Consider the following 107,724-nt stretch of genomic DNA (forward strand, 5'->3'; position numbering starts at 1 on the left):
GAGCTGAAGAACAGAACAATTGGAAAGCGATGGCCATGAGACGAACTATTGAAACACGTTTTTCTGAACTGTGTCGTCTCTTTGACATCCAACATACATTAGCTAGAAGTCTAGCCGGACTACAGTTACGAATGGAACAAATTATTCTAGCTCATAACTTACGCTATTTTGAAATGAACTAGCACCATGGGTAAATCTTATAAATAAAGAATAGCTAAGGTAATCAAGCTCATGATGAGACCGACTGACCAGAGGAAAAAGTCAACTTTCCACTCGCTCCATTTTTCAGCTTTTCCGGTCAAACCTCCGAGCTCCAAATGGTGATGGAAAGGAGTCATACGGAAGATACGACGACCTTCTCCAAAGCGTTTTTTGGTGTATTTAAAATATGAAACCTGCAACATAACAGAGGACGTTTCAATGACATAGACCAGGCCGATAAGGAGGAGGGTCCATTCCTGACGGAGGGCAATTGAAATAGTTGCCAACATACCACCGAGAGCCAAGCTTCCCACATCCCCCATGAAAATCTTCGCTGGTTTACGGTTATAAACAAAGAAACCGAGCAATCCACCAATCATGGTCACACAAACTAGAAGAATATCAAATTTTTGCTCATTGAAGGCGATGACAGAGTAAGCTAGAAGGCTTATAACAACTGAGATAGAAGCCAATCCATCAATACCATCTGTCAAATTAACTGCATTTGAAAAACCGACCAGCCAGAACAGAACAAATGGGAAATAGAGAACTCCCAAATGTATCATGTGACCAAATACATTCAATTCTCCGCCACCTGCTCCTCTTACGTGAACAAAGTAGAAGACAATCCCTCCTAAAATTTGTAGAGCAAGCTTTTGTTTAGGATTAAGACCTTCATTTATTTTACGGAAAATTTTTAAAAAGTCATCCAAAAATCCTACTACACCATAAAGGGCAAGGATGAAGAGGATGGCAAGGACACCACCCGTCAACAGTTGAAAGGCCGTTGCAAACAACAAGCTGACAAGAATCGCAACAACGAGAAAAACGGTTCCCCCCATTGTTGGCGTGCCTGCCTTAAACTGATGTTGTTTCACATCTTCGTGCATCTGTTGGCCCTCGATGCGTTTGGCTTGATAAAATGTAATAAATCGTGGGATTAAGAGAACGGTTGCTAGAAAAGCTACCAATCCCGACATAAGTGCGAATTGCATGTTAGTCTCCTAAGGTTATTGTTATTTTCTTGGTTTTATTCAAAGCGGTACCGACCTCTACACTTTGGTCGACTACTTTTGAACCCGTTCCTTTATAGGTCACTTCGATACCAGTCCATTCAGCAAATATATCCATATTCTCTTTGGTGATTGCGTACAGGTCTGGCATTTCTTCGAATTTATTTGTCAAGAGTAGAACCTGTTGGTTGGCGATTACGTTACTTCCCTTTTCGACTGAAACTTTTTTAATTTCAGCACCGTTTCCAAGGATAACTGGTTGAACTAATTGACGGCGAAGTTCCTCAGCCGACTCGCCTGGTGCCTTACCAATGAGGTCTGGCAATTGATACTCTGTCTCATTAGCGACCTGGGCCAATGCTGGTGCAGGTGAATCCAGATTCAAATTGTCTTTCAACAGCATCGCTTCTTTCAATGTAGGACTGACAATGTCACGCCAAGACAGGACATTTAATACTTCCGGTTGGCGAATGGTCACATACATGATAAATTCAGGATCTTCTGCGGGAATCATTGCTACAACTGAGTTAGTGTATGCATCCTTAATATAACCTTGACCATCCTCACTTGCGATTTCGGCTGAACCTGATTTCATCGCAATATCATAGCCTTCAACCTGAATAGCCGGTCCTTGTAAATCGTGAGAATATAAGGTACCAAAGACTGGGTCCGTTCCAACATTTATCATATACCCTAAGGTAGCATCTGCCGCCTGCTCTGAGACTGGATTTCCAACTTCTTCTTTTGAAGAAAGTCTAGCTGAATCTGTATTCGGATTATAAAGGGCTGAAATAAATTTTGGCTCTAACATGATACCATTATTAGCAATTGCCGAAAAACTACGAAGCATTTGAGCTTGGTTAGCCGAAATACCTTGACCAAAAGTTGACATTGCGATTGTGACAATATTGTCTTCCGGAACTAAGCCGGGTGCTTCATCTCCCATTCCGAAACGCGTTGGATAGCCATAACGAAATTTTGTCAGGTAATTTAGCCATTTTTCGTCACCCATTTCTTGTTGTAACAAAGTCATTCCGACGTTACTTGAGAGTGAAAAACCCTGAGCAAAATTTAACGTAACAGCTGATTGGCCAGCGTTTAAAGTCCAGTCATTGATTTTTGCGTCTGCAATTACGTATTCATTATTTGTGTAATATGCATTTGGATCAAATGTACCATTATCAATTGCAGAAGCTACTGTCAAAACCTTCATGGTTGATCCCGGCTCAAAGGCTTCTTGGTAAAGTAACGAACGCTCTAGCAAACCTTCCTCACCAAGTCCTTCTTTGGTATCCGAATCATAACTTGGACGTTGTGTGGTCGCTAAAATTTCTCCTGTTTTGGCAGAAACAAGTGTTGCGTTTGCATACTTACCTTTTGCCGTATCAAAGAATGTATTCATATTGGTTTCTAAGGAGCGTTGTAAATCTGCCGAAATGGTTGTATATACATCTTGGCCATTTACAGTTTCTTGTTCTACATTTTCAGTACCTGGTAAAATCCGCCCCTGGCTATCTTTCTCATAAAGTACTTTACCATCTTGACCTGCCAAAATATCATTAAGGTAGTATTCCATACCGCTCACACCCTGTAAACTATGACTACCATCCTTGTTTTCAACCGGGTTAGCCAACCCCACGAAAATTGAAGCAAAATTTCCATTTGGATACATTCGTCCTGGACTGGCATTAAAGGCAATCCCCTTTATACCCGCGGTCTTCATCTCCTCTTGGATACTAGACATTGTACTGTAAGAAATATTCTTCCCTAGTGTACCAAAATAGACTTGTTTTAATTCTGGTTGATTTAATTGCTGATTGACATAGTCTGTCTCCATACCAAGGTACTTATTTAGTATTTCTGCAACCTTGCTAAATTGTGTTGCTTCAACATACAAGACTTCTTTAAATTCTGAAACATAATCTGTGTCTATAATTGCATAGATTGTGTAGGTGGTAGAATCTTCTGCAATTGGAATTCCGGTTCGATCATAAATTGTACCACGCCTCGCTTGTACAGTCACTTCTTGTTGATGAACAGCATCTGCCCTCTCAGAAAGCGACACACCTGCTTTACTATCCGTTCCAATAATGAGCGCAAAATTACTCAAAAAAAGAAAAAAGATGAAAACCGTCAAGAGAAGTAAATGCTGACCTACTCTCCGACGATTTTTTGATGGAACATATCGATTTCTCAAGATATATTTTAAAAATTTATTGTTTCTTTGGGACATTATTCCGCTACTCCAATATTGTCATTATTAAATGATAATCCTGCTTTCTCAGCGATTTCCATCAAGCGAGCCGAGCGTGTCAACTCGTTTATAGCTTGTTTAGAATCATTGATTTCAATCTGTTTTTGATTGATATCTTGATTTACTTTAGCTAAATCAGATTGGACTTGTAAAAGTCTTGCTTGCATAAATATGATACCTACAGCCAATGCAAGACCTGAAATCACAATACTTGAATAGAAGGCTTTTTCAACGCGAGTAAAAGTCTTGATTTTATCACCAATTACACGCATGGTTGCTTCTCTACGTTTTTCTTGTGCCATAAATCTCTCCTATTTATGAACCTTTTTAGCTACACGCAATTTGGCTGAATGTGCTCGATTGTTGGCTTCCAATTCTTCCTGACTGGGTAAGATTGGTTTGCGATTAACCAGTTCAAGCGGCGCTTTCAAATCATCTGGAATAAACGGCAAGCCTTTTGGAACATCAATCGTACTGGCTTCCTTAAAGAGTTGTTTGGTCAGACGATCTTCCAAGGAATGGAAGGTAATGACTGAAATACGGCCATCCAGCGCTAGCAAATCAATAGCCTGTTGGATAGATTCATCTGCTGCTCCCAACTCATCGTTGACCTCAATCCGAATAGCTTGGAAAATCTGCTTGGCAGGATGTCCCTTCTTCTTAAGCTCCTTGGCTGGCTTGGCAGATTTGATCAGCTCTGCCAACTCAGTTGTTGTTTCAATGGGCTTGACAGCACGCGCCTGTTCAATCTTACGAGCAATCTGCTTGGAAAATTTATCCTCACCATATTTGAAGAAAATCCGCACCAAATCATGGTAGTCATATGTATTGACCACATCATATGCCGTCAACTGACCATCTCGATTCATCCGCATGTCCAATGGTGCGTCCTGCTTATAGGAAAAACCTCGCTCTCGTTCGTCTAACTGTGGACTAGATACTCCTAAATCATAACAAATCCCATCAATCTCTGTTACACCTAGCTCCGCCAAGCGAGTCTTGAGATTGCGAAAGTTGTCCCTGATAAAAGTGACTTGTCCCTTTTCAATGTAGGCTGCCAAGCGGATTTGGGCATGGTCAATGGCCGTCTGATCCTGGTCAAAGGCATAGAGATGCCCACCATCTGTCAACTGACTGAGCAGGTATTCGCTATGCCCTGCTCCACCCAGCGTTGCATCTACATAAATTCCATTTGGTTTGATGTCTAACATATCGACTGTCTCATGCAAGAGAACAGTTGTGTGATTAAATTCCTTGGTCATATCTTTTCTATTGTACCACAAATTAAAATAAAAAGTTGTTGCAAACTTTTTACAAAAAAACTGTCAAATATAGTTGACAACATTTTTGGATAGGTTTATAATAACATTATAGATAAATGTCAAGTATAGTTGACATCAACAGGGAGGTCTCCCACATTTTTTTACAGTTATATGTCGGATATAATTGACAACAATTTAAAAGGATAGTCAACCTATCCTCTCATTTTTAGACAATTGTGTCAGATATAATTGACACAGAAAGGAGGGCACATGAACCGTGTCAAAGACTACCGCCTACTGCTGGGGATTTCCCAGTTGGATCTAGCCAAGGCCATCGGCGTATCCAGGCAGACCATCAATATGATTGAAAACAACAAGTACAACCCCTCGCTAGACCTCTGTATCAACCTAGCCAAAGCTTTACAGACTGACCTCAACAGCCTCTTTTGGAATGAATAGAAAGGAAAAATTACCATGAAAAAGAACACACGCAAAGCTCTTATCTCTACTCTTATATTTATCCCGCTCTTCGTCCTCTTTCAGCTTTGGGGCAATAGCGGAGCAGAAATCTTGCACACCATCAGCCAAGCAAAATTTTGGCTACAATTGCTGATTGCTGGGACCATCTACTTCTTAGGCTTTGTTTACATCTTACCATTGTTCGATCAAAAATAAGGAGCTGCTTATGAAAAAGGAAACCTTTCAAGATAAATTGATCAAACGATTTTACGGTATCGCTGGTCCCCTTGATGAATACCGCAAACAAGAAGCCTTCCGACTAGGCAATACCTGCTTTATCCTTCTCTTTTGGGGCACCATGGCTCTTACCCTACTGGCACTCGCTCTATCCAAACGCTACTCAGAAGTCGTTGCCTATGGCTACCCAACGGCTCTATTCCTATCCACTCTTTCCGCCAGTATGTATATGACATCCAAGATGCGTCACAGCCAAGTGGACAGTTTAGATGTAGAAGAACTGACTACCAAGGAACAGAAACAACTCAAGGGAGCAAGTATCAAATTCGCCCTCTATTTCACTACCGTTATGTACATTTGGGTGGTTGTTTTTGGGGCCTGGATGGATGGGCTCAATCCTCTCGACCACCTATTTGACCTCCGAAAATTTCTAGCAGCCTGTCTAGGTGGAGTTTTCACAGGCATTGCTCTTGAAATCATGTTACGCAAGCGCATGAAAAAGGCAGAAAAACTAACTGTCAGCTCTGCTATTTCCAAAGAAGAACCTAAGTGGATCAAAAATATGATACGACACTTCTATGGTATCCGTGGTCCTTTAGACGAGTACCGACGGACTAAGGCCGATGAGATTGGGGGAATAGCCTTTATCTACCACTTCTACTTCCTAGCTCTTGGAAATGCTGTCGCCTACTTCCTAGCTATCCGCTATCCTGTGGAGGTTGCCAACTATTATCCAATGATCATTGCTCTCTTTAGCTTTATCTTGCTAGGTATCGTCAATATGCAGACCCTCCATGCTGACTTGCCCCAATATGACTCGGATGAGCTTAGCCCTGAGGAAAGACAAGGTCGGTCCCTTAACCCAATTCTTTGGGGACTGGGAGTTGCACTGCTTTCGACAATTTTTGCTGGAGTAGCAGACCTCTTTAGCCTCAATCTTCCCCTAACGGCCTCAATCTTGCATACAAAATCCCTCCTATTCGGTGGCACGATGGGTATCTTTGCTAGCATTGCCCTGTCTGCCTTTGCCTATCTGCATAAACTGGAAGCAGAAACTACTAAGAAAAAATAAGGAGCTACCATCATGAATAAACCTTTTACACCCAAACAAACCTGTCGATTTTTTGTTCTATTTTATGGATTATTTTCTGCCTTCTTCATCTACTCTTACATGGTCAATGAGCCGATTAGCGATTCCTTCTTGCTCATGCTACCGACCATTCAAATCATCAAATCCTATAAAACAGCCGAAGAAAAACACTACTTTATCATCCAAGCCGTCTTTGCCCTGTTTGCCATGACCTTGACCTATTCCGTAGGCATTTGGCTAGGGCATGTCAAACCACTTGCCCTCATACTTCCTGCTGGATTTGCTCTTGCTATTCTTTATCGACTGTATTTCAAAAAGGAGGAATATAGATGAACAACTTCAACACAAAATTAGTCCTTTCCTTGTTTGTTCTCGCCTATGCGACCATTTGTGGCTTGTTTATCCACAGTTTTCTGACTGGGGACGCCCCACCAATCCTTATCTTACTGTTCACTATACTTCCAATTTTGAATAGTGATCGGAAAACTACCAGTCCAGAAGCAAATGCTGTCCAAAAAGCTATCTATCTTTATCGTAAACCATTGCTCTGGTTTCTCTTTGCAGGCTTTGCCCTAACTTTCTCCATTGGATTTTTCACTGGACAAATCAAACCGCTCCTAGCTGGATTTTGGGGAATATTTACTCTCCTGCTCTTTAATGGACAATTGAAAAAGTAGTCTGCATCCAACATTTTACAAAGTAGGATTTTTTCTATAAAATAGACTACATATGACTATCAAATCCATTCTCAAACAACTCAAACTATTTGATTATATCTTAATCGGATTCACCCTAGTTTTATCCTTTCTTCCAGCAATTTTTACCTACACACATCTGACAACAGATGCAAATGAGGCAAAAACAATTGCCTATGTCCGCATCAATGGTGAGGTGGTCGACCAATTTGAATTATCAAAGGACACACCCCATCAAGAAAAGACCTACTATCCCAATAAAGGGCAATACAATATCATTGAAGTTGATGGCGAACGCATTCGTGTCAAGGAAGACAATAGCCCAGACCAAATTGCCGTTATGACCAGCTGGATTAGCCAGCCAGGTCAACTCTCCGTCTGCCTGCCACATAACCTCTTGATTGAAATCAAATCCGTCGGTGGAGAAAGCACTGATGAAGAAGAACTTATTTTGCCACTATAAGAAAGAAGACACAGCCTGATGAACGACTGTGTCTTTCCTTTTTAGAAAATAAGTGCTAAAGCAAGTATCACCACATATAGCAGTGCAAAGAGTACAAAACTCTTTACTGCCTCGATAAAGGTTTCCCGTTTGACTTGTTTTTTTAAGAATTTTTCTAAATTCTTATAGGCAGGCCAAACACCGATTAAACCGATCAGTGCCCAGATTGGTAAGAATCCAGTCAGACAGTAGATTATCCACAACAACCATGGTAAACTTGCCAAGACAAAATACAATTTAAGAGCATTTTTCTTGCCAATATAGTAAACCAGAGTATAACGATGGTTGCGAATATCTTCTTCTAAATCACAGGTATTGTTGGCCAACATGATATTAGCAATCAAGGTTACCAGAGGAATGGACATGAAAATAATTTCTATTATTTTTGTCCAAGAGAATTGCAAGGTCATCCACTGGCCGCTCACTTGGCTGGTCAGTAGCAAATCTGGTTGCTGAATAAATACAGCAAGAAAAAAAATCCCAAATCCCATAGTTACTCCAGAGAAAACTTCACCCAGTGGCATTCTCGAAAGTGGAATAGGGCCAAAGGTGTAAAAGATACCAATGAGGAAACAGAGAGCCCCCATCGGTAGGAGGAGCCAACTGGTCCGCCATACAAGGAGTAATGAAACCAATAGAGAAAAAACAAGTAGGGCAAGGACAATTCCAATCATCTGTCGAAAATCTAGAGAGAATTTTCCAATCACATTGCTTTCCTGACGATAGGTTTCATCCTTGGCCTTGTGGTAGTCCATGCTATTGTTGATGGCAGTTGTACACATGTCAAAGCTAAGAACGGCAATAATGAACAAAAGTGTGTTGAGCCAATTGAAAACTTGATAGCGATACAGGCTCCATAAAATCCCCAGGGTCATCGGAAAAACACTGGCAACTTTAGTTTTAAGTTCAACAAATTCTAGAAATACAGGCAAACTGAGCCCTTTAGTTGATTTATTCATTGACAAGATGATACTCCTCATTCGTTAATTCAAAGCTTTCTTTCAAGCCATCACTCAGATGAACACCCTGCTCCTTATCGATGAAAACAGCTTCTACACCGTCAATCTGATTGATAAAGTCAAGACCTTTTTCCACACCTAGTAAGAAGAGAGTTGTGGATAAGGCATCTCCTTGGATAGATGTTTTGGAAAAGACTGTCACACCTGAGATATCATTTTCCACAGGATAGCCAGTTTTGGGATCAAGAATATGGTGATATTTGACACCGTCCACCTCTAAGTAGCGCTCATAAATACCTGAGGTAACAACCGAATCATGTGTCCCAGGAACAGAACCAACCGTTGCACCACGCACTTGGTCTGGGTCTTGAACTCCAACATTCCAACCATTTTGCGTCGTTGGCGAATCCCCCATAACCACCACATTCCCGCCTAGATTGATGATAGCTGTCGTAATCCCTTTGCTGGCAAACAATTCTCTAACCTTATCTGCAATGTAACCTTTGGAAATGGCTCCTAATTCTAGCGTCATTCCTTCTTTGATAAAGACGGTCTTCTTCTCCTTATCTAAAGTAATGTCTTTATAATTGATAAATGGCAGAGCAGCTTTGATTTCTTCATCACTCGGCTTACGTGCATCCTCATCTCCAATTTTCCACAGATTGCTCACAGCTCCAATGGAAATGTCAAATAACCCCTGACTTTCTTTACTCATGTCAATAGCTGTTTCAATTACTTCAAAGGTACGTTCATCCACCTTGACTGCTTCTTTTCCTGCTGCCTGATTGATACGGTAGACATCTGCCCCTTCCAAGTTTGTGGACAACAGACTTTCCATCTCCTTGATATAGGAGACAGCTTCATCCATCGCTTCTTCCTGATTTTCATGATAAATGCTCAATTGCACTACTGTGTGAAGTAAGCTTTCACTACGAGTCAACGGAGTTTTCACAACAGATAAACTCTCGTTTTGTTTACCACCACAGGCAACAAGCAAAACCATCAGTAGGCCCACGAACAATAGACTTGCAATTTTTTTCACTGATTTTACCTTCCCCAAAAAATAAGAAGACACAGTAGCCAAACAAGTGCGACTGTGTCTTTTCTGTATAGACTTAATTAGTCAAGTTTTACAGTTTCTGTTTTTCCTTCAGCAGCTGCTGCAAGAAGGGCTTCTGCACTCTTCTTGAAGTCTTCAGAAGTATGAGTTGCACCTGATACAACTTCAACAGCTGAGAGTTCTTGTTTCTCAACCAAAGCTGCATTGAGTTGTTCAATTGCTTCACCGGCAGAAACTCCAGCTTTATCTTTCATTTTTTTGTTGTACTCTTCATTTGCTGATTTAAGACTTCCATCTTCCGCTTCGTAGTCAAATTTTGACTCACTAATTTTTCCATCTTTAACAGTCAATGTGTGAACAATTTTGTAGCCATAATCGTCTTTGCTTGACTCAGCTTTATAAGTACCATCTTTCAATACTACTGTTTCTTTAGTTGAAGATGAAGTTGAAGTAGATTCTTGTTTAGACCCGCAAGCTGCGAGTGCAAATACCGCACCAAGAACTACCAAACTTTTCAACACAACTTTAGTTGTTTTCATAACAATACTCCTTTTGTAAAGTAAATAGTTTTATATTTATAATGATATACCTAATTAGAGAAAATGTCTAGTTATTTTTTAAAAATAATGACTAAAAACTATTGCCACCAAATTTTGCATAGATGCAGTCGATAACTGTGGTATTCTATCTGCAAAACTCATCATTTTTTCCAAATAGCTAACAATCAGTTTCTCTGTTTTGACAATAGCATGTGTTGCAAAAATCCTATCTGTAAGACTTTCCAACCCTTCTGCTGTAGGGGATTGAATATAAGCCCGCAATTGCTGCTGGATAGACTTGTCTTCTCGCATGGCAAAAAGTAGCGGTGCAGTATAGATACCGTTTTGAATATCTTGCAATCTAGGTTTTCCTGATTCTGCCACATCCAGCTGGTAGTCAATTAAGTCATCTCGTAGCTGAAAGGCCATGCCAAGTGCTTGCCCAGACCGAAAAGCCATGCTACTGTCTTTCCTAGATTGGCCTGGTACAAAGCTCCCCAACTGACAGGCAAGTCCAAATAGAAAAGCTGTTTTTCCTTGAATTTGCTTGAGATAGGCTTTCATAGTCATATTGGCATCAAATTGATTGAGTAACTGAGATAATTCCCCTCGAAGAATTGTTTCCATCAGCTTATCATTGCCCAAATCCAAATCATCTTGCGTCACATCTAGTAAACGAAGACCTTTTCCAAGCAAGCGACCTGAGTAGGCCAGAAGATAATCACCCGTGTAGATAGCGATTCGATTCGAAAATTGTTGATGAGCCGCCGTGACTCCCCGCCGTTTATCCGCGCCATCAATCACATCGTCATGAATAAGAGTCGCTAGATGCAGGACTTCTAAATGGGCAGCAAAATATAGCTTTGAACGACTAATCTTTCCTTCCGTCATTTGTGCAAAGAGCAGACAGAGGCCGGCACGCAGGTATTTCCCTGGCGCCTCTACATATTCAACAATCTTCGCTGTAACTGCTGGATGCAGGACCATCATCTCAGATAAGATGATGGATTTTACCTCTTCAAGTCCCCTCTCAATCTCAGGATAGGTATTCCAAATTTGATGTACCACTAACTTTCTATATTTCCTTTATTTTTTATCCTTGATATGGTAAATATGCTTCGGCTTTCCATAAATCTTCTTGTCTAGGAAACGACCCAACCATGGCATAATCCAGTAGTCTAGACCGAAGGCTCTACCCGCACCATTCATAAGAGAAATAGCTGCCGGGATGAACCAAATATTTACCCAGTAGAACATGCCTGACAGGCTGAACATAACTACCAAAGCAACGGTTGCAGCAGATACAATCCATACAAAGGCACCAGCAATCAAAGCCAGACCAATACCGATTTCTGCTACTGTCATAAATTTTTGCATAAAGAGTGCTACTTCTTGGTTTGGCATCATAAATTCCATGATAGTAGCAAACCAATCAGGCATTTTGTCCAAAACAGCCATCGGTGCTTCACCATAGGCATAGCTCAAACCAAAAATTGGTTCAGCTGCTTCTGCCGCAGCAGTTGCCGCTTGTGAAGCACTTGAAACCGCCTCAGCAGCAGATGCACCAGATACTGGATCAGCTAACCAAGGGAATGGGAAGACAACTTGATCCCCAAACCATGATGTTGTTCCAAATAGACCAAAGGCTTTCTTGATACCTTCGTAGAGCCATACTGAACCATAAAGGACACGCATTGGCACAGACCAGAGAAGATTTCCTTTGCCTGAAGTATGACCGCCAAAAATGTTTCGCTTATTCTGAATGTCAAAGAATTCATGACGAACATAAGAACCCATGTAGAAGAAACTACGGATGGTAAAGAAGTAGAGTAGGTTTACCATGTGTTTGACAGCCATTGCCATAAAGCCTGACATGTGGTATTTGTCCATCAAGAAGGCTACACCGTAGCGTGCTCCAATAGATACCATAAACCCATCATATTTACCTTTGTAGCTATGTTTTTCGCCACCCTTGATTGCTGCAATAATATTACTTGCCGCAGTATGACCTGTCTGTTCAGCTGCTTGTACAATCTGTGGAGTTGGTTTTCCTTCTGATTCTTCAAAGTAAACCAAGTCGCCAGCTACATAGACATTTTCCTTGCCTTTCGCTTCCATGAACTCATTGGCTACCAAACGACCTGCACGTGCTTTTTCAATACCAAATTCACTTGCGTCTGTATTGGCTTGAACACCAGCTGTCCAAATAGAGGTATAGGTAGGAATTTGACGACCTGATGAAAGTGTCAAGCTATCTTCTTGTACACTTGCTACACCATCGCCAAGAACCAATTCAACACCTTTTTTCTCAAGGTATTTGCGAGCCTTGACTTGCTCTTTTTCAGTAACCATAGCCAAGATATTTGGCGTTGCCTCAACAACCTTAAGTGAGAATTCTTTTGGATCCAACTTGAACTCACGCGCCAAAATTGGTACCCAGTCAATCAACTCACCAATCATCTCAATACCTGTGAAGCCAGCACCGATAACGGTAAAGGTTAAAAGAGCGCGACGTTTGGCTTCATCATGCTCACGCATGGCACGATAGCAAGCATCAATCATGTGGTCATGCAAACGTTCTGCTGCTTCGATAGACCAAAGTGTAAAACCGTGTTCTTTAACACCTTTCACACCAAAGTCATTAGCCTCACCACCCATTGCAAGGAGCAGGTAAGCAAAATCCAGAGTTTGGTGTTCCGCAACTACTTGTTTCTTATCGTAGTCAATCTCAACAACCTTGTCTGTTACCAATTGAACCTTTGGATATTTTTTGAAGATACGTTGAAGGTCATACTTGATTGCATTGGCTTCCACACGCCCAGCCGCAACTTCATGCAACTCTGTCATATAGGTATGGAAAGAGTTCTTATCAATCAAGGTAACTGTTACATCTTGATCCTTTTTAAAAGTTTTTCCTAGCAATCGAGCTGCTGCAATCCCCGCATAACCAGCACCGACAATCACAATATTTTTCGTCACAATGTTTCCTCCTTGTGAAAATCAAAACAAATTACATGTTTCCATTATATCGTATTCCAAGATAGTTGACAAGCAAATTTCAATAATTAGTAATATACACAAACAAAACTTGCCATAGTGAACAAAAACAAGTATGATAGTAAAATAGATAATCGACTAGAAAGAGTTTTTTCTCTACACCCATGAATTCTAAACGTCAAACACTTAACTTTATTACGATGCTAGCAGCTCAGGCAGTTGTCATTTCTTTGATTGAACGACTCATCACCCCCCCATTTGCTTTTGCTCCAGGCGCCAAGCTAGGACTGGGAAATTTGATTAGCTTAATTGCTATTTTTACCCTCCCTACAAAGGATAGCCTAAAGGTTGTCGCACTACGCTTGCTCATCTCAACCTTTCTGGGAGGCACCTTTTCAACCTTCCTCTATGGCTTTGCCGGAACTACTTTGAGTTATGTAGGAATGCTCTCTGCCAAGCAGCTCGGTCCAAACCGTGTCAGTCCTATTGGAATTTCTATTTTGGGCGGGATGTTGCACAATCTTGGTCAGCTTCTTGTTTTTGCTACCATCGCCCGTTCTTTCTATGTACTGAACTACCTACCAATCCTCGCTTTTACAGGAATTTTATCAGGCTTATTGGTCGGACTGGCTGCTACCTACCTCCTCCAAAAGGTCGGACCTTTACGTCACTATCATCAACAAGTCTTAGCAGAATGGAAATAAATCTCCCTAGGTCAACTAAGGAGATTCTTTTTATGGTCCGCACCACTTTTTCATTGTCCATAATAATTCCCCCATAATCCTGGTGTCACAAATATAATGAGCCACCTCATATAAACACCACTTATAAAATCCATGGTAATAAAAAATAATGAAGCTTTCAAGAAGAGAAAAAAATCAGGTTCTTTGCGTGTTTTAGTCGTACATTTTCTTTCTTTTGTGCTACAATATCTTCATCTTTTATTTTTTTGAGAAAAGGTAGAATTATGTCACCATTTAGGATCAAACTTTCTCCCAGTCAGCGAATCATTATCAGTTTCTTATTCGTGATTCTGACTGGATCAATTTTACTAAGTCTTCCCATCTCACAAATTAGCACCTCTACAGCAAGTTATTGGGATCATCTCTTCACATCTGTCTCCATGGTTTGTGTGACAGGGCTATTTACCAAAGCCGTTGCTGAAACCTATTCTACTTTTGGACAGATTATCTGTATGATGTTAATCCAAATTGGTGGTTTGAGCTTGATAGGATTTATCGGTCTCTTCGCTCTACGCGGTGGTCGTAAAATGAATTTCATCAATATGGCGACCTTACAAGAGGCTCTAAACCGATCTGACACAAAATATTTTCGTAACTTCCTCAAATCAGCTTTTGGTTTTACCTTGGCGGTCGAAGCCTTTGGAGCCCTCTTACTGTCCTTTCATTTTGTACCTGAATTTGGATGGGCAAGAGGTTTATTTACCTCGATTTTCGTAGCTATATCAGCCTTTTGTAATGCTGGTTTTGATAATTTTGGCGCAACTAGCATCATGCGCTATGTAGATAATCCTCTAATCAACATAACATTAGCCAGTCTCATTATTATGGGAGGTCTTGGATTCTCGGTTTGGTTTGACCTTCAGACACAAATCGGGCAAAAACGTAGCCTACGAAAACTAGGGTTCCATACAAAGATTGTTCTAGGCCTAACAGCCATTATACTAACCCTCGGAACTCTGACTACCTTACTCACCGAATGGAATAACCCTTCTACTATCGGGCAACTATCATTTGGTCATAAATTATTAGCCAGCTTTTTCCAGACGGTCACCATGCGAACCGCTGGTTTTGCCAGTATCGACTACACGAAGGCTGAACCAATCACCCTCTTGCTCTATATCTTTCAGATGATGCTTGGCGGAGCCCCAGGTGGAACAGCCGGCGGTATTAAAATAACCGCCTTCCTAACCTTAGTGCTCTATGCTCGTAGTGAAATTCTCGGTCTCCCTCATACCAACTTTATGGGACGAACCATTGATAACCTCAGCATCCGCAAAGCTTTTGCGACATTCTCAGTCTTCCTGCTTATGTTTATCATAGGACTCTTCGCACTTGCCTTAACAGATGACCGACAACCACTTCTATTTTTAATGTTCGAGGTCATGTCAGCATTAGCCACTGTGGGTGTTACAGCAAATCTGACTCCAAGCCTAACCATGGCCGGTCAAGCAGTCATTATGGCGCTCATGTTCTTCGGCCGTATCGGTCCACTATCTATTCTCGCAAGCCTTTCTGTTCGAAAATTATCTAAAACCGAAAGTCTTCAATACGCAAAATCATCTATGCTTGTTTAAAAGGAGAAATCATGCCAAACTATACTATCGGAATTCTCGGCTTGGGAGTTTTTGGTACTACCATTGCAAAAACATTACACAATTACGATTGCAATATCATTGCTATTGATAATCATGAGCAACGTATCAATCATCTAGAACCTATTCTCACGCGCGGTATTGTCGGAGACATCACCGATCGATCGCTCCTACGTGCAGCAGGAATCGGTAACTGCGATGCTGTTGTTGTAGCTACTGGCGAAAACTTGGAATCCAGTGTTCTGGCTGTCATGCATAGCAAAGTTCTAGGTGTTCCTATGGTCATTGTCAAAGTCAAAGGAACAACTGCGAAAGAAGTCCTTCTTCGTGTCGGTGCCGATAAGGTTATTTCTCCTGAACGTGAAACAGGTATTTCTCTAGCAAAACAACTACTCCACCGCGATACAACCAGCCTCTTTGAGCTCGAAGGCAATGTTTCCATTGTCGAGTTTCACCCGCCAGTAAAATGGATTGGAAAAACACTCGGCGAATTAAAACTCCGCCAACATTATAAACTCAATATCATCGGTTACCGAAGTTGCGAAAATCAGGAATTAAACATCCAACTGACTCCTGACTATGTCTTCAAATCTGACGAACTCATCTTAGCAGTAACAGACCATAATACTGTCGATCATTTTGAAGAACTGACAAATTAATACTCAATGAAAATCAAAAACAGACTAGCTCCAAAGGTTTGGGGAACCTTTGGAGGTTGGAGATAGGGCGAACGTAGTTCGTTACTACTTACGCAGATAGAACCCTGTTACCATTTTGTTTCAAGGTAACAGGCTGAAAGGCTCCACTGGAGCCTTTCACTCATCAAATCAAGTCAACAACGTCTGATTTTGATTTTCGAAGAGTATAAATAACAAATTTACGCCCTATACTCCGTTTTCAGGAGAAATATTTTATCCCTAGAAAGCCTACTAGACTATCATTTATCTAGTGGGCTTATCATCTGTCAAAAGGAGACGTTATGAATGATTTAACCAAAGGAAAGCCGATTGCGGTCATCTTACAATTCGCTATTCCCTTGTTGATTGGATCTTTTTTTCAACTGGCCTATAATTTTGCTGATTCCATGATTGTGGGGCATACTTTGGGAAAGGACGCCTTTGCAAGTGTCGGTTCGACAGCCAGCCTGATTTTTTTAATCATCGGTTTTGCCCAAGGTGTTACCAATGGATTAACCATTATTTCTGCCCAACGCTTTGGAGCTGGCGACTTAGAGGGGCTTAAAAAATCTTTTGTCCACGGACTCTTCTACGCTTCCCTCATCAGCCTTTTACTAACAGTCTCAGCCTTAGCTTTTTTGAAACCTATCTTGGTCTTAATGCAAACGCCTGTGAGTATCATCGACCACTCCCATGCCTTTCTAACGGCCATGTTTGGAGGATTGACCTTTACTATTTTTTATAATTTCCTGTCTTCAGCCCTACGCAGTCTCGGAAACTCTAAAACACCTCTACTGGCTCTAGTTATCGCTTGTTTTATCAATATCGGTCTGGATTTTTTCTTTATCTTAGTTATGAACTGGGGCGTTTTCGGAGCTGGCTTTGCAACTATCCTTGCCCAAGCCTGTTCGGTCCTCTTTCTTATTTTTTACATTATCCACAAGGTACCTCACTATCATATCGGACTAGCTGATTTAAAATTGGATAGAGGTAATCTCAAGAAACATGCCCAGCTTGCTTTTCCAATGGGATTTCAAGCCAGTATTATCGCCATCGGAGCCATGACCTTGCAGTTTATGGTTAACCAACTAGGAACAGACGCAATCGCCGCCCAGGCCATTGCCCTTCGTACTGACCAGTTGGCTATGCTGCCCATGGTCAATCTGGGTTTGGCTATCGCAACCTTTACTGCTCAGAACTACGGTGCCAAGCTCTATGACCGTATTCGAGAAGGAGTGCGCCACTCATTACTACTCAGCATTGCTTGGGCCATTGTATTTGCGGTCATTCTCATCTTGGGCAATCGCTTCTTCTCTGGTCTCTTTCTGCCAAATGCCAGTCAAACAGTGCTGAACTTGGCTCTTGTTTACTACATCATTAACGGCTCTTGTTACTGGATTGTTGCTTCCCTCTTTATTCTTCGTAGCTTTATTCAGGGACTTGGCAAAGGCTTTATCCCAACACTAGCAGGCTTTGGAGAATTGATTTTCCGAGCAGCAGTCGCCATCATCGGCATGCAGTATTTCGGCTTCTATGGAACCGCCGCTGCTAACCCCGCCGCCTGGATCGGAAGCATCATCGTCCTGATTCCAAGTTCCATCATCTTTATGAAAAAATTAAAAGCTGGACAAAGTATTTAGAAAAGAAAGAGGCTGGGCAGAAAGTCCAGCCTCGCTTCTCAGAGTTCGTGTCAACATCTCAGCGCAGTGGTTGATTGGCAGATTTGTTCGTGTTTCACACTCCAAATCTGACCTAATCAACTGTGCGGGGGTGGGAAGACGAACTCTTTTTAGACTGGTCGAGTTCTTTCCCACTCCCTTTTAAAATAATATTTTCGTAAGAATTGGATATGAAGGACATTCCAAAGCATAGCATAGCTGATCGCTACTACAAAAGCTAAGCCATATTGCCAATTAAATTCCAGCACAAGGCTGACAACAAGGAATATTCCCAGAAGGACCAATAACAAACTACTTGCCTTTTTCTTATCCCACTTAACATAAGCCGACAAGGCTTTGTCAGGAAAAGCTTTTACTTCCTTGAACTGTTTGTAACTAGCACCAATACTAGCTCCTGCCGCTCCCATTATCGCACCTACATAATAATGAGGAAGTATATAGACTGACAAATAAGCAATTGCAACATAGGCAAGCACCAACAAGGCATACATCATTTTTTTCATGACCAACCTCCCTATCTATTTGTCTCCGTCCCTATTTTAACATAAATTTTATCGCAAACACAAGTCAAAATAATCTACTATGGCAATTGACTTTCTAACTCAACTTCTGTCAAGAGCTTGCTATAATAATCCTGTTCATCAGCCAAGAGCGGACTGTTGGGTAGAATTTTTTTAGCCTGAGCCAGAGATTTTTTCAAGACTTTACTATCTCGAGTAATACGCTGGTGGTAGAGAGCAGCTAGGACTTGGTAATTTCCCATAGGGTATTTGAGCAAGGACTTGACTTGTTTGTCCTGACCCAAGTTCTTAGCCTCTTCATTCAAACCTTGCAAGATATAGACTTCTAACAGTACAAGTTTCGCCAGCTTCACGATATAATCATTGTCCGATGTCGCTATCACTTTTTCCAAGCGTTCCTGGGCTTCTTGATACTCCCCGTTGAAAATCAGTACTTCCGTCCAGTTAAGATAGTGAATCTGTGGCAAATGACCAGGCAAGATTGGCAAGTCCATGACAAAATCACTTAAATTCGCAGCAGTTGGAGCCACCATGACTTGAGAGGTATGTCTAAGCGCTTGATAAACCAATCGGCTATACTCAGGATGAGTACGCAACTCCTGAATCTTAGCTCCATCCGCCATACCAGAAGGGTTGGCGTTGAGGATAAACAAGGCTAGATTGAGGAGGATTTGCGATAGGGGCAGACTCCAATGCCCTGTCAAGAACCCAATCAAAACAGAAATAAGGATGAGACTGAGATGAACAATCAGGCCACCTGCAAACATCAAAATTGCCCGAGGGTCATTCTCGTCTCTTTTGACTCCGATATACTGAGCCGCTGCTCCTTGCACAATCACGGTTTTCTTCCATTTCCAGCCCTGGTCAGTCTTGACCAACAAGCGATTGCCCAAGCCAAGTGCCACCAAGTCAAAACCTGTCAACCAACCAAAGAAAGCATGCCCCAGTTCATGGAGAATGAGGGTTAGGTAAAAACTACCTAGAAACCAGACATAACCTAGACCAAACACCCACAATCCATGGAAGGAATCATTTTCTGGTAACAGCTGAGCCATCCCATAAGTCGAATACATGGCACTCGCGAAACCACAAAGAACAGAAACACCTATAACAAACCAATTCCACACTTTTTTCATAGCAAACCTCCTTTTGATATAGTATAACAGAAAAAGACTAGGAAACCTAGTCTTTGCTTGTTTTTTTGGCAACCTTATTCTTAGGAATTAGGGTCGTCCAAGCTACGTCCGTGCAAACCTTTTTCACGTTGGACTTGACGGAGTTTTTCAGGCGTCACATCATTGCCGTCTTCATCGACAACCTTGATACCTTCAATATGGGCACGCACGCTACGGCGGTAACCCTCGATGTACTCCTCACGAAGAGCTGCCTGTTCCTGCAATTCCTCTTCTGTCAAGCCTTCCGCCTTTTTCTTGCGAGCCAGTTCGTTGATGCGATCGATTTTTGCTTGTTCCATAATAAACCTTTCTTCAAAAAGCTAATAATTATAATCAATACCTTCACAAGCTTGACTAAATTCCCACTCTACACTATCTAGATTAACAACATTTAGATAATGGTCTAATGGAAATGCCACGCAAGATGTCCGATAATCAATTCCATCAGTATTTATACTTTTAACAGACGGATAAATCCAACCTGAATGCTCGGCATCTAAAGAAAACTCACTACATCTTCTAATATAATTTGAAAGTTCATATTCAGAACCATTAGGGCTGGCTGGTCTTGAGAAGATATTAACCAAAATTTCATTAGACTTAGCTCCATAAAATTTCGTGAATTTATCTGTTGGATCTAAAATGTTTGAATTCCTAACGATTGCAATCAGGTCAACATCTGATTTTACTTCATATGTAAGTAATGCATACTTATCCACTGAATTTGTAACGCCTGTTTCAGCAATTGCAACGTCCTTAGAAAACGCAGCATAAAACATTTGCTCATCTCCCCTATTCAATCTGTATTGTTTTACAAATTTTATCGGAACTATTTCCTTAAATGTTGAAACCTCTTTGTTGTCATCGGGTAATCTAACTATTCTATATAGCTTAGTCCCTCGCCCTAATGCATAGGTTTGTTTGCGAAAGACGCCCTTACCTGCCATGGAAATTCTCTTAGAAATTTCTTGTTTGATGTGTTCGAATCTATCAGCATCTGGACTACTAGTATACTTATCTATTTCAGAATAGAGAGATTTTAACCCTTTATCTGATACACTATCAAGATAGCTAGAAACCTTTCTATAACGTACCTCTTTCGTATCTTGTATGGCCGTATCGTTCACAATTTGTATTTGACGTGAATTAAACCAGCTTTTTTGAAAATCTTGAAAAGATAAACCAAACTGATTTAAAAATGTTACAAAATCTTTTCTTTTCATAAATAATATTTCTATTTCGTATTCAAGAGATTGAAGACCGCCACAGCACTTGCCTTGTCCGCCAAGGCTTTCAATAGAGCCAAACGGTTGGCTTTGACCGCTGCGTCGTCCGCCATAACCATGGTATTGTCGAAGAAGGCCGCGATGACTGGGCTGAGAGCAAAGAGCTTGTCCAAGTTGCCCGCCATGTCTTCCGTCAACTCCAAGCTAGATACTGCTGCAGCAAGGGCTTTCTCCTGCTCATTTTCAAAGAGAGCCTCGTCAATCGCAGTCGCCTCCGCCTTTTCAGCCAAGTTGAAAACCCGCGACAAGTTTTCCACGGCTTCCTTGTAGTCAGCCTCTTTTGATTTTTGGAAAATAGCTGAGCTGGCTGCCAGTTGTAGTCTAACGACAAAGGTTGAGCTAGCAAGCACAGCCTCGCGGATGTCTTTCGGAATGCTCTTATCCATCATCTTCTCTACACGAGCACGGATAAAGTCCATCACAGCTGACTGGTTGTCATAAGTCAAGCTAGCAAAGTTCAAGCTGTAGAGCTCCGCAATCAACTGATCCAATGGAATTTCCCAACCAAAGGCTTCCAAGATTCGAACGATACCCTGTGTCGCACGACGAAGAGCGTAAGGGTCGTTTGAGCCAGAAGGAATCAAACCAACAGAGAAGAAGGATAGGAGGGTATCAAATTTATCAGCCAGTGCCAAGACCGCACCGACCTTGCTCTCAGGCAATTCGCCTTCTGCTGAGTTTGGCAAGTAGTGCTCACGGATTGCCGCTGCCACCGCAGGTTTTTCCCCTGCAAGAAGGGCATACTTCTCACCCATAATCCCTTGCAATTCATCAAACTCACCAACCATGCCTGTCAAGAGGTCAAACTTGTAGATGTCCGCCGCACGCGCCACATCTGCTTTTTCATCCGCAGACAAGCCAGCCAAGTCAGCCAGTTTTTCTGCGATAACCTTGGTACGTGCCATGTGCTCGTAAAGTGAGCCGATTTTCTCATGGAAGGTCACGACTTTGAGGCGTTCCACCAAGTCAGCAATCTTGAGTTTTTGGTCTTCACGCCAGAAGAACTCGCCGTCTTCCAAACGGGCCACCAAGACTTTTTCATTCCCTTTGATGACATTGTCAAGGTACTGGTCATTCCCGTTGCGGACAGAGATGAAGTTTGGCAAGAGTTTGCCAGCCTTATCACGCACCACGAAGTAGCGCTGGTGGTTTTTCATGGAAGTTACCAAAACTTCCTCTGGCACTTCCAAGTATTTGGTGTCAAAAGAACCCATGAAGGCAGTTGGATACTCGACCAGGTTGAGAACTTCATTGAGCAAATCCTCATCAATCTCAACTGTCACATTGTGTTTGTCCTCGATAGCCTTGATTTGCTCGACAATCATATTTTGACGCTCTGCGGGATCAGTGATAACAAACTGTGCACGCAAATCAGCCTCGTAAGAATCTGCACTTGTAATCTCAGTTTCATTTCCAAGGAAACGATGACCACGGCTGATGCGAGCTGATGTAATGTCCAAGAAATCCATATCCAATGCTTCATCGTCCAAGAGAACGGTCAAGGTGTGGACAGGACGGATGTAGGCGAATTTGTTGGACGCCCAGTTCATGCTGACAGGGAAGGTCATAGCCTTCAAGACCTCTGGAATGCCTGCCAAGACTGCCTTAGCTGGCTGACCCGCTTCATGCTTGGTCACGTAGACATACTCTTCACCCTTGATCTCGCGGAATTCGATGTCCGCTGTCGTCAAGCCTTTGCCACGGACAAAGCCTTCTGCAGCTTTAGTGAAGTTCCCGTCTGCATCCAAGGCAATCTTCTTAGCAGGACCCTTGAAATCTTCTGTAAGATCAGTCTGCTGGTCTGCCAAACCACGGACACGAACAGCCAAACGGCGCGGTGTTGAAAAGACATCGATGCTATCAAAAGCCAAGCGATTGTCTGTCAAAAAAGTCGCCATGCGGTCACGCAACTGGTGCATGGATGGGGTTACGATATAAGCAGGAATTTCTTCCAAGCCAAGTTCAACAAGTAAATTCTTTGTCATTATTCTGCGTCCTCCTTCAACAATTCTGCTCGTGTTGCTTCGTCTAAAAGTGGGAAACCGAGTTTCTTCCGCTCTGCCACAAAGGTTTTGGCAACGACACGGGCAAGGTTACGGATACGGGCAATGTAGCCTGCACGCTCGGTTACAGACACAGCTCCACGGGCATCCAACAGGTTAAAGGTGTGAGAGCATTTGAGCACATAGTCGAAAGCTGGGTGAACTAAGCCTTCTTCCAAAGCCCGCTCTGCTTCTTTTTCAAACTTAGTGAAATTTTCAAGGAGCATATCTTGGTCTGATACTTCAAAGGAGTATTTTGAATGCTCATACTCTGGCTGGATGAAGATCTCGCCGTATTTGACACCGTCAGCCCACTCAATATCATAAACGGAGTCAACTTCTTGGATATAGGATGCCAAACGTTCCAAACCATAAGTTACTTCGGCTGTGACTGGACCTGTCGCCAAACCGCCAACCTGTTGGAAGTAGGTAAATTGGGTGATTTCCATCCCATCCAGCCAAACTTCCCAGCCCAGACCAGCAGAACCTGTTGACGGGTTTTCCCAGTTGTCCTCAACGAAACGAATATCATGCTCCAAAGGATTAATCCCCAAACGCTCCAAAGATTCCAAGTAGAGTTCTTGGATGTTAGATGGAGATGGTTTCATAACTACTTGGAATTGGTGGTGTTGATACAAACGGTTTGGGTTTTCTCCGTAACGACCGTCCGCAGGACGACGAGAAGGTTCCACATAAGCCGCATTCCAAGGCTCAGGACCGATAGCACGCAAGAAAGTGTAGGGGCTCATGGTACCCGCACCCTTTTCCGTATCATAAGCCTGCATGAGCAAGCACCCCTGCTCATTCCAAAATTGTTGTAAGGTCAAGATAATCTCTTGAAATGTAAGTTTCTTTGACATATTCTTCCTTCTTTCTTTAATTATAAGTCTTTTAGTTTACTTTTAGTACTAGGCAACGAGCTGCAGGCAGTACTGAGGTACGGCAAAGCGAGTTAACGACGTAATAAAAGATAAACTAGATGACGATGTTCTTGCGACGTGAGCCTTCCTAGCCGATATTGCTAGGAAAGGCGAACTAGTACAGCGTCTAGCTCAGTCGCCCTAGCGATGAGCGTGTGGCAATTCGGCTGAAAGGAGACTATGCCACTGACACTGTGGAAAGTCAACTTTTTAGACATATTTTCCTTCTTTCTATTATATTTCAAAATTGCTAGTTCTCCACACTCGGTATGGTTTCCACAAAAACAGCCTGCTCTGCTTTGTCCATGTAGGAACAGGTCATGGCTTCTAGGTCAATGACCCACTTGTAAATACCTGCTTCTGCTGTTTCTTGACAGAAGGTGAGAAAATCTGTTTGTCCAGCCTGATGATTGCGTAAGATAGTCACAAACTGGTCCAGATTGACTCGGTCCGAAACAGGTATCGTCACTTTATAGCCCTGCTTTTCCAGAGTTTGATCTGCCTTCGAACGATAGACAACCTGACCAGACTGGATGTCCACAGTATTTTCCACCATACCCAAGTCCTTAAAATAGGCAATCAGTTTGGGAAAATCAGGCCCAGTAAACTGTTCATGACCGCGATTGATATTTTCTAAGGTGAACATTGGTCTCCTTTCTTTATAGTAGCTGTCTTTCACCTTGAGATGAAAAACAAGAAATACTCGGTCGGCAGACAAAAAGAACCACATTCTCTTCCCCTGTCAACAGACATAGGGGCGTTGAGAACGCGGTTCCACCCTAATTTATTACTTCATTTGTATGATTCTGATTGAGTCGGACATGGTCACGACTGGGAAAGTGCCAATTATTTCAAGACTGGCTTGGCTTTCACTCTCCCAAGCTCGCTAGACAGGCTTTTGAAACAACCTTCTTTCATGCTTAGTATTGTAGCAGAAAAATCAGCATTTGTCTAGAAAGACCACTATTTATCCGAACACAATCCCACTGACAAATCCTACAAGGCTATTGCAGGCGTATCGCAATCTAGTAGATATTTTTCTGGTACTACTCCCAAGAATTTTTCTGCGTGTTGACTGATAAAATCAAGGGCATTTTCCAAATCTTCTACTCTATCAGAATTGACCAACTCCATGACCAAGAAAGCATTCTTTGTCTCATCCGTAATCATGGTTCGCTCACCATCGCGCCAATTGAAACAGCGACAAACGGCGCCTTTATCATCCTTATAGCAAACTTCACCTGGTAAAGTTGGATTATTGGTTTCATCACCAATGAGATAGAATTCATCCCCACCCTCAGTGACCGTTAGTTGGAGATTTCCTACAAATGTATCTAAATCTTCAGCACCACATGGAAGACCAAAACGTAAACTCGCCGCATTATAAATGTCCACTAATGGAGAAATTGTTGTGACTGGACGGTCACTAGTTGAACGTTTCAAAAGTGCTTCGATACTAGAACGCGCGCCTTTTTTTGTTTTAAATTTTTGATAGGCTTGACGATATGTACGAATGACCTCATTCTCACTAAAGGTATCTTCCGTAAGAAATTTCTGGGCAATTCCGTTGCTTTCTTCCAGTAATTTCACTAACTCATCAGGTGATTGTGCCGGCGTTTTATAATCTTTCAATAATAGAACTCCAATTTTTGCATCTGGAAATAGACTCCAAAAAGATGAATCAACAACAAATTGTGACATATTCTCACTCCTTTTATAGAAAAATCAGCACCCTATGAACATCTTCTAAGACCTAACGACGTTCATAAAATGCTGTTGCATGACTACCCGGTGGCAGTGTTTATTTAATTAAATTTATTGTATAAAAATGCTTTAAATAAGTCAAGGACTATCCAAAATTTGAAAAAACACAACTAAATAACTATCTATGACTAATCTTTCTCGTCAAGAAATCTCCAATAAACTGGATTACGAAGATGATAACTAAAATCAAAAGAGTTGCTAAAAAGGTCACATCATTATTATACCGTAGGTAGCCGTATGATAGCGCAACCTGTCCCAAACCACCTGCTCCGATAGCTCCTGCCATGGCTGTATAGCCAACCAAGGAAACCAGGGCAAATGTCGTCACACGAATCAAGTCAGGCAGACCCTCACGCAGATAGACAAGGACAATATCCCAGAAAGTCGCACCTGATGCCTGAGCCGCTTCAATGACACCACGGTCTAATTCTGACAAGACCACTTCAACCTGACGTGCAAAGAACGGAAAGACTGAAAGGGCGAGCGGCACCAAAGCCGCCTCTGTACCAATGGTTTTTCCAACAATAATTTTTGTCAAAGGAGCAATAGCTGCCAACAAGATAATAAAAGGAATGGCACGGAAGATAGAAGCCACCTTGTCCAAAATCCAATAAACCGTTTTATTGGCAATAACCCCACGTGGACCTGTCAAAACCAAGAATAAACCAGACACCAAGCCCATAAATCCACCAAAAGCAAAGGAAACAAAGGTCATATAGAGGGTCAAATTAAAATGTGTTAACCAACCTGTCTGACCATCCCAGCCCAATTTATAAATATCTGGAAAATTCGTTTGAATCCATTCTAACATCTAATTTGCTCCTTTCAAAATCGTCACTTCCACACGCGCCTCCGTCACTACCTCAATCGCACGGTGCAACTGACCAGGTTCACCTGATAAGATCACCACCATCTCACCGACTGGCGTATGGTCTAAAATTTCAATATTGCCATAAAGAATATTGGCAGATACTTGATAGAATTTATACAAATCATTGACAATCGCCGTATCCGTATTTGAACCAGCATATTTCAATTGAACTAAGATACTGTTCTCAGGCAAATTCTTAACAATATCCTGCTGGTAAATTTTCACCAAGGCCTCATCAATTCCTGTTGCTGTTTTGATGAAATCCTGGGTCAATTCTTCCTTTGGATGAGAGAAGATTTCTAAAACTGAACCTTCTTCGATCAAGCGACCATCCTGCATGACCGCCACACGGTTACAAATGTCTTTTACAATCTGCATCTCATGGGTAATCATAACAATAGTCAAGCCCAATTTTTCATTCAATTCCTGCAAAAGTGCCAAAATCTGCTTAGTTGTTTTCGGATCCAAGGCTGAAGTAGACTCATCAGAAATCAAGATCTTTGGATCATTGGCCAAGGCACGCGCAATGGCAACACGTTGTTTTTGACCACCAGACAACTGAGCTGGATAGTTTTCAGCACGGTCAGAGAGCCCAACCAAGTCCAACAACTTAGCAACTTTTTCTTTCTTCTCTTCCTTGCTCAAACCCGAATGCTTAAGGGCAAAGGCTACGTTTTCTTCTGCCGTCATTTGAGCCATCAGATTGAAATGCTGGAAAATCATGCCGATTTCACGGCGTTTGCTCCGCAATTGAGCTGGGGTAAGTGTGACCTTTTCTCCCTCGTAAATTACATCCTCATCGATAGTAATTTTACCCGCTGTCGGCACCTGCAATAAATTAATCACTCGAACAAGGGTAGATTTCCCTGCTCCAGAATAACCTACGATACCGTAAATATCCCCTTGATTGATATGGATGGTCACATCCTTTACCGCTTCGATGGTCCGTTTTTTCTGCTGGAAAGTTACATCAATATTATCTAGCTTAATCATTTCCTTACTCATAACTTGCAATTAACTCCTCTACTAATTCAACATGGCTATAGTAGTCAGCAATGCTGACATTTTCATCACCTGCATGGTCACGACTGTTGGCATTTCCTAATCCAAATCCTGCAATCGGCACACCTAGAGCATGAAAGACTGTGTGCATGGGGCCTGTCCCCGGTGACGTCGGCAAAACAGCAACTCCTTCTGGTGTCAATTTTTTGGCCAATTCAATCACATTGACAATGGCAGGGTGCGACATATCACTTCGGTAGCTCATCTCTCCTAGAGTGAAGACAACCTCAACTTTGTCAAAACCATGTTTGTCCAAATGCTGTCGAATCTTATCTAATACATCATGTGGCTCCAACCCAGGTACCAGACGAACTTCCATCTTAGCAGAAGCCTGAGCTGGTATGATGGTCTTGACACCTTGACCAAGATAGCCAGTTGACAAGCCTTCAATGGTAATCGATGGCTCAAAATACAAACGCTTCAGAAACTCACGACGATCTTCTACCAAGGTTGGAAGGGTTAGTCCATAAATATCCGTCATAGACTGACTGGTAGCCAGTGCAAATTCTTCCACCAAGGCCAATTCACGCTCATTTGGCTCTTGAACCTGCTCGTAAATGCCATCTACCAGAATTTGCCCATCTGCAGCCCGCATGGATTGAAGTGCTGATAATAAATACCAGCTTGCCGAATCAATGACACCACCATAGGAAGAATGAATATCCAAGTCAGCTGATTTAACCTGAAGATCGAAGGTCACAATTCCCTTATTCCCACCAGCAATTTCTAGCTGATGTAGGCTATTGCGATGCCCCTGCTCCCAGACAAGCAAATCAGCACCAATCAAATGTTCTTTATATTTTGAAAGGTATTTGTCCAAGTCAACAGAAGCTGACTCCTCTGCCCCCTCCATAATAAAAATCACATTGACTGGTAAATGGCCATTCTGTCTAGACTGATATTTTTTCAAGGCCGACAGACGAGCTGTGATATGGCCCTTGTCATCGTCCACCCCGCGACCATAGATATAGCCATCGGAAATGGTCAATTCAAAGGGGTTGCCCTTCTCCCAGACCTGATCGACATCTGCAGGTACTGTATCATAATGATTGTAGAAAATCAATGTTTTCGCATCTGGAACCGAAGCCTCAAACCTAGCCATGACAAAGGGTGCTGCATAACTATCATCCAAAACAACCTCTGCACCAGCTTCTTCAAACATATCTTTCAAGTAAGTCGCCACATCCAGCAAACCAATCTGCTGAGCAAAAATGGATTTCTTTGAAATCAAGACCTTCAACTTTTCAAAATAGGTTTGAATAATCGCATCATTTTCAAATGCTTGAACTTTACTATCTGCCATACTTTCTCCTCATACTCAATGAAAACCAATTAAATCTACTAACCAAAATCAAATATTCTCCCACATTTCTGACTTTGGTTAAGAGATTTTTTCTTATCTCTATAAAAACAGATAGAGGGCTGAACAATTCTGCCCAGTCCTCAACCTATTTACATTTTACCAAACTGGCTCATCCATACCGTCTGAAGTCTCTTCAATAACTTTTTTCACTTCATCCGTGTGGTAGGCTTCGATAATTTTCTTAATCGCTGCTGCTTGCTCTGATTTTTCCCAATCGCTACGAGCTGCAATCAAGTTGTACCACTGTTTTGAATTTTCATCTTTTTGCTCTTTGTAAAGGGCATTTTTGTAATTCAAACCAGCTTCCAATACGAAGGTGTTGTTTACAACTGCTGCATCAACAGAGCTAAGTGAGCTTGCTGTTTGGCTTGCATCCAACTCAGTAATTTTCAAGTTTTTCTTGTTTTCAGTAATATCAGCAATAGTTGCCAATTCTGTACCGGATACACCAACCTTGATCAAACCAGCTGCTTGAAGAAGGTAAAGGGCACGGCTTTCGTTTGTTGGGTCGTTTGGAACCGCAATTTCTGCACCATCTGGAATTTCTTCCACTTTAGTGTACTTATTTTTTCCATCAGCTGTACCTGAGTAAAGACGGATTGGTGCGATATAAGTATCCGCAATAGCAACCAAGTCTTCACCATTTTCTTGATTCCAGTTATTCAAGAAGTTGTAGTGTTGGAAAGCATTGATGTCTACTTCATTTTCAGCAACTGCCTTGTTTGGTTGTGAATAGTCTGTAAATTGAGTGAATTCCAACTTCACTTCGTCCCCGAGAATTTCTTGAACTTTATCCCAACGGGCTTGCTCAGAATCGCTCAAGCTCATCACACCCACACGAACAGTTGTTGCTGAAGAATCGGATGAAGAGCTAGAAGACGAGCTACCACATGCAGCAAGTACACCTACTGATAAAGCAGCTGTTGCCAAACTAAACAATTTTTTTAATTTCATAAAATGATCTCCTTAAATTAGAACTGTATCTATCTTAACACAGAATTTTCTTTCTGACTAATTGACTTTTTTTATAGAAAGTTATAACTTTTCGTTATAACAAATACCCTTGCAATTATAAGTATTGATAATAAAAAGAGGGATACCCCTCTTAAAATATATCTACTAAATACTGAAATAGGTCTCGATGTTGCTTACAATCATTGTGCAAAAATTCTGGATGCCATTGGATACCAAACAAAGCTTGGTTCCCTCTACTTTCATAAGCTTCTATCGTACCATCTCTAGGATCCAAACCTGTCGCCACCAGTCCTGGAGCCAAATCTTTAATACGCTGATGATGGAAGGAATTAATAGGGCTCCCTTGGGTAAACAGTTGACCGATTCGGCTTTTAGGTTTCACTTGTAAACGATGGGATGTCCCCGCAATACCTTCTTGCCAATGATGAGCCACCTCTTGTTCCAAGCTTCCACCTAGAGCAACATTCAGCAACTGCATCCCTCGGCAGACTGCAAAAATCGGTTTTCCCTGATGAAGGGCTTCCTCAATCAAAGCCAGTTCAAATTCATCCCGTTCCAAGAGGTAATCATTACTATCAATCAAGCGCTCTTGCCCGTATAGACTGGGGTCTACATGCTGACCGCCTGATAAAATCAACTTATCAATCATGTTGATATAGTCCTTGGCTAAGTCAGGAGTTCCCATAGGAATAACCATTGGTACACCACCTGCCTGACGCACACCATCTGCCAATTCACTCGCAACGGTTACATAAGTTCTACCAGATTTAGTTGGAAATTCTTGCTCGTTTCCTGAAATTCCAATGATAACTTTTCCCATAAAAAGCCCCTTTCTTTCATTTTTTCCATTGTAGCATGGCTACCTAGCCCTGTCTAATATAGAAGTTTTATGGCTTGATAAAAAATAACTATCAGAACTACCTATAAACAATTGCTCACAAACAAGAGTTTGCCTTTAGCAGTTTCATAGATAAAATCTATACCACGCTTAGTAAAAAACTATACTGGAGCCAGCATAAAAAAGTCAAGCTTGATAAACAGGCGTTTTTTCAAGCTTTTATATAGAAGAAATATCAAAAAAGTAGCTCTCTTTCAATTTGTTATAGTCAAAAGTTATAACTCCCTCTAATTTTTTACAATTATACAAGAGTCGTTTTTTCTGTTAGGATAGGGGCATAGAAATATTTTGGAGGAAAAATCATGACTACTACTATTATCGGCTTCCCACGTATCGGAGAACACCGTGAGTTAAAATTTATCACTGAAAAATACTTTAGAAATGAAATTCCACAAGAAGAACTTTTGGAAGCAGCTAAAGACCTACGTGCTAAGCACTGGAATATTGTTAAAGAAGCAGGCATTACTGAAATCCCAAGCAACGACTTCTCCCACTATGACAATGTTTTGGATGCAGCTGTTCTCTTCAACATCGTACCTAAAGCAGTACAGAACCTTGACTTGACTGACCTTGAAAAATACTTCGCTCTTGCACGTGGTTATCAAGGAGAAAAAGGGGACGTTCGTGCTAGACCGATGAAAAAATGGTTCAACACCAACTACCACTATATCGTTCCAGCTATTGAAAAAGATACAGAAATCAAACTAGCCGGTCATAAGATTTTCGATGAATTCCAAGAAGCAAAGAACTTGGGCATCACAACTCGTCCAGTTTTGATTGGTCCATTCACACTCTTACAATTAACTGATTTTGAAGAAGGTTTAACTGCTACTAATTTCGCTGATAGCTTAGTTGCAGCCTACGGACAAGTCTTTGAGAAATTGGCAGAGCTTGGTGCTGAAAAAATCCAGCTGGACGAACCGAGCTTGGTCAAGGATTTGACTGCTGAAGAAAAAGCCCTTTTCCTACGTATCTACCAAACACTCTTGGCAGATAAGAAAGGTTTGCAAGTTCTCATCCAAACCTACTTCGGTGATGTTCGTGATATTTACACAGAATTGACCAGCCTACCAGTTGATGCCATCGGTCTTGACTTTGTAGAAGGTAAAGAAACTGCTGCACTTGTTGCGACAGGTTTCCCAGCTAACAAGACCCTCTACGCTGGTATCGTCAACGGTAAAAATATCTGGCGCAACAACTACGAAAAGAGCCTGGCTGTTTTGGATGCTATTCCAGCTGAAAATGTCGTTATAACAACTTCTTGTTCCCTTCTTCATGTGCCTTTCACAACAGCAAATGAAGAATTTGAACCAGCTATCCTCAACCACTTTGCCTTTGCAGTTGAAAAATTGAGCGAGTTGCGTGACTTGGATGCTATTCGTAATGGTCAAGGCGAAGTTGCTCTCACAGCTAACAAGGAACTCTTCGCCCTTGAGCGTGTTGGTCGTGATGCAGCCCTTGCAGACTGTCTTGCAGGACTGACAGACGCTGACTATACACGCCTACCAGTCTTTGCAGAGCGTGAAGCCATTCAACGCGAGAAGCTAAACTTACCACTTCTTCCAACAACAACGATTGGCTCTTTCCCTCAAACCAAAGAAATTCGTAGCACACGCTTAGCTTTCCGTAAAGGAAATATCTCAGAAGAAGAATACGATGCATTTGTCAAAACTCAAACAGATGAGTGGATTGCATGGCAAGAAGAAGTTGACTTCGATGTCTTAGTTCACGGTGAGTTTGAACGAAACGACATGGTAGAATACTTCGGCGAAAACCTGTCTGGCTACCTCTTCAGTAAGAACGGTTGGGTACAATCATACGGTATGCGTGGGGTAAAACCACCAATCATCTGGGGTGATGTAACACGCTTGAACCCAATTACTGTCAAATGGTCTAGCTATGCTCAAAGCCGTACCAACAAACCAGTTAAAGGTATGTTGACAGGTCCTGTAACCATCCTCAACTGGTCATTCCCACGTGAAGATATTTCTATCAAAGAATCAACCCTTCAAATTGCTCTTGCTATCAAGGAAGAAGTTCTTGACCTTGAAGCAGCTGGAATTAAGATTATCCAAATCGATGAAGCAGCCCTTCGTGAAAAACTACCACTCCGTCGTAGCGACTGGTACAGCGAATATCTTGATTGGGCAATCCCCGCCTTCCGTTTAGTACACTCAACTGTTGCACCAGATACACAAATCCACACTCACATGTGCTATAGCGAATTTACAGACATCATTCCTGCCATCGACAATATGGATGCGGACGTTATCTCCTTTGAAGCCAGCCGTTCAAATCTTGTTATCCTAGATGAACTCAAGGCTAAAAACTTCCAAACTCAGGTAGGTCCTGGTGTCTATGACATCCACTCTCCACGTGTCCCTGCCGTTGATGAAATTGCACACACTATTCAAGCCATCCTTGCCAAAGTACCGAAAGAAAAAGTTTGGATTAACCCAGACTGCGGACTCAAGACTCGTGGCGAATCAGAAACAAAAGCTAGTCTTATCCACTTGACTCAAGCAGCTAAGGCAGCCAGAAAGGAACTCTAATTTATGATTGGTCAAGCCCCAAGTCTCTCATTTGAAATTTTTCCTCCAAAACCAGCAGTAGGCAATGAAAAGATTATCCAAACTCTCGATGAGATGCAAGGTTTGGCCCCTCATTTTATCAGTGTTACATGCAGCAATAACAATTTGAACGTAGAAGAGACGACTGTCAAGTTGGCTAACCATGTTCGCAATGAATTGCATATTCCAACTATCGCACATTTGCCAGCTGCTTACTTGACAAAAGAAAAGGTCCGATTCGTTCTTCATTCTCTCGATGAAATTGGTGTGCATCAGATTTTAGCACTTCGTGGCGATATCATTGAAGGTCTTCCCCCTAAAGAGGACTTCCAGTATGCAACTGACTTGATTTCCTTTATCAAGGAAGAAGCCCCACATTTTGACATTATTGGAGCCTGTTATCCAGAAGTACATCCAGAATCACCAAATTCTGTCTCAGACATCAAAAATTTGAAAAAGAAAGTTGATGCCGGTTGCTCAACCTTGGTAACTCAACTCTTCTTCGATAACGAAGCATTTTATAACTTTCAGGAGAAATGTTCTCTAGCAGACATCGAAGTGCCTATTATCGCAGGTATTATGCCTATCATCAACAGGTATCAGGCACTTCGACTCTTGAAAACCTGTGAGAATATCCGCCTCCCTCGTAAATTCAAGGCCATCTTGGAAAAATACGAGCACAATCCTGAATCTCTACGCGCAGCTGGCCTAGCTTATGCCGTTGATCAGATTGTCGATTTGGTAACCAATGATGTCGCAGGTGTTCATCTTTATACCATGAACAATGCCGAAACGGCCCGCACCATCCATCAAGCAACTCATTCGCTATTCAAACATTATAGTTAGAAAACTCCCCCTGAGCCCAAGCTCAGGGGTTATTCTATGCCCTGTGACTCCCAAAGACTATTTCACCCCATCATGACATTTATCCAGCAGATGTCTAGGTATGAGACATCTTGCTTACAATAACGAACAGCCATTTAAAATACAGTCACAAGGAGTAAAAATGGCACTAAGAGGAGACAGAGAAGCGACGAAATGGAAAAAATAAACTCCATCCGTTTGCAATTTACAACATTCAAGACAGTATTTTATTAACTGAAACTCAATAAAAATCAAAAATAGCAAGTCTAAGCTACTTATAACATGTGAAACCTTAATTTATAAGTTTGAGTTGAGGATTGTGGATTTCAAGTAGCTGTTTTCTTCTAAAAAAATAACAAAATCGAAACGCTCCATATCCACTTGGAGTGGTAGGTGGCTATTTTTGATTTTAAATGAGTATGAATCACATTGATTCCCATATATTTTAATCGTAAGTCATAACCACCCGTGAAAACGGGTGGCTTGTACACCGGCTATAAGCCGTTTCTCTCCAGCGACGTCTAAAGACGTTCGCTGAACTTCGTTCAGGTTAGTGCTATAATTACTTGACTAATGCCCGTAACAACGGGCTTTTATCTTGTTCTAAAACTGCCATCTGAAAATGGATCTTCATACTCTTTGACATTCAAGAATCAAGTGCAATGTCATTTTTCTCCTGCTCGCGAATGTATTTCGCAACTGTCTTTTCGTTCAGCCCAACGGTACTAACATAGTAGCCTCTAGCCCAAAACTTTCGATTTCCATACTTATATTTCAAATTAGCGTGTTTATCAAATATCATTAGAGCACTTTTACTTTTCAAATATCCCATAAAATCGGAAATCGAAAGTTTTGGGGGTATCAAGACAAGCATATGAATATGGTCTGGCATCATGTGTCCCTCAATAATCTCCACGCCTTTGTATCGACATAGATGACGGAAAATATCAATTAAGTCCTGCCTTATTTTGTAGTAAATGGATTTTCTACGGTACTTAGTTGTGAAAACTATGTGATATTTGCACATCCATTTGGTATGTGATAAACTGTAACTGGTTTTAGCCATTTCTTTTTCCTCCTTTATCTAACCTGAACAATTAGATTATATCAGGAAAAAGAAATGGAAGCTCAAAGCCTTGTCAGCCACCAGCATAGCTGGTGGTTTTCTTGTTTTTCTCTACGAGAAAAACTGGCTCGAAGCCATAATAAAAAAACTGACCTTCAAATGAAGATTAGTTCAAGGATAATAAACAGATTACAAGATAGCTAGAATGATGAAATTCAGAATAAATAGTACTGTAGCACCCCAAAGGATTGGATGAATTTCTGTAGCCTTACCTGTTGATACTTTCACCAAGCAATAGAAGATAAAGGCTGCTGCAATACCGTATGAGATTGAGAAGCAAAGCGCCATGAAGAAGGCTGCAAAGAAGGCTGGAAGAGCATCTTCGAATTGGCTCCAATCCACATCTAGGAATGATGAAACCATCATAACACCGACAATAATCAAAGCTGGAGCTGTTGCCGCTGATGGTACAATACCGATAAATGGCAAGATAAGAATTGAAAGAAGGAAGAGAACCGCTGTTGTAACAGCTGTCAGACCAGTACGACCACCTGCTGAGATACCTGCAGCAGACTCAACATAGGTTGTGGTATTTGAAGTACCAAATAGGGCACCGATTGAAGTACCAATCGCATCTGCAAAGAGCGCCTTGTCCATCTTAGAGTTAAAGCCTGTACCATTTTCGAGAGCTTTCTCATCTTCTTCTGAGAAAATACCAGTCTTACGACCTGTACCGATAAAGGTACCAAGTGTGTCAAAGGTATCTGACAAGCTGAATGCAAAGATAGTCATCAAAACAAGTGGTAGACGGCTTGAATCAGCAAAGAGCGAAGATAGACCACCAAAAGCTGCTAAGAAAGTCGTACCAAGCTCCGCAAAGGCTGTACCGATATTGTTGTTTGCAAAATCAATTGTAGACAGATCCACAACACCTGCTGGAATTCCAGCTACAGTCGTTGCAATAATACCAATCAAAATTGCACCACGCACGTTCTTAATAACCAAAACAGCTGTCAAAAGAAGACCGAACACTGTCAAGAGAACACTTGGATTAGTAAAGGTTGAAATACCAGGTACGACACCACCACCAGCAAAAACTGAGAAAACACCGTTTGAGAATGTTTCTGCTGTTGCATCTGCCGGAGCAACACCATTTACAGTAATAATATCTGAACCAGATGTCAAGAAGGTGATTAAATTAGAGTTTTTAAAACCAAGATAGGCAACGAATACACCGATACCACCACCGATGGCATGTTGTAAACTAACTGGAATCGCCTTGATAATACTCTTACGAACCTTTGTAACTGTGATAAAAACGTTAAACAAACCGCAAAGGAAAACCATTGCCAAAGCTTCTTGCCAAGTAAAACCAAGACCAATAACCACTGTATAGGTAAAGAAGGCATTCAACCCCATACCTGGTGCCAAGGCGTAAGGTACGTTAGCAAATAATCCCATAACAAGCGTTGAAACTGCACTGGCAATTATTGTAGCCAAGAAAACAGCCTGTGTTGGCATTCCAGCAACACTTAACACACTAGGGTTAACAAACAAGATATAGGACATGGCAAAGAAAGTCGTAAGGCCTGCTATAATTTCTGTCGAAACCGTCGTTCCATGTTCTTTCAATTTAAAAAATTGATCCATTTTTTCATTTCTCCTTTTAATTTACGAACGATGAAAACATTATAATCAAAAAATATTCTAATTTCAAGTTTTTTAATCTTGAAAACGTTATTTTATTGATTTTTAACTTGAAATATCCGTAAATTCCGAACGTTATAAACTTGCAAAAAATCTATACAAAATTACTTGCTTCTTTGCTTTTATTATCTCCTTTTGTTATACTGGAAGTTATTAGTTCAAGATATGGTTACCTACAAGTACTATTCTTTGACGCATAAAACAATTTCTCAGCAATCTAGCTACTACCTAAACACTATTCACTATTAAAACTAGTATAACAACTCTAGAAAGGAATGCTATTAAATATGAAGAAAAAAATCATAGCTATCGATTTGGACGGCACATTGCTCAATAATGATAGCCAATTATCTGATTATACCATCTCAACTATAAAGAAGGTCCGCCAAGCAGGACACACCGTTCTTATCGCCACAGGTCGCCCCTATCGAATGGCTGAAAAATTTTACCAACAACTAGAACTGGATACTCCCATGATTAATTTCAACGGTTCTTTAGTTCACATCCCTGGAAAGAAATGGCAATGGGAACAAAATATTTTAATCGACAAAAAATACCTACTCGAATTTCTAAAAGAAGAAGAAACATTCGAGGCAGATTTTATTGCTGGTGAATACAAGAATAAATTCTACATCACTCAAAACAACTTAGATAAGATTGATCCTGCTCTGATGGGGGTTGAACAGATTACTCCAGATACACTCATCAAACCTGAATTAATCACTAGTGATCCTCATTCCATCCTTATGCAGACTCGTGCAACTGATAAGTACGAACTTGCAAAAGAAATGAATGCCTATTTCAAAGATGAGTTAGAAATCAATACGTGGGGTGGACCATTAAATATCCTCGAAACTTGTGCAAAAGGTGTCAATAAGGCAACCGCTCTGAGCTATGTTCTTAACCTCTACCAAGCCTCTCCTAGCGACTTAATTGCCTTCGGCGATGAGCACAACGATGTTGAGATGCTAGACCTAGCAGGAACAGCCTATGCCATGAAAAATTGTAGCGATACACTTCGTCCACATGCCGACAGATTGACAGCATTTGCTAATTTTGAAGATGGTGTCGCACGTGAACTAGAAAACCTATTTTTATAGACTTCAAAAAACCTGATAAACTGTCAGGTTTTTGTCATATTCGTTGCATATTTTTATCACTTTTCTGAAACACGATTATGAAAAGTTTCGGAAATATTTTGCGCTTTTAACACAAACCTACTTGACAAATGTACTGAAAACGTTTTATAATGGTATAGTTCGAACATGAAAGCCCATTCAATGGTTTTTACATGAACAAGAAAAATTTAGGAGGATCAATAATGAGTATTGGAATCATTATTGCAAGTCATGGCGAATTTGCTGCTGGTATTCATCAGTCAGGTTCAATGATCTTTGGCGAACAAGAAAAAGTACAAGTTGTTACTTTTATGCCAAGTGAAGGTCCAGATGATTTATACGCTAAGCTAAATGCTGCCGTGGACGCATTCGATGCCGATGATGAAGTTTTGGTTTTGGCTGACCTTTGGAGTGGTTCACCATTCAACCAAGCGAGCCGTGTAGCTGGTGAAAATCCAGATCGTAAGTTTGCTATCATCACTGGTCTAAACTTGCCAATGCTTATCCAAGCTTACACAGAGCGTATGATTAACGCTGCTGCTGGCGTGGAAGAAGTTGCGGCAAACATTATCAAGGAAGCAAAAGATGGTATCAAAGTTCTTCCAGAAGAACTTCAACCAGCTGAAGCTGCTCCTGTTGCCGATGCTGCTCCTGTTGCACTACAAGGTGCTATCCCTCCAGGTACTGTTATCGGTGATGGCAAGTTGAAAATCAACTTAGCCCGTATCGACACTCGTCTCTTGCACGGTCAAGTGGCGACTGGTTGGACTCCTGCTTCCAAAGCAGATCGTATCATCGTTGCATCAGATACAGTTGCCAAAGATGAATTGCGTAAACAACTCATCAAACAAGCTGCACCTGGTAACGTAAAAGCGAACGTTGTCCCAATCAAGAAATTGATTGAGGTTTCTAAAGACCCTCGATTCGGTAACACTCACGCCTTGATTCTTTTCGAAACTCCTCAAGAAGCTCTTGAAGCAATTGAAGGTGGTGTTGAAATCAAAGAATTGAACGTTGGTTCTATGGCTCACTCAACTGGTAAAACAATGGTTAACAACGTATTGTCAATGGACAAAGATGACGTTGCAACCTTTGAAAAATTGCGTGACCTTGGCGTTGAATTTGATGTGCGTAAAGTACCAAACGATTCGAAGAAAGACTTGTTTGAACTTATCAACAAGGCAAACGTTCAATAAATCGATCTGTTAGTATAGAAAGGATTACAACATGTCAGATATTACACTTATTTCTGCAATTCTCGTTGTCATCGTTGCCTTCTTCGCTGGTCTTGAAGGTATCCTTGACGAATTCCAATTCCATCAACCATTGGTAGCTTGTACCCTTATCGGTCTTGTAACTGGTAACTTGGCTGCAGGTGTTATGCTTGGTGGTTCTCTACAAATGATTGCACTTGGTTGGGCAAACATTGGTGCAGCTGTTGCTCCTGACGCTGCTCTTGCTTCTGTAGCTGCTGCAATCATCATGATCAAAGGTGGCGACTTCTCAACTGAAGGTATTGCCGTTGCAACAACAACTGCTATCCCTCTTGCCGTAGCTGGTCTTTTCCTTACAATGATCGTTCGTACTATCTCAGTCGGTCTTGTACACGGTGCTGACAATGCTGCTAAAGATGCAAACTTCGCTGCTGTAGAACGTTACCACTTGTTTGCTCTTCTCCTTCAAGGTTTGCGTATCGCAATTCCTGCGGCTCTTCTTCTTGCAATTCCTGCCGAAGCTGTTCAAGCAGTTCTTGAATCTATGCCAGCTTGGTTGTCAGGTGGTATGGCCGTTGGTGGTGGTATGGTTGTTGCCGTAGGTTATGCTATGGTTATCAACATGATGGCAACTCGTGAAGTATGGCCATTCTTCGCACTTGGTTTTGCATTTGCTGCTATCAGTAAATTGACACTTATCGCACTTGGTGTTATCGGTGTTGCAATCGCGCTTATCTACCTCAACTTGTCAAAACAAGGCGGATCAGGTAACGGTGGTGCTTCATCTAACGACCCAATCGGCGACATCCTTGAAGACTACTAAGAGAAGGGAGATTCATCATGTCAGAAAAAATTCAACTTTCCGTAAGCGATCGTAAAAAAGTTTGGTGGCGTTCAACCTTCCTTCAAGGTTCATGGAACTATGAGCGTATGCAAAACTTAGGTTGGGCTTATGCAATGATCCCAGCTATCAAAAAACTTTACACTAAAAAAGAAGATCAAGCTGCTGCTCTTGAGCGCCACTTGGAATTCTTCAACACACACCCATACGTTGCTTCACCAATCCTTGGTGTAACTCTTGCCCTTGAAGAAGAGCGTGCTAATGGTGCTGAAATCGATGACACAGCTATCCAAGGTGTGAAAATCGGTATGATGGGACCTCTTGCTGGTATCGGTGACCCAGTCTTCTGGTTTACTGTTCGTCCAATCCTTGGTGCTCTTGGTGCTTCACTTGCACAATCTGGGAATATCATGGGACCAATCATCTTCTTCCTTGGTTGGAACGCAATCCGTATGGCCTTCCTATGGTACACACAAGAATTTGGTTACAAAGCTGGTAGCGAAATCACTAAAGACATGTCTGGTGGTATCCTTCAAGACATCACTAAAGGTGCTTCAATCCTTGGTATGTTCATCCTTGCCGTTCTTGTTCAACGCTGGGTATCTATTACTTTCGCTGTAAATCTTCCTGCTAAACAATTGTCAGAAGGTGCTTACATCGTCTTCCCAGAAGGTACTGTTACTGGTGCTGAGTTGAAAGGTATTCTTGGTCAAGCTCTTAGCGGACTTAGCCTTGAACCAACTCAAGCTCAAACATTACAAGGTCAGTTGGACAGCTTGATTCCTGGTTTGATGGGACTTCTCCTTACTTTCCTCTGCATGCACTTGCTTAAGAAGAAAGTAACACCAATCACAATGATTATCGGTCTCTTCATCGTAGGTATTCTTGCTCGTTTCTTCAACATTATGTAATCAAGGACCCCGCTCTTGCGGGGTTTTATGATATAATGAATATCTAGGGAGAGAGCACTATGGCACAATCACAAAATACAAGCGTTGAACTACAAACCACAGGGGTTTCCTACATGGGCTTTGGTGGCAAGGTTGGTAAATTTCTAATTGGTGACAAGGCACTTGAATTCTACCCAGATAGCAATGTTGAGCGTTATATCCAGATTCCTTGGTCAGAAATGACTAGCATTGGCGCAAACGTTTCTGGCAAAGCAATCAGCCGTCATTTTGAAATTTATACAGAGAAAAGTCGATTCTTGTTTGCATCTAAAGATTCTGGTAAGATTCTTAAAATTGCTCGTGAGCATATTGGCAATGAAAAAGTTGTGAAATTACCGACTCTTATGCAAACAATCGGCAGAAAAATTTCGAATCTATTTGCCAAAAAATAAAAATTCAAGTATAATAGTAGAAACGGATAAGTAGCATCTGGCTCCTTCCAGAAAGTCTGCGGTCGCTGTGAGCAGATAGGAAAAAGTTGTGAAATTCTACCGTTATGAAATTATCAAAATACAATCAAGTGCACAGAATGTGAAGCTGGATGGAACCGCGGTAAATATCGCTCCAGCATCTCTCATTCTGTGTTTTTTTATTCTAAAGGAGACATCTATGCTAGATATCAAACGTATTCGTACAGATTTTGACGGAGTGGCTGCCAAATTAGCTACTCGTGGTGTGGCTGCCGAAACCTTGGCAGACATCAAGGAATTGGATGCAAAACGCCGTGAAATCTTGGTTACTGTAGAGGAATTAAAAGCTGAACGTAACACAGTTTCAGCAGAGATTGCCCAAGCAAAACGCAACAAGGAAAATGCTGACGACAAGATTGCTGCCATGCAAAAACTGTCTGCCGATGTAAAAAACTTGGATGCTGAACTCTTGGAAATTGATGAAAAACTAAATGCTATTCTTGCAGTTCTTCCAAATACACCGCACGACTCTGTCCCTGTTGGTGCAGATGAAGAAGAAAACGTGGAAGTTCGCCGCTGGGGAACGCCTCGTGAATTTACCTTCGAGCCAAAAGCTCACTGGGATTTGGGCGAAGACCTAGATATTCTGGACTGGGAACGTGGCGCAAAAGTAACTGGTGCACGCTTCCTCTTCTACAAGAACCTGGGTGCTCGCTTGGAGCGTGCCCTCTACAACTTCATGTTGGACGAGCATATCGCAGAAGGCTACCAAGAAATCATCACACCTTACATGGTCAACCACGACTCTATGTTCGGTACTGGTCAATATCCTAAGTTCAAGGAAGATACCTTTGAGTTGGCAGACACTAACTTCGTCCTCATCCCAACTGCGGAAGTGCCGTTGACTAACTACTACCGCAACGAGATTCTGGAAGAAAAAGACCTGCCAATCTACTTCACAGCCATGAGCCCATCTTTCCGTTCTGAAGCTGGTTCTGCTGGTCGTGACACCCGTGGTCTTATCCGCCTTCACCAATTCCACAAGGTTGAAATGGTCAAATTTGCTACACCAGAACAGTCTTACGATGAATTGGAAAAAATGACCGCAAACGCAGAAAATATCCTTCAAAAATTAGGCTTACCATACCGCGTTTTGGCCCTCTGTACAGGCGATATGGGCTTCTCAGCTGCTAAGACCTACGACTTGGAAGTCTGGATTCCTGCACAAAATGCCTACCGTGAAATTTCAAGCTGTTCCAACACAGAAGATTTCCAAGCTCGTCGCGCCCAAATCCGCTACCGCGATGCTGCTGACGGCAAGGTTAAATTGCTCCACACCCTCAACGGTTCTGGTTTAGCAGTTGGTCGTACCGTAGCTGCCATTCTTGAAAACTACCAAAACGAAGATGGTTCTGTCACCATTCCAGAAGTTCTCCGTCCATACATGGGTGGGGTTGATGTGATTAAGCCATAACCTATCCCAAGAAAAAACAAACATCATGACGATGCTTGTCTGCCATTAACCCACTGATTATTCGGTGGGTTTTGTCATATTCAGATAAGGTTCTAGTAGAGAAAAGCCGTTAGTCAAGCGTTTTCGCAGCTCCTCTTCAGAGGCAGTCGTTCTAAATGGTACATCATACTTGACCAGTACTTTTCGAACGCGTCCTGCTTCGACGGCTTCTAGTAAAATCTGCCTATTCTCCTCAGTTCCATCCAAGCGATAAAATACCTTTCCCTCTTGCACCCAGTAATAAAGTGGTGCCTGAATCGGGCAGTTCAGCACACGGTTTTGCTGAAAAAGAGAGGTCTCTACCTTCTTTCGCTCAATGAAGCTAACTTCTACTGAAATCCCCGCTTCAGCTCCCTTACCATACAGACGAATGGCGAAAGCTGGGGCCGACGAACTAGAAGAGGGTAGGCGGTAATAGGTCCAAAAATGCGGTCTGCAAATCTGGGCTTGGTTCATCCATTGACTGACTCTCTCGGGCACCAAGGGACCGACTTGCTCAGCTAAAGCTAAACTTAATGTCTGAAACTCCTTATGTGCTGCCTGTGCTAAGTTTCTTAAGACTGTCATCTCGCCTGCCGAATCTCCTGCCTTTTCAGGCTTGCAATAATGAACTCCTTGATATTCCAAATATCTACGGCACTGTTCAAGCATCTGAATCTCCTATCCACTTCTCCATGTAGACCATATCCATGCCTTCCTGCTCAGGCTCGGTTTTGATAGCCTCGTAACCGAGTTTTTCGTAGAAAGCAACTAATCTGGGCTCCTGTAAGACGGTACAGAGTACCCACCGCTTGACTGTCGGATAAAGACTTTCTAATTCTAGCATTGCCTTATGACCATAGCCTTTTCCTCTGTGGTCTGGATCAATGCCAATCAGACCTAGCCAGCCCTGGTCTGCATCTTCAGCGACCGTTGTTCGTACCAGTCCGACTGTGTGCCCTTCCTCGACAATCTTGTAGTAGGTGCAATTTGGTCGTGCAAACCGTGATTGGAAGTAGTCCATAGTTTCAATGGCAGGGTTGTATTGGTCCTGATAGGTTTCATACAAGGCTGCAAATGCTCGGTGTTGAATAGGTAGCAATTCTTCTGCGTTTGATAGATCCGCTTTTACTAACATGGAAAACCTCCTGAAATAATTTCATTTATTATATCAAATATAGCAAAAAAATACTAGGTCTTCCTAGTATTTCCTAAAGCGTTGATAACGGTTTTCAAGTAGCACATCAAGTGGCAAGGCTTGTAGTTGAGCCAACTGACTGACCAAGTTTTCCTTGATGTCGGTCAAGACTTCCTTTGTCGCTCTGCCATTTTCCAAAACAACCCGATCAACCACTTGGAGTTTCTCCAACTCATAAGAAGTGATCTTCATGAGTTCTGCCGCTTCCATGGCCCGACCGCCGTCTTTCCAGAGGATAGAGGCGAAACCTTCAGGGCTGAGGACGGCGTACATGGAGTTTTCCAGCATCCAGACCTGGTCTGCGACTGCTAGGGCAAGTGCTCCGCCAGAGCCTCCCTCACCGATGATAATGGCGATAATAGGCACCTTGAGGTCGCTCATCTCCATGAGGTTGCGGGCAATGGCCTCGCCCTGTCCACGCTCCTCGGCACCAACACCTGGATAGGCTCCAGCGGTATTGATAAAGGTGACAACGGGACGACCAAACTTCTCCGCCTGCTTCATGAGGCGAAGGGCCTTGCGGTAGCCTTCTGGGTGGGGCTGACCGAAATTGCGTTTGAGGTTGTCCTGAAGGTTCTTCCCTTTTTGGATACCGATGACTGTCACCGGCTGACCTACTAGAAAGCCGATGCCACCCACAACTGCTCCGTCATCGCGGAAATTGCGATCGCCGTGCAGTTCGATAAAGTCCTCAAAGAGTTGTGTGGCATAGTCCAAGGTCGTCAGGCGAGCCTGGTCACGTGCCAAACGGATCATACGTGCTACATCACTGGTCATCTGACACCTCCATGCATTCTCAACAAGCGACCAATGGTCGCAGGCAAGTCCTGACGTTTGATAATTGCATCAACAAAGCCGTGTTCTTGTAAAAATTCAGCCTTCTGGAAATCATCTGGCAGATTTTCACGCACAGTTGACTCAATGACCCTGCGGCCAGCAAAGCCAACCAAGGTCTGCGGCTCAGCCAGGATAATATCGCCTTCCATGGCAAAACTAGCCGTCACCCCCCCTGTTGTCGGGTCTGTCAAGACCGTCAGGTAAAAGAGGCCAGCATTGGAATGGCGTTTCACAGCTGCTGAAATCTTAGCCATTTGCATCAGGCTCATAATGCCTTCCTGCATCCGAGCACCGCCAGATGCGGTAAAGAGTACAACTGGGAGTCGCTCTTCCATAGCGAGCTCGAAAAGACGAGTGATTTTCTCACCGACCACCGTTCCCATTGAAGCCATGATAAAGTGAGAATCCATGATTCCAAGGGCAACTGGTTGTCCGCCGATGGTCGTCTTGCCTGTCAAAACAGCCTCGTCCAAGCCTGTCTTTTGACGGGTGGCCGCCAGTTTTTCCAAATAATTAGGGAAGTCCAAGGGATTTTTGGTTTCAATCCCTGTAAACAATTCCTCGAACGAGCCTTCATCTGCTGTCAAAGCCAAGCGTTCCTGGGCTGTAATCCGGAAATTATAGGAACAGTGTTGACAGGTTTTCTCTGGTCCCAAGTCCTTCTTGTAGAGGATTTCCTTACAAGCTGGACATTTGGAAAAGAGTTCGTCTGGCACCTCTGGCTTTGCTTGAGGTGCTGACTCTATCCGCGAACGATTGGGGTTGATGCGGATATATTTGTCCTTTTTGCGAAACAAAGCCATAGCATTCTCCTAGTTTACTTTTTTATCGTCATTTAGTTTTTCTTTTATTACTTCAACGTATGAGGAAACTTCGTTTCCCTATTTCCAACTTCAAACACTCCACTGGAGTGTTTGAACTCGCCTTGCCTAACTCCAGTTATGCCTGCGGCTGTTGATGCGAACTTTGTTCGCTCTATTTCCAACCTCCAACTATCCACCAGATAGTTGGAGCGAGTACTAAAAGTAAACTAAAAGACTATAGTTCTTCTTGATAGCGGAGTAAAAATTCTTCCATAAGGTAGGCGGTGTCGTAATCACCAGCCACCACTCGCTTGTCGGAAATTAAATCCAGCTGGAAGTCAGTATTGGTCACCACTCCGTCAATTTCCAATTCGTAGAGGGCGCGCTGCATCTTCATCAGGGCTTCAAAGCGATTTTCCCCATGCACGATAACCTTGGCAATCATGGAATCGTAATAAGGCGGAATGGTGTAGCCTGGATAAACTGCCGAGTCCACACGCAAGCCAACGCCACCACTTGGTAGGTAGAGATTGGAAATCTTACCTGGACTTGGGGAAAAATTGAAGGCTGGATTTTCAGCATTGATACGACATTCAATGGCATGGCCTGTAATCTGCACATCTTCTTGGCGGACGCTGAGTTCCTGACCAGCCGCAATCTTGATTTGCTCCTTGACAATATCCACACCAGTAACAAATTCGGTAACTGGATGTTCCACCTGCACCCGTGTGTTCATTTCCATGAAGTAAAATTCGCCCTTGGATTCGTCCAAAAGGAACTCAATGGTCCCTGCATTTTCATAGCCAACTGACTGGGCAGCCCGTACCGCTGCTTGACCGATACGGTCCCGCATGGTTTGACCAATGGCGATAGACGGAGCTTCTTCCAAGACCTTCTGGTTGTTGCGTTGAAGGGAACAGTCCCGTTCTCCCAGATGAATGACATGACCATGCTGATCCGCCAAAATCTGTACTTCGATGTGGCGGGCTGGATAGACGACACGCTCCATATACATGGCACCGTTGCCAAAGGCTGCCTTGGCTTCGCTGGAAGCTGATTCAAAGGCAGGCACTAGATCTTCGGCTTTTTCTACCTTACGGATCCCCTTACCGCCACCACCTGCTGATGCCTTGAGCATGACAGGATAGCCAATCTTTTCAGCAATTTCAAGGGCTTCTTGGCTGGTCAAGACCTCGCCGTCTGATCCTGGAATAACAGGCACTTGAGCCTTAATCATCTCCAACCGAGCATTGATTTTATCGCCCATGGTATCCATAACCGTCCCAGAAGGACCAATAAATTTGATACCAACCTCTTCACAAAGGGTGGCGAATTTAGAGTTTTCACTCAAAAATCCAAAGCCGGGATGAATAGCCTGAGCACCTGTCACAACAGCCGCCGAGATGACCGCCTGCATATTGAGATAGGAATCTGTCGAACGAGCCGGTCCAATACAGATAGCCTCATCTGCCAACATGGTGTGGAGGGCTTCCTTGTCAGCCTCTGAATAGACAGCCACCGTCGCAATCCCCAACTCCCTGGCCGCACGAATAATCCGCACTGCAATCTCACCACGATTGGCAATCAAAATCTTCTCAAACATGATGAATCCTATCTCCTTTTTAACATAGAATAATTGTTATATCAATCACAGTCCTTAACTAGTTTGAAAAATAAAGGACTGTTTCATACTCAATGAAAATCAAAATCAGGCTAGGCGACGCAGATGCAGATAGAACTGAAGTTCATCAAATCAAGTCAACAACGGCTGAGTTTGATTTTCGAAGAGTATTAGTTTCCGATAGCAAAAGTCAACACCCCCGACGCAGCCAGTTTTCCGTCCACTTCTGCCTTTGCCTCAACGACCGCAATGGTTCCACGGCGTTTGACAAATTTAGCTGTCATGATCAACTGGTCACCAGGTACAACTTGCTTCTTAAATTTAACCTTGTCCATGCCGGCATAAAAAACCAGCTTGCCCTTGTTTTCTTCCTTGGACAACTCCAAGACACCTGCGGTTTGTGCCAAAGCCTCCATGATGAGAACACCTGGCATGACAGGATAGTCTGGGAAATGCCCGTTGAAGAAGGGCTCGTTAATGGTCACATTTTTGAGGGCGACAATCTCATCTTCGGATGCTTCAAGGACACGATCGACCAAGAGCATGGGATAGCGATGAGGAAGAGCCTCTTTAATTTTCAAAATATCGATCATTTGATGCGTACCAATCCTTGTCCAAATTCTACAATGTCCTGGTTAGCCACCAAAATCTCTGTGACCACACCGTCACGGTCAGCAGGTACTTCGTTCATGACCTTCATGGCTTCGATAATCATGAGGGTCTGCCCTTTTTTGACCGTGTCACCAACTGCTACAAAGACTGGCTTGTCCGGAGCTGGTGACAAATAAGCCACACCAACTAAAGGACTTTCCACCACTGCACCTTCTGCCACAGGGCTGGCGTTGGCTTCTGCTGGAGCAGCTGGCTCACTGGTTGCAACTGCTGGGCTTGTAGGAGCTACTGGAGCAAGCGGAGCTTCTACGATTGCACTTGGGGCCACTGTCGCCTGCTGGTTTTTACTGAAATGCAAGGTTTCCCCAGCATTGCTATATGAAAATTCTCGCAAACTTGACTGGTCAAACTGACTCATCAAGTCCTTTATTTCTGTAATATTCACTTAAGCCTCCCAACGTTTGAAAGCAATCACCGAATTGTGACCTCCAAAGCCAAATGTATTTGAAATGGCATGGCGGATTTCCATATCACGCCCCTGTCCATAAATGACATCCGCTTCAATATCTTCAGATAATTCTGTCGTGCCAGCTGTCTTTGGTGCGTAAGAATGACGCATAGCCTCAATGACAGCTGCCGCTTCAACGGCACCCGCTGCACCCAACAAGTGACCAGTGAAGGACTTGGTAGAAGAAACTGGCGTGTTCTTGCCGAAGACAGATACGATAGCTTGGCTTTCCCCTTTTTCATTGGCCGGTGTCGAAGTGCCATGGGCATTGATGTAGTCAATATCAGCTGGCTCCAAACCTGCTTCTGAAATGGCCAACTTCATGGCCTTAATAGCACCCAGACCTTCTGGATGTGGCGAAGTCATGTGATAAGCATCGCAAGTATTTCCATAACCAACGATTTCAGCCAAGATAGTCGCCCCACGCGCTTCTGCATGTTCTAAACTTTCCAATACTAAAACCGCGGAACCCTCTCCCATGACAAAACCATTGCGGCCCTTGTCAAATGGAATAGACGCACGTTCTGGATCCTCAGTAGTCGACATAGCTGTCAAAGCTTGGAAACCACCGATTGCAAACGGAGTAATGGCTGCCTCTGCTCCGCCAGCCAGCATCACATCTTGGAAACCAAACTTGATTTCACGGAAGGCTTCCCCTAAAGCATCATTTGATGAAGCGCAGGCTGTGATGATGCACTTGCAGACGCCATTTGCACCGACCTGCATAGCAATATTTCCAGCCGCCATATTTGGCAGGGCCTTTGGAAGAGCCATGGGACGAATGCGTTTTGGACCTTTTTCGTTCATCCGAGCCACTTGCTCTTCAATTTCCAAAATACCACCGATACCTGTTGATAAGATAACGCCAAAACGGTCACTATCCACTGTCTCTGTATCCAGCTGTGCATTAGCAATCGCTTCTTTAGCTGCATAGAGTGCATAGAGCGAGTAATTATCGTAGCGATTTGTATCCTTTTTAACGAAATATTTGTCAAAAGGAAAATCTTTTAATTCCGCAGCATTAAGTACGCTGTACTCGCTGGTATCAAACTTGGTAATCTTTCCGATCCCAATTTTCCCAGCCTTCAAACTATTCCAGAACTCCTCTGGCGTATTTCCGATTGGAGATGTCAGACCGTAGCCTGTTACTACTACACGATTTAATTTTGTCATTTTCAAACCTCTCTTAAAATAACACACAAAACAACATTGAATTTACAGTGCGTTATTGCAGTCTTTCAGTTTGCTTTTAGTACTACGAAAAAGTTCATTTCAACAAGTTGTTGACAGCTTCAATAATCCAGTGGACTATTGAAGGTTGGAAATCGTGAGGCTGGGCAAAAAGCCCAGGACCACTACTCAGAGTTCGTGTCAACATCTCAGCGCAGTGGTTGATTGGCAGATTTGTTCGTGTTTTGCACTCCAAATCTGGCCTAATCAACTGTGCGGGGGTGGGAAGACGAACTCTTTTTATCTTGGTCGAGTTCTTTCCCACTCCCAGCTGGAAATCTGGAAACGTAGTTTCCTCACTCGTCGAAGTAATAAAAGATAAACTGGAAGACTGGATTACTGCATGGTCAAGCCGCCGTCAACCGCAATCACCTGTCCAGTTAGATATTCTTGCTTAGCCAAGAACACTGCAACATCAGCTACTTCTTCTGTCGCACCAAAGCGTTTCATAGGAATTTGTGCAGTCATAGCTTCTTTAATCTTGTCAGATAAAACATCTGTCATATCAGACTGGATAAAGCCCGGCGCAATCGCATTGACACGAACATTTCGCCCAGCAACCTCACGGGCAATGGCTTTGGTAAATCCAATCACACCTGCCTTTGAAGCAGCATAGTTGGCCTGTCCAGCATTTCCAATCAAGCCAGATACACTTGACAGATTGATAATAGCACCCTCACGAGCCTTTGTCATCGGTTTCAAAACAGCCTGCGTCATATTAAAAGTTCCAGTAAGATTTACCTTCAGAACCGTATCAAAATCCTCTTCTGTCATACGAAGAGCCATACCGTCTTTGGTAATCCCTGCATTGTTGACCAAAATATCGACGCTACCGAGGGTTTCGATGGCTTCTGCTACCATTCGTTTGGCATCTTCCGCGCTTGAAATATCTCCTGAAATAGCTAGGACTTTCACACCGTAATCTGCAAAGCTATCCAGAATCTCTTGCCCTAATTGACCACGACCGTTCAGCACCACATTGGCACCAAGACTGGCAAACTTATGGGCAATGGCCAAGCCGATTCCTCGACTTGAACCTGTTACAAAAACATTTTTATTTGTTAATTCCATGATTCCTCCTCATGATTTATTCAATACTATTTGTAGCCCCTCTATATCTTCAATTGCTACAACATGCGCTGTCTTATCGATCTTCTTGACAAATCCTGATAAGACTTTACCTGGACCGATTTCAATAAAGTTAGTCACACCAGCTTCCTGCATGGTTGTGATTGACTCATAGAAACGGACTGGTTCCATCACTTGACGGGTCAAGAGGGACTTGATATCCTCTTTTTTCATGACCTTGGCTTCTGTATTACCGACCAACTCTACTTGGAAGTCCGCAAATTCCACTTCTTCCAAGGCCTGAGCCAATTGCTCCGAAGCTGGTCGCAGGAGAGCTGTATGGAATGGGCCAGATACATTGAGCGGAATCATCCGTTTGACACCTGCTTCCTTCAGCAATTCAACCGCCTCATCCACTGCAGCCACCTCACCTCCGATGACGATTTGGGCTGGTGTATTGTAGTTGGCTAGGGAAACAATCCCAGAGGTAACAGTCGAACAGATTTCTTCAATCAAGTTGACATCTGTGTTGAGAACAGCAACCATCTTACCAGTCCCTGCTGGCGCAGCCGTTTCCATATATTCACCACGCTTAGCAATCAGGGCAATCGCATCTTCAAAGGCCAAAGCTCCCGATGCCACCAGAGCTGAATATTCTCCCAAGGATAGACCAGCTACCATATCAGGTTTAATCCCCTTTTCTGCCAACAAACGATAGATAGCTAGGGAAGTTGTCAAAATAGCAGGCTGGGTATAGCGAGTCTGATGTAATTTATCCTCTTGATTGTCAATTAGGTCGCGAATGTCATACCCCAGAATCTGACTAGCCTGGTCAAACGTTTCTCTAACTACCGGGTAATATTCGTAAAGGTCGCGAGCCATCCCCACTGTCTGAGACCCTTGACCTGCAAAAAGAAAAGCTGTCTTTGTCATCCTATTCTCCAACCGAAGCCCAACGGCTTGCCTCTTCTCTAATCACTTTGGCTGCTCCATAATAGATGTCTTTCAAAATATCTTCACAAGATTCTTCTTTAGAAACCAGACCAGCAATTTGACCAGCCATCACGGAGCCATTTGTTACATCACCATCAACAACTGCATTGCGGAGTGCTCCCGCACCAAGTTCTTCAATAGCATCTGCCGAAATTTTACCTGCCAAGAAATCTTTCTCTGCAGCTGCATAAGCAGATGACAACTTATTCTTGATAGCTCTCACAGGATGTCCAACAATAGAAGCAGATACAGTTGTATCAATATCCTTAGCTTTTAAAACTTTTTCCTTATAAGCCTGATGGGCATTGGACTCTGTAGCTACTACAAAACGAGTTCCAACTTGCACCGCTTCTGCACCCAACATGAATGCTGCTGCTGCACCTGCACCATCTGCAATACCTCCAGCAGCAATAACAGGAATAGATACGGCTTCAACAACCTGACGAACCAAGGTCATGGTGGTCAATTTACCAATATGGCCTCCAGCTTCCATACCTTCAGCAATAACAGCATCTACCCCTAATTTTTCCATGCGTTTCGCAAGGGCTACACTCGGTACAACAGGAATAACGGTAATCCCTGCAGCATGGAGACGCTCCATATACTTCCCTGGATTTCCTGCTCCTGTAGTGACAACTTTCACACCTTCTTCGATGACCAAGTCAACAATGTCATCCGCAAAAGGAGACAAAAGCATGATATTGACACCGAAAGGCTTGTCCGTGATAGATTTAACCTTGTCAATATTTGCCTTGACCACCTCTTTGGGAGCATTTCCTCCACCGATGATTCCTAGACCACCTGCATTAGATACGGCACCAGCCAAATCTCCATCAGCTACCCAAGCCATACCACCTTGAAAAATTGGATACTTAATATCGAGCAATTCTGTTATTTTCGTCTGCATAATTCCCTCATCTGTTTTTCTTGCTTAACTAATCATTTGAATATCAAACAATTAGCTAAACAAGCGAGGGCAAAGCCCTCACTTAATAATTAGTTTGATGTTTCAATGTTTTGAATATCAAACTATATCTCCAAAGAAAAATGCTCACCAGCACTTTTCCTTAGAAATATTATTTTGTTTTTTCTTCAACATAAGCAACCAAATCGCCTACAGTTGTCAAACCTTCTTCAGTATCGATTTGAATATCGAAGGCATCTTCGATTTCAGAGATAACTTGGAAAAGATCCAATGAATCTGCGTCCAAATCTTCAAAGGTTGTTGTAAGGGTTACTTCTTCAGCATCCTTACCCAATTCTTCAACGATGATTTCCTGTACTTTTTCAAATACTGCCATGATAAATGTCTCCTTTTGGAAAATAAAATATTTTAATCTTGCCTAGGGCAAGGAATTAACTAAAGTTGTAAGAGTAGAGTTCCCCATGTGAGGCCTCCACCGAAACCAGCCATGAGAACAGTCTGGCTTCCATCTAATCGCAACATTCCGCTCTCTACACATTCTGATAAGAGAATGGGAAGACTTGCTGCACTGGTATTGCCATATTTATCCATATTTGCTGGAAATTTTTCACGCGCCACTCCCAATTTACGAGCCATCTTATCTAGGATACGTATATTGGCTTGATGGAGCAAGAAATAATCAACACAATCCACAGTCATATCAGCTTGTTCTAGCAGCTCTGCCATGGTTGCCGTAACATCCCTCGTAGCAAATTCAAATATAGCTCTGCCCTCCATTTGGATAAAGGGTTGCTGACGGCTTTGTGTCGAGAATGGCGTCTCTTTCTGATCTATCCCTGCTGTCAGACTAGCACCTCTACCGCCATCCGTTCGCAAGATTTCTGCTAAAAAGCTCGGTTGTTCACACGCTTCCAGCAAAACTCCTCCAGCACCATCTCCAAATAAAACAGCCGTTGATCGATCCGACCAGTTGACAGACCTAGATAGGGTCTCTGATCCAATAACAAGTCCTCTCTTATAGACTCCTGAAGCAAGCAATTTTTCTGCTGTTGATAGCGCAAAAACAAATCCTGAACAAGCTGCAACGAGATCATAGGCAAAAGCCTTTTTCGCACCAATTGCTGCTTGGACCATAGCTGCCGTAGATGGCATTGAAGCATCTGGAGTAATCGTTGCTACGATGATGAAGTCAATTTCACTAGCATCTAGCTGAGACTTTTCCAGTAATTTTCTAGCCACTTGACTAGCCAAATCACTCGTCGTCTCTCCAGTAACAATGTGCCGTTGACCGATACCTGTACGGCTACGAATCCACTCATCACTGGTCTCCATTCGTTGAGCCAAATCATCATTGGTCACAATCTTCTTCGGAAGATAGTGGGCCACCTGACTGATTTTAGCATGGTTTCTCATTTCAAATCCTCCAAGAAGTGATAGAGTTTCATGAGTCCTTTCTTCATTACCTGATACTCTGCATCATCCATACCATCTGTAATCTGTTTTACCATTTCATTGTGAAATCGTTGATGCAAACGATAGACTAGTCGACCTTTTTTGGTCAGGTAGAGATGAACAACTCGCCGATCTTTGGTCGAACGAATACGCTCAACATATCCTTTTCTTTCCAAATTGTTCAAGCTAGTTGTAACAGTACCTAAGGTTACCATCAAAGTCCGAGCAACATCACTCGGAGTAGCTCCATCAATACTTCCTATCACATCAATCGTGTGCATTTCCTTAATCGAAATATCATTGAATCGGCTACCACGCAGACTTGTTTCTTCAATCACCAACACATTGTTAAAAATGGCCGTTAGATATTCATTTACTTTTGGATCTTCCAAAACAGGCCTCCTTTACTTTGATAGTCAAAGTATAAACCATAAAACTTTGATTGTCAAACATTTTTTACTAATTTAAAAATTAATCTCCCGTAAACACTGGTCTACGTCGTTCTGCATGCGCTCGAACTCCCTCTTTAAAATCCTCTTTATAGGCCAATGTTTCTTGCAAATCCAGCTCCAATCGGCGATAAGACTCCCAGTCTTTAAATTGACTTTCCCATGTCAGTTGTTTGATTGCTGCATAAGAATTTACTGAGCCTCGCAAGAGTTTTTTTATGACCTGGGCAACTGTCTTTTCTAGTTTTTCTGGCTCTGCCAATTTATAAACAATCCCATATTCTAAAGCCTTATCCGCTGATAAGCCCTCTCCTGTCATCGCCAAGTGACTAGCACGATTAGCCCCAATAGCACGACTCAGTAGAAAGAGACCCCCCGCATCCGGCGCAAGTCCAACACCTACAAAGGCTTGGATAAATTTTGTCTTGCTGGAGGCAATAACAAAATCAGCTGCCACTGCCATATTAGCCGCGGCTCCAGCCACTGCCCCATCTGTCACCATAATGACTACTTTAGACAATTTCTTCATCGCAAACGAAATATCATTCACCAGCTCTGCTATTTTTACCAAAGAAGCAATATCATCATCATCATCAACTGCACGCTTCATCTCAACTAAATCTCCACCAACGGAGAAAATGGAACCCTGTGCTTGAATTTGTAAAATTTTGACGGAGGCATCCCCTTCTGCAAGGCGGATTGCTTCTAAGATTTCTTCACACATAGGAATATTAAAACCATTTGCAACTTCCGGTCTGTTTAAAGTTAGAATCGCTACGGAATCAATTACTTCATAACGAATTGTTTGGTAGGCCATTCCCTTGCTCCTTTCGAAATAGTTTGATAATTAAAAGATTTGAATATCAAACTTCAAATTCTTGTTTTCCATTGTAACACAGTTTTTACAATTGTCACTTTTTTTCTAGCAAGGAAAGTGTGACGTCCGAAAAAGAGGGGGGGCTATCCTCGAAATATAAAATTTAGATATGCTAGAAAATAACGTGTCTAAGAACCTACATTCACACACAAAGCGCCTTGGCTTTTTCGCTCATCAAGGCAATTTTTGAGGGAAATACTGACTGTATTTTGAAAAAAACAACCTCAATATGCAAGTCTGAACTGTAAATATAGGCTCTAAGTTTAATTTACAACTTTCATTTTTTCACGTTAATACTTTTGGAAGATTGAACTGGATTCTGAGCTAGAAACACCATTTTTCACCGAGAACTAATACTTGGACTACAATATAATATTTCTTAAAATCGCACTAAATCAAAGGCATCTTCAAGATTGTCTACCAATCTATCTGCTTTCGACTGATCAATTCCATAATGCTGGTCTCGAATAGCCCAAACTGTCAATCCTGCTTTTTTAGCCGCTTCAATTCCCTTAGCACTATCTTCAAATACTAAAATGTCCGATTTAGCTACTCCTGTTGCACTGGCTGCTTTCACATAAACTGCGGGATCTGGTTTTGGGGCCTCACAATCCATCGCTGAGAAAACATGACTAAAGTGAGAGCGTATACCAGCATCTAGTAGAGCACGTTCGATTTCTGAACGGTCGGTATTTGAAGCCAAAACTACAGGAATACCTTGGATAGTTAGTCTCTCCAATACCGCTTTAACTTCAGGAAAAATCCTCTCTGCATAAGGGGTAGGTCGCTTTTCTTTATACACACGATATTCTTCTTCCAAGGCAGGGACATCCCAGTTATCATAATCATCCCCTAAAATCCGTTGCCAAATTTGACTAGCCCTTCCACCGACAAATATAGATGGATCCAAATGATCAACCGATAAACCTTTTGTCGCTAAAAAATTCACTCGACGTTGAAAATAGAATGTTTCTGTATCAAAAAGTACACCATCCATGTCGAAAATAATTGCTTTTACCATACTCGCCTCCTATTACTTTAATTGTAACACAGTTGAAAGAAGAAAATGTTTTTCTGAAATTTTCATACTTACCTCTTGTTCGCTTTTCGATAAAATTCTTGGCAAGATTTGTCTGAACATACTGACAATTTCATATCATTCTGCTATAATAGAAAAAAATATCCAAGGAGATGAGAATGAAAGTTATTAAATTTGGGGGAAGCTCACTTGCTTCAGCTGGACAGTTAGAAAAAGTTTTCAATATTGTTCAATCTGATTCAGAACGTCGCTTTGTTGTGGTGTCTGCACCTGGAAAACGCAATGCCGAGGATACTAAAGTTACTGATGCATTGATTAAATATTATAAAGAATATGTTAACGGAAAAGATGTGACTGCCAGTCAAGAATGGATCATCAACCGCTATCAAGCAATGGTTGACGAACTTGGTTTCACAGCTAACAGCATGAAGAAAATCGCAGACAGCATCATCTCTTTGGCAAGCCTACCAATTGATGATAACGAATTCCTTTACGACGCTTTCTTAGCAGCTGGTGAAGATAATAATGCCAAATTGATTGCCGAATATTTTACCCACAGAGGATTGCCTACACGCTATGTCCATCCTAAAAAAGCTGGTATTATCGTCAGCTCCGAACCAGGAAATGCTCGCATTTTGCCTTCCAGTTATGACAAAATCGAAGAGCTTCGTGATACAGATGAAGTACTCATTATCCCAGGATTCTTCGGTGTAACTGTTGATAACCAGATTTGTACCTTCTCACGAGGTGGATCGGATATTACAGGTTCCATCATTGCTGCCGGGGTTAAGGCTGACCTCTATGAAAACTTTACAGATGTCGATGGTATTTTTGCTGCCCATCCTGGCATCATTAAAAATCCACATTCAATCAAAGAATTGACCTATCGTGAAATGCGAGAATTAGCTTATGCAGGTTTCTCCGTCCTCCACGATGAAGCCCTCCTTCCTGCCTATCGCGGGCGGATTCCATTGGTTATTAAAAATACCAATAACCCAACTCACCCTGGTACCCGAATTGTACACAAACATACCGAGCAAACAGTTCCTGTTGTCGGCATTGCTGCAGACGACGGTTTTGTCAGCATTAACTTGTCCAAATACTTGATGAACCGTGAAGTTGGTTTTGGTCGCAAGGTGTTGCAAATTCTCGAAGATCTCAATATTCGCTGGGAGCACATGCCGACCGGGATTGACGATTTATCCATCGTAGTCCGTGAGCGTGAATTGACTCCTATTAAGGAAGAAGAGATCCTTCGTCAACTCAATACGAAAATGGAAGTTGACAAGGCCGAAATCGAACATGGTTTATCTATTATCATGATTGTTGGTGAAAATATGAAGAGCCATGTCGGTGTAACAGCTACCGCTACCACCGCCCTCTCTAAACAAAACGTCAACTTGGCAATGATTTCACAGGGAGCCAGTGAAGTTTCTGTTATGTTCGTTGTCAAAACCGAAGAAAAGAAACGCGCCCTGCACGCACTCTATGAAGCTTTTTTTAACGAGCAATAATCACAACGAGGTCGGTCAGTTCCCTCTTCATACTCTTCGAAAATCAAAATCAGACATTGTTGACTTGATTTGATAAGTGTCAAGCTCCACTAGAGCTTGACAGCCTGCTACCATAAAATAAGAAAGTAGCTGGGTTATATCTGCTCTTGGAGAAACGAACTTCGTTCACTCTATCCCCAAGCTTCAAAGGTTTCCCAAACCTTTGAAGCTAGTCTGATTTTAATTTTCATCGAGTAGCAATTAAAATTTGAATAAACAAAAATAGCTTAGAATCAACGTTTCTGACGATGCAATTCTAAGCTATTTTTTAGGCTTTTTATACGAAAACTCAAAGTTAGTGTCAACATCTCAGCGCAGTGGTTGATTGGGTTTAACAGTCCAGTGGACTATTTTAGCCCAAGCCAACTGCTTGGAAGTGAGGGGAACTCTTTTTGACCTAGTCGAATCTTTCCCACTCCCCTTACATCGAAGTAATAAAATTCAACTAAATGACGATATTTGTATTATAGACAATATCTAGGTAATACTTCTCTAATATTTTACCCCTCTATTCTAGCGAAAGAGGCGTATTATCGTCACTTTTACTATCGCTGTTATTCAAAAATTCGAGGTAGGCGATCTGTCAAAAGACAAACCACCTCGTAATTTATGGTTCCGATGCGATCAGCCCACTCCTGAACAGAGATCGTTTTATTTCCATCTTGACCGATTAGGGTGACTTTTTGACCAAGTGGATAAGCATGAGGTAAACGAATGGTGATCTGGTCCATCGAAATACGCCCTACAATTTCACAGGCCTGCCCATCAACTAGAACTGATAAGCCTTGTAAACTTCGTACGAGACCATCTGCATATCCTATCGGAACGGTCGCAATCCATTCTGAATCGGTGCTGTGATAAGTAGCTCCGTAGCCAATTGTTGTGCCAGCTTCAACCTGCTTTACATGAACAATTTCAGATACGAGAGATAAGGCTGGTTGAACCTCAAACGGGAGTTCTAGTACTCGTCCACTTGGATTAAGTCCATAAAGAATGTTTCCCAAACGAACCAGGTTAAATACTGTATCAGCATGCCAAATGCTTGTTGCTGAATTGCTGGCATGAATCCAGCGCGGAGTAATTGGTAGAACATCCAAAAATTCTTTAAAAACAGACAGTTGACTCTCGAAGTGCGCCTGATCAACCTCATCCGCAGTAGCAAAATGAGTATAGACTCCTTCGATGTCATACTCTAATTCTTCAAGGATAGCAATCGCTTGTAGCAAATCGGCTATTTTTCTAAAACCAATCCGCCCCATACCAGTATCTAGCTTAAGATGGACAGTTAGACCAGATAAATCCGCCTCTAAGTCTTTTGCATCTTGCAACCAGTCCAGACTGGCAACTGTCACACTGATATTGAGTTGATGAGCTACTGGTAAAAAACGTACAGGAACCACTCCTAAAATCAAGATAGGGTGCTCGATACCTGCTTTACGTAGCTCTAATGCTTCATCCAAATTCGAAACACAAAAACCAGCTGCTTGACTGGATAACTTTTTCGCTACCGCAACAGCTCCATGACCATAAGCATTCGCTTTAACAACAGCAAACGCTTCAGTCTTAGGGGGCAAATTGGTCATTACTTGCTCGAAATTTTCCGCAATCGCATCTAAGTTAACCCGAATTTGCGTGGGTCGATGTTCACTTTCAATCATCTTTCTCCTCCAAAATCACACTAGCTTGTACAAAATTTCCTGAATGGCTAATGCTTAGCCAAATATTCCCATCAAAGGGACTCTTCGTCACATAGGGAACTCCTTTGCTGGTATTCAGAATTTCAATATCATGAAATCCTATCTTACCAATACCTGTCCCCAAGGCCTTGGTCAGCGCTTCTTTGGCTGACCAACGTCCAGCTAAATATTCTAACTGACGGCGACCGGACAGACTTTGATACCGTTCAAATTCTTTCTCTGTGAGAATCTTTTTGGGAAACCCTTGGTGTTTGATTCTGGCACTTTCAATCGCCTCCATCTCCTGAAGGTCAATGCCATGTCCTACTATCATTAATCGGTCTCCTTTTGCATAGTCATTTCATTTATTAAAATAAACGAACTGAGTCTAGTGACTTGTCTAAAAATTGCAAAAGGACTGGACAGCCGTCCAGTCCACGCGTCATTCCTATTTACGGCCGTGACAATTTTTAAATTTCTTGCCAGATTGGCATGGGCATGGATCGTTACGATCAACACCTTCAAAAGATACATTCTCCTGAATTGCATGCGATTGGTTCGGCATAATATTCTTAACAGCTGTCGTATGTGCTTCTTGACTTGTACGCTCACGCTCAATATTGTCATGAATTTGCGCCTTCATCATTAAGCGGGTTACTTCAAACTCGATAGCTCCAATCATATCGTTGAACATAGTAAATGCTTCTGATTGATATTCAACGATTGGATTGTTTTGAGCGTATCCACGAAGACTGACTGCATTGCGCAATTGATCCAAGGCATCAATATGGTCTGTCCATTTGTTATCCACAACACGAAGGATAAGAACTTTCTGGAATTCGCGTACACGTTCTTCATCGCGTAATTTTTTCACTTGCGAATCATAGACTCTCAAAGCACGTTCATAGAGCTCTTCGACAATCTCTTTCTGATTCATTGCTTCAAAAGTAGCTTTACTCAAGGTATCATCTTCAACGAGATTTGCATGCGCAAATTTGATAATTCCATCAATAGCTTCATCTTTCGAACCAAGGAAGTGACCAGCAACTTGGCGTTCAATCGTCCGTTTCATCATCGCTTTGATTTCAGGAGCCAAATCACGGTCAGCAGTAATAACATCCTGGCGTTGGCGATAGATGATTTCACGTTGCTCACGCATCACATCGTCATATTGAAGGACTTGTTTACGTGAATCGTAGTTGTTCCCTTCCACACGCTTCTGAGCAGATTCAACTTGACGTGTCAACATTTTAGACTTGATAACAGACTCTTCTTCTGTTAGATTCATACGCTCCATAAATACTTTGATGCGTTCTGAACCAAAGCGTTTCATCAAGTCATCTTCGAGAGATAGATAGAATTGTGATTCACCTGGGTCACCTTGACGACCTGAACGTCCACGAAGCTGGTTATCAATACGACGACTTTCATGGCGCTCAGTACCAATAACACATAGCCCACCAAGTTCACGTACACCTGGACCTAACTTAATATCGGTACCGCGTCCCGCCATGTTGGTCGCAATAGTGACCGCACCACGCTGACCAGCATTCATAATAATCTGCGCTTCACGATAGTGGTTTTTGGCATTCAATACTTCGTGAGGGACACCTGCAGCTACCAATTTTTGAGAAATCAAATCAGAAGTTTCAACCGCAACTGTACCGACCAAGACAGGTTGCCCTTTCTCATAGCGTCTCTTCACATCAGCAATAACGGCATTGAATTTGTATTCTAGACTTGGATAGAGTAAATCTTCGTGGTCAACACGCGCGATTGGGCGGTTAGTTGGGATTGGTACAACACGGATGTTGTAGATTTCACGGAATTCTTCCTCTTCTGTTTTACCAGTACCCGTCATCCCTGATAATTTTTTATACATACGGAAAAGGTTTTGGTAGGTAATAGAGGCACTTGTCTTAGACTCGTTTTGAACCGGTACACCTTCCTTAGCTTCGATGGCTTGGTGAAGTCCATCAGAATAACGACGACCTTCCATCGTACGACCTGTAAATGGATCGATAATCATGACCTCTTGGTCTTCATTGACCAGATAGTCAATATCATAGGTCATGATGTAGTTGGCACGAAGCGCATTATCCAAAAAATGGGTAATGGCTACATTTTCAATATTGTAAAGGTTATCTAACTTGAAGAATTTCTCTGCCTTGTCAATACCTGAATCAGACAGACCAATCGTTTTAGATGGAATGTCAATGATGTAGTCTTCTGTTGTCAAAGATTTAACAAGATTATCTGCCAAGAAATACAACTGGTTTGTTTCAGAACCTTGTGCACCAGATACAATCAACGGCGTACGAGCTTCGTCAATCAAGATTGAGTCAACTTCATCGACCAAGGCGTAATTGAGAGGACGTTGAACCATGTCTTCTGCACGCACAACCATATTGTCTCGGAGGTAGTCAAAACCAATCTCTGAGTTGGTCGAATAAGTAATATCGCAGTTATAGGCCTCACGTTTTTCCAAGGGTGATTTAGCAGCTAAGTTGATACCAACTGATAGACCAAGCCATGAGTACAATTCACCCATTTCAGTCGCATCACGAGTAGAAAGATACTCGTTAACCGTCACTACGTGAACACCTTGACCAGACAAGGCATTCAAATAAACAGGCATCGTTGCAGTCAGAGTCTTACCTTCACCTGTACGCATTTCTGGAACGTCACCGTTGTGAAGAACGATTCCTCCCATAACCTGAACCTTGTAGGGATAGAGGCCTAATACGCGACGAGCTCCTTCACGGACTACCGCATAAGCTTCGTACAAAAGATCGTCGAGGGATTCACCGTTATTGTATCGCTCCTTAAATTCTGCTGTCTTAGCTTGCAACTGTTCATCAGTCAGCGCTTCCATTTCATCGGCATACGAGAAGACCTTGTCTGCCATTTTCTCAAGTTTTCTTAGCTCTCCCTTATCATTTTCAATGAGAGAACGAAGTACATTTGTTACCATATCATTCATCCTATTTCAGTTTTAGTCAATAATATATTGTAGCAGAAAACTAGGCAATTTTCAAGGTTTGGCACTAGGATACAGCCTAAATAAATGAAAATGCTAGCTTAATATTACTATTTTTACCACAAAACACCTCCTAGTCACAATAACTCCTAGGAGGTGAAAAATTTATGAAATTTTAAATGAGGAATCTGCGATATATCGGAGATTTAGAAATTCATTAAAAGCTCAGTTATCATATTATTCAGTTAATAAAAGCTCACATGAATAATTTTCTACACAAAGATAAACGTTATCTTTAATCCGTGTTAATATATTATTTTCCTCGAGAAAAATATCTCATGAAGAAACTGGTAGATAAAGCTACCCAAATTGTTACTAAGCTGTTAAGTACATTTTCCGAAGTAAAGACCTCTTTTTTCTCTGGCTCTCGATTCTCAATTGTTGCATTCGAATCAACCACTTTTTCTTCCTCAACAGGATTATTAATACGTTCAGGAGAAGTCGGCACTTTCACCTCACTAGCTACTGCACTTCTCTCTTGAGGAGAAGTTGCAACGCCTACAGGCTCAACTGTTGAAATTGCTTCTCCAAGCACAGACCGGGATTGAATCACCGTGTCTGAACCAGCATCTTGAACATGAATATCTGATGTCGGAATAGAACCTGCCTCATGAGTATTTGCTTCAACTCCATTTGACATAGTTGCATCTGCTTTCTCGTCTAAATGTTCATTTTTAGGAACCTCTAAAGTAGACGATACAAAACTCACTTGTGGAGCAGAAACCCGTGATTCAGCTACTTCTTGACTAGCTGTCACCGTCTCTGTAGGAGTTGTTTCCGGTGAAGGTTGAGACGCTGAATTACTTTCAACTGCACTTGATTCTGTTACTTCTGTTGCCACATCTGTAGAAATAGTTTCCGATGAAGGTTGGGATGCTGAACTACTCTCAGCTACACTTTGTTCTGTTACTTCTGTTGCCGCATCTGTAGGAGCAATTTCTGATGAAGTTGGGATTTCAGAACTTACTTGTGGAACAGAAACCGAAGTTCCAGCCATTTCTTGACTAGTTGTTACTGCCTCTGTAGAATTTGTTTCCGGTGAAGTTGGGGATGCTGAATCACTCTCAACTACACTTGATTCTGTTACCTCATCTGCAGGAGCTGTTTCTGATGAAGTTTGGATTTCAGAACTTACTTGTGGAACAGAAACCGAAGTTCCAGTCATTTCTTGACTAGTTGTTACTGCCTCTGTAGAATTTGTTTCCGGTGAAGTTGGGGATGCTGAATCACTCTCAACTACACTTGATTCTGTTACCTCATCTGCAGGAGCTGTTTCTGATGAAGTTTGGATTTCAGAACTTACTTGTGGAACAGAAACCGAAGTTCCAGTCATTTCTTGACTAGTTGTTACCGCATCTGCAGAATTAGTTTCCGGTGAAGGTTGAGATGCTGAATCACTCTCAACTACACTTGATTCCGATGCTTCTGTTGCCACTTCTGTAGAAATAGTTTCCAATGAAGTTTGGGGTACTGAAATTACTTGTGGAGAGGAAACTGCACTAACCTGCGCTTCACTCGATTCTTTGGATGCAACCTCAACATGTGGTAATTTAGCATCACTTTCTTCCTTAGAATCAACTGTATTCTGAGCTATTTCTGAACTCGGTGAAACCATCTCTGTATTTCCTAAAGATGAAGGCTCTGTTTTATCCTCTAACTCAGTTTTGGCTTGTAGTGCCTTAGGAGCTGGTGTTTGTTGAGAAGGAGCAGCTGAGATTGTATCCTGTGTTGAAGAATTTCTTTCTAGAAGCTCCTCAGATTGCTGTGCAGAATTAACACTTGGAGCTGAAGCATCCTTGGAATTTGGGGTGACTTCATCAGAATTAGCTTGGTTTTCTTCCTTCAAAGGACTTAATTGATTTTCAGAAACATTGTGATTGTCTTTGATAATGGCAGGATCTTCTTGAAGCTTTTTACCCTCCATTATTGCCAGATAAGTTTTATAATCATCTCCGTCTTCAAAATTTGCTGCAGCCTCTTTATCTAATTGCGATAAGAAACCTTTATTATTTTTCATAGAATTTTTAATTTCAGCAAATTCTTTTTCCGTGATATTTACAGATTTATTCAACTTGTCAATATCAGATACCACTGATTTCAAAATATATTCATAGCCATTTTTATGATCTAAATTTAAATCTTTTTTCTTTGCCTCTTCTATTTTTTCTTGCAAAACTTTGTAAATGTCTAATAAATGTTTTTTATTTTCATGTGACACATATGTTGGCTCAACATATGCAATATGATCCAAACCAACCAAGGACTTTTCTTTGTTGAACAACAGTAAATCTGCTGTTTTTTGCCTCATAGCCCATTCTTCATATTCCTTGTTAATAACCATATAGTTATTTTGGCCTAATGGCAGTTTTTCTAGCTCTTTGCTATCAACTTCTTGATAACTATCTTTCCCGATATCATTAAAATGCTGGTCCGAATAAACAGTTTTCTGACCAATTCCTCGGACTCCTGTTGCGTCGATAGTATGCCATTTTCCATCATAGAATACTCGAGTTGTTGCGTGAGCATCACCTTTAGCATTTACTCCTGTAACCACATAGGCTGGGAACCCCATAAAATTAAATGCTCGTGCCGCTGTTGTACTAAAACCAACACAGGTTGCTAATTTTCTTTGAGTAACAGCAAACAAATCTGAGGCAAAATAGTAAGATAAACCAGCTTTATTAATTCCAGTTGTATTAGCAGCCTCCCAATCATAATGAACCTTATTAGCCATGCTTAAAACAAAAGTTTTAACCTTCCCACTGTCTGTTGGTTGAATATCAGCTTTTGATTCTTGAATCATTTTAAGAATCGTATCATCATTGGCAGTAAAGAGGTTTTTAGTAACATTCATTTTATTGACTATGTCGTTTACCCTTGGGTCTCGACCAAATCCAAAATGACTATACTCGTTAAAAAATTTATTGTCAACAGAATACCCATGAGAATAGATTGTCAAGTTATCATTCAGTACTCTAGCATGATCGTCAGCTGTTTTGAGACCGGCAGCATCCAATAACTGTCTTTTGGTTGATTCAACATGAATTGGAAAGAGCGCATGAATCCTTTGAGCTGCATAATTTGTGATAGTATTATTCAGATTAGCTTGGTCACCTCTAAATTGTAATTCCTGAACTTTCTGCTTATACTCTTCTGGGCTATTAACAAGAATATCACCCTTGTTCATAACAAGAATATGTGGAGATTCATGAATATTTTGAGTAACTTTACCATTGATTACCAAAAAATCGTGGTTTTTACCAAATTCCTCTAGTTCTTTCCGAGTAGATAATGTCCCAACTCGATTCTCCAGTCCTAATTTAAAAACATTGAATCGTCGGTCCAAGGGGTATTCGTTTAATTTTTCGGAAAATGTTTTCCAGTCCAGAACCTCTATTTTATTGGTGTTTTTTTGTGATTGTAAATGTGAGTTTTCATCTGCAAAAACAACCGGTTGTGATGCTCCGATAGATGCAAGCGCAAGAACCGAAGTAGAAAGGGTAAGTGTCAAAATAAGCCAGCGCTTACCATGCTGTTGAATTGGAATCATAAGTCCTCCATATAAATACTTCTGAGAATAATTTCCCAGCCTAAAATTTGCATTCCAATTGTAACACTTTTAACTATCTTTTTTCTGCCATCTATCTATGCTTTTCCTGTTTTTATAGCCTTTAGTGTCTCTGCATCATTACTTTAGATATAGCGTTTTCATACAATTGGGAAACAACAACTTTCCTCTGGTTAAAAAACATCACTGCACTATCGCTAATAAAAAGATTTTCAACCTTGCTTATGAATAAGCATCAAGAATTATGGAACTTGTTTTTCTTTTTCATACCCGATGAACTCCAACAATGGCCAACTCTAATCTTTTATAGTCATCATTGGTTTTTGAGGCACTGTTTCGACCCAACAACTTAAATTGAAGAGTTGTTGACGAACTCTTTTTAAGCTGGTCTGATTCTTTCCTACTCCCAAAGATTGCCTTGATTAACGAACGGCTATCTCTTATGAATACAGTTTTTTAGATAAAAATAGGCGAGAGTTACATAAAAACTCTCACTTCACTGTCAAGTTATTGTGATAATAAAACAACTTCACCCAATATTCTTCAATATATCTATCGCCAAAGTACAAATGAATCTGTTCTCATAGACAATTATGAATTTCTTGACACCTGTTTTGCCAAAGCAAAGTTCCCAAGAGTTGCAGAACCATTTTCAGCAACAGCTGGCGTTACGATATATTCTTTGACATCTGGTGTTGGGAGATAATCGTTCATCAAACCGACAAACTTCTCACGTACACGATTAAGCATGTGCTCTTGAGCCATAACTCCGCCTCCAAATACAATTACTTGCGGACGATAAAGCAAGGTTGCCTGTACTGCTGCTTGAGCAATGTAGTAAGCCTGCACGTCCCAAACGTCTGAATTTAACTCGATTAATTCACCACGAATACCTGTACGACCTTCAAGAGAAGGACCTGCAGCTAAGCCTTCCAAACACCCATTATGGAATGGACACATTCCTTTAAATTCATGTTTTACATCGTAAGGGTGTAGGGCAACGTAAGTATGACCTGCTTCGGTATGACCCAAGCCACCGATAAACTCACCATTCTGAATGGCACCTGCACCAATACCTGTACCGATTGTATAGTAAACTAAACTCTTTACTCCTTTACGAACCAGGGTTTCACCAAATGCCGATGAATTCACATCTGTCGTGAAATAAAATGGAATATTAAATTCCTTAGCAATCAGACCAAGTAAATCAATATTTGACCAGTGTGGTTTTGGTGTCGAAGTGATGTAACCATAAGTCTGTGAGTTTTGATCAATATCGATTGGACCGAAAGAACCTATCGCAATACCTGCCAAACGATCTTCATAGCGCTTGAAGAATTCAACCGTTCTCTCAATCGTTTCATAAGGAGTTGTCGTTGGAAATTGCGTTTTTTCAACAACTTGGAATTGTTCATCACCTACGGCACAAACAAACTTTGTACCACCCGCTTCCAAGCTACCATATAATTTTGTCATTTGATTGTCTCCAAAAATTTTATCACTAGCATTATACCATAGAAACAAACAGAGGAAAAAGGCTATTCCACCTTTTTCCTACTCCTTGTTCAATAAAATTAAGATTCCTTAAAATTGGATTATGATTCTTATTTAGCTACTTTCAAGAAGTTTGCTCCGTGAGCAATTGTTCCTTCAGCAAGCGTAGAAACTTCAGCAAAATCAGCTGTGTTGGTCACGATGATCATGGTTGTATCATCAAGACCGGCTTCAGCAATTTTCGCAGCATCGAATTTAGCGATTGGAGTACCAGCTTTTACTTTATCACCAGCTGCTACTAATTTTTCAAATCCATTACCATTCATTGATACAGTGTCAATACCGATGTGAATTAAAAGTTCAGCACCAGACGCTGTTTTCAATCCGTAAGCATGGCCTGTTTCAAAAGCAATTGTTACTTCTGCATCTGCTGGAGCGTAAACAACACCCTCAGATGGTTTAACAGCCAAACCTTTACCCATAGCTCCTGAAGAGAAGACTGGGTCATTAACATTTTCAAGGGCAACAACGTCACCTGAAAGTGGAGATACAAGAGTTTCTTCAGGAAGCAAAGCTGTTGTAGCTTCGTCAGCTAAAGTCGCTGTCTCCTTTGCTACAGCTGATATTTTACCAGCAACCGGCTCCTCATCTTCATACCCGAAGAGATATGTCAAAGCGAAACCAAGGGCAAACGATACTGCCACCATAAGGATGTATGAAAGAATTTGACCATTGCCTGTATAAAGTGTCAAACCTGGGATAATTGTTACCCCCATACCTGTACCGGCAAGCCCGAGGATTGAGGCAAACGCACCGCCAACAGCACCTGCAACTAAGGACAAGATGAATGGTTTACGGAAACGCAAGTTAACACCGAAGATAGCTGGCTCAGTAATACCGAGAAAAGCAGAAAGAGCTGCTGGGAAAGCAAGAGCCTTCAGCTTAGGATTCTTAGTTTTCACACCAACCGCTACAGTTGCAGCACCTTGTGCTGTCATCGCTGCTGTGATAATTGCATTGAATGGGTTCGCACCAGTTGCTACCAATTGAGCTTCCAAGAAGTTGAAGATATGGTGAACACCGGATACCACGATAACTTGGTGAACACCACCGATAAGGAAACCACCAAGACCGAACGGCAAGTTCAAGATTGCTTGTGTACCAGCCAAAATGTAGTTTTCAACCACGTGGAAGACTGGACCAATAACAAACAAGCCAAGAATAGACATTACAAACAAGGTCACGAATGGCGTTACCAAGAGGTCAAGAACTTCTGGAACAACCTTGCGAACCGCTTTTTCAAACTTGGCACCAACAATACCAATGATGAAAGCTGGCAAGACTGAACCTTGCAAACCAACAACTGGGATAAAACCGAAGAAAGTAGTTGGTGTTACTTCACCGCCTGAAGCAACTGTCCAAGCATTTGGCAATGATCCTGAAATTAACATCATACCAAGTACGATACCGATAGTTTGGTTACCACCAAATACACGGAAAGTGGACCATACAACCAAGGCTGGCAAGACAATAAATGCTGTATCTGTTAGAATTTCAGAATATACTTTTATATCTTCCGGAAGTTCATACCCCATAGACTTAAGTAATCCACGAAGACCCATGAAGAGACCTGTTGCCACAATCGCAGGAATGATTGGAACGAATACATCGCCGAAAGTACGGATAGCACGTTGGAAAGCATTACCTTGTTTGGCAGCTTCAGCTTTTTGTTCACCAGTAGTCGCTGTTGGCAAACCAAGTGCAACAACTTCTTCGTAGATTTTGTTTACTGTACCAGTACCAAAGATGATTTGGTATTGACCAGAGTTGAAGAAAGCACCTTGTACTTTTTCAATATCTTCAATTGTATCCTTGTCGATTTTTCCTTCATCAACAACCATAACACGAAGGCGAGTCGCACAGTGGGCAACACTGCGTACGTTTTCGCGTCCGCCAAGGGCATCAATGACTTTTTTTGCAATTTCTGTATTATTCATCTTGCAAAAATCTCCTTATTAAATATTTTTTTAATTTTTTTGAAAGTGTTTTCAAACTTTCGATGGTTTTATTATATCACTTTTATAAAATATGTCAAACGTTTATCACATTTTGTTTCAATTTTATCCAAAAACATTGTTAAAACTTGATTTTTTACAAGAAAACGTTTACTATATTAATGAAAAACTAGAAAATTTGGAGAAAATTATGGCATTTACAACAGAGGAGCGTTACAGGGCTTATGCCGACTGGACACCCGAATATATTGAAAAAATAAAGAAGAATACAGAGAGTTCTCCTTGGAGGATAAATTTCCATATTGAGACACCACATGGACTGTTAAATGACCCAAATGGATTTTCTTATTTTAATGGAAAGTGGACGCTTTTTTACCAATACTTCCCTTTTGGTGCAGCACACGGCCTAAAATCATGGGTACATACTGAATCAACCGATCTGGTCCATTTTGAAGAAACTGGTACGGTTATGTACCCAGATACACCACTTGATAGCCACGGTGCCTACTCTGGCTCTGCCATGGAATTTGGCGACAAGCTCTTCCTCTTCTATACTGGAAATGTCCGCGATGAAAATTGGGTCCGCCATCCATACCAAATCGGTGCCTTAATGGACAAAGATGGTAAGATTGAAAAGATTGATAAAGTCTTGATTGAGCAACCAGAAGATACCACCGACCATTTCCGTGATCCACAAATTTTCAACTATAAAGGGCAATATTACGCTATTGTCGGTGGACAAAATCTGGATAAAAAGGGAATTGTCAAACTTTATAAAGCTGAAAATAACGACTACCTCAACTGGTCCTATGTTGGTGACCTAGATTTTGCCAATGATATGACCGCTTATATGATGGAATGCCCAAATATAGCGTTCGTTGGTGAGCAACCCATCCTTCTCTACTGTCCACAAGGCTTGGACAAAGAGGTATTGGACTATGGCAATATCTATCCAAATATGTATAAGATTGGTCAGAGTTTCGATCCTGAAACAGCAAGCATTGTCGAACCGAGTGAATTGATCAATCTGGACTATGGTTTTGAGTGCTATGCAACCCAGGCCTTTAATGCACCAGACGGTCGAACTCTATCTGTTAGCTGGTTGGCTCTTCCAGATGTGGAATACCCAACCGATGCTTATGACTACCAAGGCTGTCTGTCATTGGTTAAAGAATTAACCATCAAGGACGGTAAGCTCTACCAATATCCAGTCGATGCGATTACCAGTCTTCGTAAAGAAGCTCAGCCATTTTCAGCCCAAAAAGAAACCAATAATGTTTACGAATTGGAACTTGATTTTTCAGCGGGCACGAAGCATGAAATCGTATTGTTCGCAAATGAAGAAGAAAAAGGCTTGGTCTTGTCTGTAGACACTGAACAAGGCCAGATTATATTAGACCGTGGCAACTGTGGTCAGCCATTCGCACTCGATTTCGGTACAAGTCGCTCTTGCGAGATTTCTCCAGGAGCTCTTACAGCCAATATCTTCATCGACAAATCTGTCTTTGAAATCTTTATCAATAAAGGAGAGAAAGTATTTTCTGGTCGTGTCTTCCCTGATGCGGATCAGTCTGGTATCGTCATTACGACTGGTAATCCGACCGGAACCTACTACCATTTAGATTATGGTCGCAAAACTAACTGATGTCGCACAGTTAGCTGGGGTCAGCCCAACAACTGTCTCGCGCGTTATCAATAAAAAAGGATACCTATCTGAAAAAACCATTCGCAATGTCGAAGAGGCTATGCGTGAACTAGGCTACAAACCTAATAATTTAGCTCGTAGTTTGCAAGGTAAATCCGCAAAATTAGTTGGTCTCATCTTCCCAACAATAAACAATATTTTTTATTCTGAACTGATTAGCCATTTAGAAAAAGAGCTTTTTGATCGAGGCTATAAAACCATTATTTGCAATAGCCAGCACGAGTCCGATAAGGAACGTGAGTATCTGGAAATGTTAGCAGCTAACCAAGTAGATGGGATTATCTCGGGCAGTCACAATCTCGGTATCCAAGACTACGACCGTGTCGTAGCTCCAATTATCGCTTTTGACCGCAACCTCTCTCCTTCCATTCCCATTGTCTCTTCCGATAATTTTGCTGGCGGGGTATTAGCTGCCCAAACCTTACAAAAAGCGGGATGTCACAATCCATTAATGATTACCGGAAACGATGATTCCAATTCACCTACCGGCCTTCGCCAAGTAGGTTTCACATCTATTTTGAACAAAGCCGAAGTTTTTCATATCTCCAGTGATTTCTCACCTGTGCGCAAGGAGATGGAAATCCGAGCCATTCTTGAAAAGCAAAAACCAGATGGTATCTTTATATCTGGAGATGCAACGGCTATGCTGGTATGGAACGTCATTCGTTCATTGAAACTGTCTATTCCAGAAGATATTAAATTGATTGGTTATGATGGAACAAGTTTCATCGAAAACTACTATCCTCAATTGACAACCATCAAGCAACCATTAACCGAAATAGCTCGCCTGCTGGTTGAACTATTAGTTGATAAAATCGAAGGAAAAAAACTGACAAAAACAGACTATATCCTGCCGATTAGCCTACTAGCAGGAGCTAGTATATAAAAAAAGCTGTACCTAATAAAAATTAGGTACAACTTTTTTGTGATACATTCTCTTGTTTCTCAAGTAAAAAAGAAGCTCATCAGGCTTCTTCTTTAATAAACTGGCTCAAAACTCCATTGACAAACTTAGCTGAAGATTCATCAGAAAATTCTTTAGCCAATTCAATAGCCTCGTTAACAGCAACACGGTCTGGCGTTTCTTCGAAATGTAAGATTTCAAATAGGCCTAGTCGCATGATATTCTTGTCAATCAAGGTTAAACGGTCTAAGGTCCATCCTGCTTTTAATCGGCTAGACAACTCCTTATCCAAGTCATCACGATAGTCTGCGACACCATTGACAAGGTTAAGGAGAAAGAGCGGAATTTCAACTCCTTCTTGCTCTTCCTCTCTATCATAAAGATAAGAAAACTGAGCTGCCTGAACAGGTTCTTGACCAAATTCAAGTGATACGATTGCCTGCAAAGCACACTTACGCAGGGCATGTCTGTTATTCTTCATCAAGGAAATCCTCTCCGAATAAATCTTTCAATGCTGGTTTTGGTGTTTTATCAGGAACAATGCCGCTGACATGGATATTAACCGCAGCCACTTGAACTTCTGCATAGTTGTAAACTGCTGTCTTGACTGCACGCTGGATGTCCATTGATACGGCAGGAACATTTACACCATATTCTAGATAGACGTAAATATCCGCAGTCACTCGACCTTCCTCGTCAGTTTCAAGATAAACACCTTTATTTAACGATGTTTTTGACCAACTGTCTGCTACACGCTTATTTTGAAGGGAATGTACTCCATCAACTTTCGCTGCAGCAATGCCTGTAATTACTTCAAGGACGCGAGGTGCGATAACAATCTCGCCTTGATATTCTGTTGTCATAGGCTCTCCTTTCTTAAGAGGAAACGATTAAGCACGTGATACGTAAGTTCCTTCAGCTGTGTTGATAACGAGTTTTTGACCTGCTTCGATAAAGTCTGGTACGTTGACTACAAGACCTGTTTCCATCGTAGCTGGTTTACCTGAACCTGTAACAGTCGCACCTTTGATAGATGGTTGTGTTTCTGCAACAACCAATTCAACAGTTGTTGGTACAGTAACACCGATCACTTCTGTTCCGTAGAACTGGATCTTCACATCGGAATTCTCCAAGATATAGAGCAATTCTTCTTTGATAGTCGCTACTGGAATTTCATACTGATCGTAGGTCTCAGTATTCATGAAATAAGCTGTGTCATCCATTTGGTAAAGGTACTGTGCTGGAACTGTTTCGATAATAGCTTGTTCAAATTTTTCATCTGGACGGTAAGTTGTATCGAAGGTTGAACCTGTACGTACATCACGCAATTTCATACGCATGATGGTGTTTCCTTTACCTGGTTTGTGGTGGCTTGCATCCAAAACTTTAATCAATTTACCCTCAGCTTCGAAGGTCATACCTGCTCTAAGTTTACTTGCTTCAATCATTGTATTGAATACCTCTTCAAATTTTATTTATTCGTTTTATTCTACCACAAACTGTCAAATTTCTCAAATGACAATCAATTCCTTGGGTGCTAATGTCAAGACTTCACAACCGTTTTCCGTAATCAATAGGTCATCTTCGATACGGACACCATATTTGTCATCCAAATAGATACCAGGCTCATCCGTCAAGACCATACCTGCCTTGATAGTCTCGTCAGATTTTCCAAAATATGGATATTCATGAATATCCAAACCAATTCCGTGCCCAATCCCGTGTGTAAAGTTAGCTCCGTAACCCGCCGCATTAATAATCTCACGAGGAATAGCGTCAAACTCGCGGTAAGTGACACCTTCCTTGGCCTGCTCAATCAAAGCCTTATTGGCACGCAAGACCACATCGTAAATCTCACGTTCTTGATCTGTCACATGACCGATATGGATGGTCCGTGTCATGTCACTGACATAATGTTGGTAGTAGCAACCAAAGTCCAGCGTCAAGCTCTCGCCTGTCTGAATAACCTTGTCCGATGCTCTTCCATGGGGCATGGCAGAGCGGTAGCCAGATGCCACGATAAATTCAAATGAGGCCCCTTCTGCACCGAGTTGACGCATGCGGTGGTCAAGGAAATGATTGACGTCCATCTCAGTCGTCTGACCTGGTTTGATAAAATCAAGAACATCAATAAAAGCCTGATCCGAAATTTGACATGCACGGCGAATAGTCGCAATTTCTTTCTCATCCTTAATCATACGCAAGTCTTCGATAAAGTTTGACATAGCAACCAGTTGATAACCCTCAAAAATGCTGGTCAGACTTTGATAGAAACCATAGGTCACCTCGCTATCAAAACCAATGGTTTCTAGTCCATCTTCCTTAATCACCTTAGCAATTTCTTCAAGGGCAAAACGGCTCTCGATAATATCAAAACCTTTTACTGATGCCTTGGCTATCAAGGTATAACGCGAATCAGTCACAAACAAGCGACGCTTGCCACTGATGAAGACAGTCGCCTCTGTCCCCCAAAAACCAGTTAGGTAGTAAATATTGTTTTGACCAGTCACCAAGATTCCATCAACAGTTGATTGAGCTAATTTTGCTTCGAATTTTTCAAGTCTTTTTTGCATCCTATTCCTCCAATGATTTTTTAACTATTATAGCAGAAATACAGACAAATACCAATTCTTTCCAGCAGATAGAGAAAAAAGCCGCAGAGGCGACTTTTTCATACTAACCGCAGAGAATAGCGTTCTTTAATCTTTTGTGAATTCCGCGTTTCTCAGTGTTGAATCAGTAGTGTCTAATGTTAGGACCCCATCAACAATTTCATAATCCACGGTCGAATTATCATTTTCTGCTGTTAGAGTTTTTCTCTCCTGATCAACAGTCAGGCCTTGTTCTTTAGACTGGGTTTGACCATCTTCCCCTTTTTCTTCAAAAGTAAGGGTTCCAGTATTATTTTCAATTTTGATAATTACTGTGTAAGTAGTGCCGTCTTTTTCCCTTGAATAGGTATAGGTTCCATTATCATTTTTAGCACCACAAGCAACCAAAATACATAAAGTAAGACTGATAAAAATACATGTTATAAACTTTTTCATTGCCTTCTCCATAATTATCGAATTTTATACTCAACGAAGTCTCGAATACGCTCTGAAGTATATGATGTTCGTGCCACTTTTTGCCCTTTTTCATTGACTATTAGTTCATATATTCCTTGACCATCATAAACATAATAGACTTCTTTTTCATTTTCACGTTGCAATACATAAGCGTACTTGATATTCGTTATTTCTTGGTTATCTTCTGTATAATAGCCCGTCAAACTATTAGGATCAACGATTTTATATGATTTTTGAAGATAGGAAATATCTGAACTATCGAGTCTCATCGCTTGAACAAATTCATTAAATGATTCAAATTTGTAAGATTCCTTATCACTATTTATTGAATCCGAATATTGTTTGATTTGATAATAGGTATACTGGATTGCCGAACTAGCTTTATTTTTCTTTTCTAATATAACTGCATTTTCTGGATGTTCAGAATCACCATACTTGACTGTTCCATCCACAAGCATCACTTTACCATGAGGCAGTTCCACATATTTACTCCCTCCTGTTGTAAAATATGGTAAAATCTCACCATTTTCATCAACATATTGCTGATACAACCGTCTTGGTTCAGATAATTCCAACTGTCCATAAGACATGGTAGCTACTCCTGAGCTAAGACGGGCAGTTTTCCTGATAATATCAAACTCTCCCTTATCATTTACATATAAGGTTCCTCCTCCATTTTGAATTTCATCTATCTGTTGTGATTCAGTGTAGGCAGTGTAGTAACCATCTTTCGTAATTTCAATTTCAAACTTAACTTCCCAGATTCGCCCATCAACTTCCTGCTTCTGTGTTATTTGATAAACTCCAACATACGCTTGAAGAGCCTTTTTAACATTCTCCTCCACTACCAGATCATCAGGTAGCGGAGAATAGTCAGCTGGCGTCACTTTCTCACTCTTCGTTGTACTTGAACTTTCAGTTACCTTTTGTTTACTACTGGAGGTTTCTTGATTCACTTGACTAGTCTGTTCCGTCTGACCACAAGCTACTAGACTTAAAGTTGATGTTGCTAACAACAATTTTAATAGATACTTTTTCATATTATCCCCTATAATTTAATATTAATCATACAATTTCGACAGTTTATTTATTAAGCATGTTCTTCTACGGTTTCGGCTGGATGAGCTCCAACATAGCCACGGTCACACCGTTACGGAAGGTGCTTTCAATAGCCTTGTCGCTGAGTCCGATGCCGACTGCCACCTGGAGGTTATTCAGGTCCTTCATCATGACAGCCTTGTGGCCTGCAGAACGCATCCACGTGCTGAAGAGGGTGTTAGCGATGTAAACTTCGTTGCTTGCTTTGCTTGCGCTTAGAGCCGTCCCCAGCTGGTCGGAATTTTCTCCACGCCAGCCTTGCTGTGCACGTTGCTCTTGTGTATAAACAGTTGGAAAATATGTTCCGTTCGGACGATAGTGTGCCCCTTTCTCTTCTCCTTGATAACGTAAGCTACCGTGGTCAGCCATTTCGTTAGCACGTTGCGTTGCTGCTGCCTGTACCACTGAGTCTATACCTCCATAGCTGACAGATGATAATCCCTCAGCTAGGCGGGCTTGATTCAGCAGTCGAACAAATTCATCATTCAACTTTTGAAGATTGATAAGCATCTCGATCTTCTCGAAGGTCTCCTTGGTAGCCCCAGTCCGGATGCTATCTCCGGTCACACCGCCTTTCTTTGCGATAAAGGCGTCCTGCTGCTCCTCAGTAAGAGACATAAACTCGTCCAGCGTCAAGGTCTTCTTATCAAGCAAGTTAGTGCTTGCAGGTTTGGTACCGACCACAAGGACCTCGTTGACTGGTGCAGTCTCAGAGATGACCTCGCGGGCTTCGCTTACTTGACCAGTACGGTTATTGGTGACCCGTGTGATACGGACCTTACGCTCCCCGTTTACTCCCTGAACTTTGATTTTTGTTTCACCTTCTGGGAGATTCGAATCTTCTTCCTTGATTGAAGTATAGGCAAGCACTTCCGTTTCTGTCAGAACTTGACTCGTCTCTTCTTTCTTGGTGCCAACTTCTACTATACGCTTAATTGGCTGAATAACCTCTGGTTGACACACCATTTCAGAGGCGACCTTGACGCCGTCCACATAGGTATCCTTATAGGTCTGTGTTTGCTGACCATCTACTCCTGCTACCAACTCACGACTTTCTCCTTCAAATAAGCTATCCACCTGACGAGTTTCTGTAGTAAATGGAATGACACTTGTTTCTTGGCGAGTTTGGTAACGAACAACAGCCTTTGTACCGACTTCAATAATCTCATTTACCGGTTCGACACGCTCTTCTTTTACTAGTTCACGCGCCGTTTCATTACCGTTTGTTTTAGTAATGCGGTAGGTTTGGGTTAGTGTTCCCTTTCTTCCTTTTGTAAGTGTACGAGTTTGACCTTTTTCCAAGTCTGGATTCTGACGAGTTTCAACAGTGTAGTCAAGCTCTGTTACCTTAGTTTCCTCTGTTGTCTCAACAACCGCCTTTGGCTTAGTGCCGTATTCAATGACTTGCGTAACTGGTTGAGCAATAACTTCGGTGCTAACCACTTCATCACTAATGACTGCACCTGTAGAATCGTAGACTTTCTTTGTAAGTGTCTTGGTTTGTCCGTTTACTCCTGCTACCAGTACACGTTCGGAACCTACTTCCAGATCCGCATTGGCACGGCGCTCTGTAGCAAATGAAATAGTTGCCAAGCTTTCTATAAGCTCTTCTCGATTTTTAGAAACCTCATCATTATAGGCGATTACTTCTGTAACAGGGGCAATTGTTTCAGTCGCAACGATTTCACGAGCGGTCTCTACATTATTGGTATAAGTCACTTTAGTGGTGACTATTTCCTTTCCATCCACACCTTGTGTAAGAACTTTGCTTTCTCCAGCTGGCAAACTTGTATCTTTCACATAGCTAGTTCCATACTTGATAACCGTTACCTGTTTCTCTACATCTGTTCGAACTGTATCAACAGGTCGATCTGGTTCCGCTGGATTAGTTGGAAGTTCTGGACTAACAGGTTTCTCCTCACCAGGTGTAACAGTCGTTTCCGTATCCCCTGGTACAGCTGGTTTTTCCACTAGAGCTGGTATTTCTGGCTGGACTGGTTTCTCCGTTTCTGAAATAACCTTGTCTTCTGTACCGATAACCTGACCACCTCCTGTTTCTTCAACAGGTTTCTCTGCTGGCTTACTTTCTGCTGGAACTTCTTCAACCTTGTCTTCAGACGGGGTTGGTTCTGTTGGGATGTCTGTTACCTTGTCCTCTGACGGAATTGATTCTGTTGGGATGTCTGATTTGTTCTCATCTGCTGGTTGGGTTGATTGGACAGGTAGATTCTCAATTTCTTCTGCCTTATCTATTGAACCCGTAGGTAGTGCTGGACTTGTCTCACTGCTCTGCTTTTGCCCTTCCAAATAACCTACAAACTCATAACCTGCAATTGAAATCTTTCCATCTGGGAGTGCCGCCCCTACTGTCAAGGTTTGAGTTTGACCATACTGAGCCAGCTGGGCAACCGTCACGGCAGATACAGAGGTAAAGACTATACTTCCTCCTACCAAGGTCAAGGTCATTGCTGGGCGAACCAACCGTTGATTTTTCCGACCAACAGTTATACCCACCAGCAGCAAGCCTGCCCCAATAGCTCCTGCTAATATACCTGTGTTTTCCCCTGTTTGTGGCAAAATTGAAGCCCCTGCTTTCCTATACACAAGATAGTAGGTCACATCTTCTGTAACCTGAGCTGGAAGCTCTGTAAAAATCGCCTTTTTCTCTGCCTCAGTCAATTCCTTAGTCGTTACATAATCATAGCGTACTTCCGCTGTCTTGGTCTGCGCTTGAACCGATAAACTTGTCAGCAAACCTACTCCTAACAGAGCAGAGGCGGCTCCTAAGCCTGTAAATTTACGAATCCCATATCGTAAACGCTGCTTCTTTTCTTCTTGGATGCGCTGAGTTCTACTATAAACCATATAATTCTCCCTTTTATGAAATAGTCTTCAAAAATATTTTACTATACACTTTTTATTTTTGCAATACATTAAGTAATACAATTTGTAATATTTCATATTGATTTATTTCGCTATACACTTGTAACAAGGAGCAAATAAATGGCATTTAAATTAAAATCAGATAAAAAAGAAACAGAAATCAAAACCATTCGATTTCCGTCAGAGTTGGTAGATAGAATTGAGGAAGCAATCGTAAGAAAGGATGTAAGCTTCTCCAGTTTTGTCATTCAGGCCTGTGACTATGCCTTGAATAATATGGATAAAGAGCAGTAAAAAAGAGCCGACGGCTCTTTTTTACTTGCTTATTTCAACTTCATTTTCAGATACTGACCCGTAAAGCTGGCTGGATTTTGAGCAACTTCTTCTGGTGTTCCTGTCGCGACAACAGTACCGCCACCGACACCGCCTTCCGGTCCCATGTCGATAATGTGGTCTGCTGTCTTAATGACATCCAGATTGTGCTCGATGACAAGGACAGTGTTGCCGTCATCGACAAATCGGGCCAAGACCTTGAGCAACTGGGCAATGTCCTCAGTATGCAGGCCAGTCGTTGGCTCATCCAAGATATAGAGGGACTTACCAGTTGACCGCTTGTGGAGTTCAGAAGCCAATTTCATCCGCTGGGCCTCCCCACCTGACAGGGTTGTCGCAGGTTGTCCCAAAGTCACATAGCCCAAGCCCACATCTTGAATGGTGCGGAGCTTGCGTTCGATTTTTGGAATGTGTTTGAAGAACTCGACCGCATCATTGACCGTCATATCAAGGACCTGAGCGATATTTTTCTCCTTGTAGTGTACTTCCAAGGTTTCAGAATTGTAGCGGTGCCCATGACAGACTTCACAAGGCACAAAGACATCTGGCAGGAAGTGCATTTCGATCTTGATAATCCCGTCACCCGAACAGGCTTCACAACGACCACCTTTGACGTTAAAGGAGAAACGCCCCTTCTTGTAGCCACGGATTTTCGCTTCATTGGTCTGGGCAAAGAGGTCACGAATATCGTCAAAGACACCTGTATAGGTAGCTGGGTTGGAACGCGGTGTCCGTCCAATCGGACTTTGGTCAATATCAATCAGGCGGTCCAAGTGTTCAATTCCTGAAATAGACTTGAACTTGCCTGGCTTGTCCGAATTGCGATTGAGTTTCTGTGCAATAGCTTTTTTCAAAATGGAATTGACCAGAGTTGACTTACCTGAGCCAGACACCCCTGTCACCGCCACAAATTTTCCGAGTGGGAAACGGACCGTCACATCCTGCAGGTTGTTTTCCTTGGCACCTGTTACCTCCAGGAAACGACCATTTCCGACACGGCGTTCTAGAGGCACTGGAATTTCTCGTTTGCCAGACAGGTACTGGCCTGTGATTGATTTCTTGTTTTTGGCTACTTGGGCAGGCGTTCCAGAAGCAACGATTTCTCCGCCAAAGACACCCGCACCTGGGCCGATGTCAATCAACCAGTCCGCCTCACGCATGGTATCCTCATCATGCTCCACCACAATCAAGGTATTACCCAAATCACGCATCTTTTTGAGACTGGCAATGAGACGATCATTGTCCCGCTGGTGCAGGCCAATCGACGGCTCGTCCAGAATATAGAGGACACCAGACAGGTTGGAGCCAATCTGGGTCGCCAGACGAATCCGCTGGCTCTCCCCACCAGAAAGGGTACCTGCTGCTCGTGAAAGAGTCAGATAGTTGAGACCAACGTTATTAAGGAAGGACAGGCGATCCTTGATTTCCTTGACAATCGGTGTTGCAATGGTTGCTTCATTTTCAGACAAGGTCAGATTTTCAATAACTTGCAAATGATCCGCTACAGACAAGTCAGACAACTGCCCAATATGAAGTCCCTGCTCGCCACCAACTTTAACAGACAGGGCTTGGTCATTGAGGCGATAGCCGTGGCAGGTTCCACAGGTCAATTCATTCATGTAAGTCTTCATGACTGTCCGTGTGTAATCACTATTGGTTTCACGGTAGCGGCGATTAATGTTGGTAATCAAGCCCTCGAATGGAATGTCAATATCACGCACCCCACCGAACTCATTTTCATAGTGGAAATGGAATTCTTTGCCGTCCGATCCGTTGAAAATCAGGTTCTTCTCCTCATCCGTCAATTCCTCGAAAGGCTTGTCCATGTCCACACCAAAATGGTTCATGGCCTGTTCCAACATCTGAGGATAGTAGTTAGAAGAAATAGGATTCCACGGAGCCAAGGCACCGTCACGCAAGGTCTTGCTGGCATCTGGGACAATCAAATCCGTATCCACTTCCAGCTTCATGCCCAAGCCGTCACAGTCGCTACAAGACCCAAAAGGAGCATTGAAAGAGAAGAGACGAGGCTCCAACTCGGGTACCGTAAAGCCACAAACCGGGCAAGCATAGTACTCAGAGAAAAGCAGTTCCTTCTCGTCCATGGTGTCAATGATGACATAGCCATCCGCAATCCGCAAAGCTGCTTCGATAGAATCAAAAAGCCGCGAACGAATACCCTCTTTGATCACAATCCGATCGACCACAACCTCGATGTTGTGAGCCTTGCTCTTAGATAACTCGGGCACTTCCGACACATCATAGACATCACCATTGACACGGACCCGAACATAGCCGTCCTTCTGCACTTTCTCAAAAATGGTCTTGTGTTGCCCCTTTTTCTTCCGCACAATCGGCGCCAAAATCTGCAAGCGCTGACGCTCTGGCAATTCCAAGACCTCATCAACAATCTGCTCCACCGAAGAAGCCGCAATCGCCCCATGACCATTGATACAGTACGGTGTCCCTACTCTTGCATAAAGCAGACGAAGATAGTCATTGATTTCTGTTGCCGTTCCAACTGTCGAACGCGGATTCCGCGAGGTTGTTTTTTGGTCTATGGAAATAGCAGGGCTAAGACCTTCGATGGAATCCACATCTGGCTTGTCCATGTTGCCCAAGAACTGACGAGCATAGGCTGAAAGACTTTCCACATAGCGACGTTGGCCTTCGGCATACAAGGTATCAAAAGCCAAACTCGACTTACCAGACCCCGACAAACCAGTCACCACCACCAACTTCTCACGCGGAATGGTCACATCAATATTTTTTAAATTATGGGCACGCGCCCCATGAATCACAATATTTTCTTGCATAACATGATATAAGTGCGTTAAGAAAGCGAGAAGAAAATAGGAAAATGTGACGTCACTTCGTGACAAAACATTTTGTCTTTTTCTCGACGCTTTTAGCACGCATTCAATTCCTTTCTAAGATACAAAGGGCGTTGTAACAGTCTGGGAGACTGTTACAATCGGGAAATAGGGAAAACGCAGTTTTCCTCATTACACCAACATCATTAGCCCGTGTTCATTTCCTTTCTAAATTATAAGTGCGTTCACAAGATAACTGGTGACGGTCGATTAACTCCGCGACACCAGACGAAACTGCCTATGGGCAATTTCTATATCTTGTATTAGCTCGATTTTCAAAAAATATCGTTTTGAAAATCTCACGTTAAGAAAACTATACAAAAATAGGAAACCTGCAAAGTGTGCCAAACACACGAGAAGATTTGCACTTTACAGCATCCACATCCGTAATCAGCTGAAGCTGAAACGGCTGCGTATCTTTTTTGCTAGATTTTTAGCACGCATTCAAATCCTTTCTTAAGAGGCTATAAGCTATGGTATACGGAACAAGGAAAAGTCCGTATAACTTATTCGCTTAAATGTCTACATATTATAACACATTTCTATATAAAACCTTTCCGAAACTGCACATTTTTTGGTATAATAGAGGTTGCGTTAACGCAACAAAGATAAAAGGAGGGCAAAGATATGAAACAAATTTTTCTATCAACCATGACTGATTTAGAAGAAATCCAAACCTTTGAACCAGGGGCTTGGATTAATTTGGTCAACCCCTCCCAGAGCGAGTCTATGGAAGTGGCTGAACACTATAAGATTGACATCGCTGACCTGCGAGCACCGCTCGATGCGGAAGAATCCTCTCGTATCACCGTCGAAGATGACTATACGCTCATCCTGGTCGACGTCCCAATTCTTGAAGAACGAAACAACAAGACATATTATATTACTATTCCTTTGGGAATTATTCTAACAGATGATGCGATTATCACGACATGTTTGGAACCATTGCCACTGTTTGAGCAGTTTATCCATCGTCGTCTACGGAATTTCTTCACTTTCATGAAGTCTCGTTTCGTTTTCCAAATTCTCTACCGCAATGCTCAACTCTACTTGTCAGCCCTACGGACCATTGACAGAAAGAGTGAAGAGATTGAGAAGCAACTCCATGAGGCCACTCGAAATGAAGAATTAATTGTACTCATGGAATTGGAAAAAACCATCGTCTACTTCAAGGCTTCCCTCAAAACCAATGAGCGTTTGGTCAAAAAACTTGCTAGTTCCTCACGTCTACTCCGTAAGTATGAAGAGGATGAGGATTTGCTTGAAGATACCTTGGTCGAAACCCAACAGGCCATTGAGATGGCAGACATCTATGGTTCCATCCTGAACTCTATGACCCATGCCTTTGCTTCTATCATTTCTAACAATCAGAATACCATCATGAAAACCTTGGCATTAGTGACAATCGTTCTCTCTATCCCAACCATGGTCTTCTCTGCATACGGTATGAACTTTAAGGACAATATCATTCCTTTTAACGATATTCCCTATGCTTTTTGGTGGATTATCCTCTTCGCATTTGCAATCAGCCTATCACTCACCTTCTACTTCATCCGTAAGAGATGGTTTTAACCTAAGGAGATTAACATGTCATTTACAGAAATCAACGGATTAACAAAAAAGAACCAAGAATTTATCCATATTGCGACCAACCAACTGATTAAAGATGGAAAGTCTGATAGCGAAATCAAAGAACTCTTGGAAGAAATTTTACCAACTATCATTGAAAAGCAAAAAACTGGCGTGACTGCGCGTAATCTCTATGGAGCACCAAGTGAGTGGGCTGCTAGTAAGACAATTTCTGAACAGGAAAAGAAAGACCAAGTGGAATACAATGAAAATCCATGGTTGATGTGGCTAGATTCCAGTCTTTTCATGCTTGCAATTATTGCTGGTATCAATGGTTTGATGAATCTTTTTGGCCAAGGTGCACAGTATGGGCTATTAACCTTATTTGTCATCGGTTTCGGTGTTGGTGCAGGGATGTACTTGATGTACCATTTCGTTTATAGAGAACAAATTAAAACTGGGCAACGTCCTAAATTGCTGAAAGCTATCGCTTTTCTCGGACTTGCTACGCTGGCTTGGTCAGTCGTTTTCATTCTAGCAGCACTGATTCCGGCCGCATTTAACCCAGTTCTCCCTCCGCTTGTTACTATTCTTATCGGAGCTGCCGCTTTCGGTGCACGCTACCTCTTGAAAAAGAAATATAACATTCGCAATGCCATGTCCCCAGTTCAATAATAAAACAAAGCGATTGGAATATTCCAGTCGCTTTTGTTTATCTATACAGTCCAGCTATCAAATCGCCCGAGAACTTTATCCGCTATCACTTGTCTATGTACTCTGCAAAAATAGTCTATCCCCAGACCGTGCCTCGCTTTCTTATTTTCAAGCTCATGAAAAATGAACCATTCTGTTATTGCACTTTTCGCATTTCTAGAGCGCAAGAAAAAATCGCCACACAGGGCGATTGCGCCTTTCCAGTTTCTAGGGCACAAGCTAAAAAGACCCGTCAGGGTCTTAATTCGCTTTCTTAATTTCGAGCTCATGAAAAAATGGTTCTCTCTCGCCGTTGCGCCTTTCACATTTCTAGAGTGCAAGAAAAAATCGCCACACAGGGCGATTTTTTTAATCTTCGTTTACGAATGGTAAAAGAGCCATAACGCGAGCACGTTTGATAGCTGTTGTTACTTTACGTTGGTTTTTAGCTGAAGTCCCAGTTACACGGCGTGGAAGGATTTTTCCACGTTCAGAAATGAAACGGCTAAGAAGCTCAGTATCTTTGTAATCAACATATTCAATTTTGTTAGCTGCGATATAGTCAACTTTTTTACGGCGTTTGAAACCGCCACGACGTTGTTGAGCCATGTGTGTTCTCCTTTATATTATTATTTTCAGACCTAGAATGGTAGGTCATCGTCTGATATATCCATTGGATTACTTGCTCCAAATGGACTTTCTTCTCGAGCGAAGTTTGGTGTAGATTGTGCAGGCGCTTGATAAGGTGAGTTGTAGTCATTTCCTCCAGCAAACGAGTTGCCAGCTGAATAGCCTCCACCTTGACCTTCACGGGCAGTACGGCTTTCCAAGAGTTGGAAACTTTCTGCAACTACCTCAGTAACGTAGACACGTTGCCCTTGCTGATTGTCATAGCTACGAGTCTGGATACGACCTGTAACACCAATCAGAGCACCTTTCTTAGCCCAATTCGCCAAATTCTCAGCTTGTTGACGCCAAATGACTACGTTGATAAAGTCCGCTTCACGCTCACCGTTTTGATTTTTAAAATTGCGGTTAACCGCCAAAGTAAAAGTCGCAACAGCTTGATTAGACGGAGTATAACGAAGTTCTGCATCACGGGTCATACGACCAACCAATACCACATTATTAATCATACAACACCTTCTTACGCGTCAAGTTTGACAATCATGTGACGAAGAATGTCGCCGTTGATTTTTGACAAACGGTCAAACTCTTTAAGAGCTTCATCGTTGTTAGCTTCAACGTTAACGATGTGGTACAAACCTTCGCGGAAATCTTTGATTTCGTATGCAAGGCGACGTTTTTCCCATGCTTTTGATTCAACGATAGTTGCACCGTTGTCAGTCAAGATAGAGTCAAAGCGTGCTACCAAAGCGTTTTTAGCTTCTTCTTCAATGTTTGGACGAATAATATAAAGAATTTCGTATTTAGCCATTGATATGTTCCTCCTTTTGGTCTAATGACTCATGGTCTAGCCACGAGTAAGTGAGGGATACTCACAGAAAATAATTATACCATAATATAGAAAATGTGCAAGTGAAAACAGTTTGCCGAAAACATTTTCACAAAAAATAAAGACTGCCCAAACAAAGGGCAGCCCTATGGATTAAGCTACAATCGCTTTTGCTACTTCTTCTGTTGTCATGCGTGAGAAATAGTGTGTTGTGTCGATTTCTTGGAGTTTCGCTAGGACATCTGCGTACTCGTAGCGAGTGCCTACCAGCAAATCTTCAATATCCGATACATCACCGATCCCGAAGAAGTCTCCGTAAATCTTGATAGATTCGATGACAGATTTTTCAGCCTTGATGTAGGTTGTGATTTTACCTGCTGGGTAACGAACACTACGCTCAACGGTATATTCTGGTGTTTGACCGTAGGTCCAATCCCATGTCGCAAACTGGGTATCACGGATTTCTTGGATACGATCCAAGTCATCTTCTGACAAGACATACTCGTCCATGTCTGGATATTCTTGCTTCATCTGGTTGAGAATGGCATCCTTGAACTCCAGAACGGTCATCTTCTCTGGCAATTCGTTGTTGATATTGGTCACACGGGCACGGACGGACTTGACACCCTTGGATTCAATCTTGTCCTTGCTGACCTTGAGGGCACTAGCCAGAACTGACATATCCACATCAAAGAGCAAGCAACCGTGGTGCATCATACGGCCTTTGGCGTAGGCTTGGGCATTACCACAGATTTTCTTGCCGTCAATTTCCAGGTCATTACGGCCGGTGAAATTCGCCTCAACACCTAGTGTCGCAAGGGTATCAATCACAGGCTTGGAGAAGGTTTTGAAATCAAAAGCTCCCTCGTCTGCCTTGTTAGAGATAATGGTGTAGTTAAGGTTGTTGAGGTCATGATAGACAGCGCCACCACCTGACAGACGGCGAACAACATGGATGCCCTTTTCGTCTGTGAATTCCTTGTTGATTTCTTCAATAGCATTCTGATGCTTACCGATAATGATGGCAGGCTCATTGATCCAGAGAATAAAAATTTCGTCAATATCTGTTAATTCCTTGAAGGCATAGGCTTCGAGGGCAATATTATAGGCTGGGTCATTGCTGTTGTTTACGATGTATTTCATGCAAAACTCCTTTATTGTTAACTAATTTTTATTATAGTGGAAACGATAACAAAAGACAAGTCCGAAGACCTGTCTCTCTACTGTATTTTAGAGGCTCTTATTATTTACGTTTTGGTGGATTGTGGATCGCAACACCAAGAACATCAAGAAAGGCTTCATACATAACCTCTGAGAAGGTTGGGTGACCGTGGATTGATGCTGCCACATCATCAACAGTCAATTCAGATTCCATGATAGTTGCTGCTTCATTGATCATTTCAGCTGCAACTGGACCGATGATATGAACACCAAGGATTTCATGGTATTTCTTGTCCGCAATTACTTTTACGAAACCGTGAGCTTCGTTAGAAGCAATGGCACGACCGTTACCAGTGAAGCTATTGCGACCGATAAGGATGTTTTCTTTACCGTATTTCTCGATCGCCTGGTCTTCTGTCAAACCAACCATAGCAATTTCTGGGTGTGTGTAAACCGCTGCTGGTGTGAAGTCCAATTTAGCCTTGTGGTGGTTACCGTGGATGGCATTTTCAGCCGCCACTTCACCCATACGGTAAGCAGCATGTGCCAACATCTTAGTACCGTTGACATCACCTGGTGCGTAGATACCTGGGATTGATGTTTCTTGGTATTCGTTGACCTTGATACGACCGCGGTCTAGTTCAAGGTTAAGATTTTCAAGACCAGCCAATTGTGGTACACGACCGATTGAAAGAAGGGCTTTTTCAGAAACGATTTCTGAGCCGTCGTTCAATTTGATGGTCAACTGGTTGTTGGCTTCGACGATTTCAGATACACCAACAGATGTCAAGAATTTCATACCTTTCTTAGAAAGGACTTTTTGCAATTCAACAGACACTTCGCGGTCCATACCTGGAATAATACGGTCAGCCATTTCAACAACTGTTACTTCTGTTCCGTATGATGCGTAAACCAAACCAAGTTCTACACCGACTACGCCGCCACCCATAACAGTGAGTGACTTAGGAATTTCACGCAAATCAAGGATATCATCAGAAGTCAATACCAACTTAGAATCAATACCTGGGATGTTGATGCGTGATACTTTAGAACCTGTTGCAAGGATGATGCTACGACCTTTGATAACCTTGTCGCCAATAACAACTGTCTTATCAGGATTTACTTGACCAAGACCGTTGAAGATTGTTACCTTGTTAGCTTTCAAGAGACCTTGAACGCCACCAGTCAATGTCTTCACAACCTTGTTCTTGAAGTCAACTGTCTTGTCCATATCAACGGTGTAGTTTGTTGAAGCAAGGTTGATACCACGCTCAGCAGCAATCTTCAAGCCGTCAAGAATTTCAGCGTTTTTAAGGTAGGTCTTAGTTGGGATACAACCCTTGTTCAAGCAAGTACCACCGAATTCTGATTTCTCAACGATAGCGATTTTACCGCCTAATTGAGCACCACGAATAGCTGCATAGTAACCAGCAGGGCCACCACCGACAACAACCATGTCGTACTCGTCAGCTGCCAATTCAGCCTTAGGAGCTTGTGGAGCTGTTGCAGGAGCTGCAGGTACTTCCAAACCAGCTGCTTTCAAGTCAGCAGTTGCTTGAGCAACCTCAGCTGGAGCAGGTGCAGCACCCAATTCAACTGTTTCACCTTCTGCACCAAGGTAAGCAATGACTTCAGTTACAGGAACTGTTGCACCGTTACCATGAACGATTTTCAAAAGAACACCTGATTCTTCCGCTTCCAATTCCATGCTTGTCTTGTCTGACATCATCTCCAAGATAACATCACCCTCGTTGACAAAATCACCCTCTTGTTTTTTCCACTCGATGATTTCGCCTTCTTGCATATCTACACCAAGTTTCGGCATAATAATTTCAATAGCCATGTTTAAGATACCAAGAGCGAAGAGAAAGCGACTGAAAAATTAGGAAATCGTAGAAAATCCTGATTTTCTAAACGATTTATCTATTTTTCCGAGCTTTCCGCTCGGGTTCAATTGCTAAAACTCTCTCGCTCTTATTCCCTTTCTTTATTTTCTATTCAGAAATCTACATTCCTTTATTTTCGACCAATAAAAACCTTATCAGATCAACAATTCCAATGGGTTTTCCAGCAAGTTCTTCAAGTCAACCATGAACTTAGCACCATTCATACCATCAATGATACGGTGGTCGATGGTCAAGCAGAGTGCCATGATTGGACGGATTTTGATTTCACCATCAATAACAACTGGTGTTTGAACAGTTGATGCTACACCAAGGATTGCTGAGTTTGGTTGGTTGATGATTGGGTTAAAGGTTTTAGTACCAAACATACCCAAGTTGGTGATAGAGAAGGTCGAACCTGACATTTCAGCCCCCTTCAACTTACCAGATTGAGCCTTCTTGATGACATCTTTCGAAGCCACCACAAAGTCAGACAAGCTCATCTTATCTGCACCGTGAACAACTGGCACCACCAAGCCATCATCTAGACCTACTGCGATACCAAGGTTGACGAACTTGTGTAATTCGATTTCTTGTGCATCGTTAATCAAAGATGCGTTCATGTAACGGTGTTCTTCTTTCATCAAAGTACGAACAACCGCAAGACCAATCAAGTCTGTAAAGGTTACTTTCAAACCAGTCTTGTTCATGATTGGCTCAAGGACTTGCTTACGTAGTGCCATGAGGTTGGTCATGTCAATATCGTAGTTAAGTGTAAATGTCGGAGCAGTCAAGTAAGAGTTGACCATACCTTTTGAAATCGCCTTACGCATTGGGCTCATCTTGATGATTTCAACGCCCTCTGGCAATTCTTTAGCTGGTTTCTCTTCAGCTTTTGGTGCTGGAGCAGCAGTTTCTACAGCTGCAGGAGCAAGTACTGCAAGAACGTCGTTCTTGACAATCTTACCGTTAACACCTGAACCTGTAAGAGTTGACAAGTCAACACCTTGGTCTGCTGCAATACGGGCTGCAAGCGGAGTTGCTTTGGGAGCTGCTCCCTTGAAGTCTTCGATGTCAACCTTGTGGACACGACCGTTAGCACCTGTTCCTGGAACCAGACCCAAATCAATTCCAAGCTCACGCGCCAATTTACGTGCTGCTGGAGTCGCACGAACCTTACCACCACCTTGTGGTTTGGCAGCAGGTGCAGGAGCAACAATCACTGGTGTACGACCTGCAGGTACTTCTTCAATAGCCGCTGCTGGTTCAACAGCAGGTGCAGGTGAAGCGCCGGCTTCAACCGTCTCACCTTCAGCACCGATGTAGGCAATAACTTCTGTTACAGGAACGGTAGCACCGTTTCCGTGAACAATTTTCAATAGGACGCCTGACTCTTCTGCTTCCAGCTCCATGCTGGTCTTGTCAGACATCATTTCCAAGATGACGTCGCCTTCGTTGACAAAATCGCCCTCTTGTTTTTTCCACTCGATGATTTCACCTTCTTGCATGTCCACACCGAGCTTAGGCATAATGATTTCAATAGCCATTATTAAGATACCAAGTCCGAACAGAAAACGAATGAAAAATAGGAAATCGTCGAAAATCCTGATTTTCGTAACGATTTATCTTTTTTCCGAGTTTTCCGGACGGGTTCAATTCCTTTCTTTCAGTTTCTTACCTTGTCAAGAACCAAACCAGACTTCGATAATCGAAGTGACTTAATTCTTTTCCAAGCATTCTTAGTCATGCTAGAACATTTTATTTCTAGCATATTAGGGTTATCGTCTTTCCGATTGCTTTTCTGACAAGTCAATTTGGTGCAGGCATAACTGACCTTAGGTAAGCCAAATCAACACAGCCGGAAAAGATAAGCGGATGACGATAAGATTAACCCTTGTTTACTTGCTTGTAGATTGCCGCTTTGATTTTCTCTACGTTTGGCAATACTGCGTTTTCAAGAATGTTTGCGTAAGGAACTGGTACATCGTCTGAAGCAATACGGATGATTGGTGCATCCAAGTAGTCAAAGGCTTCGCTTTCTGTGATGATTGATGCGATTTCACCGATGAAACCACCTGTTTTGTAAGCATCGTTAACCAAGATAACCTTACCAGTTTTCTTCACAGATTCGATGATCAATTCTTTATCCAATGGGATAAGGGTACGTGGGTCAACCACTTCTACGCTGATGCCTTCTGCAGCTACTTCTTCAGCCGCTTTCAAGGCACGTTCCAACATACGACCGTATGAAATGATGGTTACATCTGTACCTTCACGTTTGATTTCACCTTTACCAAGTGGAATGTAGAAATCTGGGTCCAAGTTCACTTCTTCTTTTTTACCGTAAAGAGCTTTTGGCTCCAAGAAGATAACTGGGTTGTTGTCAAGGATAGATGATTTCAAGAGACCTTTTGCATCGTTAGCTGTACCAGGTGCAACAACTTTGATACCTGGGATGTGAGTCAACCAAGCTTCAAGAGATTGTGAGTGCTGTGCCGCTGAACCGATACCTGATCCAGATGCCACACGGAAGGTTACAGGTGTTTTCAAGCCACCACCAAACATATAGTTGGTTTTAGCCGCTTGGTTAACAATCGCATCAAGGGCAATTGTGATGAAGTCCATGAAAGTCAAGTCAACGATTGGACGAAGACCTGTTTGAGCCGCACCAACCGCAGAACCAGCGATTGCAGCCTCAGAGATAGGCGTGTCGCGAACGCGTTTTGGACCAAACTCGTCCAACATACCAACAGATGTACCGAAGTCACCGCCGTAGATACCGACGTCTTCACCCATCAAGAATACTTTTTCATCCTTACGCATTTCTTCGCTCTGAGCCAAGTTAATCGCTTCACGCAAGGCCATTACTTTTGTTTCAGCCATTTTTACAATTTCTCCTACTTATATCAATTTACTTTTACTGTACTAACGAAAATCAATCAATTACCACAATGTAGCATCATTTAGTTTTTTTTATTACTTCAACGCAAGGAGGCTGGGAAGAAAGTCCAACCTCGCTTCTCAGAGTTCGTGTCAACATCTCAGCGCAGTGGTTGATTGGCAGATTTGTTCGTGTTTCACACTCCAAATCTGACCTAATCAACTGTGCGGGGGTGGGAAGACGAACTCTTTTTAGACTGGTCGAGTTCTTTCCCACTCCCTATTTCCAACTTCAAACACTCCACTGGATTGTTTGAACTCGCCTTGCCTAACTTCAGTTATGCCTACGGCTCGTTGCCTAGTACTAAAAGCAAACTAAAAGACTATAATTGTTCATAGCCCCAGCTTGAGGCACCGTAGAATTGTACTCGAACTAAGGTGGTAGTCCACCTTGGTGAGCTACCCTAGTTTGACTTGCTCTTTAGAGCTGAGTCAAACTTCTTACGTTACAATCGTGTTCGGTCTAAAAACTCGGAAAAAAGAGACGCAACCGTTTCAGCTTCAGCTGAATTACGGATGTGGCTACCTTTGGTGCGAACTTCCTTGTGTGCAAGCACACTGTGTCAGTTCCCTATTTTTCAGTCGTTTTTTAGACAACCTCACAAATTAGTTAGAATTGTACTCGAACTAAGGACTGTGCGAATTTCATGTTTAACTATTGCAGTTACTGCGTCGTAGACAACTGTACTTTCTTCGGTTTCACCTGTGAAAATACTAGTTGTCTTGACGAGGGTGCGTCTACGAAATCAAAGATTTCGGACTTACCGCTTATTTTCGCTGTGTCCTTTTAACGTTCTCGTTACTTACGACACGGAGACTATTCAGCCGATATTGCTGAATAGGCGAAGTTAGTGAGGTAAGTAGGTAGTCCACCATAGTGGCTACCGTAGTTTGACTTGCTCTTTAGAGCTTAGTCAAACTTCTTACGTTAGTCTACAAACACGTCTTCGTAAGCTACTGAGATGTCTGGATCTGGGCTTTCTTGTGCGAATTTTACAGATGCTTCTACTTGTTCTGCAACTTGTGCTTCGATGGCATCCAATTCTTCGTCTGTCGCAATCTTGTTTTCTGTCAAGTATTTGCGGTATTTCTTAAGTGGGTCTTTTGCTTTCCACTCGTTAACTTCTTCTTTTGTACGGTAGACACCTGCGTCGGCAGTTGAGTGACCAAACCAGCGGTATGACTCAACCTCAACCATTGCTGGTCCGTTTCCTGCACGAACGTACTCGATGACTTCTTGCATTTTTTCATAAACAGCAATGACGTCGTTACCATCCTCAACATAGTGACCTGGAATACCGTATGCTGCTGCACGTTGGTAGAGATGAGGAATCTTAGTTGAGTAAGAAATATCTGTTGAGATACCGTAACGGTTGTTTGTAATGAAGAAGATAACTGGCAAGTTCCAAACTGCCGCCAAGTTCATTGATTCATGGAAGGAACCTTCGTTAGTAGCTGAATCACCTGAGAAGGCAATAACAATGTTATCTGTACCAAGGTATTGTTGCGTAAGGGCTGCACCAACTGCAAGGGCATAACCACCACCTACGATACCGTTTGAACCAAAGTTTCCTTTTTCAACGTTTGCCAAGTGCATAGAACCACCACGACCTTTTGATGTACCAGTTGCCTTACCAGCAAGCTCAGCCATCATGCCATTGATGTCAATACCTTTTGCAATAACGTGACCGTGACCACGGTGATGTGAGAAGATGATGTCCTCATCTGTCAATCCAGCAATAGGTCCAACAGCTGCAGCTTCTTCACCGACTGAGAAGTGAGTCATACCTTGTACGAAACCGCGACGCACTAATTTGTTTAATTTCATATCAACATCACGGATTTGTTGCATTTTCAAGAACATGTCCAAATGTTGTTCTTTTGTGATAGATACCATAATTTCCTCCAAAGTTTTTTCTCTTTCTGTACTATGATAGACCAATATTTCACAAATGGCAAGTAATTGAACCGTTTTCTTTTTACAGAAATTTTCGTGAAAACCTTGATTTAGTGCGTTTTTTCACAAATCATTAAAAGATTCACTTTACTTGTTTGAAACTTTTTTCACAAACTTTAAAATAATCTTGCACGCCGTCTTTCTTTCTGTTAATATAGGTACGGAGGTTCTTATGGAATTCGATTTATTTCTGATGATTTGTAACTACGTAGGCACTATCGCATTTGCTGTTTCGGGGGCCGTAAAAGGATTTAAGAAAAAGTTAGATATTTTTGGAATTAGCTTGCTCGGTATCATTACCGCCGTTGGTGGGGGAATTATTCGAGATACGATGGCCAATCGCATTCCTACTGCTCTGACCGATCCTACAGCCATCTATTTATCTCTCGGAGTAGCGATTAGCATGTACTTGATTGTTATCAATCTAAAGCAGGACAAACCACTTGATAAGAAGATGATTCATTTCCTTTCCCAGACAAACCTTATCTTTGATGCAATCGGTCTAGCCATCTTTGCCCTCATTGGAGCCAGTACTGGCATCTCTCTCCAGCTAAACGCTCTAACCAGTGGTATTCTGGCAGCTTTGACAGGTGTCGGAGGCGGAATCGCCCGTGATTTACTCGTCAATGAAACACCTATTGTTCTTAAAGAAGATGTCTATGCTGTCCTTGCATTTTTCTCAGGAGTCCTCTATCATCTTTGCGTTGTAAATTGGAAATTACCACAAATTCCAACCTTCATCACTATTTTTACCATTTCTTTAATCATTCGTTTATTGGTAATTAAATACAAAATCAATCTTCCCAATATGGAAAGCAAACGAAAGGTCTGAGTTCGTCAACTCAGACCTTTTTGTATTATTATTGATTACCAGCCACCGTGGCCACCAGCTCCTGGTCCTGTTGCTGTGATTTGAGTAATTTGTTCACCGTTAACGGTTACTGTACCACCTGTCAATTCAGCAGTTCCATCGAAGTCAAAAGCAGATTGAGCTGTTACATCGATTGTCCCACCGGAGATATAAATGTCTCCATTAGCATCAAAGGCATCCGTATCTCCACTACCTACCGCCACTTTCAAGTCACCGCCAGTTACCTTGATAAAGATATCTGATGACGTTGTACTTGCCGCATTAATAGCATCATCTGAACCATAAACATCTAATGTACCACCATTAATCGTGATGTTAGTACCTTCAAGTGCCTCAGCAGATTCTGATACTGTAATGGTACCTCCGTCAATTGTCAAAGCCGTCTCCGCTTTAATACCATCATCACCTGCTTTTACAGTAATTTCACCACCTGTGATAGTTGTATAACCTTTGGTAGTATCTGTATCATTGGTTGACTTGATACCATCACCACCTGCTGTTACATTGATTGTACCACCATTGATTGTCAATGAATCCTTACCACGGATACCATCATCTACTGCAGTGACGGTAATGTTTCCTGAATTCACGACAAGGTCGTCCGTCGATACAATACCATCTTGGAAGTTCCCCTCAACTGTCAAGCTACCATTACCAGTGATGGTCAAATCTGCTTCAACATGGATAGCCCCCTCAATATTGGTGTCTGTATGATTGCTGCTATCTTTCACTGTATTCGTCGTACCATCTTTGATTTCCAATTCAACATTATCAGCATTAATAACATTGATTGCTGCAGTATCTGAACTTGAAATCTCAGCACCTGCTAGAATGATGCGAACATTGGCATCTGTTTCAACCGTTACACCAGCTGTTGTTGAACCAGTCAAAATATAGGTTCCTCCCTCAGTAATTTTCAAGCCATCATTTGAAAGCGTCACTTCTGTCGTTGGAAGGGCTGACCAGTCAATAGATGACGAGCTCGAATCTGATGAAGTGCTATTATTTGAAGTTGTCGCTACACTTGTCTGACTAGTTGCTGCTGAACTTGAAGTAGATGAACATGCTGCTAAGACACCAAGACTCATAAGAGTAACACCAGAGTAAAGTAATTTTTTAAGATTTGTTTTCATAATATAGATTCCTTTTCTTTCTTTAGGAAGTCGTATCCCTTCCTGATATGCTCCTAGTTTACCTTTCCTTCCTAAAAGAAAGATTAACGATTGCCAAAAGAAAACTTAAACTTCTTAGGAACTACAAAAGGCCGGGAAACCCAGCCTAGGAATAATCATTGATAAAATCTATAACTTAACCCAATGCAAGCTTTTCAACTCAAGCAAGGGAGAAGTTTCAGGGTTGGTATCTGATTCAGAAATGCGTTTTAAACCTGGAATCATCGCATTGTATTGATAAATGCGAAAAACACCATCTCCTTCAAATAAGTATGTTCCATCCTGTAAAGGACGAAGTAGGGCGTCCGGTCCAATTTCAAATCCAAGATTGCGGAAATTATCCACCAAGCGTAGACTCTCATCGGCAAGCTGAGTATAGAGGTCAATTAAGACATATTCTCCCGACTTGTCCAAAGCTAGAAGCAGCTCCTCTGTACCATCATGGTTGACATCATACAAACTATAAAATATTCCACTGTATTCTTGCCCCTGGCTAGTTAATAAGCTCAGATAGCTACTGACCTCATCCTGATTGATTGCCTCAGCAGGCTGCCCCATATTCGCTTGATAACGATCAATAACTGATTGGTATACCTCACTTAGCTCAGGAGTGGTCACTGAGGATGCTTGCGTCTCGGAGCTAGATGCTATCGTTGACGCTTGCTGCAAACTAGAACTATCTGAAACTTGGCTTGAAGCACTAGAACTAGGACTCTCACCACCTTTTACCTGATTAGACTGACAAGCAGCTAATAGTACAACCGTGGACACTAACATCAGTTTACTAATAAATGTTTTCATAACTTCCTCCTGTGCTCTATCTTTGGTCTTATACTCTTCGAAAATCAACATTATCCGTTGTCAAGAGCCTTGATGAGTGAAAAGCTCCAGTGGGGGTTTTCAGCCTGTTACCTTGAAATAAGATAGTAACAGAGTTCTATCTTCGACTTCGTTTCCTAGTCTACTTTTGATTTTCATTGAGTATTAGTATAACATCTTTCCGAGGTCTTGTAAACGCCACCATATATGGACAAAGCATCCGAGCCAGAAAAAGCCGAATGTCTCCATCCGACTTTTGTTGTTAATCTTTCTAATCAAGAGCACGCAACATTTGGTCAATTTTATTGCCGTACTCAATTGATTGGTCTTTTTCAAAGACCAAATCCGGAATTTTATAAAGAGTTAACTTACGACCAAGTTCTCTCTTAATGGTTCCCGTCGCTTTTTCAAGACCCGTTTGTGCTTTTTGATTATCGGATGCCAAATTACTCATGATTGTGTAGTAAACCTTGGCCATTGACAAATCGCCGACCATCTGAACATCTGTAATGGTCACTCCCTGCACACGTGGATCACGAACTTTCTTTTGCAAAATCTCATTGACTTCGCGCTTGATTTCCATCCCGACACGGTCTGTACGAAAATGATTCGCCATATTCTTTCCTTTCTTAGATGATAGAAAAGCTGAGTTTCCCCAGCTTGAATAATCCAAGTAGATTAAAAACTATTGCTTTAAAACCTACTAAAATCTATTAAATTGTCACTTCCTCGACAAAATCACTTGTCTATGACTTTGACAGTGAGAAAATATTATTTTTTGATTTCTTCCATGATGTAAGCTTCAATGGTATCATCAACTTTCAAGTCATTGTAGTTCTCAATCATCAAACCACCCTCTTGGGCATTACCAACTTCTTTCACGTCATCTTTATAGCGTTTCAAACTAGCTAGTTTACCATCAAATACTACAACACCATCACGGATAACTCGAACACTTGAATCACGGGTAACTTTACCACGAACAACCATGAAACCACCGATCGTTCCAACTTTGGATACCTTGAAGGTTTCACGAATGATTGCCTCACCAATGATTTTTTCTTCATATTCTGGGTCAAGCATACCTTTCATGGCGTCTTCCATCTCTTCGATAACCTTGTAAATGATGCTGTGAAGACGTACTTCAACATCATCTGCTTCAGCTTGGTTACGTGCTTCAGCTGTTGGACGAACGTTGAAACCAATCACAAGAGCATTTGAAGCTTCCGCAAGAGTAATATCTGATTCGTTGATAGCTCCGACTGCAGAGTGGACGATATTGACACGTACTCCCTCTACTTCAATCTTTTGAAGCGATGATGCAAGTGCTTCAACGGAACCTTGTACGTCAGCCTTGATAATCACATTAACTGACTTAACCTCACCTGCTTTAAGGGTATCAAAGAGGTTTTCAAGACTAACTCGTTGCGTTGCTTGACGCTGTTTAAGAAGAGCACGTTTAGCACGTTCTTCACCTGCTGCGCGAGCTGATTTCTCATCCTCGTAAACTGCAAAGTGATCGCCTGCCATAGGTGCTTCGTTCAAACCAGTAATAGATACCGGTGTAGATGGACCAGCAGTTTTAACACGACGACCAAGGTCGTTTGTCATGGCACGAACACGTCCGAAGGTATTTCCGACAACGATTGGGTCTTGAACATTAAGTGTCCCTTGTTGAACGAGGAGGGTTGCAACCGCACCTTTCCCTTTATCCAAATGCGCTTCGATAACTGTACCAATCGCACGAACAGTTGGGTCTGCCTTCAGTTCTTGAATTTCAGCAACCAAAAGAACAGTTTCCAACAATTCATCAATGTTTTGGTTAAACTTAGCTGAGATTTCTACAAATTCAGATTCTCCACCCCAAGCGGTTGAGATAACACCGTGCTCAGCCAATTCACCGATGACACGCTCTGGGTTTGCACCTGGCTTGTCAATCTTGTTGATAGCTACAATGATTGGCACATTAGCTGCTTTTGAGTGGTTGATAGCCTCGATTGTTTGTGGCATGACACCATCATCTGCTGCAACGACTAGGATGGTCAAGTCGGTAACAGATGCTCCACGTGCACGCATAGAAGTAAAGGCCGCGTGTCCTGGAGTATCCAAGAAGGTAATTTTCTTACCAGCTTCCTCAATTTGGTAGGCACCGATATGCTGTGTGATACCACCAGCTTCTCCAGTAGCAACACGAGAATTACGTAGGGTATCCAACAAGGTTGTTTTACCATGGTCAACGTGTCCCATGATAGTCACAACAGGTGGGCGTTCTGTCATCTCTTCTTCATTGAGGTAGCCCTCTTCTACGAAGAAACGCTCAATATCTGCGTTATCGACCTCTACCTTTTCTTTCGCTTCAATACCATAATCAACCATGAGGAGTTCGATAGTATCTCCATCCAAAGATTGGTTTTGAGTCGCCATAACTCCCATAAGGAAGAGTTTTTTCACAATTTCAGCAGGTTCACGTTTGATCCGTTTTGCAATTTCTGCGACGGTCATGCCAGCAGTATATTCAAATTCAGTTGGCAATTCGTGGAACTTGCGTTCTGTGACAGGTTTGGCAGGTTGGTTAGCCTTGCCTTTTTTATTTTTCTTGTTGTTATTCCAGTTACTTGTTCTTTGATTTCTCACTTGATTTTGACTATTTCGATTTCTTTGTTGTTTCCGTGGACCATCTTCTTCGTCACTATTAAAGTCACGTTTTTTATCTGGTCGAGCTTGTTTCTTACGACGGGTATCTACAGTAGTTTCTGCAACTTGCTCTGGTACCGATGCAACAGGTGCAGGCTTCACAAATGGTTTGCTTTCCACAACCGGTTCTTCAAACTTAATTTCTTTTGGCTTCTTAGGTTGCTTTTTAGCTTCCTGAGCCTGACGAAAACGTTCTTCACTAGTACGAGCATACTCCGCATTTTGTTCTGCTTTCAAAGCAGCAGCACGCGCTTTGAAGTCAATTTTAGGTCCTGCTGGTTTTGCAGCTTCTCTTTGTTCAAAGCGAGCTGACTGACCTGAACGGTTGTCCTGACGACGGTTGTCACGATTATCGCGACGATCACCAAATCGGTTGTCTTTCCGCTCTTCTGAACGCTGGTCACGACGATTGTCGCGTCGATCATTTCGCTCATTGTTTGAACGTCCCTGACCTTGTTGACGGTTATCACGACGGTCCTGACCAGATTTAGCTTGACCACCTTTTCCTTGACCCTGAGCTCGCTTAGCAGCCTGCTCTTTGGCACGTGCTTCACGTTCTGCCTTAAAGTTTCGACTCTGTGGACGATGTGGAGCTGATTGTACTGTAGCTGTCGCAACTTCTTCTTTTACTACTGGCTGTGTTTCCTTAGCTTTTTCTACCTTAGCTGTTTCCACTTTTGGAGTTTCATCAACCTTCTCAGGCTTGCTAACTTTTGCCGCAACTTTAGTTGCCTCTGATTTTTGTCCACCAAAGCTTTCTGCAAGGCGTTTAGCACTTGCTTCATCTACGCTTGAAGCATGGCTTTTGACTTCAAAGCCCAATTCTTGAGCCTTAGCAACAACTTCCTTACTGCTTACGCCTAATTCACGGGCTATTTCATTCAATCTCTTCTTAGACAATGCCTTGTCCTCCTGTTCTATTCCATAATAGACCTCATCTTCTTTGTAAATCCAGCGTCTGTCACTGCAAGAACTTTTCTAGCCTTGCCGACAGCTGCACTCAATTCCAGTGTTGAAAACACTGTTACAACTTCTACTTGATAGGTATGACTTTTATCTGTTACTTTTTTACTTAAATTTCCAGCAGCATCTTCGGCTAAAAACACCAACTTTGCCTGCCCTTTTTGAATAGCTTCAACAACCAGGTCCTCACCCGAAACCAGGCGACCAGCTCGCTGGGCCAAACCTAATAAATTTAAGATTTTCTGTCTCTTATTCGAGTCCAAGTTCTCTCCTCTTGATCTTATGATCAACATAGGCAATTAATTCATCGTAAAATTCTTCGGCCACTTCCATACTAAAGGAACGATCGAAGACACGACGTTTCTTAGCTTGGCTTGCCTCATCATTATCAAGCTTAATGTAAGCTCCACGACCATTTGCCTTGCCTGTTGGATCGATAAATACTTGACCTTCTTTATTTTTTACAATACGGAGCAAATCCCGTTTGTCGATGATTTCACCGGACACCACAGACTTGCGCAAGGGTATTTTTCTAGCTTTTGCCATGGTTGCTCCTTTTGCCTTATTCTTGTTCTTCTTCGACTTCTTCTACAACTTCGTCTGTTGCATATTGAGTTGCTTCAAAAGCTTCATACTCCGATGCTGACTTGATGTCGATACGGAATCCTGTCAAATGCGCTGCCAAACGAACGTTTTGACCACGACGACCAATTGCCAATGACAACTTATCATCTGGTACAACGACTGTAGCATGCTTCCCATCTTCCGTGTCAAACAATACTTGGTCAACTTCAGCAGGTGCTAAGGCATTGTAGATAAATTCCGCTTCGTCAGCTACCCACTCGATAACGTCAATATTTTCCTCAGTAGGAATCATACGGTCATTCTTAGCATCATAACGAGCTGGATGGAATTTGCTAGTGATTTTCTTGATATTTGAACCACCACGGCCAACGATAGTACCGATGGCATCTACGTTTGGATTATGGCTACGAACAGCCACTTTCGTACGGTCTCCAGCTTCACGGGCAACACTCATGATTTCAACTGTTCCATCGTATACTTCTGGAATTTCCTGTTCCATGAGACGTTTGATTATTTCTGGATGGCTACGGCTGACAAATACGTTAACACCACGACCATTGTCTTCTACCTTGTAGACATAGACTTCGATGCGATCATGTGATTGGAAAACCTCGCCAGGAATTTGATCCTGTTTTGACAATTGAGCTTCAATCGTACCAAGGTTGACATAGATAAAGCGATTATCAAAACGCTCTACCGTACCTGACATAATCTCATTTTCATGTTGCTTGTAGGTATTGAAGGTAATGGCACGCTTTTGTTTGCGCATCTTTTCCATGATGGTCTGTTTAGCTGATTGAGCAGCTACACGTCCAAATTCCGCTGGGTCTTCTTGGAATTTAATTTTGTCACCCATTTCATAAGCTGATGAAATAGCCAAGGCATCTTTTAGACTAATTTCTAGTCGGCTATCAAATACTTCATCTACTACTTCACGAACAGTAAATACATGGAAATCGCCTTTTTTCTCGTCAAATTCAATCACTGCTGATTCTGATTGACCATAACGGCGTTTATAAGCTGAACGAAGCGACTCTGTAACTGCATCAATGATATCCGCTTTGTTAATACCCATGTCTTCCTCTAAAATACGGAAGGCTTCTAGCATTTCTTTACTCATGTTGTTTTCCTTTTGCGCTCAAAAGGTCCTTTCTTAAAGTCTAATATCTTTTAAATTACTCATGAAAGAGCATTATAACTTAACAGCCAAACGAGCCTTAGCCACCGTCTGGTAAGGAATAGTCACTTCCTTCTTACGAGTTTTATCCATATATTCCATGATCAGGTCTGTTCCATCAAAGGAGAGCAAAGTTCCTTCGAAAACCTTGATTTTATCAATTGCCTGATAGAGCTTGACATGGATGTACTTTCCAACCGCCTTCTCAACAGCATCTGCCGTTTTTAAAGGACGTTCCAAACCTGGACTTGTTACCTCCAGCATGTATTGGTCTGGAAATGGGTCTGGTTTGATAGTGTCCAAAATCGGACTGATCTTTTCGGATAAATCTGCCGTATCTTGAAGGGAAATTCCACCCTCCTTATCGACAAAAATCGATAGGACATAGTCACCGCCCATTTTACCATATTCCACATCTACCAACTCGTAAGGAGTTTGAATAGCGGGGGTAATTGCTGCTGTGACCAATTCAATAATTGATGACATAAACACCTCCTACTTTTACAGTCGCTAGAAATACATTACTCAAATAGTTCGCACTATCCAGGACTCTCTATTTCCTTTGACAGTAAACTCCCTTGCACTATCATTCATTCTATATACAGAAATCCGTGTACAGGGAAAGGGTTGACTGACGCCAACCCCTTTTCTCATTATTCACTTCCATTATTCTATCATATCTATCCCTATTTGTAAAGGAAAAAGGTCTCTGTTAGACCTCTCCTCATTTTCCACTAAGGGAATTATTGAAACTGTGCTTCCACACGATAGATGACTTGACCCTTGTTTGAGAATTTCTCCTCATACTCTGTCATAACGTTGCCTTCCAAACCATCAGCATGCAAATCTAGCCAAACTTGCTTCAAGACCATGCCATATTGAGAAAAACTAGCCAGGCTATACTCAAACAGACCACGATTATCTGTTTTGAAGTGGATTTCTCCCTTCTCAGGTAGGATTTCCTTGTAGGTATCCAAGAATGACTTGTAGGTCAAACGGCGTTTCTCATGACGTTTCTTAGGCCACGGATCTGAAAAATTCAGATAAAGCTGATCTATTTCTGCCGGTGCAAAATAGTTGGTCAAACTCGAACCATCCACCTGCAATAATTTTATATTTGGTAAGCCAGCTTCAAGCACACGGTCCAAGGCATAGCTTAACACGGTCATCTGAATATCAATACCAATATAGTTAATATCTGGATTTTGCGCAGCCATACCAGTGACAAAGCGACCTTTACCAGAACCAACTTCTATGTGGATAGGATTATTGTTTCCAAAAATCTCTGCCCATTTCCCCTTACACTCCTCTGGATTGGAGATAACATACTGGGGATTGTTTGCTAGAAGCTCACTCGCTCCCTTACGATTTCTAACTCTCATACTTCCTTATAGAAACTCTGACGGAATTGCCGTAGAGCATAAATTTCTTTATTTGCAGCCAAAACATTGTAGCTTTCTACATGCTTAGCTATTTGGTTTAGATAGCCAAGCTGGCCATACCAATAAACCTTATTTAATACTGTGCTGTTATATTTGTAGCCATAAGCCCGAAGCCACTCTTCCCAGGACTGACGAGGAATATAATGCGTCAAAATATAGGCAACATCCAACATCCGATCCGTTACACAAGCGGTCTCCCAATCCGTCAAATACACCAAACCAGACGTCGTTTCTACCCAGTTACTATGATGCAAATCTCCGTGAACAAATGTCGCCACCTCTTGACGGAATCTTGGTAGATTATTCAATAAATCTTGACAGATAGATTTCAGATAAGAATTCTGTCCCAATCTAGTTGGCGCCTCTTTTTGCCAACGATAAACCAAATCCTGAGGTTCCATATAGGTGTAATTCATCTGCAAAGCCTGATTGAGCAAAATGCGAGAATAGTGCATTCTCACCAGTATTTGACGAATCTGTTTACTAGTCATATCTTGACGCTCCAAGGTACGACCATTCAACCACTCCTGCTCTACACGATGCCCCATTCCTACTTCACGATTTGCTGACAAAACGGGTGGTGTAATTTGCTCACGCGCAAGAGCAGACACTATCGGAGGCATCTCATACTTCACAAAGACTGGCGTTCCGTCTGACCGTAGGCCTTTAAACGCTTTGCCACTATTTCCTGCAATAGACTGTAATTGTAGCCCACTGGTATCAAACTGCATGCCTTTCCTCCTTTAAAAATTCCTTACTATTTTACTAATTTTCGTCTATTTAGTCAATCAATTTTTTTAATTTTAGAGGCAAATATATTTCATGCAAGAAAATCCCCACGAGAAGTAAGACGACTACCATCGCATTCTCTTTAGAAAATAGCAGAGCAAAGCCCAATTCCACCAGTAATAGACTATATAAAATCACTCTAAGCAAATTCTGAAGACCGATTTTCTTGGAATCTTTCTCCAGAGGATACAGTTGTGTTACATATTGATAATCATAATGCTTGTAAAGCCCCAACAACTGAAAGACAAGCAAATAATGAAAGACTAAAACTAGGCCGATGGATAACCACGATTCTTCAATGGCAAATAGGGACAAAATCGCCAACAACAGTAGACGTATCGTCAAGCCCAAGTAGTCTCCTGAACGCAAGAAAGCCCGTAAGTAGAGATAAAACCAAGTCTGTCTCGACTTGACGAGACGCAAGATTCCATTGAGATAGCTTCTCGGTTTAACAGTCGTACTGATTCCTTTAACCGTTGTAAATAAGGCAAAGAAACGTAAAATAGACTGCTTCCTTTTTTGTTCATCTTGAATAGCCTTAGACCAGTCCAATACTCCCTGTGACTGATAAGCCACTAATTGGTGCTTGACAAAAAGACATTTTAAAACCAACAAAGTAAGAAGACCAGCTACAATCATCCACACCGGTAAACCCAGTTTCAAATAGATTGGTAACAAAACAAGCTGAACCACCACCTGTATAGAGGACCAAAACAAGACCGTGCGTCTGGCTGCAACCTCGAGTCCTTGCAGAATGTCTTTTTCCTTGGTCAATAGGAAGATTTGATCAGCTTCTTCTAAATAAGTCGCAATTCTTCCGGACAATAGCACCAGTAGACTGATTGCAATAACCACCAAAACAATCGGCAACGGATTCTCAGGGAATGACAACAATAATTGACGGTATTGCAAACTCAAAAAGCCTAATAAAACCATGAGAACCAAAACAAAATGGTCATTCAGAACATAGCGCAGATACTTGGAACAACGATTTAAAAAATCTAGTCGGCGTTGTTGAAACAATTCTTTCATCCAGCCACTCCTTCTTGTGTCAAGGCCAGATAAATTTCATTCAGACTTGCACCATCCATACCAAATGCGCTTTGTAGCTCCTCCAAATTTCCAGTTGCACGGACCTGTCCCTGATGTAAAATCACAAAAGAGTCGCACATTTTCTCAGCTGAGTCAAGAACGTGAGTGGACATGAGAATGGAAGTGCCCTTAGATTTTTCTTCCTCCAAAAGAGCGATTAAATCAGAGATAGCCACAGGGTCTAAACCCAGAAAAGGCTCATCAACAATCAACAGACTCGGCTCCACCATAAAAGCACAAATAATCATGACCTTCTGCTTCATTCCCTTTGAAAAATTGACAGGAAACCAGTCCAATTTCTCATCCAAGCGAAACAGTTTTAACAAGTGCTCAACACGTCCCCAAGCTTGCTCCCAGGATAAATCATAGGCCATTGCTACCACTTCCAAGTGCTCTTTGAGGGTTAGTTCTTCATACAAACTTGGTGTTTCAGGGATAAACCCAATCTTCTTCCGATAATTTTCAGCCCCTTGTAGCAAAGTTAGGCCGTCAATTGCAATCTGTCCTTGATAAGGTGTCAAAAGACCGATAATTTCCTTAATAGTCGTTGATTTCCCTGCACCATTTAAACCAATTAGACCAACTAATTGACCATCCTCAACGGTAAAAGATACATCTTTCAAAACTGGGATATTGACATATCCTCCAGTTACATTTTTTACTTCTAACATACATTTCTTCCTACAATTTGATATAATTATTATAACAAAAATCCTAGAAAGAGGTTGCCATTATGTCGGATTGTATTTTTTGCAAAATTATCTCTGGAGAAATACCAGCTTCAAAAGTCTACGAAGATGACCAAGTATTAGCCTTTTTAGACATCACTCAGGTCACAAAAGGACACACATTGGTTGTTCCTAAAAAACACTACCGAAACGTGCTTGATATGGATAAAGAAGCTGCAGCCACACTCTTTTCTGTTGTGCCAACCATCGCTCGTCAGTTAAAAGAAAAACTTGGAGCTAGTGGTCTAAACATCGTTAATAATAACGAGGAGGCCGCTGGGCAAACCGTCTTTCATACACACATCCATCTCTTACCACGCTTTAACAATCAAGATGGATTGAGCATTCAATTTAAAGCCAACGACCCTGACTTCCCAGCCCTGGCTCAACTGGCACAAGAGCTCTATCTAGGAGAATAATATGAAACTTCGTAATATCATTTTAGCCGTAAGCGCCGCTACCGCCAGCTTCCTCGCAGTCACGCATCGGGATAAAATCGTTAAAGAAGTACAGGAAACCAAACAACTTCTATCAGATATTCAACTGAGCAAGGACAATATTCAGGAACAACTTGCCATTATCCAAAGTTTTCAAGAACCCTTGCAGGAAATGACTTCTGACTTACAATATAAGACTCGAGTCTATCAGCAAAGTATTGCAGGAAACTTGGAAGAAATCCAACAGATTCTCAAAAAATACCAGAATGAGAATAGCACGAGACTGGGCAAAAACTAGCCAGTAAATAAAAAACACAGATAGATTCAAGCTGATTCTGATGAAATTCAGCCGAACTGTCTGTGTTTTTCTTTCTGCTTCTACTATCTTGGACTAATTTCTTAGCCA

At 42.1% G+C, this 107,724-nt stretch carries 100 protein-coding genes and 2 pseudogenes; 28 read left to right on the plus strand and 74 right to left on the minus strand.

The window, feature by feature from the left end; genetic code table 11:
• Positions 1 to 182 (plus strand): annotated as a pseudogene (locus ODU37_RS03155) (IS982 family transposase); the annotation flags it as partial.
• Between the two features lie 15 nt (positions 183 to 197).
• Here ODU37_RS03155 and mraY read toward each other — a convergent pair.
• From mraY to rsmH, 4 genes are read right to left on the minus strand one after another with little or no spacing between them, the layout of a single operon-like run.
• Positions 198 to 1,196, minus strand: coding sequence for a phospho-N-acetylmuramoyl-pentapeptide-transferase (gene mraY / locus ODU37_RS03160; RefSeq protein ID WP_024376390.1), 999 nt, complete (start codon positions 1,194 to 1,196; stop codon positions 198 to 200).
• Position 1,197: 1 nt separating this feature from the next.
• Entirely contained in the window at positions 1,198 to 3,447 is a 2,250-nt protein-coding gene (pbp2X, locus tag ODU37_RS03165; protein ID WP_249562359.1) for a penicillin-binding protein PBP2X, read from the minus strand.
• Positions 3,447 to 3,770, minus strand: a complete 324-nt coding sequence (gene ftsL, locus ODU37_RS03170) for a cell division protein FtsL (protein ID WP_105100705.1) — start codon at positions 3,768 to 3,770, stop codon at positions 3,447 to 3,449. The genes pbp2X and ftsL overlap by 1 nt, the downstream gene beginning before the upstream one ends.
• 9 nt (positions 3,771 to 3,779) lie before the next feature.
• Positions 3,780 to 4,730 (minus strand): 16S rRNA (cytosine(1402)-N(4))-methyltransferase RsmH, encoded by a 951-nt coding sequence (rsmH, locus tag ODU37_RS03175; protein ID WP_174854781.1) that lies wholly within the window; start codon positions 4,728 to 4,730, stop codon positions 3,780 to 3,782.
• 270 nt (positions 4,731 to 5,000) lie between these two features.
• Here rsmH and ODU37_RS03180 point away from each other — a divergent pair, with 270 nt between their 5' ends.
• From ODU37_RS03180 to ODU37_RS03205, 6 genes are read left to right on the plus strand one after another with little or no spacing between them, the layout of a single operon-like run.
• Entirely contained in the window at positions 5,001 to 5,189 is a 189-nt protein-coding gene (locus tag ODU37_RS03180; protein ID WP_002942681.1) for a helix-turn-helix transcriptional regulator, read from the plus strand.
• Positions 5,190 to 5,204: 15 nt separating this feature from the next.
• Positions 5,205 to 5,405, plus strand: a complete 201-nt coding sequence (locus ODU37_RS03185; protein ID WP_024532853.1) for a hypothetical protein — start codon at positions 5,205 to 5,207, stop codon at positions 5,403 to 5,405.
• A 10-nt stretch (positions 5,406 to 5,415) separates the two neighbouring features.
• Complete coding sequence (locus ODU37_RS03190) at positions 5,416 to 6,498, plus strand: DUF3278 domain-containing protein (RefSeq protein WP_136670185.1); 1,083 nt, start codon at positions 5,416 to 5,418, stop codon at positions 6,496 to 6,498.
• 12 nt (positions 6,499 to 6,510) lie between these two features.
• Positions 6,511 to 6,849 carry an MFS transporter gene (locus tag ODU37_RS03195; RefSeq protein ID WP_249562358.1) on the plus strand — a complete coding sequence of 113 codons (339 nt, stop codon included), beginning with the start codon at positions 6,511 to 6,513 and terminating at the stop codon, positions 6,847 to 6,849.
• The gene (locus tag ODU37_RS03200) at positions 6,846 to 7,193 is read left to right on the plus strand and encodes a hypothetical protein (RefSeq protein WP_249562357.1); all 348 of its coding nucleotides are present in this window, start codon (positions 6,846 to 6,848) and stop codon (positions 7,191 to 7,193) included. The genes ODU37_RS03195 and ODU37_RS03200 overlap by 4 nt, the downstream gene beginning before the upstream one ends.
• 52 nt (positions 7,194 to 7,245) lie before the next feature.
• Complete coding sequence (locus ODU37_RS03205) at positions 7,246 to 7,674, plus strand: NusG domain II-containing protein (protein WP_249562356.1); 429 nt, start codon at positions 7,246 to 7,248, stop codon at positions 7,672 to 7,674.
• A 41-nt stretch (positions 7,675 to 7,715) separates the two neighbouring features.
• Here ODU37_RS03205 and menA read toward each other — a convergent pair whose 3' ends face one another.
• From menA to ODU37_RS03230, 5 genes are all read right to left on the minus strand, one after another.
• Positions 7,716 to 8,672, minus strand: coding sequence for a 1,4-dihydroxy-2-naphthoate polyprenyltransferase (menA, locus tag ODU37_RS03210; protein WP_161942439.1), 957 nt, complete (start codon positions 8,670 to 8,672; stop codon positions 7,716 to 7,718).
• Entirely contained in the window at positions 8,665 to 9,714 is a 1,050-nt protein-coding gene (locus ODU37_RS03215; RefSeq protein WP_024395425.1) for an FAD:protein FMN transferase, read from the minus strand. Before ODU37_RS03215 ends, menA begins: the two co-directional genes overlap by 8 nt.
• A 77-nt stretch (positions 9,715 to 9,791) precedes the next feature.
• Positions 9,792 to 10,271, minus strand: a complete 480-nt coding sequence (locus ODU37_RS03220) for an FMN-binding protein (protein ID WP_024382897.1) — start codon at positions 10,269 to 10,271, stop codon at positions 9,792 to 9,794.
• A gap of 78 nt (positions 10,272 to 10,349) precedes the next feature.
• Positions 10,350 to 11,339: a polyprenyl synthetase family protein gene (locus tag ODU37_RS03225; protein ID WP_105134856.1), complete on the minus strand. Its 990-nt coding sequence runs from the start codon at positions 11,337 to 11,339 to the stop codon at positions 10,350 to 10,352.
• 18 nt (positions 11,340 to 11,357) lie between these two features.
• Complete coding sequence (locus ODU37_RS03230) at positions 11,358 to 13,250, minus strand: NAD(P)/FAD-dependent oxidoreductase (protein ID WP_105158835.1); 1,893 nt, start codon at positions 13,248 to 13,250, stop codon at positions 11,358 to 11,360.
• Between the two features lie 182 nt (positions 13,251 to 13,432).
• Here ODU37_RS03230 and ODU37_RS03235 point away from each other — a divergent pair, with 182 nt between their 5' ends.
• The 4 genes from ODU37_RS03235 to ODU37_RS03250 all read left to right on the plus strand — a co-directional run bounded on the left by ODU37_RS03235 (position 13,433) and on the right by ODU37_RS03250 (position 17,920).
• Positions 13,433 to 13,972, plus strand: a complete 540-nt coding sequence (locus tag ODU37_RS03235) for a Gx transporter family protein (protein ID WP_012027668.1) — start codon at positions 13,433 to 13,435, stop codon at positions 13,970 to 13,972.
• A gap of 263 nt (positions 13,973 to 14,235) precedes the next feature.
• Positions 14,236 to 15,585: a TrkH family potassium uptake protein gene (locus tag ODU37_RS03240; protein WP_002938011.1), complete on the plus strand. Its 1,350-nt coding sequence runs from the start codon at positions 14,236 to 14,238 to the stop codon at positions 15,583 to 15,585.
• Positions 15,586 to 15,596: 11 nt separating this feature from the next.
• Positions 15,597 to 16,262: a TrkA family potassium uptake protein gene (locus ODU37_RS03245; RefSeq protein WP_105158834.1), complete on the plus strand. Its 666-nt coding sequence runs from the start codon at positions 15,597 to 15,599 to the stop codon at positions 16,260 to 16,262.
• A 320-nt stretch (positions 16,263 to 16,582) separates the two neighbouring features.
• Positions 16,583 to 17,920, plus strand: a complete 1,338-nt coding sequence (locus tag ODU37_RS03250) for an MATE family efflux transporter (RefSeq protein WP_248019347.1) — start codon at positions 16,583 to 16,585, stop codon at positions 17,918 to 17,920.
• 149 nt (positions 17,921 to 18,069) lie between these two features.
• Here the strand turns inward: ODU37_RS03250 and ODU37_RS03255 are convergent, their stop codons facing one another.
• The 13 genes from ODU37_RS03255 to ODU37_RS03315 form a co-directional block, all read right to left on the minus strand.
• Positions 18,070 to 18,462, minus strand: coding sequence for a hypothetical protein (locus ODU37_RS03255; protein WP_249562355.1), 393 nt, complete (start codon positions 18,460 to 18,462; stop codon positions 18,070 to 18,072).
• Positions 18,463 to 18,539: 77 nt separating this feature from the next.
• Complete coding sequence (locus ODU37_RS03260; RefSeq protein ID WP_249562354.1) at positions 18,540 to 19,616, minus strand: site-2 protease family protein; 1,077 nt, start codon at positions 19,614 to 19,616, stop codon at positions 18,540 to 18,542.
• Between the two features lie 80 nt (positions 19,617 to 19,696).
• Entirely contained in the window at positions 19,697 to 19,954 is a 258-nt protein-coding gene (locus ODU37_RS03265) for a DUF896 family protein (RefSeq protein ID WP_002939394.1), read from the minus strand.
• A 21-nt stretch (positions 19,955 to 19,975) separates the two neighbouring features.
• Complete coding sequence (locus tag ODU37_RS03270; protein ID WP_249562353.1) at positions 19,976 to 20,878, minus strand: RES domain-containing protein; 903 nt, start codon at positions 20,876 to 20,878, stop codon at positions 19,976 to 19,978.
• Positions 20,879 to 20,889: 11 nt separating this feature from the next.
• Complete coding sequence (gene glyS, locus ODU37_RS03275) at positions 20,890 to 22,926, minus strand: glycine--tRNA ligase subunit beta (RefSeq protein WP_249562352.1); 2,037 nt, start codon at positions 22,924 to 22,926, stop codon at positions 20,890 to 20,892.
• Positions 22,926 to 23,843: a glycine--tRNA ligase subunit alpha gene (gene glyQ / locus ODU37_RS03280; RefSeq protein WP_002939388.1), complete on the minus strand. Its 918-nt coding sequence runs from the start codon at positions 23,841 to 23,843 to the stop codon at positions 22,926 to 22,928. Before glyQ ends, glyS begins: the two co-directional genes overlap by 1 nt.
• A gap of 310 nt (positions 23,844 to 24,153) precedes the next feature.
• Positions 24,154 to 24,633 (minus strand): DUF1398 domain-containing protein, encoded by a 480-nt coding sequence (locus ODU37_RS03285; RefSeq protein ID WP_079398345.1) that lies wholly within the window; start codon positions 24,631 to 24,633, stop codon positions 24,154 to 24,156.
• Between the two features lie 266 nt (positions 24,634 to 24,899).
• Positions 24,900 to 25,604 carry a B3/4 domain-containing protein gene (locus tag ODU37_RS03290; RefSeq protein WP_105095577.1) on the minus strand — a complete coding sequence of 235 codons (705 nt, stop codon included), beginning with the start codon at positions 25,602 to 25,604 and terminating at the stop codon, positions 24,900 to 24,902.
• 181 nt (positions 25,605 to 25,785) lie between these two features.
• Entirely contained in the window at positions 25,786 to 26,478 is a 693-nt protein-coding gene (locus ODU37_RS03295; RefSeq protein WP_014638544.1) for a methionine ABC transporter permease, read from the minus strand.
• On the minus strand, positions 26,479 to 27,543 hold the full coding sequence (locus ODU37_RS03300) for a methionine ABC transporter ATP-binding protein (protein WP_029751733.1): 1,065 nt from the start codon (positions 27,541 to 27,543) through the stop codon (positions 26,479 to 26,481).
• Positions 27,536 to 28,903, minus strand: a complete 1,368-nt coding sequence (locus ODU37_RS03305) for a M20/M25/M40 family metallo-hydrolase (RefSeq protein WP_105142197.1) — start codon at positions 28,901 to 28,903, stop codon at positions 27,536 to 27,538. Before ODU37_RS03305 ends, ODU37_RS03300 begins: the two co-directional genes overlap by 8 nt.
• 156 nt (positions 28,904 to 29,059) lie before the next feature.
• Positions 29,060 to 29,917, minus strand: coding sequence for a MetQ/NlpA family ABC transporter substrate-binding protein (locus tag ODU37_RS03310; RefSeq protein WP_105142196.1), 858 nt, complete (start codon positions 29,915 to 29,917; stop codon positions 29,060 to 29,062).
• Positions 29,918 to 30,068: 151 nt separating this feature from the next.
• A complete protein-coding gene (locus ODU37_RS03315; RefSeq protein WP_105142195.1) occupies positions 30,069 to 30,758 on the minus strand; it encodes a gamma-glutamyl-gamma-aminobutyrate hydrolase family protein in 690 nt (229 codons plus the stop codon).
• Between the two features lie 380 nt (positions 30,759 to 31,138).
• On the opposite strand from ODU37_RS03315, the gene metE reads away from it, so the two are divergent.
• Positions 31,139 to 33,388: a 5-methyltetrahydropteroyltriglutamate--homocysteine S-methyltransferase gene (gene metE, locus ODU37_RS03320; protein WP_024414518.1), complete on the plus strand. Its 2,250-nt coding sequence runs from the start codon at positions 31,139 to 31,141 to the stop codon at positions 33,386 to 33,388.
• A gap of 3 nt (positions 33,389 to 33,391) precedes the next feature.
• Positions 33,392 to 34,252, plus strand: coding sequence for a methylenetetrahydrofolate reductase [NAD(P)H] (gene metF / locus ODU37_RS03325; protein ID WP_105158594.1), 861 nt, complete (start codon positions 33,392 to 33,394; stop codon positions 34,250 to 34,252).
• Positions 34,253 to 34,863: 611 nt separating this feature from the next.
• Here metF and tnpA read toward each other — a convergent pair.
• Both tnpA and ODU37_RS03335 read right to left on the minus strand, forming a co-directional pair.
• Positions 34,864 to 35,336: pseudogene (gene tnpA / locus ODU37_RS03330) on the minus strand (IS200/IS605 family transposase).
• A 189-nt stretch (positions 35,337 to 35,525) separates the two neighbouring features.
• Positions 35,526 to 36,986: an NCS2 family permease gene (locus ODU37_RS03335; protein ID WP_249562351.1), complete on the minus strand. Its 1,461-nt coding sequence runs from the start codon at positions 36,984 to 36,986 to the stop codon at positions 35,526 to 35,528.
• A 344-nt stretch (positions 36,987 to 37,330) separates the two neighbouring features.
• Here ODU37_RS03335 and ODU37_RS03340 point away from each other — a divergent pair, with 344 nt between their 5' ends.
• The 6 genes from ODU37_RS03340 (at position 37,331) to serS (ending at position 43,050) form a co-directional block, all read left to right on the plus strand.
• Positions 37,331 to 38,143 (plus strand): Cof-type HAD-IIB family hydrolase, encoded by an 813-nt coding sequence (locus ODU37_RS03340; protein WP_172005460.1) that lies wholly within the window; start codon positions 37,331 to 37,333, stop codon positions 38,141 to 38,143.
• A gap of 221 nt (positions 38,144 to 38,364) precedes the next feature.
• Positions 38,365 to 39,357: a PTS sugar transporter subunit IIB gene (locus ODU37_RS03345; protein WP_012775315.1), complete on the plus strand. Its 993-nt coding sequence runs from the start codon at positions 38,365 to 38,367 to the stop codon at positions 39,355 to 39,357.
• Between the two features lie 31 nt (positions 39,358 to 39,388).
• Positions 39,389 to 40,198: a PTS mannose/fructose/sorbose transporter subunit IIC gene (locus ODU37_RS03350; protein ID WP_044758915.1), complete on the plus strand. Its 810-nt coding sequence runs from the start codon at positions 39,389 to 39,391 to the stop codon at positions 40,196 to 40,198.
• Positions 40,199 to 40,215: 17 nt separating this feature from the next.
• Complete coding sequence (locus ODU37_RS03355) at positions 40,216 to 41,127, plus strand: PTS system mannose/fructose/sorbose family transporter subunit IID (protein WP_024408274.1); 912 nt, start codon at positions 40,216 to 40,218, stop codon at positions 41,125 to 41,127.
• 59 nt (positions 41,128 to 41,186) lie between these two features.
• Positions 41,187 to 41,558, plus strand: coding sequence for a DUF956 family protein (locus tag ODU37_RS03360; protein WP_012027688.1), 372 nt, complete (start codon positions 41,187 to 41,189; stop codon positions 41,556 to 41,558).
• Positions 41,559 to 41,775: 217 nt separating this feature from the next.
• On the plus strand, positions 41,776 to 43,050 hold the full coding sequence (serS, locus tag ODU37_RS03365) for a serine--tRNA ligase (protein ID WP_024395410.1): 1,275 nt from the start codon (positions 41,776 to 41,778) through the stop codon (positions 43,048 to 43,050).
• A 57-nt stretch (positions 43,051 to 43,107) separates the two neighbouring features.
• On the opposite strand, the gene ODU37_RS03370 is transcribed toward serS, so the two are convergent.
• The 16 genes from ODU37_RS03370 to ODU37_RS03445 all read right to left on the minus strand — a co-directional run bounded on the left by ODU37_RS03370 (position 43,108) and on the right by ODU37_RS03445 (position 56,662).
• Complete coding sequence (locus tag ODU37_RS03370) at positions 43,108 to 43,740, minus strand: hypothetical protein (protein ID WP_105147674.1); 633 nt, start codon at positions 43,738 to 43,740, stop codon at positions 43,108 to 43,110.
• Complete coding sequence (locus tag ODU37_RS03375; RefSeq protein ID WP_105147675.1) at positions 43,733 to 44,206, minus strand: GNAT family N-acetyltransferase; 474 nt, start codon at positions 44,204 to 44,206, stop codon at positions 43,733 to 43,735. The genes ODU37_RS03370 and ODU37_RS03375 overlap by 8 nt, the downstream gene beginning before the upstream one ends.
• A gap of 63 nt (positions 44,207 to 44,269) precedes the next feature.
• Entirely contained in the window at positions 44,270 to 45,043 is a 774-nt protein-coding gene (locus ODU37_RS03380) for an acetyl-CoA carboxylase carboxyl transferase subunit alpha (RefSeq protein ID WP_249562350.1), read from the minus strand.
• Positions 45,040 to 45,906 (minus strand): acetyl-CoA carboxylase, carboxyltransferase subunit beta, encoded by an 867-nt coding sequence (gene accD, locus ODU37_RS03385; protein WP_105147677.1) that lies wholly within the window; start codon positions 45,904 to 45,906, stop codon positions 45,040 to 45,042. The genes ODU37_RS03380 and accD overlap by 4 nt, the downstream gene beginning before the upstream one ends.
• Positions 45,907 to 46,141: 235 nt before the next feature.
• Entirely contained in the window at positions 46,142 to 47,509 is a 1,368-nt protein-coding gene (locus ODU37_RS03390) for an acetyl-CoA carboxylase biotin carboxylase subunit (protein ID WP_105158590.1), read from the minus strand.
• Between the two features lie 188 nt (positions 47,510 to 47,697).
• Complete coding sequence (fabZ, locus tag ODU37_RS03395; RefSeq protein WP_024399594.1) at positions 47,698 to 48,120, minus strand: 3-hydroxyacyl-ACP dehydratase FabZ; 423 nt, start codon at positions 48,118 to 48,120, stop codon at positions 47,698 to 47,700.
• A complete protein-coding gene (gene accB, locus ODU37_RS03400; RefSeq protein WP_024412218.1) occupies positions 48,117 to 48,584 on the minus strand; it encodes an acetyl-CoA carboxylase biotin carboxyl carrier protein in 468 nt (155 codons plus the stop codon). The genes fabZ and accB overlap by 4 nt, the downstream gene beginning before the upstream one ends.
• Positions 48,585 to 49,820 carry a beta-ketoacyl-ACP synthase II gene (gene fabF, locus ODU37_RS03405; protein WP_105158589.1) on the minus strand — a complete coding sequence of 412 codons (1,236 nt, stop codon included), beginning with the start codon at positions 49,818 to 49,820 and terminating at the stop codon, positions 48,585 to 48,587. It lies immediately after the preceding gene.
• A 393-nt stretch (positions 49,821 to 50,213) separates the two neighbouring features.
• Complete coding sequence (gene fabG / locus ODU37_RS03410; protein WP_249562349.1) at positions 50,214 to 50,948, minus strand: 3-oxoacyl-[acyl-carrier-protein] reductase; 735 nt, start codon at positions 50,946 to 50,948, stop codon at positions 50,214 to 50,216.
• A 9-nt stretch (positions 50,949 to 50,957) separates the two neighbouring features.
• Positions 50,958 to 51,878: an ACP S-malonyltransferase gene (fabD, locus tag ODU37_RS03415; protein ID WP_105147681.1), complete on the minus strand. Its 921-nt coding sequence runs from the start codon at positions 51,876 to 51,878 to the stop codon at positions 50,958 to 50,960.
• A gap of 1 nt (position 51,879) precedes the next feature.
• A complete protein-coding gene (fabK, locus tag ODU37_RS03420; RefSeq protein ID WP_105147682.1) occupies positions 51,880 to 52,845 on the minus strand; it encodes an enoyl-[acyl-carrier-protein] reductase FabK in 966 nt (321 codons plus the stop codon).
• A gap of 169 nt (positions 52,846 to 53,014) precedes the next feature.
• Entirely contained in the window at positions 53,015 to 53,239 is a 225-nt protein-coding gene (locus tag ODU37_RS03425; protein WP_002938891.1) for an acyl carrier protein, read from the minus strand.
• A 59-nt stretch (positions 53,240 to 53,298) separates the two neighbouring features.
• The gene (locus ODU37_RS03430) at positions 53,299 to 54,276 is read right to left on the minus strand and encodes a beta-ketoacyl-ACP synthase III (RefSeq protein WP_105147683.1); all 978 of its coding nucleotides are present in this window, start codon (positions 54,274 to 54,276) and stop codon (positions 53,299 to 53,301) included.
• Positions 54,273 to 54,707, minus strand: a complete 435-nt coding sequence (locus ODU37_RS03435; RefSeq protein WP_012775319.1) for a MarR family winged helix-turn-helix transcriptional regulator — start codon at positions 54,705 to 54,707, stop codon at positions 54,273 to 54,275. Before ODU37_RS03435 ends, ODU37_RS03430 begins: the two co-directional genes overlap by 4 nt.
• A 79-nt stretch (positions 54,708 to 54,786) precedes the next feature.
• On the minus strand, positions 54,787 to 55,581 hold the full coding sequence (locus ODU37_RS03440) for an enoyl-CoA hydratase (RefSeq protein WP_249562348.1): 795 nt from the start codon (positions 55,579 to 55,581) through the stop codon (positions 54,787 to 54,789).
• Between the two features lie 439 nt (positions 55,582 to 56,020).
• Positions 56,021 to 56,662 carry an HAD family phosphatase gene (locus ODU37_RS03445; protein WP_105095595.1) on the minus strand — a complete coding sequence of 214 codons (642 nt, stop codon included), beginning with the start codon at positions 56,660 to 56,662 and terminating at the stop codon, positions 56,021 to 56,023.
• A 176-nt stretch (positions 56,663 to 56,838) separates the two neighbouring features.
• Here ODU37_RS03445 and ODU37_RS03450 point away from each other — a divergent pair, with 176 nt between their 5' ends.
• The gene (locus ODU37_RS03450; RefSeq protein ID WP_105147685.1) at positions 56,839 to 58,194 is read left to right on the plus strand and encodes an aspartate kinase; all 1,356 of its coding nucleotides are present in this window, start codon (positions 56,839 to 56,841) and stop codon (positions 58,192 to 58,194) included.
• Between the two features lie 593 nt (positions 58,195 to 58,787).
• On the opposite strand, the gene alr is transcribed toward ODU37_RS03450, so the two are convergent.
• The 6 genes from alr to ODU37_RS03480 form a co-directional block, all read right to left on the minus strand.
• The gene (gene alr / locus ODU37_RS03455; protein ID WP_029170995.1) at positions 58,788 to 59,891 is read right to left on the minus strand and encodes an alanine racemase; all 1,104 of its coding nucleotides are present in this window, start codon (positions 59,889 to 59,891) and stop codon (positions 58,788 to 58,790) included.
• Positions 59,884 to 60,243, minus strand: coding sequence for a holo-ACP synthase (gene acpS, locus ODU37_RS03460; RefSeq protein WP_012027718.1), 360 nt, complete (start codon positions 60,241 to 60,243; stop codon positions 59,884 to 59,886). Before acpS ends, alr begins: the two co-directional genes overlap by 8 nt.
• A gap of 114 nt (positions 60,244 to 60,357) precedes the next feature.
• Complete coding sequence (secA, locus tag ODU37_RS03465; protein WP_249562347.1) at positions 60,358 to 62,883, minus strand: preprotein translocase subunit SecA; 2,526 nt, start codon at positions 62,881 to 62,883, stop codon at positions 60,358 to 60,360.
• A gap of 319 nt (positions 62,884 to 63,202) precedes the next feature.
• A complete protein-coding gene (locus ODU37_RS03470; RefSeq protein WP_105158585.1) occupies positions 63,203 to 66,499 on the minus strand; it encodes a ribonuclease in 3,297 nt (1,098 codons plus the stop codon).
• A 609-nt stretch (positions 66,500 to 67,108) separates the two neighbouring features.
• On the minus strand, positions 67,109 to 67,993 hold the full coding sequence (gene scrK / locus ODU37_RS03475; protein WP_023371421.1) for a fructokinase ScrK: 885 nt from the start codon (positions 67,991 to 67,993) through the stop codon (positions 67,109 to 67,111).
• 128 nt (positions 67,994 to 68,121) lie between these two features.
• Positions 68,122 to 70,008 (minus strand): sucrose-specific PTS transporter subunit IIBC, encoded by a 1,887-nt coding sequence (locus ODU37_RS03480; protein WP_105121233.1) that lies wholly within the window; start codon positions 70,006 to 70,008, stop codon positions 68,122 to 68,124.
• A 208-nt stretch (positions 70,009 to 70,216) separates the two neighbouring features.
• Between ODU37_RS03480 and ODU37_RS03485 the strand changes: the two genes are divergently transcribed.
• Positions 70,217 to 71,671: a sucrose-6-phosphate hydrolase gene (locus tag ODU37_RS03485; RefSeq protein ID WP_249562346.1), complete on the plus strand. Its 1,455-nt coding sequence runs from the start codon at positions 70,217 to 70,219 to the stop codon at positions 71,669 to 71,671.
• On the plus strand, positions 71,652 to 72,617 hold the full coding sequence (locus ODU37_RS03490) for a LacI family DNA-binding transcriptional regulator (RefSeq protein ID WP_044758897.1): 966 nt from the start codon (positions 71,652 to 71,654) through the stop codon (positions 72,615 to 72,617). Before ODU37_RS03485 ends, ODU37_RS03490 begins: the two co-directional genes overlap by 20 nt.
• 79 nt (positions 72,618 to 72,696) lie before the next feature.
• Here the strand turns inward: ODU37_RS03490 and nusB are convergent, their stop codons facing one another.
• The 7 genes from nusB to ODU37_RS03525 all read right to left on the minus strand — a co-directional run bounded on the left by nusB (position 72,697) and on the right by ODU37_RS03525 (position 79,666).
• A complete protein-coding gene (gene nusB / locus ODU37_RS03495) occupies positions 72,697 to 73,116 on the minus strand; it encodes a transcription antitermination factor NusB (RefSeq protein ID WP_002938276.1) in 420 nt (139 codons plus the stop codon).
• Positions 73,106 to 73,498 (minus strand): Asp23/Gls24 family envelope stress response protein, encoded by a 393-nt coding sequence (locus ODU37_RS03500; protein WP_002942446.1) that lies wholly within the window; start codon positions 73,496 to 73,498, stop codon positions 73,106 to 73,108. Before ODU37_RS03500 ends, nusB begins: the two co-directional genes overlap by 11 nt.
• A 27-nt stretch (positions 73,499 to 73,525) precedes the next feature.
• Entirely contained in the window at positions 73,526 to 74,083 is a 558-nt protein-coding gene (gene efp / locus ODU37_RS03505; RefSeq protein ID WP_002942436.1) for an elongation factor P, read from the minus strand.
• Positions 74,084 to 74,146: 63 nt separating this feature from the next.
• Positions 74,147 to 75,208 (minus strand): Xaa-Pro peptidase family protein, encoded by a 1,062-nt coding sequence (locus ODU37_RS03510; protein ID WP_249562345.1) that lies wholly within the window; start codon positions 75,206 to 75,208, stop codon positions 74,147 to 74,149.
• A gap of 126 nt (positions 75,209 to 75,334) precedes the next feature.
• Positions 75,335 to 75,682 carry a hypothetical protein gene (locus ODU37_RS03515; RefSeq protein WP_024403632.1) on the minus strand — a complete coding sequence of 116 codons (348 nt, stop codon included), beginning with the start codon at positions 75,680 to 75,682 and terminating at the stop codon, positions 75,335 to 75,337.
• 14 nt (positions 75,683 to 75,696) lie between these two features.
• A complete protein-coding gene (locus ODU37_RS03520) occupies positions 75,697 to 76,743 on the minus strand; it encodes a hypothetical protein (RefSeq protein ID WP_024403633.1) in 1,047 nt (348 codons plus the stop codon).
• A gap of 64 nt (positions 76,744 to 76,807) precedes the next feature.
• Positions 76,808 to 79,666: a G5 domain-containing protein gene (locus ODU37_RS03525; RefSeq protein WP_249562344.1), complete on the minus strand. Its 2,859-nt coding sequence runs from the start codon at positions 79,664 to 79,666 to the stop codon at positions 76,808 to 76,810.
• Between the two features lie 138 nt (positions 79,667 to 79,804).
• Between ODU37_RS03525 and ODU37_RS03530 the strand changes: the two genes are divergently transcribed.
• Positions 79,805 to 79,978: a YlcI/YnfO family protein gene (locus ODU37_RS03530; protein ID WP_162841172.1), complete on the plus strand. Its 174-nt coding sequence runs from the start codon at positions 79,805 to 79,807 to the stop codon at positions 79,976 to 79,978.
• Between the two features lie 29 nt (positions 79,979 to 80,007).
• Here ODU37_RS03530 and uvrA read toward each other — a convergent pair whose 3' ends face one another.
• Positions 80,008 to 82,833: an excinuclease ABC subunit UvrA gene (gene uvrA / locus ODU37_RS03535; protein WP_208564733.1), complete on the minus strand. Its 2,826-nt coding sequence runs from the start codon at positions 82,831 to 82,833 to the stop codon at positions 80,008 to 80,010.
• A gap of 684 nt (positions 82,834 to 83,517) precedes the next feature.
• On the opposite strand from uvrA, the gene ODU37_RS03540 reads away from it, so the two are divergent.
• Together ODU37_RS03540 and ODU37_RS03545 are read left to right on the plus strand one after the other, a co-directional pair.
• Positions 83,518 to 84,462 carry a magnesium transporter CorA family protein gene (locus ODU37_RS03540; RefSeq protein ID WP_002939248.1) on the plus strand — a complete coding sequence of 315 codons (945 nt, stop codon included), beginning with the start codon at positions 83,518 to 83,520 and terminating at the stop codon, positions 84,460 to 84,462.
• A gap of 15 nt (positions 84,463 to 84,477) precedes the next feature.
• Complete coding sequence (locus tag ODU37_RS03545; protein ID WP_012027735.1) at positions 84,478 to 85,134, plus strand: DUF1129 domain-containing protein; 657 nt, start codon at positions 84,478 to 84,480, stop codon at positions 85,132 to 85,134.
• Positions 85,135 to 85,521: 387 nt separating this feature from the next.
• Here ODU37_RS03545 and rpsR read toward each other — a convergent pair whose 3' ends face one another.
• From rpsR to ODU37_RS03585, 8 genes are all read right to left on the minus strand, one after another.
• Complete coding sequence (gene rpsR, locus ODU37_RS03550) at positions 85,522 to 85,761, minus strand: 30S ribosomal protein S18 (protein WP_002939250.1); 240 nt, start codon at positions 85,759 to 85,761, stop codon at positions 85,522 to 85,524.
• 32 nt (positions 85,762 to 85,793) lie between these two features.
• Entirely contained in the window at positions 85,794 to 86,288 is a 495-nt protein-coding gene (locus ODU37_RS03555; protein ID WP_002942409.1) for a single-stranded DNA-binding protein, read from the minus strand.
• 11 nt (positions 86,289 to 86,299) lie between these two features.
• Positions 86,300 to 86,590: a 30S ribosomal protein S6 gene (rpsF, locus tag ODU37_RS03560; protein WP_002942403.1), complete on the minus strand. Its 291-nt coding sequence runs from the start codon at positions 86,588 to 86,590 to the stop codon at positions 86,300 to 86,302.
• A gap of 171 nt (positions 86,591 to 86,761) precedes the next feature.
• Positions 86,762 to 87,751 (minus strand): lipoate--protein ligase, encoded by a 990-nt coding sequence (locus ODU37_RS03565; protein WP_044758891.1) that lies wholly within the window; start codon positions 87,749 to 87,751, stop codon positions 86,762 to 86,764.
• 100 nt (positions 87,752 to 87,851) lie between these two features.
• A complete protein-coding gene (gene lpdA / locus ODU37_RS03570; RefSeq protein ID WP_105105815.1) occupies positions 87,852 to 89,612 on the minus strand; it encodes a dihydrolipoyl dehydrogenase in 1,761 nt (586 codons plus the stop codon).
• 198 nt (positions 89,613 to 89,810) lie between these two features.
• On the minus strand, positions 89,811 to 91,199 hold the full coding sequence (locus ODU37_RS03575) for a dihydrolipoamide acetyltransferase (RefSeq protein ID WP_105095602.1): 1,389 nt from the start codon (positions 91,197 to 91,199) through the stop codon (positions 89,811 to 89,813).
• 340 nt (positions 91,200 to 91,539) lie between these two features.
• Positions 91,540 to 92,535 carry an alpha-ketoacid dehydrogenase subunit beta gene (locus ODU37_RS03580; protein WP_002942393.1) on the minus strand — a complete coding sequence of 332 codons (996 nt, stop codon included), beginning with the start codon at positions 92,533 to 92,535 and terminating at the stop codon, positions 91,540 to 91,542.
• Between the two features lie 985 nt (positions 92,536 to 93,520).
• Positions 93,521 to 94,489 carry a thiamine pyrophosphate-dependent dehydrogenase E1 component subunit alpha gene (locus ODU37_RS03585; RefSeq protein ID WP_013730549.1) on the minus strand — a complete coding sequence of 323 codons (969 nt, stop codon included), beginning with the start codon at positions 94,487 to 94,489 and terminating at the stop codon, positions 93,521 to 93,523.
• A gap of 232 nt (positions 94,490 to 94,721) precedes the next feature.
• Here ODU37_RS03585 and ODU37_RS03590 point away from each other — a divergent pair, with 232 nt between their 5' ends.
• A complete protein-coding gene (locus tag ODU37_RS03590; protein WP_024385176.1) occupies positions 94,722 to 95,381 on the plus strand; it encodes a trimeric intracellular cation channel family protein in 660 nt (219 codons plus the stop codon).
• Between the two features lie 35 nt (positions 95,382 to 95,416).
• On the opposite strand, the gene ODU37_RS03595 is transcribed toward ODU37_RS03590, so the two are convergent.
• From ODU37_RS03595 to ODU37_RS03650, 12 genes are all read right to left on the minus strand, one after another.
• Positions 95,417 to 96,553, minus strand: a complete 1,137-nt coding sequence (locus ODU37_RS03595) for a carbohydrate-binding domain-containing protein (RefSeq protein WP_105159714.1) — start codon at positions 96,551 to 96,553, stop codon at positions 95,417 to 95,419.
• A gap of 168 nt (positions 96,554 to 96,721) precedes the next feature.
• The gene (locus ODU37_RS03600; protein ID WP_029171020.1) at positions 96,722 to 97,393 is read right to left on the minus strand and encodes a hypothetical protein; all 672 of its coding nucleotides are present in this window, start codon (positions 97,391 to 97,393) and stop codon (positions 96,722 to 96,724) included.
• 289 nt (positions 97,394 to 97,682) lie between these two features.
• Complete coding sequence (gene rbfA / locus ODU37_RS03605) at positions 97,683 to 98,027, minus strand: 30S ribosome-binding factor RbfA (RefSeq protein WP_105159715.1); 345 nt, start codon at positions 98,025 to 98,027, stop codon at positions 97,683 to 97,685.
• 155 nt (positions 98,028 to 98,182) lie between these two features.
• Positions 98,183 to 101,005, minus strand: coding sequence for a translation initiation factor IF-2 (gene infB, locus ODU37_RS03610; protein WP_105158727.1), 2,823 nt, complete (start codon positions 101,003 to 101,005; stop codon positions 98,183 to 98,185).
• Positions 101,006 to 101,022: 17 nt separating this feature from the next.
• On the minus strand, positions 101,023 to 101,331 hold the full coding sequence (locus tag ODU37_RS03615) for a YlxQ-related RNA-binding protein (RefSeq protein WP_002942377.1): 309 nt from the start codon (positions 101,329 to 101,331) through the stop codon (positions 101,023 to 101,025).
• Positions 101,318 to 101,614, minus strand: a complete 297-nt coding sequence (gene rnpM / locus ODU37_RS03620; protein ID WP_002942375.1) for an RNase P modulator RnpM — start codon at positions 101,612 to 101,614, stop codon at positions 101,318 to 101,320. Before rnpM ends, ODU37_RS03615 begins: the two co-directional genes overlap by 14 nt.
• Positions 101,615 to 101,630: 16 nt before the next feature.
• Positions 101,631 to 102,773: a transcription termination factor NusA gene (nusA, locus tag ODU37_RS03625; protein WP_249562343.1), complete on the minus strand. Its 1,143-nt coding sequence runs from the start codon at positions 102,771 to 102,773 to the stop codon at positions 101,631 to 101,633.
• Between the two features lie 72 nt (positions 102,774 to 102,845).
• On the minus strand, positions 102,846 to 103,316 hold the full coding sequence (gene rimP / locus ODU37_RS03630) for a ribosome maturation factor RimP (protein WP_002942369.1): 471 nt from the start codon (positions 103,314 to 103,316) through the stop codon (positions 102,846 to 102,848).
• A 257-nt stretch (positions 103,317 to 103,573) separates the two neighbouring features.
• Positions 103,574 to 104,212 carry a tRNA (guanosine(46)-N7)-methyltransferase TrmB gene (gene trmB, locus ODU37_RS03635; RefSeq protein ID WP_002939002.1) on the minus strand — a complete coding sequence of 213 codons (639 nt, stop codon included), beginning with the start codon at positions 104,210 to 104,212 and terminating at the stop codon, positions 103,574 to 103,576.
• A complete protein-coding gene (gene ccrZ / locus ODU37_RS03640; protein WP_024414470.1) occupies positions 104,209 to 105,003 on the minus strand; it encodes a cell cycle regulator CcrZ in 795 nt (264 codons plus the stop codon). Before ccrZ ends, trmB begins: the two co-directional genes overlap by 4 nt.
• Positions 105,004 to 105,052: 49 nt before the next feature.
• A complete protein-coding gene (locus ODU37_RS03645) occupies positions 105,053 to 106,093 on the minus strand; it encodes an ABC transporter permease (RefSeq protein WP_044682344.1) in 1,041 nt (346 codons plus the stop codon).
• On the minus strand, positions 106,090 to 106,824 hold the full coding sequence (locus tag ODU37_RS03650; protein ID WP_002942356.1) for an ABC transporter ATP-binding protein: 735 nt from the start codon (positions 106,822 to 106,824) through the stop codon (positions 106,090 to 106,092). The genes ODU37_RS03645 and ODU37_RS03650 overlap by 4 nt, the downstream gene beginning before the upstream one ends.
• A gap of 62 nt (positions 106,825 to 106,886) precedes the next feature.
• Between ODU37_RS03650 and ODU37_RS03655 the strand changes: the two genes are divergently transcribed.
• Positions 106,887 to 107,300, plus strand: a complete 414-nt coding sequence (locus ODU37_RS03655) for an HIT family protein (protein ID WP_024385169.1) — start codon at positions 106,887 to 106,889, stop codon at positions 107,298 to 107,300.
• Position 107,301: 1 nt separating this feature from the next.
• Positions 107,302 to 107,616 (plus strand): chemotaxis protein, encoded by a 315-nt coding sequence (locus ODU37_RS03660; RefSeq protein ID WP_249562342.1) that lies wholly within the window; start codon positions 107,302 to 107,304, stop codon positions 107,614 to 107,616.
• Positions 107,617 to 107,724 lie beyond the last annotated feature (108 nt).

Source organism: Streptococcus sp. 2021WUSS109, from assembly GCF_044427305.1.
Taxonomy (GTDB): domain Bacteria; phylum Bacillota; class Bacilli; order Lactobacillales; family Streptococcaceae; genus Streptococcus; species Streptococcus suis.

Bases quoted from the DNA above. Each gene is read 5' to 3' on its own strand.
- mraY (WP_024376390.1), bottom strand. From the start codon at position 1,196: ATGCAATTCGCACTTATGTCGGGATTGGTAGCTTTTCTAGCAACCGTT.
- pbp2X (WP_249562359.1), bottom strand. From the start codon at position 3,447: ATGTCCCAAAGAAACAATAAATTTTTAAAATATATCTTGAGAAATCGA.
- ftsL (WP_105100705.1), bottom strand. From the start codon at position 3,770: ATGGCACAAGAAAAACGTAGAGAAGCAACCATGCGTGTAATTGGTGAT.
- rsmH (WP_174854781.1), bottom strand. From the start codon at position 4,730: ATGACCAAGGAATTTAATCACACAACTGTTCTCTTGCATGAGACAGTC.
- ODU37_RS03180 (WP_002942681.1), top strand. From the start codon at position 5,001: ATGAACCGTGTCAAAGACTACCGCCTACTGCTGGGGATTTCCCAGTTG.
- ODU37_RS03185 (WP_024532853.1), top strand. From the start codon at position 5,205: ATGAAAAAGAACACACGCAAAGCTCTTATCTCTACTCTTATATTTATC.
- ODU37_RS03190 (WP_136670185.1), top strand. From the start codon at position 5,416: ATGAAAAAGGAAACCTTTCAAGATAAATTGATCAAACGATTTTACGGT.
- ODU37_RS03195 (WP_249562358.1), top strand. From the start codon at position 6,511: ATGAATAAACCTTTTACACCCAAACAAACCTGTCGATTTTTTGTTCTA.
- ODU37_RS03200 (WP_249562357.1), top strand. From the start codon at position 6,846: ATGAACAACTTCAACACAAAATTAGTCCTTTCCTTGTTTGTTCTCGCC.
- ODU37_RS03205 (WP_249562356.1), top strand. From the start codon at position 7,246: ATGACTATCAAATCCATTCTCAAACAACTCAAACTATTTGATTATATC.
- menA (WP_161942439.1), bottom strand. From the start codon at position 8,672: ATGAATAAATCAACTAAAGGGCTCAGTTTGCCTGTATTTCTAGAATTT.
- ODU37_RS03220 (WP_024382897.1), bottom strand. From the start codon at position 10,271: ATGAAAACAACTAAAGTTGTGTTGAAAAGTTTGGTAGTTCTTGGTGCG.
- ODU37_RS03235 (WP_012027668.1), top strand. From the start codon at position 13,433: ATGAATTCTAAACGTCAAACACTTAACTTTATTACGATGCTAGCAGCT.
- ODU37_RS03240 (WP_002938011.1), top strand. From the start codon at position 14,236: ATGTCACCATTTAGGATCAAACTTTCTCCCAGTCAGCGAATCATTATC.
- ODU37_RS03245 (WP_105158834.1), top strand. From the start codon at position 15,597: ATGCCAAACTATACTATCGGAATTCTCGGCTTGGGAGTTTTTGGTACT.
- ODU37_RS03250 (WP_248019347.1), top strand. From the start codon at position 16,583: ATGAATGATTTAACCAAAGGAAAGCCGATTGCGGTCATCTTACAATTC.
- ODU37_RS03255 (WP_249562355.1), bottom strand. From the start codon at position 18,462: ATGAAAAAAATGATGTATGCCTTGTTGGTGCTTGCCTATGTTGCAATT.
- ODU37_RS03260 (WP_249562354.1), bottom strand. From the start codon at position 19,616: ATGAAAAAAGTGTGGAATTGGTTTGTTATAGGTGTTTCTGTTCTTTGT.
- ODU37_RS03265 (WP_002939394.1), bottom strand. From the start codon at position 19,954: ATGGAACAAGCAAAAATCGATCGCATCAACGAACTGGCTCGCAAGAAA.
- ODU37_RS03270 (WP_249562353.1), bottom strand. From the start codon at position 20,878: ATGAAAAGAAAAGATTTTGTAACATTTTTAAATCAGTTTGGTTTATCT.
- glyS (WP_249562352.1), bottom strand. From the start codon at position 22,926: ATGACAAAGAATTTACTTGTTGAACTTGGCTTGGAAGAAATTCCTGCT.
- glyQ (WP_002939388.1), bottom strand. From the start codon at position 23,843: ATGTCAAAGAAACTTACATTTCAAGAGATTATCTTGACCTTACAACAA.
- ODU37_RS03285 (WP_079398345.1), bottom strand. From the start codon at position 24,633: ATGTGGTTCTTTTTGTCTGCCGACCGAGTATTTCTTGTTTTTCATCTC.
- ODU37_RS03290 (WP_105095577.1), bottom strand. From the start codon at position 25,604: ATGTCACAATTTGTTGTTGATTCATCTTTTTGGAGTCTATTTCCAGAT.
- ODU37_RS03295 (WP_014638544.1), bottom strand. From the start codon at position 26,478: ATGTTAGAATGGATTCAAACGAATTTTCCAGATATTTATAAATTGGGC.
- ODU37_RS03300 (WP_029751733.1), bottom strand. From the start codon at position 27,543: ATGAGTAAGGAAATGATTAAGCTAGATAATATTGATGTAACTTTCCAG.
- ODU37_RS03305 (WP_105142197.1), bottom strand. From the start codon at position 28,903: ATGGCAGATAGTAAAGTTCAAGCATTTGAAAATGATGCGATTATTCAA.
- ODU37_RS03310 (WP_105142196.1), bottom strand. From the start codon at position 29,917: ATGAAATTAAAAAAATTGTTTAGTTTGGCAACAGCTGCTTTATCAGTA.
- ODU37_RS03315 (WP_105142195.1), bottom strand. From the start codon at position 30,758: ATGGGAAAAGTTATCATTGGAATTTCAGGAAACGAGCAAGAATTTCCA.
- metE (WP_024414518.1), top strand. From the start codon at position 31,139: ATGACTACTACTATTATCGGCTTCCCACGTATCGGAGAACACCGTGAG.
- metF (WP_105158594.1), top strand. From the start codon at position 33,392: ATGATTGGTCAAGCCCCAAGTCTCTCATTTGAAATTTTTCCTCCAAAA.
- ODU37_RS03335 (WP_249562351.1), bottom strand. From the start codon at position 36,986: ATGGATCAATTTTTTAAATTGAAAGAACATGGAACGACGGTTTCGACA.
- ODU37_RS03340 (WP_172005460.1), top strand. From the start codon at position 37,331: ATGAAGAAAAAAATCATAGCTATCGATTTGGACGGCACATTGCTCAAT.
- ODU37_RS03345 (WP_012775315.1), top strand. From the start codon at position 38,365: ATGAGTATTGGAATCATTATTGCAAGTCATGGCGAATTTGCTGCTGGT.
- ODU37_RS03350 (WP_044758915.1), top strand. From the start codon at position 39,389: ATGTCAGATATTACACTTATTTCTGCAATTCTCGTTGTCATCGTTGCC.
- ODU37_RS03355 (WP_024408274.1), top strand. From the start codon at position 40,216: ATGTCAGAAAAAATTCAACTTTCCGTAAGCGATCGTAAAAAAGTTTGG.
- ODU37_RS03360 (WP_012027688.1), top strand. From the start codon at position 41,187: ATGGCACAATCACAAAATACAAGCGTTGAACTACAAACCACAGGGGTT.
- serS (WP_024395410.1), top strand. From the start codon at position 41,776: ATGCTAGATATCAAACGTATTCGTACAGATTTTGACGGAGTGGCTGCC.
- ODU37_RS03370 (WP_105147674.1), bottom strand. From the start codon at position 43,740: ATGCTTGAACAGTGCCGTAGATATTTGGAATATCAAGGAGTTCATTAT.
- ODU37_RS03375 (WP_105147675.1), bottom strand. From the start codon at position 44,206: ATGTTAGTAAAAGCGGATCTATCAAACGCAGAAGAATTGCTACCTATT.
- ODU37_RS03380 (WP_249562350.1), bottom strand. From the start codon at position 45,043: ATGACCAGTGATGTAGCACGTATGATCCGTTTGGCACGTGACCAGGCT.
- accD (WP_105147677.1), bottom strand. From the start codon at position 45,906: ATGGCTTTGTTTCGCAAAAAGGACAAATATATCCGCATCAACCCCAAT.
- ODU37_RS03390 (WP_105158590.1), bottom strand. From the start codon at position 47,509: ATGTTTGAGAAGATTTTGATTGCCAATCGTGGTGAGATTGCAGTGCGG.
- fabZ (WP_024399594.1), bottom strand. From the start codon at position 48,120: ATGATCGATATTTTGAAAATTAAAGAGGCTCTTCCTCATCGCTATCCC.
- fabF (WP_105158589.1), bottom strand. From the start codon at position 49,820: ATGACAAAATTAAATCGTGTAGTAGTAACAGGCTACGGTCTGACATCT.
- fabG (WP_249562349.1), bottom strand. From the start codon at position 50,948: ATGGAATTAACAAATAAAAATGTTTTTGTAACAGGTTCAAGTCGAGGA.
- fabD (WP_105147681.1), bottom strand. From the start codon at position 51,878: ATGACAAAGACAGCTTTTCTTTTTGCAGGTCAAGGGTCTCAGACAGTG.
- fabK (WP_105147682.1), bottom strand. From the start codon at position 52,845: ATGCAGACGAAAATAACAGAATTGCTCGATATTAAGTATCCAATTTTT.
- ODU37_RS03425 (WP_002938891.1), bottom strand. From the start codon at position 53,239: ATGGCAGTATTTGAAAAAGTACAGGAAATCATCGTTGAAGAATTGGGT.
- ODU37_RS03430 (WP_105147683.1), bottom strand. From the start codon at position 54,276: ATGAGAAACCATGCTAAAATCAGTCAGGTGGCCCACTATCTTCCGAAG.
- ODU37_RS03440 (WP_249562348.1), bottom strand. From the start codon at position 55,581: ATGGCCTACCAAACAATTCGTTATGAAGTAATTGATTCCGTAGCGATT.
- ODU37_RS03445 (WP_105095595.1), bottom strand. From the start codon at position 56,662: ATGGTAAAAGCAATTATTTTCGACATGGATGGTGTACTTTTTGATACA.
- ODU37_RS03450 (WP_105147685.1), top strand. From the start codon at position 56,839: ATGAAAGTTATTAAATTTGGGGGAAGCTCACTTGCTTCAGCTGGACAG.
- alr (WP_029170995.1), bottom strand. From the start codon at position 59,891: ATGATTGAAAGTGAACATCGACCCACGCAAATTCGGGTTAACTTAGAT.
- acpS (WP_012027718.1), bottom strand. From the start codon at position 60,243: ATGATAGTAGGACATGGCATTGACCTTCAGGAGATGGAGGCGATTGAA.
- secA (WP_249562347.1), bottom strand. From the start codon at position 62,883: ATGGTAACAAATGTACTTCGTTCTCTCATTGAAAATGATAAGGGAGAG.
- ODU37_RS03470 (WP_105158585.1), bottom strand. From the start codon at position 66,499: ATGATTCCAATTCAACAGCATGGTAAGCGCTGGCTTATTTTGACACTT.
- scrK (WP_023371421.1), bottom strand. From the start codon at position 67,993: ATGACAAAATTATATGGTAGCTTGGAAGCGGGTGGTACAAAGTTTGTT.
- ODU37_RS03480 (WP_105121233.1), bottom strand. From the start codon at position 70,008: ATGAATAATACAGAAATTGCAAAAAAAGTCATTGATGCCCTTGGCGGA.
- ODU37_RS03485 (WP_249562346.1), top strand. From the start codon at position 70,217: ATGGCATTTACAACAGAGGAGCGTTACAGGGCTTATGCCGACTGGACA.
- ODU37_RS03490 (WP_044758897.1), top strand. From the start codon at position 71,652: ATGGTCGCAAAACTAACTGATGTCGCACAGTTAGCTGGGGTCAGCCCA.
- nusB (WP_002938276.1), bottom strand. From the start codon at position 73,116: ATGAAGAATAACAGACATGCCCTGCGTAAGTGTGCTTTGCAGGCAATC.
- ODU37_RS03500 (WP_002942446.1), bottom strand. From the start codon at position 73,498: ATGACAACAGAATATCAAGGCGAGATTGTTATCGCACCTCGCGTCCTT.
- efp (WP_002942436.1), bottom strand. From the start codon at position 74,083: ATGATTGAAGCAAGTAAACTTAGAGCAGGTATGACCTTCGAAGCTGAG.
- ODU37_RS03510 (WP_249562345.1), bottom strand. From the start codon at position 75,208: ATGCAAAAAAGACTTGAAAAATTCGAAGCAAAATTAGCTCAATCAACT.
- ODU37_RS03515 (WP_024403632.1), bottom strand. From the start codon at position 75,682: ATGAAAAAGTTTATAACATGTATTTTTATCAGTCTTACTTTATGTATT.
- ODU37_RS03520 (WP_024403633.1), bottom strand. From the start codon at position 76,743: ATGAAAAAGTATCTATTAAAATTGTTGTTAGCAACATCAACTTTAAGT.
- ODU37_RS03525 (WP_249562344.1), bottom strand. From the start codon at position 79,666: ATGGTTTATAGTAGAACTCAGCGCATCCAAGAAGAAAAGAAGCAGCGT.
- ODU37_RS03530 (WP_162841172.1), top strand. From the start codon at position 79,805: ATGGCATTTAAATTAAAATCAGATAAAAAAGAAACAGAAATCAAAACC.
- uvrA (WP_208564733.1), bottom strand. From the start codon at position 82,833: ATGCAAGAAAATATTGTGATTCATGGGGCGCGTGCCCATAATTTAAAA.
- ODU37_RS03540 (WP_002939248.1), top strand. From the start codon at position 83,518: ATGAAACAAATTTTTCTATCAACCATGACTGATTTAGAAGAAATCCAA.
- ODU37_RS03545 (WP_012027735.1), top strand. From the start codon at position 84,478: ATGTCATTTACAGAAATCAACGGATTAACAAAAAAGAACCAAGAATTT.
- rpsR (WP_002939250.1), bottom strand. From the start codon at position 85,761: ATGGCTCAACAACGTCGTGGCGGTTTCAAACGCCGTAAAAAAGTTGAC.
- ODU37_RS03555 (WP_002942409.1), bottom strand. From the start codon at position 86,288: ATGATTAATAATGTGGTATTGGTTGGTCGTATGACCCGTGATGCAGAA.
- rpsF (WP_002942403.1), bottom strand. From the start codon at position 86,590: ATGGCTAAATACGAAATTCTTTATATTATTCGTCCAAACATTGAAGAA.
- ODU37_RS03565 (WP_044758891.1), bottom strand. From the start codon at position 87,751: ATGAAATACATCGTAAACAACAGCAATGACCCAGCCTATAATATTGCC.
- lpdA (WP_105105815.1), bottom strand. From the start codon at position 89,612: ATGGCTATTGAAATTATTATGCCGAAACTTGGTGTAGATATGCAAGAA.
- ODU37_RS03575 (WP_105095602.1), bottom strand. From the start codon at position 91,199: ATGGCTATTGAAATCATTATGCCTAAGCTCGGTGTGGACATGCAAGAA.
- ODU37_RS03580 (WP_002942393.1), bottom strand. From the start codon at position 92,535: ATGGCTGAAACAAAAGTAATGGCCTTGCGTGAAGCGATTAACTTGGCT.
- ODU37_RS03585 (WP_013730549.1), bottom strand. From the start codon at position 94,489: ATGGTATCTATCACAAAAGAACAACATTTGGACATGTTCTTGAAAATG.
- ODU37_RS03590 (WP_024385176.1), top strand. From the start codon at position 94,722: ATGGAATTCGATTTATTTCTGATGATTTGTAACTACGTAGGCACTATC.
- ODU37_RS03595 (WP_105159714.1), bottom strand. From the start codon at position 96,553: ATGAAAACAAATCTTAAAAAATTACTTTACTCTGGTGTTACTCTTATG.
- ODU37_RS03600 (WP_029171020.1), bottom strand. From the start codon at position 97,393: ATGAAAACATTTATTAGTAAACTGATGTTAGTGTCCACGGTTGTACTA.
- rbfA (WP_105159715.1), bottom strand. From the start codon at position 98,027: ATGGCGAATCATTTTCGTACAGACCGTGTCGGGATGGAAATCAAGCGC.
- rnpM (WP_002942375.1), bottom strand. From the start codon at position 101,614: ATGGCAAAAGCTAGAAAAATACCCTTGCGCAAGTCTGTGGTGTCCGGT.
- nusA (WP_249562343.1), bottom strand. From the start codon at position 102,773: ATGAGTAAAGAAATGCTAGAAGCCTTCCGTATTTTAGAGGAAGACATG.
- rimP (WP_002942369.1), bottom strand. From the start codon at position 103,316: ATGTCATCAATTATTGAATTGGTCACAGCAGCAATTACCCCCGCTATT.
- trmB (WP_002939002.1), bottom strand. From the start codon at position 104,212: ATGAGAGTTAGAAATCGTAAGGGAGCGAGTGAGCTTCTAGCAAACAAT.
- ccrZ (WP_024414470.1), bottom strand. From the start codon at position 105,003: ATGCAGTTTGATACCAGTGGGCTACAATTACAGTCTATTGCAGGAAAT.
- ODU37_RS03645 (WP_044682344.1), bottom strand. From the start codon at position 106,093: ATGAAAGAATTGTTTCAACAACGCCGACTAGATTTTTTAAATCGTTGT.
- ODU37_RS03650 (WP_002942356.1), bottom strand. From the start codon at position 106,824: ATGTTAGAAGTAAAAAATGTAACTGGAGGATATGTCAATATCCCAGTT.
- ODU37_RS03655 (WP_024385169.1), top strand. From the start codon at position 106,887: ATGTCGGATTGTATTTTTTGCAAAATTATCTCTGGAGAAATACCAGCT.
- ODU37_RS03660 (WP_249562342.1), top strand. From the start codon at position 107,302: ATGAAACTTCGTAATATCATTTTAGCCGTAAGCGCCGCTACCGCCAGC.